This is a genomic window from Microbacterium sp. NPDC064978, assembly GCF_044543605.1.
Classification (GTDB): Bacteria; Actinomycetota; Actinomycetes; order Actinomycetales; family Microbacteriaceae; genus Microbacterium; species Microbacterium meiriae.
This window is the reverse complement of the sequence record NZ_JBITWF010000004.1, coordinates 55,978-166,480: the sequence shown is the minus strand read 5'-3', so window position 1 is coordinate 166,480 and position 110,503 is coordinate 55,978. Positions and strand designations below refer to the sequence as shown.

Annotated in this window: 106 protein-coding genes (2 of these 106 running past the window's edge); 55 read left to right on the top strand and 51 right to left on the bottom strand. The window is 70.7% G+C overall.

The features are described 5' to 3' along the window. Both ACIGJI_RS13760 and ACIGJI_RS13755 read left to right on the top strand, forming a co-directional pair. Window positions 1–1,364, top strand: the 3' portion of a protein-coding gene (locus ACIGJI_RS13760; RefSeq protein ID WP_363446361.1) for a glutamate decarboxylase. The gene continues 7 nt to the left of window position 1, outside the view; the window shows 1,364 of its 1,371 coding nt (coding positions 8–1,371); its start codon lies beyond the left edge, outside the window; the stop codon is at window positions 1,362–1,364. A gap of 9 nt (window positions 1,365–1,373) precedes the next feature. Beyond that, window positions 1,374–2,846, top strand: coding sequence for an amino acid permease (locus tag ACIGJI_RS13755; protein WP_366244376.1), 1,473 nt, complete (start codon window positions 1,374–1,376; stop codon window positions 2,844–2,846). Window positions 2,847–2,853: 7 nt separating this feature from the next. Here ACIGJI_RS13755 and ACIGJI_RS13750 read toward each other — a convergent pair whose 3' ends face one another. Beyond that, the gene (locus tag ACIGJI_RS13750) at window positions 2,854–3,579 is read right to left on the bottom strand and encodes an aminoglycoside 3'-phosphotransferase (RefSeq protein ID WP_363446363.1); all 726 of its coding nucleotides are present in this window, start codon (window positions 3,577–3,579) and stop codon (window positions 2,854–2,856) included. A gap of 133 nt (window positions 3,580–3,712) precedes the next feature. Between ACIGJI_RS13750 and ACIGJI_RS13745 the strand changes: the two genes are divergently transcribed. Beyond that, window positions 3,713–4,471: an SDR family NAD(P)-dependent oxidoreductase gene (locus tag ACIGJI_RS13745; protein WP_187662547.1), complete on the top strand. Its 759-nt coding sequence runs from the start codon at window positions 3,713–3,715 to the stop codon at window positions 4,469–4,471. An 80-nt stretch (window positions 4,472–4,551) separates the two neighbouring features. After that, window positions 4,552–5,385: an NAD(P)-dependent oxidoreductase gene (locus tag ACIGJI_RS13740; RefSeq protein WP_259954372.1), complete on the top strand. Its 834-nt coding sequence runs from the start codon at window positions 4,552–4,554 to the stop codon at window positions 5,383–5,385. 98 nt (window positions 5,386–5,483) lie between these two features. Here ACIGJI_RS13740 and ACIGJI_RS13735 read toward each other — a convergent pair whose 3' ends face one another. The 3 genes from ACIGJI_RS13735 to ACIGJI_RS13725 are packed head-to-tail and all read right to left on the bottom strand — an operon-like array spanning window position 5,484 to window position 7,604. Continuing rightward, window positions 5,484–6,233 (bottom strand): sulfite exporter TauE/SafE family protein, encoded by a 750-nt coding sequence (locus ACIGJI_RS13735; RefSeq protein WP_268777022.1) that lies wholly within the window; start codon window positions 6,231–6,233, stop codon window positions 5,484–5,486. Next, a complete protein-coding gene (locus ACIGJI_RS13730; RefSeq protein WP_363446365.1) occupies window positions 6,230–6,928 on the bottom strand; it encodes an ankyrin repeat domain-containing protein in 699 nt (232 codons plus the stop codon). The genes ACIGJI_RS13735 and ACIGJI_RS13730 overlap by 4 nt, the downstream gene beginning before the upstream one ends. 37 nt (window positions 6,929–6,965) lie before the next feature. Further along, window positions 6,966–7,604 carry a bifunctional 4-hydroxy-2-oxoglutarate aldolase/2-dehydro-3-deoxy-phosphogluconate aldolase gene (locus ACIGJI_RS13725; protein WP_363446367.1) on the bottom strand — a complete coding sequence of 213 codons (639 nt, stop codon included), beginning with the start codon at window positions 7,602–7,604 and terminating at the stop codon, window positions 6,966–6,968. 131 nt (window positions 7,605–7,735) lie between these two features. Between ACIGJI_RS13725 and rlmN the strand changes: the two genes are divergently transcribed. Continuing rightward, window positions 7,736–9,025, top strand: coding sequence for a 23S rRNA (adenine(2503)-C(2))-methyltransferase RlmN (rlmN, locus tag ACIGJI_RS13720; RefSeq protein ID WP_232089110.1), 1,290 nt, complete (start codon window positions 7,736–7,738; stop codon window positions 9,023–9,025). On the opposite strand, the gene ACIGJI_RS13715 is transcribed toward rlmN, so the two are convergent. Beyond that, complete coding sequence (locus tag ACIGJI_RS13715) at window positions 8,974–9,597, bottom strand: NAD(P)H-dependent oxidoreductase (RefSeq protein ID WP_187662543.1); 624 nt, start codon at window positions 9,595–9,597, stop codon at window positions 8,974–8,976. The genes rlmN and ACIGJI_RS13715 overlap by 52 nt on opposite strands. Before the next feature lie 64 nt (window positions 9,598–9,661). Between ACIGJI_RS13715 and ACIGJI_RS13710 the strand changes: the two genes are divergently transcribed. Continuing rightward, window positions 9,662–10,219 (top strand): TetR/AcrR family transcriptional regulator, encoded by a 558-nt coding sequence (locus ACIGJI_RS13710; RefSeq protein ID WP_363446369.1) that lies wholly within the window; start codon window positions 9,662–9,664, stop codon window positions 10,217–10,219. Window positions 10,220–10,339: 120 nt separating this feature from the next. Next, a complete protein-coding gene (locus tag ACIGJI_RS13705) occupies window positions 10,340–11,818 on the top strand; it encodes a DUF4407 domain-containing protein (RefSeq protein WP_268777025.1) in 1,479 nt (492 codons plus the stop codon). On the opposite strand, the gene ACIGJI_RS13700 is transcribed toward ACIGJI_RS13705, so the two are convergent. Then, complete coding sequence (locus ACIGJI_RS13700; RefSeq protein WP_363446371.1) at window positions 11,806–12,120, bottom strand: hypothetical protein; 315 nt, start codon at window positions 12,118–12,120, stop codon at window positions 11,806–11,808. The two genes, ACIGJI_RS13705 and ACIGJI_RS13700, sit on opposite strands and share 13 nt — an antisense overlap. 19 nt (window positions 12,121–12,139) lie before the next feature. Here ACIGJI_RS13700 and ACIGJI_RS13695 point away from each other — a divergent pair, with 19 nt between their 5' ends. The 3 genes from ACIGJI_RS13695 to ACIGJI_RS13685 are packed head-to-tail and all read left to right on the top strand — an operon-like array spanning window position 12,140 to window position 15,207. Next, window positions 12,140–13,633 (top strand): PLP-dependent aminotransferase family protein, encoded by a 1,494-nt coding sequence (locus ACIGJI_RS13695; RefSeq protein WP_363446373.1) that lies wholly within the window; start codon window positions 12,140–12,142, stop codon window positions 13,631–13,633. 9 nt (window positions 13,634–13,642) lie between these two features. Then, the gene (locus ACIGJI_RS13690; RefSeq protein ID WP_259954366.1) at window positions 13,643–14,140 is read left to right on the top strand and encodes a hypothetical protein; all 498 of its coding nucleotides are present in this window, start codon (window positions 13,643–13,645) and stop codon (window positions 14,138–14,140) included. A 53-nt stretch (window positions 14,141–14,193) separates the two neighbouring features. Next, entirely contained in the window at window positions 14,194–15,207 is a 1,014-nt protein-coding gene (locus ACIGJI_RS13685) for an aldo/keto reductase family protein (RefSeq protein WP_187662537.1), read from the top strand. A 66-nt stretch (window positions 15,208–15,273) separates the two neighbouring features. On the opposite strand, the gene ACIGJI_RS13680 is transcribed toward ACIGJI_RS13685, so the two are convergent. The 4 genes from ACIGJI_RS13680 to ACIGJI_RS13665 form a co-directional block, all read right to left on the bottom strand. Further along, window positions 15,274–16,194 carry a carbohydrate ABC transporter permease gene (locus ACIGJI_RS13680; RefSeq protein WP_205807907.1) on the bottom strand — a complete coding sequence of 307 codons (921 nt, stop codon included), beginning with the start codon at window positions 16,192–16,194 and terminating at the stop codon, window positions 15,274–15,276. Beyond that, the gene (locus ACIGJI_RS13675) at window positions 16,191–17,138 is read right to left on the bottom strand and encodes a carbohydrate ABC transporter permease (protein ID WP_187662536.1); all 948 of its coding nucleotides are present in this window, start codon (window positions 17,136–17,138) and stop codon (window positions 16,191–16,193) included. Before ACIGJI_RS13675 ends, ACIGJI_RS13680 begins: the two co-directional genes overlap by 4 nt. Window positions 17,139–17,141: 3 nt before the next feature. Beyond that, the gene (locus ACIGJI_RS13670) at window positions 17,142–18,455 is read right to left on the bottom strand and encodes a sugar ABC transporter substrate-binding protein (protein WP_259954363.1); all 1,314 of its coding nucleotides are present in this window, start codon (window positions 18,453–18,455) and stop codon (window positions 17,142–17,144) included. Between the two features lie 61 nt (window positions 18,456–18,516). Next, complete coding sequence (locus ACIGJI_RS13665; protein ID WP_363446378.1) at window positions 18,517–19,752, bottom strand: aminotransferase class V-fold PLP-dependent enzyme; 1,236 nt, start codon at window positions 19,750–19,752, stop codon at window positions 18,517–18,519. A 166-nt stretch (window positions 19,753–19,918) separates the two neighbouring features. Between ACIGJI_RS13665 and ACIGJI_RS13660 the strand changes: the two genes are divergently transcribed. Then, entirely contained in the window at window positions 19,919–20,596 is a 678-nt protein-coding gene (locus ACIGJI_RS13660; RefSeq protein WP_085605550.1) for a FadR/GntR family transcriptional regulator, read from the top strand. Between the two features lie 69 nt (window positions 20,597–20,665). Here ACIGJI_RS13660 and ACIGJI_RS13655 read toward each other — a convergent pair whose 3' ends face one another. The 5 genes from ACIGJI_RS13655 to ACIGJI_RS13635 are packed head-to-tail and all read right to left on the bottom strand — an operon-like array spanning window position 20,666 to window position 24,479. Next, complete coding sequence (locus tag ACIGJI_RS13655) at window positions 20,666–21,181, bottom strand: ACT domain-containing protein (protein WP_363446380.1); 516 nt, start codon at window positions 21,179–21,181, stop codon at window positions 20,666–20,668. A gap of 21 nt (window positions 21,182–21,202) precedes the next feature. Continuing rightward, window positions 21,203–22,261 (bottom strand): PLP-dependent cysteine synthase family protein, encoded by a 1,059-nt coding sequence (locus ACIGJI_RS13650; RefSeq protein WP_363446382.1) that lies wholly within the window; start codon window positions 22,259–22,261, stop codon window positions 21,203–21,205. Between the two features lie 24 nt (window positions 22,262–22,285). Continuing rightward, on the bottom strand, window positions 22,286–23,098 hold the full coding sequence (locus ACIGJI_RS13645) for a GntR family transcriptional regulator (RefSeq protein ID WP_363446384.1): 813 nt from the start codon (window positions 23,096–23,098) through the stop codon (window positions 22,286–22,288). Further along, window positions 23,098–23,502: a D-ribose pyranase gene (rbsD, locus tag ACIGJI_RS13640; RefSeq protein WP_187662530.1), complete on the bottom strand. Its 405-nt coding sequence runs from the start codon at window positions 23,500–23,502 to the stop codon at window positions 23,098–23,100. The genes ACIGJI_RS13645 and rbsD overlap by 1 nt, the downstream gene beginning before the upstream one ends. 14 nt (window positions 23,503–23,516) lie before the next feature. Further along, the gene (locus tag ACIGJI_RS13635; RefSeq protein ID WP_363446386.1) at window positions 23,517–24,479 is read right to left on the bottom strand and encodes a ribokinase; all 963 of its coding nucleotides are present in this window, start codon (window positions 24,477–24,479) and stop codon (window positions 23,517–23,519) included. 118 nt (window positions 24,480–24,597) lie between these two features. On the opposite strand from ACIGJI_RS13635, the gene ACIGJI_RS13630 reads away from it, so the two are divergent. After that, window positions 24,598–25,260 (top strand): transaldolase family protein, encoded by a 663-nt coding sequence (locus ACIGJI_RS13630; protein WP_268777033.1) that lies wholly within the window; start codon window positions 24,598–24,600, stop codon window positions 25,258–25,260. 4 nt (window positions 25,261–25,264) lie between these two features. Here the strand turns inward: ACIGJI_RS13630 and ACIGJI_RS13625 are convergent, their stop codons facing one another. After that, complete coding sequence (locus ACIGJI_RS13625) at window positions 25,265–25,942, bottom strand: FadR/GntR family transcriptional regulator (protein ID WP_187662527.1); 678 nt, start codon at window positions 25,940–25,942, stop codon at window positions 25,265–25,267. A gap of 47 nt (window positions 25,943–25,989) precedes the next feature. Here ACIGJI_RS13625 and ACIGJI_RS13620 point away from each other — a divergent pair, with 47 nt between their 5' ends. Continuing rightward, the gene (locus tag ACIGJI_RS13620; RefSeq protein WP_363446389.1) at window positions 25,990–26,889 is read left to right on the top strand and encodes an amidohydrolase family protein; all 900 of its coding nucleotides are present in this window, start codon (window positions 25,990–25,992) and stop codon (window positions 26,887–26,889) included. A 325-nt stretch (window positions 26,890–27,214) separates the two neighbouring features. Here the strand turns inward: ACIGJI_RS13620 and ACIGJI_RS13615 are convergent, their stop codons facing one another. Together ACIGJI_RS13615 and ACIGJI_RS13610 are read right to left on the bottom strand one after the other, a co-directional pair. Continuing rightward, window positions 27,215–27,997, bottom strand: coding sequence for an SDR family oxidoreductase (locus tag ACIGJI_RS13615; protein WP_363446391.1), 783 nt, complete (start codon window positions 27,995–27,997; stop codon window positions 27,215–27,217). After that, complete coding sequence (locus ACIGJI_RS13610; RefSeq protein WP_363446393.1) at window positions 27,979–28,839, bottom strand: fumarylacetoacetate hydrolase family protein; 861 nt, start codon at window positions 28,837–28,839, stop codon at window positions 27,979–27,981. The genes ACIGJI_RS13615 and ACIGJI_RS13610 overlap by 19 nt, the downstream gene beginning before the upstream one ends. A gap of 123 nt (window positions 28,840–28,962) precedes the next feature. Here ACIGJI_RS13610 and ACIGJI_RS13605 point away from each other — a divergent pair, with 123 nt between their 5' ends. From ACIGJI_RS13605 to ACIGJI_RS13595, 3 genes are read left to right on the top strand one after another with little or no spacing between them, the layout of a single operon-like run. Further along, complete coding sequence (locus tag ACIGJI_RS13605) at window positions 28,963–30,258, top strand: L-fuconate dehydratase (protein ID WP_363446395.1); 1,296 nt, start codon at window positions 28,963–28,965, stop codon at window positions 30,256–30,258. Next, window positions 30,245–31,213, top strand: a complete 969-nt coding sequence (locus ACIGJI_RS13600) for an aldo/keto reductase (protein ID WP_363446397.1) — start codon at window positions 30,245–30,247, stop codon at window positions 31,211–31,213. Before ACIGJI_RS13605 ends, ACIGJI_RS13600 begins: the two co-directional genes overlap by 14 nt. A 23-nt stretch (window positions 31,214–31,236) precedes the next feature. Beyond that, the gene (locus ACIGJI_RS13595; RefSeq protein ID WP_363446399.1) at window positions 31,237–31,656 is read left to right on the top strand and encodes an RbsD/FucU domain-containing protein; all 420 of its coding nucleotides are present in this window, start codon (window positions 31,237–31,239) and stop codon (window positions 31,654–31,656) included. A gap of 96 nt (window positions 31,657–31,752) precedes the next feature. On the opposite strand, the gene ACIGJI_RS13590 is transcribed toward ACIGJI_RS13595, so the two are convergent. Then, window positions 31,753–32,754, bottom strand: coding sequence for a LacI family DNA-binding transcriptional regulator (locus ACIGJI_RS13590; protein WP_187662520.1), 1,002 nt, complete (start codon window positions 32,752–32,754; stop codon window positions 31,753–31,755). Between the two features lie 188 nt (window positions 32,755–32,942). Here ACIGJI_RS13590 and ACIGJI_RS13585 point away from each other — a divergent pair, with 188 nt between their 5' ends. The 4 genes from ACIGJI_RS13585 (at window position 32,943) to ACIGJI_RS13570 (ending at window position 37,663) form a co-directional block, all read left to right on the top strand. Then, window positions 32,943–33,812, top strand: a complete 870-nt coding sequence (locus ACIGJI_RS13585) for a sugar phosphate isomerase/epimerase (protein WP_268777039.1) — start codon at window positions 32,943–32,945, stop codon at window positions 33,810–33,812. Window positions 33,813–33,990: 178 nt separating this feature from the next. Then, the gene (locus tag ACIGJI_RS13580; protein ID WP_025105377.1) at window positions 33,991–35,493 is read left to right on the top strand and encodes a sugar ABC transporter ATP-binding protein; all 1,503 of its coding nucleotides are present in this window, start codon (window positions 33,991–33,993) and stop codon (window positions 35,491–35,493) included. Continuing rightward, entirely contained in the window at window positions 35,493–36,527 is a 1,035-nt protein-coding gene (locus ACIGJI_RS13575; RefSeq protein ID WP_025105378.1) for an ABC transporter permease, read from the top strand. Before ACIGJI_RS13580 ends, ACIGJI_RS13575 begins: the two co-directional genes overlap by 1 nt. 134 nt (window positions 36,528–36,661) lie before the next feature. Next, entirely contained in the window at window positions 36,662–37,663 is a 1,002-nt protein-coding gene (locus ACIGJI_RS13570; protein ID WP_363446401.1) for an ABC transporter substrate-binding protein, read from the top strand. A gap of 755 nt (window positions 37,664–38,418) precedes the next feature. On the opposite strand, the gene ACIGJI_RS13565 is transcribed toward ACIGJI_RS13570, so the two are convergent. The 7 genes from ACIGJI_RS13565 to ACIGJI_RS13535 form a co-directional block, all read right to left on the bottom strand. After that, window positions 38,419–38,715 (bottom strand): putative quinol monooxygenase, encoded by a 297-nt coding sequence (locus ACIGJI_RS13565; protein ID WP_268777040.1) that lies wholly within the window; start codon window positions 38,713–38,715, stop codon window positions 38,419–38,421. Between the two features lie 23 nt (window positions 38,716–38,738). Continuing rightward, complete coding sequence (locus tag ACIGJI_RS13560; protein ID WP_363446403.1) at window positions 38,739–39,707, bottom strand: aryldialkylphosphatase; 969 nt, start codon at window positions 39,705–39,707, stop codon at window positions 38,739–38,741. Beyond that, complete coding sequence (locus ACIGJI_RS13555; protein ID WP_363446405.1) at window positions 39,707–40,657, bottom strand: shikimate dehydrogenase; 951 nt, start codon at window positions 40,655–40,657, stop codon at window positions 39,707–39,709. Before ACIGJI_RS13555 ends, ACIGJI_RS13560 begins: the two co-directional genes overlap by 1 nt. Further along, a complete protein-coding gene (locus ACIGJI_RS13550; RefSeq protein WP_363446407.1) occupies window positions 40,654–41,631 on the bottom strand; it encodes a phosphoglycerate dehydrogenase in 978 nt (325 codons plus the stop codon). Before ACIGJI_RS13550 ends, ACIGJI_RS13555 begins: the two co-directional genes overlap by 4 nt. Further along, window positions 41,631–43,121 carry a xylulokinase gene (gene xylB, locus ACIGJI_RS13545; protein ID WP_363446409.1) on the bottom strand — a complete coding sequence of 497 codons (1,491 nt, stop codon included), beginning with the start codon at window positions 43,119–43,121 and terminating at the stop codon, window positions 41,631–41,633. Before xylB ends, ACIGJI_RS13550 begins: the two co-directional genes overlap by 1 nt. Window positions 43,122–43,130: 9 nt before the next feature. Then, the gene (locus ACIGJI_RS13540) at window positions 43,131–43,706 is read right to left on the bottom strand and encodes a glucose-6-phosphate isomerase family protein (protein WP_025105385.1); all 576 of its coding nucleotides are present in this window, start codon (window positions 43,704–43,706) and stop codon (window positions 43,131–43,133) included. Between the two features lie 122 nt (window positions 43,707–43,828). Next, a complete protein-coding gene (locus tag ACIGJI_RS13535; protein WP_363446411.1) occupies window positions 43,829–44,803 on the bottom strand; it encodes an acetylxylan esterase in 975 nt (324 codons plus the stop codon). Window positions 44,804–44,883: 80 nt separating this feature from the next. On the opposite strand from ACIGJI_RS13535, the gene ACIGJI_RS13530 reads away from it, so the two are divergent. Next, window positions 44,884–45,693, top strand: coding sequence for a DeoR/GlpR family DNA-binding transcription regulator (locus tag ACIGJI_RS13530; protein WP_363446413.1), 810 nt, complete (start codon window positions 44,884–44,886; stop codon window positions 45,691–45,693). A gap of 11 nt (window positions 45,694–45,704) precedes the next feature. Here the strand turns inward: ACIGJI_RS13530 and ACIGJI_RS13525 are convergent, their stop codons facing one another. The 6 genes from ACIGJI_RS13525 to ACIGJI_RS13500 all read right to left on the bottom strand — a co-directional run bounded on the left by ACIGJI_RS13525 (window position 45,705) and on the right by ACIGJI_RS13500 (window position 53,909). Then, window positions 45,705–46,592 carry a substrate-binding domain-containing protein gene (locus ACIGJI_RS13525; RefSeq protein WP_363446415.1) on the bottom strand — a complete coding sequence of 296 codons (888 nt, stop codon included), beginning with the start codon at window positions 46,590–46,592 and terminating at the stop codon, window positions 45,705–45,707. Window positions 46,593–46,660: 68 nt separating this feature from the next. After that, window positions 46,661–48,922, bottom strand: coding sequence for an FAD-dependent oxidoreductase (locus ACIGJI_RS13520; RefSeq protein ID WP_363446417.1), 2,262 nt, complete (start codon window positions 48,920–48,922; stop codon window positions 46,661–46,663). Between the two features lie 37 nt (window positions 48,923–48,959). After that, window positions 48,960–50,765: a BNR-4 repeat-containing protein gene (locus ACIGJI_RS13515; RefSeq protein WP_363446419.1), complete on the bottom strand. Its 1,806-nt coding sequence runs from the start codon at window positions 50,763–50,765 to the stop codon at window positions 48,960–48,962. A gap of 11 nt (window positions 50,766–50,776) precedes the next feature. After that, window positions 50,777–52,102, bottom strand: coding sequence for an extracellular solute-binding protein (locus ACIGJI_RS13510; protein WP_363446421.1), 1,326 nt, complete (start codon window positions 52,100–52,102; stop codon window positions 50,777–50,779). Window positions 52,103–52,152: 50 nt separating this feature from the next. Continuing rightward, window positions 52,153–53,058 (bottom strand): carbohydrate ABC transporter permease, encoded by a 906-nt coding sequence (locus ACIGJI_RS13505; RefSeq protein ID WP_363446423.1) that lies wholly within the window; start codon window positions 53,056–53,058, stop codon window positions 52,153–52,155. Further along, on the bottom strand, window positions 53,055–53,909 hold the full coding sequence (locus ACIGJI_RS13500; RefSeq protein WP_187662508.1) for a carbohydrate ABC transporter permease: 855 nt from the start codon (window positions 53,907–53,909) through the stop codon (window positions 53,055–53,057). Before ACIGJI_RS13500 ends, ACIGJI_RS13505 begins: the two co-directional genes overlap by 4 nt. A 246-nt stretch (window positions 53,910–54,155) precedes the next feature. Here ACIGJI_RS13500 and ACIGJI_RS13495 point away from each other — a divergent pair, with 246 nt between their 5' ends. The 6 genes from ACIGJI_RS13495 (at window position 54,156) to ACIGJI_RS13470 (ending at window position 61,534) form a co-directional block, all read left to right on the top strand. Continuing rightward, window positions 54,156–54,599, top strand: a complete 444-nt coding sequence (locus tag ACIGJI_RS13495; RefSeq protein WP_363446425.1) for a hypothetical protein — start codon at window positions 54,156–54,158, stop codon at window positions 54,597–54,599. 218 nt (window positions 54,600–54,817) lie between these two features. Further along, window positions 54,818–55,375, top strand: coding sequence for a hypothetical protein (locus tag ACIGJI_RS13490; protein WP_363446427.1), 558 nt, complete (start codon window positions 54,818–54,820; stop codon window positions 55,373–55,375). Beyond that, window positions 55,372–56,055 (top strand): hypothetical protein, encoded by a 684-nt coding sequence (locus ACIGJI_RS13485; RefSeq protein WP_062637042.1) that lies wholly within the window; start codon window positions 55,372–55,374, stop codon window positions 56,053–56,055. Before ACIGJI_RS13490 ends, ACIGJI_RS13485 begins: the two co-directional genes overlap by 4 nt. Window positions 56,056–56,194: 139 nt before the next feature. Beyond that, window positions 56,195–60,268, top strand: coding sequence for an Ig-like domain-containing protein (locus ACIGJI_RS13480; protein WP_363446429.1), 4,074 nt, complete (start codon window positions 56,195–56,197; stop codon window positions 60,266–60,268). After that, window positions 60,259–60,864: an SGNH/GDSL hydrolase family protein gene (locus tag ACIGJI_RS13475; protein WP_363446431.1), complete on the top strand. Its 606-nt coding sequence runs from the start codon at window positions 60,259–60,261 to the stop codon at window positions 60,862–60,864. Before ACIGJI_RS13480 ends, ACIGJI_RS13475 begins: the two co-directional genes overlap by 10 nt. 19 nt (window positions 60,865–60,883) lie before the next feature. Then, on the top strand, window positions 60,884–61,534 hold the full coding sequence (locus tag ACIGJI_RS13470) for a GntR family transcriptional regulator (RefSeq protein WP_363446433.1): 651 nt from the start codon (window positions 60,884–60,886) through the stop codon (window positions 61,532–61,534). A gap of 195 nt (window positions 61,535–61,729) precedes the next feature. Here ACIGJI_RS13470 and ACIGJI_RS13465 read toward each other — a convergent pair whose 3' ends face one another. The 8 genes from ACIGJI_RS13465 to ACIGJI_RS13430 form a co-directional block, all read right to left on the bottom strand. Continuing rightward, on the bottom strand, window positions 61,730–62,539 hold the full coding sequence (locus tag ACIGJI_RS13465) for an amidohydrolase family protein (RefSeq protein WP_363446435.1): 810 nt from the start codon (window positions 62,537–62,539) through the stop codon (window positions 61,730–61,732). Window positions 62,540–62,560: 21 nt separating this feature from the next. Continuing rightward, on the bottom strand, window positions 62,561–63,505 hold the full coding sequence (locus tag ACIGJI_RS13460; protein ID WP_363446437.1) for an aldo/keto reductase: 945 nt from the start codon (window positions 63,503–63,505) through the stop codon (window positions 62,561–62,563). Next, window positions 63,475–64,257, bottom strand: coding sequence for a ribonuclease activity regulator RraA (locus ACIGJI_RS13455; RefSeq protein WP_259953317.1), 783 nt, complete (start codon window positions 64,255–64,257; stop codon window positions 63,475–63,477). The genes ACIGJI_RS13460 and ACIGJI_RS13455 overlap by 31 nt, the downstream gene beginning before the upstream one ends. Further along, on the bottom strand, window positions 64,254–66,170 hold the full coding sequence (locus tag ACIGJI_RS13450) for a hypothetical protein (protein WP_363446439.1): 1,917 nt from the start codon (window positions 66,168–66,170) through the stop codon (window positions 64,254–64,256). Before ACIGJI_RS13450 ends, ACIGJI_RS13455 begins: the two co-directional genes overlap by 4 nt. After that, the gene (locus ACIGJI_RS13445) at window positions 66,167–67,021 is read right to left on the bottom strand and encodes a carbohydrate ABC transporter permease (protein ID WP_101848193.1); all 855 of its coding nucleotides are present in this window, start codon (window positions 67,019–67,021) and stop codon (window positions 66,167–66,169) included. Before ACIGJI_RS13445 ends, ACIGJI_RS13450 begins: the two co-directional genes overlap by 4 nt. Further along, complete coding sequence (locus ACIGJI_RS13440; protein ID WP_363446441.1) at window positions 67,021–68,004, bottom strand: sugar ABC transporter permease; 984 nt, start codon at window positions 68,002–68,004, stop codon at window positions 67,021–67,023. Before ACIGJI_RS13440 ends, ACIGJI_RS13445 begins: the two co-directional genes overlap by 1 nt. A gap of 96 nt (window positions 68,005–68,100) precedes the next feature. Then, window positions 68,101–69,369 carry an ABC transporter substrate-binding protein gene (locus ACIGJI_RS13435; protein WP_187662499.1) on the bottom strand — a complete coding sequence of 423 codons (1,269 nt, stop codon included), beginning with the start codon at window positions 69,367–69,369 and terminating at the stop codon, window positions 68,101–68,103. 131 nt (window positions 69,370–69,500) lie between these two features. Beyond that, on the bottom strand, window positions 69,501–70,037 hold the full coding sequence (locus tag ACIGJI_RS13430; protein WP_210675806.1) for a CGNR zinc finger domain-containing protein: 537 nt from the start codon (window positions 70,035–70,037) through the stop codon (window positions 69,501–69,503). A 38-nt stretch (window positions 70,038–70,075) separates the two neighbouring features. Between ACIGJI_RS13430 and ACIGJI_RS13425 the strand changes: the two genes are divergently transcribed. The 6 genes from ACIGJI_RS13425 (at window position 70,076) to ACIGJI_RS13400 (ending at window position 77,219) form a co-directional block, all read left to right on the top strand. Continuing rightward, window positions 70,076–71,020, top strand: a complete 945-nt coding sequence (locus ACIGJI_RS13425; protein ID WP_259953329.1) for a DMT family transporter — start codon at window positions 70,076–70,078, stop codon at window positions 71,018–71,020. Window positions 71,021–71,215: 195 nt separating this feature from the next. Beyond that, entirely contained in the window at window positions 71,216–71,881 is a 666-nt protein-coding gene (locus ACIGJI_RS13420; protein ID WP_187662496.1) for a GntR family transcriptional regulator, read from the top strand. Next, a complete protein-coding gene (locus ACIGJI_RS13415) occupies window positions 71,878–73,404 on the top strand; it encodes an MmgE/PrpD family protein (RefSeq protein WP_363446444.1) in 1,527 nt (508 codons plus the stop codon). The genes ACIGJI_RS13420 and ACIGJI_RS13415 overlap by 4 nt, the downstream gene beginning before the upstream one ends. 118 nt (window positions 73,405–73,522) lie before the next feature. Next, window positions 73,523–74,425: a methylisocitrate lyase gene (gene prpB, locus ACIGJI_RS13410; protein ID WP_259953332.1), complete on the top strand. Its 903-nt coding sequence runs from the start codon at window positions 73,523–73,525 to the stop codon at window positions 74,423–74,425. A 2-nt stretch (window positions 74,426–74,427) separates the two neighbouring features. Beyond that, complete coding sequence (locus tag ACIGJI_RS13405; RefSeq protein ID WP_187662493.1) at window positions 74,428–75,561, top strand: bifunctional 2-methylcitrate synthase/citrate synthase; 1,134 nt, start codon at window positions 74,428–74,430, stop codon at window positions 75,559–75,561. A gap of 170 nt (window positions 75,562–75,731) precedes the next feature. Then, window positions 75,732–77,219: an MFS transporter gene (locus ACIGJI_RS13400; protein WP_187662492.1), complete on the top strand. Its 1,488-nt coding sequence runs from the start codon at window positions 75,732–75,734 to the stop codon at window positions 77,217–77,219. Window positions 77,220–77,232: 13 nt separating this feature from the next. Here the strand turns inward: ACIGJI_RS13400 and ACIGJI_RS13395 are convergent, their stop codons facing one another. Further along, entirely contained in the window at window positions 77,233–77,817 is a 585-nt protein-coding gene (locus ACIGJI_RS13395; RefSeq protein ID WP_187664235.1) for an antibiotic biosynthesis monooxygenase, read from the bottom strand. Between the two features lie 1,017 nt (window positions 77,818–78,834). Between ACIGJI_RS13395 and ACIGJI_RS13390 the strand changes: the two genes are divergently transcribed. The 4 genes from ACIGJI_RS13390 to ACIGJI_RS13375 all read left to right on the top strand — a co-directional run bounded on the left by ACIGJI_RS13390 (window position 78,835) and on the right by ACIGJI_RS13375 (window position 83,282). Continuing rightward, window positions 78,835–80,334 (top strand): CoA-acylating methylmalonate-semialdehyde dehydrogenase, encoded by a 1,500-nt coding sequence (locus ACIGJI_RS13390; protein WP_363446446.1) that lies wholly within the window; start codon window positions 78,835–78,837, stop codon window positions 80,332–80,334. 9 nt (window positions 80,335–80,343) lie between these two features. Beyond that, window positions 80,344–81,525 (top strand): acyl-CoA dehydrogenase family protein, encoded by a 1,182-nt coding sequence (locus ACIGJI_RS13385; protein ID WP_268777066.1) that lies wholly within the window; start codon window positions 80,344–80,346, stop codon window positions 81,523–81,525. Further along, a complete protein-coding gene (gene mmsB / locus ACIGJI_RS13380; RefSeq protein ID WP_363446448.1) occupies window positions 81,522–82,400 on the top strand; it encodes a 3-hydroxyisobutyrate dehydrogenase in 879 nt (292 codons plus the stop codon). Before ACIGJI_RS13385 ends, mmsB begins: the two co-directional genes overlap by 4 nt. A gap of 105 nt (window positions 82,401–82,505) precedes the next feature. Then, on the top strand, window positions 82,506–83,282 hold the full coding sequence (locus ACIGJI_RS13375; RefSeq protein ID WP_363446450.1) for an enoyl-CoA hydratase-related protein: 777 nt from the start codon (window positions 82,506–82,508) through the stop codon (window positions 83,280–83,282). 93 nt (window positions 83,283–83,375) lie between these two features. Here the strand turns inward: ACIGJI_RS13375 and ACIGJI_RS13370 are convergent, their stop codons facing one another. Genes ACIGJI_RS13370 through ACIGJI_RS13360 form a run of 3 tightly spaced genes read right to left on the bottom strand, consistent with a single transcriptional unit; the run spans window position 83,376 to window position 84,822 of the window. Further along, the gene (locus ACIGJI_RS13370) at window positions 83,376–83,819 is read right to left on the bottom strand and encodes a YdeI/OmpD-associated family protein (RefSeq protein ID WP_292795083.1); all 444 of its coding nucleotides are present in this window, start codon (window positions 83,817–83,819) and stop codon (window positions 83,376–83,378) included. Beyond that, window positions 83,816–84,286: an SRPBCC family protein gene (locus ACIGJI_RS13365; RefSeq protein WP_187662486.1), complete on the bottom strand. Its 471-nt coding sequence runs from the start codon at window positions 84,284–84,286 to the stop codon at window positions 83,816–83,818. The genes ACIGJI_RS13370 and ACIGJI_RS13365 overlap by 4 nt, the downstream gene beginning before the upstream one ends. After that, window positions 84,286–84,822: a MarR family winged helix-turn-helix transcriptional regulator gene (locus tag ACIGJI_RS13360; protein WP_259953343.1), complete on the bottom strand. Its 537-nt coding sequence runs from the start codon at window positions 84,820–84,822 to the stop codon at window positions 84,286–84,288. Before ACIGJI_RS13360 ends, ACIGJI_RS13365 begins: the two co-directional genes overlap by 1 nt. 175 nt (window positions 84,823–84,997) lie before the next feature. Between ACIGJI_RS13360 and ACIGJI_RS13355 the strand changes: the two genes are divergently transcribed. Genes ACIGJI_RS13355 through ACIGJI_RS13335 form a run of 5 tightly spaced genes read left to right on the top strand, consistent with a single transcriptional unit; the run spans window position 84,998 to window position 90,038 of the window. Next, window positions 84,998–85,774, top strand: a complete 777-nt coding sequence (locus ACIGJI_RS13355) for an electron transfer flavoprotein subunit beta/FixA family protein (protein WP_363446452.1) — start codon at window positions 84,998–85,000, stop codon at window positions 85,772–85,774. A gap of 1 nt (window position 85,775) precedes the next feature. Continuing rightward, complete coding sequence (locus ACIGJI_RS13350; RefSeq protein WP_363446454.1) at window positions 85,776–86,747, top strand: electron transfer flavoprotein subunit alpha/FixB family protein; 972 nt, start codon at window positions 85,776–85,778, stop codon at window positions 86,745–86,747. 2 nt (window positions 86,748–86,749) lie between these two features. Beyond that, window positions 86,750–88,396 (top strand): cytochrome b/b6 domain-containing protein, encoded by a 1,647-nt coding sequence (locus ACIGJI_RS13345; protein ID WP_363446456.1) that lies wholly within the window; start codon window positions 86,750–86,752, stop codon window positions 88,394–88,396. A gap of 3 nt (window positions 88,397–88,399) precedes the next feature. Next, window positions 88,400–88,873 (top strand): ASCH domain-containing protein, encoded by a 474-nt coding sequence (locus ACIGJI_RS13340; protein ID WP_268777072.1) that lies wholly within the window; start codon window positions 88,400–88,402, stop codon window positions 88,871–88,873. A gap of 13 nt (window positions 88,874–88,886) precedes the next feature. After that, entirely contained in the window at window positions 88,887–90,038 is a 1,152-nt protein-coding gene (locus ACIGJI_RS13335) for an acetyl-CoA C-acetyltransferase (protein ID WP_363446458.1), read from the top strand. 52 nt (window positions 90,039–90,090) lie between these two features. Here the strand turns inward: ACIGJI_RS13335 and ACIGJI_RS13330 are convergent, their stop codons facing one another. Further along, window positions 90,091–90,600, bottom strand: a complete 510-nt coding sequence (locus ACIGJI_RS13330; RefSeq protein WP_060922628.1) for a GNAT family N-acetyltransferase — start codon at window positions 90,598–90,600, stop codon at window positions 90,091–90,093. Between the two features lie 130 nt (window positions 90,601–90,730). On the opposite strand from ACIGJI_RS13330, the gene ACIGJI_RS13325 reads away from it, so the two are divergent. From ACIGJI_RS13325 to rocD, 7 genes are all read left to right on the top strand, one after another. Beyond that, the gene (locus ACIGJI_RS13325; protein ID WP_187662479.1) at window positions 90,731–91,291 is read left to right on the top strand and encodes an acyl-CoA thioesterase; all 561 of its coding nucleotides are present in this window, start codon (window positions 90,731–90,733) and stop codon (window positions 91,289–91,291) included. Window positions 91,292–91,355: 64 nt separating this feature from the next. Beyond that, a complete protein-coding gene (locus ACIGJI_RS13320; protein WP_363446460.1) occupies window positions 91,356–95,030 on the top strand; it encodes a bifunctional proline dehydrogenase/L-glutamate gamma-semialdehyde dehydrogenase in 3,675 nt (1,224 codons plus the stop codon). Window positions 95,031–95,315: 285 nt separating this feature from the next. Beyond that, window positions 95,316–95,750, top strand: coding sequence for a hypothetical protein (locus tag ACIGJI_RS13315; protein ID WP_363446462.1), 435 nt, complete (start codon window positions 95,316–95,318; stop codon window positions 95,748–95,750). After that, window positions 95,750–95,980, top strand: a complete 231-nt coding sequence (locus ACIGJI_RS13310) for a helix-turn-helix transcriptional regulator (protein WP_259953354.1) — start codon at window positions 95,750–95,752, stop codon at window positions 95,978–95,980. The genes ACIGJI_RS13315 and ACIGJI_RS13310 overlap by 1 nt, the downstream gene beginning before the upstream one ends. Next, complete coding sequence (locus tag ACIGJI_RS13305) at window positions 95,977–96,975, top strand: NAD(P)-dependent alcohol dehydrogenase (RefSeq protein WP_363446464.1); 999 nt, start codon at window positions 95,977–95,979, stop codon at window positions 96,973–96,975. Before ACIGJI_RS13310 ends, ACIGJI_RS13305 begins: the two co-directional genes overlap by 4 nt. A 163-nt stretch (window positions 96,976–97,138) precedes the next feature. Beyond that, window positions 97,139–98,017 carry a dimethylargininase gene (gene ddaH / locus ACIGJI_RS13300; protein ID WP_187662474.1) on the top strand — a complete coding sequence of 293 codons (879 nt, stop codon included), beginning with the start codon at window positions 97,139–97,141 and terminating at the stop codon, window positions 98,015–98,017. 65 nt (window positions 98,018–98,082) lie between these two features. After that, window positions 98,083–99,288 (top strand): ornithine--oxo-acid transaminase, encoded by a 1,206-nt coding sequence (rocD, locus tag ACIGJI_RS13295; RefSeq protein WP_363446538.1) that lies wholly within the window; start codon window positions 98,083–98,085, stop codon window positions 99,286–99,288. Window positions 99,289–99,378: 90 nt separating this feature from the next. Here rocD and ACIGJI_RS13290 read toward each other — a convergent pair whose 3' ends face one another. From ACIGJI_RS13290 to ACIGJI_RS13280, 3 genes are read right to left on the bottom strand one after another with little or no spacing between them, the layout of a single operon-like run. Continuing rightward, window positions 99,379–99,663 carry a hypothetical protein gene (locus ACIGJI_RS13290; RefSeq protein ID WP_025105431.1) on the bottom strand — a complete coding sequence of 95 codons (285 nt, stop codon included), beginning with the start codon at window positions 99,661–99,663 and terminating at the stop codon, window positions 99,379–99,381. A gap of 60 nt (window positions 99,664–99,723) precedes the next feature. Beyond that, complete coding sequence (locus ACIGJI_RS13285) at window positions 99,724–101,055, bottom strand: MFS transporter (protein WP_280567314.1); 1,332 nt, start codon at window positions 101,053–101,055, stop codon at window positions 99,724–99,726. 5 nt (window positions 101,056–101,060) lie between these two features. Further along, window positions 101,061–101,501 carry a MarR family transcriptional regulator gene (locus ACIGJI_RS13280; protein WP_363446466.1) on the bottom strand — a complete coding sequence of 147 codons (441 nt, stop codon included), beginning with the start codon at window positions 101,499–101,501 and terminating at the stop codon, window positions 101,061–101,063. 70 nt (window positions 101,502–101,571) lie between these two features. On the opposite strand from ACIGJI_RS13280, the gene ACIGJI_RS13275 reads away from it, so the two are divergent. The 5 genes from ACIGJI_RS13275 (at window position 101,572) to ACIGJI_RS13255 (ending at window position 106,881) form a co-directional block, all read left to right on the top strand. Then, on the top strand, window positions 101,572–102,318 hold the full coding sequence (locus tag ACIGJI_RS13275; protein ID WP_363446468.1) for a copper homeostasis protein CutC: 747 nt from the start codon (window positions 101,572–101,574) through the stop codon (window positions 102,316–102,318). A 9-nt stretch (window positions 102,319–102,327) separates the two neighbouring features. Then, complete coding sequence (locus tag ACIGJI_RS13270) at window positions 102,328–103,182, top strand: alpha/beta fold hydrolase (protein WP_187662471.1); 855 nt, start codon at window positions 102,328–102,330, stop codon at window positions 103,180–103,182. An 847-nt stretch (window positions 103,183–104,029) separates the two neighbouring features. After that, the gene (locus ACIGJI_RS13265) at window positions 104,030–104,767 is read left to right on the top strand and encodes a DUF1684 domain-containing protein (protein WP_259953359.1); all 738 of its coding nucleotides are present in this window, start codon (window positions 104,030–104,032) and stop codon (window positions 104,765–104,767) included. Window positions 104,768–104,800: 33 nt separating this feature from the next. After that, entirely contained in the window at window positions 104,801–105,850 is a 1,050-nt protein-coding gene (locus tag ACIGJI_RS13260) for a biotin/lipoate A/B protein ligase family protein (protein WP_259953360.1), read from the top strand. 113 nt (window positions 105,851–105,963) lie between these two features. Next, a complete protein-coding gene (locus tag ACIGJI_RS13255) occupies window positions 105,964–106,881 on the top strand; it encodes a site-specific DNA-methyltransferase (RefSeq protein WP_363446540.1) in 918 nt (305 codons plus the stop codon). 24 nt (window positions 106,882–106,905) lie between these two features. Here ACIGJI_RS13255 and ACIGJI_RS13250 read toward each other — a convergent pair whose 3' ends face one another. From ACIGJI_RS13250 to ACIGJI_RS13240, 3 genes are read right to left on the bottom strand one after another with little or no spacing between them, the layout of a single operon-like run. Next, a complete protein-coding gene (locus tag ACIGJI_RS13250) occupies window positions 106,906–107,256 on the bottom strand; it encodes a cupin domain-containing protein (protein WP_363446471.1) in 351 nt (116 codons plus the stop codon). Then, window positions 107,253–108,656 carry an FAD-dependent oxidoreductase gene (locus ACIGJI_RS13245; protein WP_363446473.1) on the bottom strand — a complete coding sequence of 468 codons (1,404 nt, stop codon included), beginning with the start codon at window positions 108,654–108,656 and terminating at the stop codon, window positions 107,253–107,255. The genes ACIGJI_RS13250 and ACIGJI_RS13245 overlap by 4 nt, the downstream gene beginning before the upstream one ends. Before the next feature lie 26 nt (window positions 108,657–108,682). After that, the gene (locus tag ACIGJI_RS13240; RefSeq protein ID WP_025105441.1) at window positions 108,683–109,150 is read right to left on the bottom strand and encodes an Lrp/AsnC family transcriptional regulator; all 468 of its coding nucleotides are present in this window, start codon (window positions 109,148–109,150) and stop codon (window positions 108,683–108,685) included. 99 nt (window positions 109,151–109,249) lie between these two features. Here ACIGJI_RS13240 and ACIGJI_RS13235 point away from each other — a divergent pair, with 99 nt between their 5' ends. Further along, window positions 109,250–110,503: the 5' portion of a gamma-aminobutyraldehyde dehydrogenase gene (locus tag ACIGJI_RS13235; RefSeq protein ID WP_363446475.1), read on the top strand. It continues 195 nt past the right edge of the window; only the first 1,254 of its 1,449 coding nucleotides appear in the window; it begins with the start codon at window positions 109,250–109,252; the stop codon falls past the right edge of the window.

The window sequence follows — 110,503 nt, the reverse complement described above, 5'->3', positions numbered from 1 at the left end:
TCTCCTCCGCCGACGACCAGCCGCTCTTCACGCGGCCGGGCGAGGCCACCGTCGCACCACGACACGTCATCCCCGACACCGAGTCGCTCCCCGCGACGGCGAAGCAGATCGTCGAAGACGAGACGATCCTCGACGGCAACGCACGCCTCAACCTCGCGACCTTCGTCAGCACCTGGATGGACGACGAGGCGAAGCAGGTCTACATGGCCTCCTTCGACAAGAACATGATCGACAAGGACGAGTATCCGCAGACCGCCGCCATCGAGGACAACTGCTGGCACATGCTCGCGAACCTGTGGAAGGCCCCGGATGCGGCGCGCAGCATCGGCACGTCGACGATCGGCTCCTCCGAGGCGTGCATGCTCGGCGGTCTCGCGTTCAAGCGTCGCTGGCAGCAGGCCCGCCGTGCCGCCGGCAAGGACGCCTCCACGCCGAACCTCGTGATGTCGAGCGCGGTGCAGGTGTGCTGGGAGAAGTTCTGCAACTACTTCGACGTCGAGCCGCGCTACGTGCCCATCAGCGAGGAGCACAAGACGCTCGACGGCCACGATCTCGAGAAGTACGTGGACGAGAACACCATCGGGGTCGTCGCCATCATGGGCGTCACCTACACCGGCATGTACGAGCCGGTGGCGGAGATCGCCGCGGCGCTCGACGCGATCCAGGAGAAGACCGGCCTCGACATCCCGATCCACGTGGACGGCGCCTCCGGTGCCATGATCGCTCCGTTCCTCCAGCCGGACCTCGTGTGGGACTTCCGGCTGGAGCGTGTGCACTCGATCAGCACCTCGGGGCACAAGTACGGTCTCGTCTACCCCGGCCTCGGCTGGGTGGTCTGGCGCGACGCACGGTGGCTGCCGGAGGACCTCGTCTTCCAGGTGAGCTACCTCGGCGGCGAGATGCCGACCTTCGCCCTGAACTTCTCCCGCCCCGGTGCTCAGGTGCTGCTGCAGTACTACCTGTTCCTCCGCCTCGGGTTCGAGGGCTACCGCGCGGTGCAGCAGGCCTCGCAGGACGTGGCGAAGTTCCTCTCCGCGGGCATCGCGAAGCTCGACGCGTTCGAGCTGTGGAACGACGGCAGCGACATCCCGGTGTTCGCCTGGCGCCTGAAGGACGGGCACACCGACAAGTGGACGCTCTACCACCTGCAGGATCGGCTCCGGATGCGCGGCTGGCTCGTCCCCGCGTACCCGATGCCCGCCGATCTGGAGGACCTCACAGTGCAGCGCATCGTCGTGCGCAACGGGCTCAGCATGGACCTGGCCGCCGAACTGCTCGACGCCATCACCGCCGAGGTGGCCCACCTCGACGCGCTCACGGCCCCCATGCCGTCCGACCACCCCGACTCGGCGTTCCACCACTAGGGGGCCGAGATGTCCGCTCCGCAGTCCGGTCCGACCGGCGCGGCGCCCGCGCCGCGCGTCTCCCGTCCCGCCGTCGCCGTCCTCGGCATCGGCCAGCTCGCCCTGCTCACCCTGGTCGTGGTCGCGAGCCTGCGGTCGCTGCCCGCGATGGCGATCTACGGCCTCGGCAGCATCACGCTGTACCTCATCCCCGCGGTGCTGTTCCTCGTCCCCACCGCCCTCGTCGCCGCGGAGCTGGCGACGGGGTGGAAGGGCGGGGTGTACGTCTGGGTGCGGGAGGCCCTCGGCAACCGCTGGGGGTTCACCGCAGTGTGGCTGCAGTGGATCCAGAACGTCGTCTGGTTCCCCACGCAGCTCGCGTTCGTGGCCGGCGCCCTCGCCTTCGTCTTCCTCGACCCCTCGCTGTCCAGCTCCGGCTTCTTCACGGCCGTCATCATCATCGTCTGCTACTGGGGCGCCACGCTCATCACGCTCCGCGGCGGCGACCTCTTCGCCAAGCTGGGCTCGTGGGGTGGCATCATCGGCACGCTGTTCCCGGCGGTGCTGCTCATCGTGTTCGGGGCGGTGTGGGTCTTCAGCGGGGAGAAGAGCCAGGTGCCGCTCGAGGCCTCGGCGGTGATCCCGCCGTTCACGGGTCTCGCGTCCATCGTGCTGATCGTCTCGAACGTGCTGGCCTACGCCGGCATGGAGGTGAACGCGGTCCACGTGAATCAGATGAAGGATCCCGGCAAGGGCTACCCGCGCTCGGTGTTCCTCGCCGCCGGCCTCATCCTGCTCGTCTTCATCCTGCCCACCATCGCGATCGCGGTCGCGGTGCCGAAGAAGGAGCTCGGGCTGACGAACGGCATCATGCTCGCGTTCGGGGAGTACTTCGACCACTGGGACATGGGATGGGCGACGGCCGTCGTGTCCGCGCTCATCGCCGCCGGTGCTCTCGCCTCGGTCGTGACCTGGGTCGCCGGTCCCTCCAAGGGCGTGCTGGCGGCCGCGGAGACGGGACTGCTCCCGCCGCTGCTGCAGAAGCGGAACAAGGCCGGTGTGCAGTCCGGCATCCTGATGCTCCAGGGAACCATCGTCACGATCCTCGCGGCGATCTTCATCATCGTGCCCAACGTCAGCGCCGCCTTCGTGGCGCTCATCGACATGGCCGCCGCGCTGTACCTCATCATGTACATGCTCATGTTCGCCTCGGCGATGGTGCTGCGGCGGAAGGCGCCGGACGTCCCCCGTGCCTACCGGGTGAAGGCTCTCCCGTTCGTCGCCGGCGTCGGGTTCTTCGCCTGCCTCGCGGCGTTCCTGCTCGCCTTCATCCCGCCCGACGGCTTCACCGCGTTCCCGGCCGCCGCGTACCCGTGGATCGTCGGTGTCGTGATCGTCGTGCTCGGCGCTCCGCCGTTGCTGTTCTACGCGCTGCGGAAACCGTCGTGGGACCGGCGCCCGGCCGACGGGAGCCTCCTCAGCGACGCCCACCCGGAGGCGTGAGCCCGGCTCAGGACTCGTTCCAGAGCCGTCGGTAGTACTCCAGCCTCAGGCGGTCGGGGTCGACGCCGTAGGCCGCGATGAGCGTGTCCTCCCACCCGGGACCGAAGTTCCACAGCGTGCTCATGGCGGCCACGGCGATGTCGGCCCACCGGTCGGCGACCCCGAGCGCGGCGAGGTCGACGTGGGCGACCGGACGGCCGTCGTCGTCGAGCAGGGTGTTGGGGAGGCACGCGTCGCCGTGGCAGACCACGAGCCGATCGACAGGCGGGGGCTCGTGCAGGTCCGTCGGCACCGTCGTGCCGCGGGCGGCGGCGTTCGCGATGCGCTCCGCCGGGCTCCACGTCCACGGGCACTCCGCGACGGGGAGGGCGTCGTGCAGGAGGCGCAGACCGACCCCGACCGCGCGCACGGCGGTCTCCGGAGACGACGCCCAGCGCGGATCCACCGCACTGCTGCCGGGGAGGGCTGTCGTCACGAGCCACTCGTACGCCTCGTCCTGGCCCTGGGAGATCACCTCGGGCACGGTGGTCCAGGTGCGGGCCCAGCGCATCCGCTCGGCCTCGTCACGCATGTTCGCCTCGGGATCGAGGGGACCCCATTTGATGTAGCGGCCGTCATCGGTGCGGAAGGTCAGGCCGCCGAGCGCGTTGCGCCACGCGGGGGTCAGTGCCGCCCCGGCGGCGAGTTCGCGCACCCGGGCGGGGACCTCGACGGACGCTGCGGGGATGCTCACCCGTCCATCCTGCCGGAACGCCGGTGTCGTAGGCTCGGGGCAACGCGGCAGGCCTGCGGTGACACCAAGAACCGCATAGGCTGGGACTGCGTTCCATGCATGTCGCACGACGACGTTCGAAGGAGAGCATCAGATGCAGATCAGCGGACAGGGGGCCCTCGTCACCGGGGGCGCCTCCGGACTCGGACTCGCGACCGCCCGTCGGCTCACGGCCGCGGGCGCGCACGTCACCATCATCGACCTCGCCTCGTCTAAGGGGGAGGAGGTCGCGGCGGAGCTCGGCGGTCTCTTCGTCCCCGCCGACGTGACGAGCGTCGACGAGGTCAAGGCCGCCGTCGCCGCCGCACAGGCCGCCGCACCGCTACGGGTCGTCGTGAACTGCGCCGGCATCGCCCCGCCCGCCAAGGTGCTCGACCGGGACGGCACCCCCGCCGTCCTCGCCGACTTCGAGCGGATCGTCCGGATCAATCTCGTCGGCACGTTCAACGTGATCTCCCAGGCCGCCGCCGTCATCGCCGCGAACGAGCTGCACGACGAGGAGCGGGGCGTGGTCGTGAACACGGCGAGCGTCGCCGCGTTCGACGGGCAGATCGGGCAGCCGGCGTACTCGGCCTCCAAGGGCGGGGTGCACGCGATGACCCTGCCGATCGCCCGCGAGCTCGCCCGCCACGCCATCCGGGTGTGCACGATCGCCCCCGGGATCATGGAGACGCCGATGCTCATGGGGCTGCCGCAGGAGGCGCAGGACTCGCTCGGTCAGCAGGTGCCGTTCCCCGCTCGCCTCGGACGCCCCGACGAGTACGCCGCCCTCGTGCAGCAGATCGTCGAGAACGGCTACCTCAACGGCGAGACCATCCGCCTCGACGGCGCCATCCGCATGGCCCCGCGGTGACCCCTCCCGGCGTTCGAATCGCCTGAATGACCCGATTCGAGCCGGAAATCCAGCCAATCACGCGATTCGAAACGAGAACCATGAGCACACTCGCCGGAAAGACCATCCTCATGTCGGGCGGCAGCCGCGGGATCGGCCTCGCGATCGCCCTGCGCGCGGCCGCGGACGGCGCGAACATCGCGATGCTCGCCAAGACCGACTCCCCGCACCCGAAGCTCGAGGGCACCGTGCACAGCGCTGCCGAGCAGATCCGCGCCGCCGGCGGCCAGGCGCTGCCGATCGTGGGCGACGTGCGGGACGACGACCACATCACCGAGGCCGTCATGAAGACGCAGGGCGAGTTCGGCGGGATCGACATCGTCCTCAACAACGCCAGCGTCATCGACCTCTCCCGGTCGCTCGACCTCTCCGCGAAGAAGTACGACCTGATGCAGGACGTGAACGTCCGCGGCACCTTCATGCTCTCCCGGGCCGCAGTGCCCATCCTCAGGGACGCCGAGAACCCGCACATCCTCTCGCTCTCGCCGCCGCTGAACCCCACCCCGAAGTGGCTCGGCGCCCACACCGGGTACACGCTGGCGAAGTACGGCATGACGATGGTCACGCTCGGACTCGCGGCGGAGTTCGCGGCCGACGGCATCGCCGCCAACACACTGTGGCCGCGCACGACGATCGCGACGGCCGCGGTGCAGAACCTCCTCGGCGGGGACAAGGTGATGGCCGCGAGCCGGACGGCGGACATCTACGCCGACGCCGCCTATGCCGTGCTCACCCAGCCGGCGCGCACGTACACGGGGCAGTCGCTGATCGTGGAGGATGTGCTCGAGGCGAACGGCGTCACCGACTTCTCGGGCTACGCCGCCGTCCCCGGCACTCCGGACAGCGCGCTGTTCCCCGACATCTTCCTCGACTGACGCGCTTCGACAGGCTCGGCGACCCATCGCTGGGTCCCCGAGCCTGTCGAAGGGGTGGGTCCCTGAGCCCGTCGAAGGTCGCTGAGCCGGTCGAAGGGCTAGAGCAGCAGGTACACGGCACCGAGGACCGTCAGCACGATCACGATGCGGTCGAAGAGCCGCTGGTCCAGGCGCCGCGCCACCCGCAGGCCGAGCAGCGCGCCGAGCACCACGAGCGGCGCGAGGATCGCATCGGTGAGCAGCACGGGGCCGGTGAACAGCCCGATCCCGGCGAGGAACGGCACTTTGATCACGTTGATGATCGCGAAGAACCAGGCGGAGGTGCCGAGGAAAACCTGGACGGGCGTGCGGGTGGCGAGGAAGTACATCGACATCACCGGCCCGCCCGCGTTGGCCACCATGGTCGTGAAGCCGCCCAGCGTCCCGTAGACCCCGGCCAGCACCGCACCGCCCCTGGCCGCCGCCTCCTCCTCCGCCCTGGCCTTCCGCCACCGGCGCCACAGGGTCACGGCGATCATGAGCAGCAGGATCACGCCGATGGCGCGGCGAACGACCCCGTCTCCGGTCAGTGCGAGGAACGCGAAGCCGAAGAGGAGTCCTGCCACGACCGCCGGTGCGAGCCGCAGCAGCGTGGGCCAGTGCGCATGCCGTCGATAGGCGAGCAGCGCGAACACGTCACCCACCATGAGCAGCAGGAGTGTCGCCGCCGTGGAGGTCCGCGCCGGGAGCACGGCGGCGAACAGGGCGATCGCGAGGATGCTGCCGCCCGGAAGAGCGGTCTTCGAGATCCCGATGACGACCGCGGCCACGCCGAGAGCGGCCCAGGCCCAGGGATCGAGCGCTGTCACCGCCGGAGCTCGGCGACGATGGCGTCGTACCCGCGGGCGGCCGCGAGGTGGACCGGCAGCACGCCGTCGCCGTCGCGGATGGTCGCGTCGGCGCCGCCGTCGAGGAGAGTGCGCACCACCTCGACGTACCGGGCGGAGCCGTCGCCGAGCACGATCGCCTCGTGCAGGGCGGTCCAGCCGAGGTTGTTGATGTGGTCCGGATCGACGCCCGCCTCCAGGAGGATCTCGACCGTCGGCAGCAGGCCGCGCTCGGACGCGGGGATCAGCGCCGTGCCGCCGAAGCGGTTCGTGCTGCGGAGGTCGGCCCCGTGCGCCAGGGTCATCCGCAGGATCTCGTCATGCCCGCGGGCGCCGGCGTAGAGATAGGCGGAGTCCTGGATGTCGTCCTTTGCGTTCACGTCGGCGCCAGCCTCGATCAGGAGCCGTGCCGCGTCGACGCGGTTCGCCTTGGTGGCCGCGACCAGGGGAGTCATGCCGCCGTCGCCGCGGGCCTCGATGTCGGCGCCCGCGTCGAGCGCGCGGCGGACCGCGTCAGCGTCGCCCGCGGCGGCCGCAGCGAGCAGGTCGGATGTGGCGTCGGTCATGGGAGCCTCCGGGGTCGGTGGTGCGGGATGCGACGGCGCGGCCGTGCAGGCCGAGGCGAGCAGCAGCGCGCCCGCGAGCGCGACAGCCGCCGCCACCCGTCGCATCCGCATGCATCCGGTATACCAAATGATTCCGGAGGTGGGCGGTTCAGCCTCGCGTGGCAGCGAGGGCGGCCGCGAACCGCGAGGCCCGCTGCTCGATGTCCGCCCAGTCCGCGTTCGCGATGGCGGTGCCGTTCGCGAGGTCTCCACCGGCTCCCACGGCGACAGCGCCCGCCGCGAACCAGTCGGCGAGGTTGTCGGGCTTCACGCCGCCCGTGGGCATCAGCGGGGCGTCGGGGAACGGTCCGCGCAGCGCCCCGAGGTAGGCGGGGCCGCCGAGCGAGGCGGGGAAGATCTTCACGACGTCGACGCCGAGCTCGAGTGCGCCCATGACCTCGGTCGGCGTCATCGCGCCGGTCATCACGACGCGGTCGGTGTCGAGCATGGCGCGCGTGAGATCGGGAAGGGTTCCCGGGCTGACGAGGAACGCGGCACCCGCGTCGGCGGCCCGGGTCGCCTGCTCCGACGTCGTGACGGTGCCGGCGCCGATGTACGCGGCGTCTCCGTGACGGGCGATGAGTTCGCGGATCACGGCCGGGGCGTCCGGAGTCGAGAAGGTCACCTCGATGCCGGAGACGCCGCCGCGGATGATCGCCTCCGAGGCCTCCAGGGCCAGTTCCGGCGACGGGGCGCGGAGGACGGCGAGGATGCCGGTGGTGCGGGCGCGGGCGAGACGGTCGGACATGCTGCTCCTTGATCGAGGGGACGGGCCCATTCTTCCGCACCGCAACTTGTCATTACAAGTAGCCGGGGAGCGGCGTGGGAAGAGGGGTCGTGCCCAGGCGCCTCCCACCCGCATCCCGGTACCCTGGAGGGATGGCCGAGAACCCCCGCACACCCGAGACGCGCTCCGCGACAGCGCCCGCGTCGTCCCGTTCGGGGGCGATCCGCGAGACCCGTACCCCGCAGGTGCGCCCCGCGACCGAGGGCTGGACCCAGAAGAAGGACGCGGAAGGGCGCCCCCTGCTGCAGTTCGCGAGCCCGAAGCGCGGCAAGCCGCCGGTCCACCTCGCCGACCTCACCCCGGCCGAGCGCATCGAGAAGGTGAAGGAACTCGGGCTCCCCGGCTTCCGTGCCAAGCAGCTCGCCACCCACTACTTCCGGCACTACACGTCCGACCCCGCGGAGATGACCGACCTCCCCGCCGGTATCCGCGACGAGCTGGTCGCCGGCATGCTTCCGCCCCTCATGACCGAGGTGCGACGACTGGAGACCGACCGCGGCGACACCATCAAGTTCCTGTGGCGTCTGCATGACGGTGCTCTCGTCGAGTCCGTCCTCATGCGCTATCCCGGCCGCATCACGCTCTGCGTGTCGAGCCAGGCCGGCTGTGGCATGAACTGCCCGTTCTGCGCCACCGGGCAGGCGGGACTGACCCGCAACATGTCCACCGCGGAGATCATCGAGCAGATCGTCCGGGCGAACCGGGCCATCGCCAACGGTGAGCTGGGCGGCAAGAAGCGCGACGACCACAGCATGGAGCGCGTCTCCAACATCGTCTTCATGGGGATGGGAGAGCCGCTCGCCAACTACAAGCGCGTCATGGACGCGGTGCGCACCATGGTCGCCCCGCAGCCCGATGGTCTCGGCATGAGCGCGCGTGGCATCACGGTGTCCACCGTGGGTCTCGTGCCCGCGATCCGGAAGCTCGCCGACGAGAACATCCCCGTCACGTTCGCCTTGTCGCTGCACGCCCCTGACGACCACCTTCGCGACGAGCTCATCCCCGTGAATTCGCGGTGGAAGGTCGACGAGGCGCTCGATGCGGCCTACGACTACTACGCCAAGACCGGTCGTCGGGTGTCCATCGAGTACGCACTCATCAAGGACATGAACGACCATGCGTGGCGGGCCGACCTGCTGGCTGAGAAGCTCAACCAGCGCGGTCGCGGGTGGGTGCACGTGAACCCGATCCCGCTGAACCCGACGCCGGGTTCGATCTGGACGTCGTCGGAGAAGGACGTCACGGACGAGTTCGTGCGGCGGCTGAACGACGCCGGCATCCCGACGACGCTCCGCGACACCCGTGGCAAGGAGATCGACGGCGCCTGCGGTCAGCTCGTGGCGACGACCGAGGACGAGGCTGCTGCCGCTGCCCTGGCCTGACGCGCGCGGTCGCGAGCCGCATCCGCGGCGCCGAGTCGCTCGGCCCGGTCGAGCCATCCGGTGATGGTCGCAGGGCGGGCGTGCTTCACGCCCAGCATCCGCGTTGTGCGGACGGCGCGGATGCCGCAGAAGCGCAGAGTGTTGCGGGCGACCTGGGTGTGCGCGGGCATTCCGGTGAACGGCACGGCGTACCAGGGCGTGTCCGCGAGCAGGAGCAGCCGGCCGTGCCGCGCCGGGAGGAGCCCCTGGGGGAGTCCGCGCTTCGTGTAGCGGTACTCCTGCTGGGGGAGGAGGGTGCGGTCGAAGAACCCTTTGAGCAGTGCGGGCACCGAGCCCCACCACAGCGGGGTGGTGACCACGAGCGCATCGGCTTCGTGGAGCGCGCGCCGCGCGTCGACGAGGTCGGGCTCGAGCGTCATGCGCTCCCGGTAGCCGAATCGCAGGTTCGGGTCGAAGTCGAGGTCGCGCAGCGCGAGCAGGCGCGCATCGCCGTGGCCGTCCGCGTAACGACGGGCGAGGGCGGCGGTGAGCGAGCGGGCGTCGGGGTGGCCGTCGATGACGAGTGCGGACATGCGGTTCCTATCTGGACAGTGTCAACCTGGTTGGACAGTGTCAACATAGGAAACAATGTTGCTTATGTCAAGTTCGAAGGACGGCTACCACCACGGCGATCTGGCGCGTGCGCTCGAGGACGCCGCGATGCGGCTGCTCGAGACGAGACCGGCCGCCGAGATCAGCCTCCGCGAAGTGGCGCGCGCGGCGAACGTCAGCCACAACGCCCCCTATCACCACTTCTCCGATCGCCTCGGGCTGCTCAAGGCCCTGGCCGAGCGGAGCATGGCCGACCTCCTCCGGCAGGTGCGTGTGGCGGCCCAGGGTGCCGCGACGCCGCACGACGCCCTCGTCGCCGGAGGATCGGCCTACATCCGCTTCGCCGTCGAGCATCCCCACGCGTTCGATGCCGTCTACGACCCCACCGTGTGCGTACCGGGGTCTCCTACCGAGACCATGGCCCCGCTGATCGAGGCGCTCGAGGGCGTGCTCGCGGAGGCGGCCGCCGCGGCGGGGCTCGACCGCCCGGCGGACGTCGTGTCGCTGTGGGGGCTGATGCACGGCCTGGGCACCCTCGCCGCGGCCGGCCACTTCACGCTCGGCGACGCCCTGTCCGCCTACGCGGCCTCTCTCACCCGCTGACTCTTTCGAGTCGCGCACCTTGCTCCATTCCCGGCCGAGATGGAGCGATCTGCGCGATTCGAAGGGTTCTCGCCCCGGTCTTCCACGCTACGCACAGGCGGAGTTTCGTAGATTGTCGGGATGCCCTATTCCGCCCACCGCCCGGGTCGCTTCGACTCGCAGGGTCGGATCATCCTCGACGGCGACCCGAACGCCGACACGGATGACCTCGACTTCCTGCGCGAGTACGAGCCGACCGGCGACACACCCGCGCAGCCCGACGTCGCGTCCGACGACCCGACGTCCGAGCCGGTGACGGCGCCCGACGCCCCGGTCGACGCGGAGCCCGCCCCCGACCGTCCGGCGCGCCCGCAGCGCGTCCGGAAGTCGCGTCGCCGGCGCACCGCCGCCGAACGCCTCCGTGCTCTCGCGATCCTCGGCGGGGCCGAAGGGGAGATCCTCGACCGCGTCCCGGGTGAGACCCCGCGCTTCGTGCAGATGTTCTTCGTGCTCGCCGGGACCGCCTTGGTCAGCGCGATCTCCATGCTCTTCGCCCTGACGACGGGGGTGCGCGCGGCGGTCTGGCTGGCCATCCCGCTCGCGATCGTGTGGGCACTGATCATCTTCAACCTCGACCGCTTCCTCACCTCGACCATGACGTCGACCCGCAACGTCTGGAAGCTCATCGGCCTCGCGATCCCCCGCGTCATCATGGCGGCGATCATCGGGTTCGTCGTCGCGGAGCCGCTCGTGCTGCAGATCTTCCACAACGACATCTCCCGGGAGGTCGCCGCGACCAACATCGTGCAGGCGCAGTCCGACCAGGAGGCGCTCGAGACCGGTCCGGAGAAGAAGGCGCTGGACGCGGCGTCCGAGCGCGTCGCGGCGCTTGAGAACCAGGCGGCGACGGGCATCGTCGCCGGGACCGAGTCGTCATCGGCCACGGAGTCCGCCGCCCAGTCCACGGTCGACGATCTGACGGCCAAGCTCACGGAGCAGCAGGCCGTGATCGACCAGGCGCGGACGCTGTATCAGTGCGAGCTCACCGGCGAGGGCGCCGGCACCGTTCCCGGCTGCACCGGTGTGAACGGCGAGGGGGCGAGCTCGCAGGCCGCGCAGGCCCAGCTCGCCGAGGCCCAGCAGACCTACGATGCACTGGCCGCCCAGCTCCGCACGGCCAACGAGGAGCTCGCCGCTGCCGGAAGCGCCGCCAAGGAGAACACCACGGCGTCGGAGTCGCAGAACCGTCAGCAGGCGCAGGACGAGCTCCCCGCCGCGCGCGACACGTATGAGCAAGCGCTCGCGGCTTACAACGCCCGGGCGGACTCCGTGGCGCAGGGCAACGCCGGGGCGGTGGGACTGCTGAGCCAGATCAGCGGCCTCAACCGTCTGAGCGAGAAGGAGCCCACGATCCTGTGGGCGCACATCCTCATCGCGGCGCTGTTCTTCATGATCGAGCTGCTGCCGGTGCTGGTGAAGGTGCTCACGAGCTACGGCGACCCGAGCCTCTACGAGAAGGCGCTGGCCATCCGCAAGCAGGTCGCCCTGGACAGGGTGACGGCGGAGGGCTTCCGCGACCGCGCCGACATCGTCACCACCCCCGGGGCTCAGGCCACCTGACTCCTTTCGAATCGCTCACTGTGCTCCATCCCGGCCGGGCTTGGGACAAAGTGGGCGATTCGAACGCGGGAGAGGTCCCCGGACCGGGACGCCAGCGCGAGAGAACGGGTCAGGGCGACCGTGGATGGGGTGGTCTGCCACGGGGTGCCGGTCACGACGGCCTCGATGAGCGCCAGCGGCTGGCGGAGGGTGGGGTCGTGGGTGCGGGCGTCGTCGCCGAGCCAGTCGAGGAGTTCGCCCATGGTCCAATCCCGGTCGATTGGACCGAGATCGAGCCCGAAGCTGGTCGTGGGAACTGTCATTGGTCCAGAATCGGGTCTCATGGACACCCTCGACAGGGCCAATGCGACGCCGGTGGCCCACGGATCGGCCCCCGGCCCTCTCGTCCAGGGCGGGGAGGTCTCCGCGGCCGCGCTCGCCGCACGCCTCGGCCGCTGGGCCCATGGCGACGGCACCCTCTCCACCCGACTCGCTGCAGGGATCGCCGCCCTGATCGGCAGTGGTGAGCTGCGCCCCGCCGACCGCCTGCCTGCCGAACGCGCCCTCGCCGCGGTGGTCGCGGTCTCGCGGGGCACGGTCGTGTCCGCCTATGCGTCCCTCGCGGAGCAGGGTCTCGTGGAGCGCCGACAGGGCAGCGGGACGAGGGTGTCGGGGGCGAGGACGGCGCCCGCGGCCGACCGCCGTCCGGGACGTGGCGAGGCGCTGTTCTCGGCACTCCCCAACGCGATCGACCTGCTCCGCACGGTCCCGCAGATCCCGGATCTGGGTGTGCAGCTCATCCGCGACCACCAGCCGCGGCTCGACCTCGCCCTGCTCCCGGAGACCGACCCCGCGGGTCTCCCGGCCCTCCGCGAACTCATCGCCGACATGTACCGCGCCGAGGGGACGCCGACCACGCCCGAGCAGATCCTCGTGACCCACGGCGCGCAGCAGGCCATCAGCCTCGTCGTCAACGCGCTCGTGGAGCCGGGGGACGTCGTCCTCGCGGAGGAGATCACATGGCCGGGCGTGACCGACTCCGTGGGGTTGCGCGGCGGGACGGTCCACGGCGTGCCGATGGGGGCGGACGGCCTCGACGTCGATGCGCTGGAGCAGGCGATGGCCCGACTGCGTCCCGTGCTCGTCGCGCTCAACCCGCACCACCAGAACCCGACGGGGACGCGTCTGCCCGGGGCGGCGCGGCATCGCGTGGCCGAACTCGCCGCGCAGTACGGGGTGCCCGTGATCGAGGACCGCGTCGTCGCCGGCATCTCGTTCGACGGGATCGTGCCGCCCACGCTCGCCTCGGAACGGCCGGACGCCCCGGTGCTCGTCGTCGAGTCCGTGTCGAAGTGGGCCTGGGCCGGGCTGCGGATCGGGTGGCTGCGCGCCGACCCCGTCCTGGTCCGACGGCTGCGCGGTGCGCGCCAGCTCGCCGACCAGTCCACGAGCGTGCCCGGCCAGCTCCTCGCCCTCGACCTCATCGCCCATGCGACGGAGCTCCGCCGCGCCAACAGTCGCGTGCACCGGGAACGCCTCCTCCTGCTGCAGGACCTGATGGCCGCGCACGTACCGGACTGGACCTACGACGCTCCGCGGGGCGGACTCTCGCTGTGGGCGGCGCTGCCGCGGGGCTCCGCGTCCGCACTCGCGCGAATCGCTGCGGCGCACGGGGTCTCCATCGCGGGCACCGGGGCCTTCGCGGTCTCGGCCGCCGCCCCGGACGACCACGTGCGTCTGCCGTTCACCGCGCCGGACGACGTGCTCACCGAGGGGGTGCGCCGCTTGGGCGACGCCTGGCGCGAGTACCGGGAGACTCTCAGCAGCCCTGCCTAGGGTGACCGCATGACACCGGTGCCGCGCCCCACCCTCTGGATCTGCGTGGCGGGCGTGCTCGCCGTCACCGCGTACGCCGCGCTCGCCGCCGTGCAGATCCTCGTGCTGAACCCGCTCGCCGCGGCGCCGGGCGGCCTCTCCCTCGACGAGGTCAGGGCCGCGATGTCGAACGCCGGAGAGAGCCTCATGCCGCAGACCGTCCTCGGCATCCTCGGCGCGGGTGTGTGCCTGGGAGTCGGGACGGCGGTCGTCTGCCTCCTCACGCGGGCTCCGGCGGTGGTGGCCGGCATGACCTTCCTCGCGCTGCTCATGGGCGGGGCGCCGGCCTACTTCGTCGCGTCGTTCGGCCCCGGCATGGGGCTCGCCGACACCTTCGGCATCAGCGGCGCCGATGCCTCCCCGTGGGCGCTGCCCCTGTACGCGGTCAGCGCGCTCTCCGCGGTCGGGGTGCTGGTCGGGGCCGCGGTCACGTCCCGCCGCCGCGAACCTTCGCCCGCCACCGCTTGATGATCGCGGCCGATCCGGCCCGCCGGTCCCCCTGGCGGGACTAGCGTTGGTCCATGGTCAACTATCGCTATCTCGGCAACAGCGGTCTCAAGGTCTCGGAGATCACCTACGGCAACTGGGTCACGCACGCCTCGCAGGTCGAGGACGACGCGGCGGTCAAGACCGTGCACGCCGCCCTGGATGCCGGCATCACCACGTTCGACACCGCGGACACGTACGCCAACACGGCCGCCGAGGTCGTGCTCGGCAAGGCCTTGGAGGGTCAGCGTCGCGAGAGCCTCGAGATCTTCACGAAGGTCTACTTCCCGACCGGTCCCAAGGGTCCGAACGACACCGGCCTGAGCCGCAAGCACATCATGGAGTCGATCAACGGCTCGCTGCAGCGTCTCGGCACCGACTACGTCGACCTGTACCAGGCGCACCGCTTCGACCACGAGACCCCGCTGGAGGAGACGTTCCAGGCCTTCGCCGACATCGTGCGGCAGGGCAAGGCGCTCTACATCGGCGTCTCGGAGTGGACCGCGGAGCAGCTCCGCGACGGGCACGCGCTGGCGAAGCAGCTCGGCATCCAGCTCATCTCGAACCAGCCGCAGTACTCGATGCTGTGGCGGGTCATCGAGGGCAAGGTCGTCCCCGCGTCGGAGGAGCTCGGCATCTCGCAGATCGTCTGGTCGCCGATGGCGCAGGGCGTGCTCAGCGGCAAGTACCTGCCGGGGCAGCCGGTGCCGGAGGGCTCGCGGGCGACCGACCAGAACTCGGGCGCGGGCTTCATCAAGAGCTTCCTGCAGGACGACATCCTCACCGCGGTGCAGCGCCTCAAGCCGATCGCGGAGCAGGCGGGGCTGTCGATGCCGCAGCTCGCGATCGCGTGGGTGCTGCAGAACCCGAACGTCGCAGCGGCCCTCGTCGGCGCCTCCCGTCCGGAGCAGCTCGCCGACACGGTCAAGGCCTCCGGCGTGAAGCTCGACGCCGACACGATGACCGCGATCGACGAGGCTCTCGGCGACACGGTCAACCGCGACGCCGAGCACACGTACTCGGTGTCGCCGAAGTCCCGGCTCGTCTAAGCCTTCGAAGAGCGCAAATGGTCCCATTCCGCGACGGAATGGGACCATTTGCGCTCTTCGGGCGGGTTACTCCTTGACGGCCCCGGCCGTGAGGCCCTGGACGATCCAGCGGCTGGCGAGGGCGAACATCACCATCGTCGGGAGGATCGTCAGCACGGCCGCGGCGCTCATGGAGCCCCAGTCGATGTTGAACGTGGAGATGAAGCCGTTCAGCGCCGATGGGACGGTGCGGTTCGCGTCGGTGTTCATCAGCACGACCGACAGGAACAGCTCGTTCCAGCAGTTCACGAAGTTGAAGATGAACGCCGCGATGATGCCAGGCGTCATCACCGGCACGAGCACCCGGAACAGGGCACCCAGGCGCGAGCAGCCGTCGATCATCGCCGCCTCCTCCAGCGCGTCGGGGACGTTCTCGAAGAAGCCCCGCAGCATGACCGTGGAGAACGGGATGCAGATCGCGATGTAGACGAGGATGAGCCCCGGCTTGGTGTCGACGAGTCCCAGGTCGGTCATCATCGAGTACAGCGGTCCCAGGGCGATGAACGCCGGGATCATCTGCGTCAGCAGGAACGCGATGAGCACCGCCCCCTTGCCGCGGAACTCGAACCGCGCCAGCACGTACGCACTGAGCAGGGCGATGAGCGTCGCCACCGCGCCGGCCGACACCGCCACGATGGCCGAGTTCGCCAGGAACGTCCCGAACGAGCTCTTCTCGAACAGGCTCGTGAAGTTGTCGAGCGAGGGCTCGCTCGGCCAGTACTCGATCGGGAAGCGGTTGATCGTGCCCGGCGACTTGAACGCGGTGAGCGTGATCCAGTACAGCGGGAACAGCGTGATGAGCAGCCACAGCCCCAGGCCGACGATGCGCACCACGCCGCCCACCGTGACGCGGGGCTTCGGGCGCGGGGCGGCCTTCGGGTCGGGCACCGTGATGCGACGGGTCTCCGTGACCGAGGAGCCGGTCCGGACGGATGAGGTGATGGTCATCGCTGCACTCTCCGCATCGCCATCAGGTAGAACGCGCAGAACACCATGAGGAAGGCCACGACGATGAGCCCGATGGCGCTCGCGATGCCGTAGTTGCCCTGCTGCGTGTAGTTGATCATCCACGTCGTGATGATGTGGGTCTGGTTGGCCGGGCCGCCGTTCGTCATCGCGTAGATGATGTCGGGGAAGTTGAAGATCCAGATCACGCGCAGCAGGATCGTCAGCAGCAACGTCATCGAGATGTACGGGATGATGATCGAGAACAGCTGCCGCACCTTGCCGGCGCCGTCGAGGCTCGCCGCCTCCAGCATCTCGTCCGGCACCGACTGCAGGGCCGCGAGGATCATGATCGCGAAGAAGGTCACGCCGTACCAGATGTTCGCGACGATCACGGCGAACATCGCGAGCTTCGGATCGGCCAGCCACGGCAGCGGCGCGTCGATCAGCCCCGCCTTCATGAGCAGGTCGTTGACGACGCCGAACTCGGCGTTGAACATCCAGCGGAACAGCATGCCGATCAGGAAGCCGGACACCGCCCACGGGAAGAACACCAGCGCCTGGTAGAGCCCGCGGAAGCGGAATCGCTTGCGCAGGGCGAGAGCGATGAGGAAGCCGATCACGAGCTGCGGCACGAGCGAGCCGACCACCCAGAGCACGGAGTTCCACGCCACGGTCGGGAACGCCGGGTCCCGGAAGACGGCGAGGAAGTTGTCGATGCCGACGAACGGGGTCGACGTGAGGTCCCACAGGTTCCAGTCGTGGAACGCCATGCGGGCGCCCTGCAGCATCGGCCAGTACGTGAACCAGCAGACGAAGACGATCGCCGGCGCGAGGAACGCCAGCAGGGTGAGCGCAGTGCGACCCCGGAACGGCCGACGACGCGATGCCGGGGAGGCCCCGCCGGCGGTGCCGACGGAGCCCCCTTCACGGATGGTGCGGGCCACGGATCAACCCTTCTCCGCGGCGTACTTCTCGGTCCAGAACGCGTCCCACGAGGCGAGGAGGTCCTTCGTGGACATGTTGCCGAGCAGCACGCTCTGCACGTCCTGGTCGGACTTCTGGATCCACTCGGTCCACCAGCTCACCCCGCGCGGCTGACGCACGTTGACGTAGGTCTCCGGGTCCTCGGTCATGGTGACGTAGCTCGTCCAGGGGCCGGTCGAGTAGAACTCGTCGTCCGCGGCGGCCGCGATGATCGGGACGAGGCTGTTCGCCTGCGCGAACTCGGTGGCGGGCTCGGCCGACGACAGGAACTCGACGAGCTTGACCGCCGCCTCCTTGTGCTCGCTGTTCTCCGCGACACCCCAGCCGGCGACGGCGAGGGGCTGTGCGGCCTTGCCGGACGGGCCGACGAGCAGCGGGGCGGTGTCCCACTGGTCTTCGGTCAGCGAGGAGTCCTGCACCGTCGCGATGACCTCCGGGTCCTGCAGCAGGAACGCGGTGGTGCCGTTGGTGAACCCGGCGACCATCTCGGGGTAGCCCCACGAGACGGCGGACGGCGGCGAGGCCTCCTTGAAGAGGTCGAAGTAGTCGTCGACCGCCTCCTGGGCCTCGGGCGCGGCGAAGATCGTCGAGCCGTCCTCCATGAGGAACGCGTCCTCCGTGTCGAGGCCGTCGATCGTGTAGGCCTCGATCGCCGCGACGACGTTGCTGTTGGCGTTCTGGCCGCCGCGGAAGGCGTAGCCGTAGATGTTGTTCGACGGGTCCTGGATGGCGGACGCCTGCTCCAGCAGGTCCTTCCAGCTGTGCGGCGGGCCGTCGAAGCCGGCCTGCTCGACGAGGTCCGTGCGGTAGAAGAGCGACAGGCCGTAGAAGCCGTAGGGGACGAAGTAGCTCTTGCCGTCCTCCGCGACCGATGCCGACTGCGCGTTCTCGGTCAGGGCGTCCCAGCCGTCCCACTCCTTCAGATCGTCGCCCAGGTCGTACAGCCAGCCGTTGTTCGCGAACGGCCCGACGGTGATGTCGCGCACCTCGAGCACGTCGACGCCCTTGCCGGACTGCAGCATCTGCTGGATCTTCTGGTCGGCCTGCTCGGTGGGCGGGGAGACCAGGGTGACGGTGATGTCGGGGTTGTCCTTCTCGAACTCGTCGAGCAGTCCGCGGAGGAGTTCGGTGCGTGCCGGGTTCGTCAGGCTCTCGACCATCTGGAGCGTGACGCTGCCGTCGCCGCCGGACGAGCCGGAGCCTCCGGAGCAGCCGGTGAGTGCGAGGACGGCGACGGTGCCGACTCCGGCTGCGGTCGTCAAGATCTTGTTCTTCACGATGTGCCTCTCGGTGGGGGTGGGTGGGTGTTCGGGTGGGTCGTGCGGGAGGTGATGCGGGTCAGGGGAGGATGAGGGCGTCCGCGGGGCGGATGCCGGCGCGGCGCAGGATCGCCGGGACGCAGCGCTCGACGAACGCCTCGACGTCGGCGGCCTCGGTGTACAGGTGCGCGGAGAGGCGGAAGTAGCCGACGCCGCGGAAGCTCGTGAACGCGGTCTCCACGCCGACCTCGTCGAGGAGGTCCATGCGCAGCGCGTCGGCCTCCTCGCGGGTGGCGCCGAGACCGAGCGGCAGCCGGATGAGGCGCATGGACGGCACCGGTGAGGGGAGGCGGGTCAGCGGGTCCTCGTCGCCGAACGGGCGCAGGGCCTCGGCGATGAGCTCGGCCCCCGCGTCGGCGCGCGCGGCCATGGCTTCGCGGGCGGCCGCCCATCCGAACTCGGCCTCGATGAACTCGATCGCGGTGGGGGTGGCGAGGTACGTCGTGGCGTCGATCGTGCCTTGCGTGTCGAAGCGCTCAGGGTACGGCTCCCGCGCGGCCCAGGAGTCGATCAGCGGCCAGAGCTCGTCGCGGTCGGGGGCGGTGGTGACCAGGAGGGCGGAGCCGCGCGGGGCGCAGGGCCACTTGTGCAGGTTGCCGAACCACCAGTCGCCGCCGGCGACGGCCGCCGCGTCCGGGATGAGGCCGGGGGCGTGGGCGCCGTCGACCAGGGTGCGCACGCCGCGCTCGGCCGCGAGGTCGGCGATGCGGCGGGTCGGCAGCAGGCGAGCCGTGGGCGAGGTGATCTGGTCGACGACGAGCAGCCGCGTGCGCGGGGTGAGGGCGTCGGCGAACAGCTCCACGATCTCGTCGTCATCGGCGAGCAGGGGCAGGGCGACCGTGCGGACGGCGGCGCCGAACCGGCGGGCGAGGCGCTCGGCTCCCATGGTGATGGCCCCGTAGCCCTGGTCGGTGACGAGGATCTCGTCGCCGCTCTCGAGCTGGAGGGCGTTGTAGACGACGGTGGCCGCGGCGGAGGCGTTGGGCACGAACACGCTGTCCTCCGCGCGGGCGCCGACGAACGGAGCCGTCCGCTGCCTCGCCTCCTGCACGCGCTCCGCGATGCGCGGGAACCACTCGACGGGGCTCAGGTCGGCGCGGCGGCGCAGGGCGTCCTGGTGGGCGACGACCACCGACGGCACCGCCCCGAAGGACCCGTGGTTGAGGTGGATCACGGTCGGGTCGAGAGGCCAGGCGTCGCGCGCCCGCAGGCCGGAGTTCAGCGTGAGCGGAGCGGGGAACTGCGGAGCGGGCATCGGACCTCATCGGTGAGTGGGGGCGAGTTGTTGCACAACTTTGCCACACGCCTTCGATTTTGGCTACGAAAGCGCGAAGATGAAACATAGTTGTCATACGAGTTTGCGGCCGCCGGTGTGTCCGACAGACTTCACGAGGGGTGGGGGAGTGGCGGAGAGGATGACGATGAGCGCACTCGACACGGCGCTGCACGGGCTGCGGGCCCTCATCGCCGACGGCGCTCTGCGCCCCGGCGACCGGCTGCCGAGCGAGGGAGAGCTGTGCGAACGGCTCGGCGTCTCGCGGGGGTCGCTGCGTGAGGCCATCCGGACTCTCGCCGCGCTCGGCGTGCTGGAGACGCGGCACGGCTCCGGGAGCTACGTCAGCGAGCTCCGCGCGGCCGACCTCATCGGCAGTCTCTCGCTCACGGTCGGGCTGCTGCCGATGGCGGGGGTGCTGGAGCTGACCGAGCTCCGACGGGTGCTCGAGCCGCATGCGGCGGCGCTCGCCGCGGCCCGCATCGACGAGGACACGGTGGCCGCACTCGACGAGGTGCTCACGGAGATCGAGTCGACGACGGACTTCGAGGCGCAGTCCCGCCTCGACCACGAGTTCCACATGGCCATCTCCTCGGTCGCGGGCAACGAGGCCCTGACCAGCCTGATCGACGTGCTGCGCTCCCGTTCCCGGGCCTACCGGATCTCCGACCCCGAGGACGCCGCGGAGCTCAAGATCCACTCCGATGCCGGTCACCGCGCGATCCTGCGCGGCCTCGCCGCCGCGGATCCGGTGGCAGCCTCCGCCGCCGCGTCCGCCCACGTCGCCTACACCGAGTATTGGGTGCGGCGGTACTCCGGCCTCTGACCGCGTTCGAATCGCGCGATCGGTCCCATCCGGCGGCGGGATAGAGCCATTCAGGCGATTCGAACGGGGTCAGCCGAGCGTGATGTCGACCTGGATCTCCGACGCGAGGCGCTCGAGGTCGCCGCGCAGGGCGTCGAGGTCGACCGTCGGCGGGACCTTCGCGATCACCGAGGCCTCGAACAGTCGCCCGCCGGCCATCGCGGCCTCCCGGGTCTCGGTCGTGAGCTCCTCGATGCTCAGGGCGTGCGCGTTCAGGACCGCCGACACCTCCCGCACGATGCCGGGGCGGTCGTTGCCGAGCACCTGCATCACGATCAGCTGCTCCTCGTCCTCCGACGGCCCCGGCGTGCCGGTGAGCACCGACAGCGTGAGCAGCCCCTGGCCCTGGATCGCCCGGAGCGCGGTCTCGAGCTCCCCGGTGCGCTCCGTCGGCACGGACACCTCGATGACACCCGCGAACGTGCCGGCGAGCTCGGCGAGGGAGCTGTTCTCCCAGTTGCCGCCGTGGGCATCGACGACATCGGCGACGGCGGCCACGAGGCCAGGACGATCGGCACCCGCGACGGTGAGGATGAGTGTGGTCATGGGGTCAGCGTAACCCGGGGATCACTCCGCCCAGACCCCGGTCTCCAGGAACCGCTCCAACCGCGCACGGTGCGGGGCGAGGTCCCACCCCTGCTGCGCCACCCAGTCGTCGGAGTAGTACGTGCCGGCGTAGCGCACACCGCTGTCGCAGATGAGGGTCACGACGCTTCCGGTCTCGCCCGCGGCACGCATCCGGGCGATGAGCTGGAACGCGCCGTAGAGGTTCGTGCCGGTGGACCCGCCTGCCCAGTGCAGGGTGCGCTCGCGGAGAAGGCGGATCGCGGCGATGGAGCCCGCGTCCGGCACCTGGATCATCTCGTCGATCACGGACGGCACGAACGAGGCCTCCACCCGCGGCCGCCCGATGCCCTCGATGCGGCTCGGGCGTCCCGCCGGCGGGTCGACCGTGCCCGCCCAGCCGTCGTAGAAGGCCGAGCCCTCGGGGTCGACGACCGCGATCCGGGTGTCATGGCGGCGGTACTTCACATAGCGGCCGAACGTGGCGCTGGTGCCGCCGGTGCCGGCGCCCGTGACGATCCAGCGGGGGATCGGATGCCGCTCCTGGGCGAGCTGGCTGAACACGCTCTCGGCGATGTTGTTGTTGCCGCGCCAGTCGGTGGCGCGCTCCGCGAAGGTGAACTGGTCGAGGTAGTGCCCGGTGCAGTCCGCCGCCAGGCGCTGGGCCTCCGACGACATGTCCTCCGGGCGGTCGACGAAGTGGCAGGTTCCGCCGTAGAACTCGATGAGGTCGATCTTCTCCTGCACCGTCGACCGGGGCACGACGGTGATGAACTTCAGCCCCAGCATGCGGGCGAAGTAGGCCTCCGACACCGCGGTCGATCCGCTCGAGGACTCCACGAGGGTCGTGTCCTCACGGATGCGCCCGTTGACGAGCCCGTAGAGGAGGAGGGAGCGCGCGAGGCGGTGCTTGAGCGAGCCGGTCGGGTGCACCGACTCGTCCTTGAGGTAGAGGTCGATGCCCCACTCCGGCGGCAGCGGGAACAGGTGCAGGTGTGTGTCGGCGCTGCGGTTGGCATCGGCTTCCAGCAGGGCGATCGCGGTGCTGGTCCAGTCGCTCATGCCTCGAGCGTACCGGGGCCGCTGTCAGCCCACCGTGCCCGCGGGGGAGGCGCCGCCCGATCCGTCCACGTGCATCAACGACGCCTGGGACTGCTCCTGCTGGAGCTGGAACTCGAAGCGCGAGCGGTCGCCGCGGTGGTACGCGATGAAGTACTCGATCGGCACGCCGTCCTCACTGCGGCTGATGCTGCGCAGGCGGAGGAGGGCGGAGCCGGCGCTCACACCGAGGTGCTGAGCCTGCTCGTGCGTGGCGACCGTCGCCTCGGCCGAGCGGACGCCGTGCGTGGCGATGATGCCGTGGTCGGCGAGCAGCCGGTACAGCGACGCCTCGGTGAGATCCGCGCCGAGCGTCACCGCCCCCACCGCCTCGGGCATCCACGTGGTCGAGAGCGACCAGGGCTCGCCGTCCACGTGTCGCAGCCGCTCCAGCACGATCACCGGCGATCCGACCGGCACCTCCAGGGCCAGGGCGACCTCCTCGTCCGCGACGGTCTGCTCGCGGCGGAGGACGTCGCTGTGCACATGGCCGCCGCGCCGCTCGACGTCGTCGTACAGCCCGACGAGTGTGTGCACGAGACTCTCGCTCGTGCGCGGGCGGGAGACGAACGTGCCCTTGCCCTTCACGCGCTCGACGAGTCCCTCGTGCTCGAGCTGCGCCAACGCCTGCCGAACGACCGTGCGGGAGATGCCGTAGCGCTCGCACAGCCGGTGCTCGCCGGGAAGAGGATCGCCCGGCTGCAGACCGTCGCGGGCGATGCCGTCGATGATGAGCTGCCGGAGCTGGTCGTACATGGGCGCCGCGCTGTGGCGGTCGATGGCGTCCTCGATGAGGGACATCAGTACGCCACCCCCGCGTGCAGGATCACGTTCGCGTACGGGGTGAACTCCCCGGAGCGCACGAAGGCGCGGGCGGCGTGCGTGCGCCGCTTGAACTCGACGTGCGGGACCAGCTCGATCTCGAACCCCGCATCGGCGAAGCGCTCGCGCAGGGCGTCGAGCACCTCCGGGCTCTTCTCGGCGACCTCGGCCGACACCGTCGCGCCCTCGACGACGAGCTCCGCGAGCACCGTGTCGAGCACGTCGAGGAAGGCGGGGGCGCCGGGGCGGTAGGCGAGGTCGATGCGCTCGGCGCCCGGCGGGATCGGCAGCCCGGCATCGGTCACGACGATCAGATCGGTGTGCCCGGTCTCGCTGATGACGCGGGAGAGCGCGGGGTTGATCGTGGTCGAGGTCTTGCGCATCGTGTGCTCCTGGTTCAGTTCGCGACGGGGGCCGCGGTGCGCGCGGCGAGGAAGGCCTCGACGTCGGCGCGGTGGGGGAGGCTGGGCGAGGCCCCCTGCTTCGTGACGGTGAGGGCGCCCGCGGCGGTCGCCAGCCGCACCGCATCGGTGAGGGCCGCTCCGCTCGCGAGCGCGGCGCCGAGGTAGCCGGCATAGGCGTCGCCCGCGGCGGTGGTGTCGACGGCCTCCACGGGGAACGGCGGGACGACGGTGGCGCCCTCGGCGGTGACGACGCACGACCCCTGTCCGGCCAGCGTGATGACCGCGGCGCCCACACCCTGCTCCAGGAACCAGTGTCCGGCGCGTTCGGCGGAGGCGGCGTCGGTCACCGGGATGCCGCTGATGAGCGATGCCTCGGTCTCGTTCGGGGTGACGATGTCGATGCTCCGCCAGATCTCCGCTGCCAGCTCCGCCGCCGGTGCCGGATCGAGGATCACGGTCATGCCGTGCTCGCGTCCCCGGGCGGTGATGTGGGCGGTCAGGGCGGACGGGGTCTCGAGCTGGGTGAGCAGCACCGAGGTCGTGGGGGCGAGCGCTGCGAGGGCCTCGTCGATCTGCTCGGTGCTCAGGGCGGCGTTCGCGAGCGGCACCATGACGATGTCGTTCTGCGCGGAGGCGTCGACGCGGATGTGCGCGATGCCGGTGGGGCCCTGGACGGTGCGCAGGTGCGCGAGGTCGACGCCGGCGGCGGTGAGACCGTCCACCACGAGGTCGTGGAACAGGTCGTCGCCGACGCAGCCGACGAAGCTCGTGCGGGCGCCGGAGCGTCCCGCCGCGACGGCCTGGTTCGCGCCCTTGCCGCCGAGCATCAGCGTGAACTCGTCGCCGAGGATGGTCTCGCCGCGGGCCGGGAGCCGCTGGGAGAAGGTCGTGACGTCGGCCGTCACGCTGCCGACGATGACGACGCCGGAGCGGTCGCCGGGGTGTGCGGGTGTCATCTCGCTCCTGATCCTCCTCGACAGCGCGGGACTCCCGGTCTTTGACAAGGTTCGGGAGCTGTCATTACATTAGCCGAAGCCCCACCTGTAACGACAGGTTGCCCGCGAGGAGACCCCGATGACCGCGATCGCGCCCCGCCTGTACGTCGACAGCGCCGACACCGACCGCGTCGCGCGGCTGCTCTCCGCGGGGGTCGTGCACGGTGTCACGACGAACCCCACGATCCTCGAGCGTGGCGGGCGGACGGCTGGGGAGATCCCCGACCTCTACGCCCGCTGGGTCGAGGAGGGCGCCCGGGAGGTGTTCTTCCAGACGTGGGGTGGTGACACCGCCTCCTTCCTCCGGAACGCGGAGGGCATCCGCGCGCTCGGCGACCGCGTCGCGGTGAAGGTGCCCGCGACCGCAGCCGGGTTCGCTGCCGCTTCCGCCCTCGTCCGTGACGGGGCCACGGTCCTCGTCACGGCGGTCTACTCCGTCGCGCAGGCGCTCGCGTGCGCTTCGATCGGTGCCCAGTACATCGCGCCCTACCTCGGGCGCATGCGCGACGCGGGCATGGACGGCGACGCCCTCATCGCCCGGATGCAGGAGATGTGCGCGGGCAGCGCCTCCAACGTCCTCGCCGCGTCGCTGCGGACGGCCGATGACATCACCGGGCTGCGCGCTGCCGGCGTCCCCTACTTCACCGCCGCGCCCGACGTGCTCGACCAGGTGCTGTTCCACGAGGTCAGCGACAGCTCGGCGGCCGAGTTCGACGCCGCGATGGAGCGACTCGGCGCCTGACGGGTCAGGCCGAGGCGGCCTGCCGCAACCACCGCTCGACACCCGCGATGTGGGCCGTGGCGAGGGAGGTGGCCAGTGCCGAGTCGCGCTGGGCGATGGCGTCGGCGATGGCGCGGTGCTCCGACAGGGTGCGCTCCACGGCGCCGCCCTCCGTGAGCCCCCGCCATACCCGGGCCCGGACCGTCTGGCTGCTCAGGTGCTCGATGAGGCTCGCGAGGTAGGCGTTGCCCGCCATGCCCACGATCTCGCGGTGGAAGCGGATGTCGTGGTCGACGAGCTCCTCGATGCCGACGGAGGCGTCGACGGCCTCCACCTCGTCCTGCAGGGCCGCGATCGCCTCGTCCGTGCCCAGGGTCGCCGCGAGCCCGGTGGCCTGCGATTCGAGCATCCGGCGGACGGCGAACATCTCCAGCATCGAGTCGTCGTCGTGCATGTCCACGACGAACGCGATCGCCTCCAGCAGCAGGTGCGGCTCCAGGCTCGTGACATAGGTGCCGTCACCACGACGGACGTCGAGCACGCGGATGACCTCCAGTGCCTTGACCGCTTCGCGCATCGAGTTGCGGGAGAGGCCGAGGCGCTCGGAGAGCTCCTTCTCCGGGGGCAGGCGATCGCCGGGGGCCAGTTCGCCCGACACGATCATCGCCTTGATCTTCTCGATCGCCTCGTCCGTCACTGCCATGGCGCTCATCCTCGCACAACATCCGATGTCTGCGGCAGGATGGGGGCATGCGCATCCTCGACTCGCACCTGCACCTGTGGGACCCGGAGGCCCTCGGGTACACGTGGCTCGAGGGGCCGCTCGCGCGGCGCTTCGGTGCCGTCGAGTTCGAGCATGCGCGGGTGGAGCGGGCCACGGACGAGCGGGCCGTGTTCGTGCAGGCCGAGACCGCCGAGGACGACTTCCTCGCGGAGGTGCGGTGGGTGGCAGGGCAGGCGGAACGCCTCGGGGTGGTCGGCATCGTCGCCGGCGCTCGGCTCGATCGCGGCACCGACACCACGGTGCACCTGGAGAGCCTCACCGCGGAGCCCCTCGTGGTCGGCGTGCGTCATCTGCTGCAGGGGGAGCCGGACGGCATGATGCTCTCGTCGGCCTTCATCTCCGGAGCCCGCGAGGTCGCGGCGCACGGGTGGACCTTCGACGCGTGCGTACGTGCCGCGCAGCTCCCCGACGTCGCACGACTGTCCGGCGCGATCCCCGAGCTGCGGATCGTGCTCGATCACCTCGGCAAGCCGGAGGTCGGGACGGCTTCTGCTCCGCGCACGCCCTCTGTGGAGTGGGAGCGCGACCTCGCCGAGCTCGCGCGACACCCCGGGGTGTTCTGCAAGGTGTCCGGACTGCCCGCGGAGGCCGGAGGGGACTGGAGCCTCGCGCAGCTCGAGCCCTTCCTCGACACCGCGGCCGACGTCTTCGGTCCCGAGCGCCTGATGTGGGGGAGCGACTGGCCCGTGTCGGCGGTCGGCCCCGCGGTGCCGGACGATCCCCGCGCTTCCGCCGACGGCTCTCCGGTGTATCAGCCGTCCGCACGCAGCCGCTGGGCCGACGCCGTGGCGGCCTGGGCCACGTCCCGCGGCATCGATCACGACGCCCTCTTCCACGCCACCGCCACCTCCGTCTACTCCCTCTAGCCCCCCTCCCCCCTTACGCGGGGCGAGTGCAATATGCCACCTCCGGAGCCCCGTCCAGGCCCGCTCTTGATCCCGGCCGGATGGGCGTTGTACCGCTCACGGTCGTCCCTCCTGGGCGCCTCGTGGCGTGCGGGATGGGAAACGGTCCGCGGCCGCGGCGTCGGGGAGCGATTCTGATCCCGCCCGCGCGGCGAGGCGGCGTGCAGGATGAGAAAGGGGCGTGCGGGGCGGGAGGAGGGAGCGGAATTGATCCCGGCTGGGGCGGGACGGGACGAGAACGGCCCGGGGTCTCGCGGGGAGACACCGGGCCGTCGGGAGGATCGAGTCACTCGGGGCGGAGGCGGAGCTGCGCCATCCCCCCGTCGACCTCGATGAAGGTGCCCGTGGTGGAGCCCGCGCCGGGACTCACGAGGTAGGCCACCGCGGCGGCGACCTCGTCGGGGCTCACGAGTCGTCCGTGGGGCTGCCGTGCCTCCAACGCGGCCCGCTCGGCGGCGGGGTCGGCCGCGGAGTCGAGCAGTCGTCCGACCCAGGGGGTGTCCGCCGTGCCGGGGTTGACCGCATTGACGCGGATGCCCTCGCGCAGATGATCGGCGGCCATCGCGCGAGTCAGCGCCGACACGGCCCCCTTCGACGCGGAGTACAGCGCCCGCTGCGGGAGCCCGGTGGTCGAGGCGATCGAGGCCGTGTTGCACACCGCGGCGGCGGGGGACTTCCGCAGCCAGGGCAATGCCGCCGAGGTCACCCGAGCGATGCCCGTGACGTTGATGGAGAGGACGCGGGCCCACTCGTCGTCGTCGTTCGCGGCGATGTCGCCCTGCGCACCGATGCCGGCGTTGTTGACGACGATGTCGATGCGGCCGAAGCGCTCGGCGACGGCGGCGACGGCGGCGTCCACGCTCGCGCGGTCGGAGACGTCGGCGGTGAACGCGGCGAACCGCTCGTCGGCGTGGGTGGTGTCGCGGTCGAGGACCGCGACGGTGACGCCGTCCGCGTGCAGACGGTCGGCGATCGCCGCGCCGATGCCGGAGGCGCCACCGGTGACGATGGCCACGAGGCCTTCCGCGTCGGTTCCCTGAGTTCGAAGGGTCACTTCTCTGCCTCCCATGCGATGAAGTCCTGGCGCTGGCGGCCGAGGCCGTCGATCTCGATCTCCACCACGTCGCCCGCGGCCAGGTAGGGGTACGTGCCGGACAGGGCCACGCCCTGCGGGGTGCCGGTGAGGATCAGGTCACCGGGCTCGAGCGTCACGTACTGCGACAGGTGGTGCACGATCTGCTCGACCGTGAAGATCATGTCGCTCGTGTTCGAGTCCTGCCGCGGCTCGCCGTTCACGAAGCTGCGGAGGCCGAGCGCCTGATGGTCCACCTCGTCCGGGGTGACCAGCCAGGGACCCGTGGGATTGAAGCCGAAGGCGATCTTGCCCTTCGACCACTGCCCGCCGGACACCGCCATCTGGAAGTCGCGCTCCGACACGTCGTTCGCGGCGACGAAGCCGGCCACGTGCGCCATCGACTCCTCCGGGGAGTCGAGGTAGGCGGTGCGGGCGCCGATGACGATGCCGAGCTCGACCTCCCAGTCGGTCTTCTCGCTCCCGCGCGGGATCGTCACGGCGTCGTTGGGGCCGACGACCGTGTTGGGCGTCTTGAGGAAGATGATGGGGATGGTCGGCGGCTCCGACCCCGACTCCGCGGCGTGCGCGGCGTAGTTCATCCCGATACAGATCACCGCGCTCGGGCGGGCGATCGGGGCGCCGATGCGCATCGTCGCGGCGTCCGGCAGCTCGGGGAGCTCCCCGGCGTCGCGGGCGGCGGCGACGCGGGCGACGAAGTCTCCCGCAAGGAAGTCGCCGTTGACATCGGATGTCACCGGGCGGAGGTCGAGGTAGCGGTCACCCTCCAGGAGGACGGGGATCTCCGCTCCTGGGGTGCCGAGCCGCGCGAACTTCATGATTCTCCTGATCGTTCGGGAGGCCGCTGCTCAGCGGCCGGTCTCGTTGACAGTATAGACATCGGATGTTTACACTCCAAGAGATCCGCGCGGAAGAACGACCCGCGCGTGGAGAGGAACCCCGTGAGCCGTATCGTCGCCCTCGACACCACCGACATCCGCTTCCCCACGTCGCTGAGCCTCGACGGCTCCGACGCGATGAACCCGGACCCCGACTACTCCGCCGCGTACGTCATCGTCCGCACGGACGCCGGCGACGGCATCGAGGGGCACGCCTTCGTCTTCACGATCGGCCGCGGCAACGACGTGCAGGTCGCGGCCATCGACGCGCTCGCCGGACACCTCGTCGGGCGGGAGATCGAACCGCTGCTCGATGACATGGGCGGCACGTTCCGCGAGATCATCGGCGACTCGCAGCTCCGCTGGCTGGGGCCGGAGAAGGGCGTCATGCACATGGCCATCGGCGCCGTCATCAACGCGCTGTGGGACATCAAGGCCAAGCGCGCGGGCCTGCCGCTCTGGCAGCTCCTCGCCCGGATGACCCCGGAGGAGCTCGTCGACCTCGTCGACTTCCGGTACCTCACCAACGCCCTCACCCGCGAGGAGGCGCTGGAGATCCTGCGCGCGGCGGAGCCCGGGCGGGCCGAGCGCGAGCAGCAGCTCCTCGCCACCGGCTACCCCGGCTACACGACCAGCCCCGGCTGGCTCGGCTACTCCGACGAGAAGCTCGAGCGCCTCGCCCGCGAGGCCATGGCCGACGGATTCACGCAGATCAAGCTCAAGGTCGGCGCCGACCTCGACGACGACATCCGCCGCTTCCGGAAGGCTCGGGAAGTGTGCGGCCCGGACTTCCCCATCGCGATCGACGCGAACCAGCGCTGGGAGGTCTCCGAGGCGATCGAGTGGGTGAACGCGCTCGCCGAGTTCCACCCCGCATGGATCGAGGAGCCCACCAGCCCCGACGACATCCTCGGGCACGCGGAGATCGCCCGCGGCGTCGCGCCCATCCGTGTCGCCACCGGTGAGCACGCGCAGAACCGGATGATCTTCAAGCAGCTCCTGCAGGCCGACGCGATCTCGGTCATGCAGATCGACGCCGTCCGCGTCGCGGGAGTGAACGAGAACATCGCCAACCTGCTGCTCGCGGCGAAGTTCGACGTGCCGGTGTGTCCGCATGCCGGCGGCGTGGGGCTGTGCGAGGCCGTGCAGCACCTGTCGATGTTCGACTTCGTCGCCGTCTCAGGCACTCGCGAAGGCCGCCTGATCGAGTTCGTCGACCACCTGCACGAGCACTTCGTCGTGCCGACCGACATCCAGGGCGGCTCCTACATGGCTCCGACCGCGCCGGGTACGGGCATGGAGATGAAGGCCGACAGCATCGCGGAGTACACCTGGACGGGTGCGCATGTCCACGCCTGAGCGCCTGACCGTCCCGACCCTCGGCTACGGTGCCGCGAACGTCGGCAACCTCTTCCGTGAGCTGTCCGACGACGACGCGTGGGCGGTGCTGGACGCGGCGTGGGAGAGCGGCATCCGCTTCTACGACACCGCTCCGCACTACGGCCTCGGGCTGTCCGAGCGCCGACTCGGAGCCTTCCTGCAGACCAAGCCGCGCGACGAGTACGTGCTCTCGACCAAGGTCGGCCGTCTGCTGCGCCCGAACCCCGACCACGCCGGCGGCCTCGACACCGCGAACGACTTCCACGTGCCGGACGACCTCCAGCGCGTGTGGGACTTCTCGGCGGACGGCATCCGGACGAGCCTGGAGGAGTCGCGCGAGCGCCTGGGCATCGAGCGCATCGACCTCCTCTACCTGCACGACCCGGAGCGGCACGACCTCGACCTCGCGCTCGCCGAGGCCCTTCCCGCCCTGGAGCAGTTGCGCGCCGACGGTGAGGTAACCGCGATCGGCATCGGCTCGATGGTGTCGGACGCCCTCGCGGCATCGGTGCGTTCGGCCGACCTCGACCTCGTGATGGTGGCCGGTCGGTACACGCTGCTGGAGCAGCCCGCCGCGGTCGACGTGCTGCCCGCGTGCCGCGAGACCGGGACCGGGATCGTCGCGGCGTCGGTGTTCAACTCCGGCCTGCTCGCCTCGAACGAGCCGCGACGCGATGGCCGCTACGAGTACGGGCAGCTCCCCGACGAGCTGTGGGACCGCCTCGTGCGCATCGCCGCGGTGTGCGCCGATCACGATGTGCCCCTGCCGGCCGCGGCGATCCAGTTCCCGCTGCAGTCTGACGTGGTGCGCTCGGTGGTCGTCGGGGGCAGCCGTCCGGCGCAGCTCCGGCAGAACGCCGAGTACGCTTCGCTGCAGATCCCCTCCGCGCTGTGGGAGAACCTCGCCGCCGAGGGCCTGATCCCCGCGTCCTGACCCCCCGATCGAGAGGAGCCGCCGTGCTCGAAGGAATCCACCCGCTGCTGACCGGGGAGCTGCTGCTGCATCTCGACCAGATGGGGCACTCCGACGCGGTGGTCGTCGCCGACGCGCACTTCCCGGCGTGGGGACTGGGCGCACGGGTGGTCGACCTTCCCGGGACCACGACGCCGGAGGTCGTGGCCGCGATCCGCAGCGTGCTGCCACTCGACGACGCGCCCGGCATCGACCTGATGACCTCGGCCGACGGCGAGGTGCTGGATGTGCAACGCGAGCTCATGGCCGCGGCGGGTACGGAGCTCGACACCACGCGCTTCGTCGAGCGCTTCGCGTACTACGAGGTCGCGAAGGAGGCGTACCTCATGGTGCGCACGGGGGAGACGCGCAAGTACGGCAACGCACTGCTCCGGAAGGGCGTGGTCGGCCACCCCTCGGCCTGACTCCGTTCACAGCTCAGGAGCTGCGTCGGCGAAAGCGGCTGGACGGGCCGTTTCGACGCGGAGCCGCGCTCTTCTCCTGAGTTGTGAACGCCGGGTTCACCGCCCGACGGTGGACTCCCGCACGATGAGCTCGGCCGGGAACGGCGTCGGCGCCGGCGGGGGAGCGGTCGGATCGGCGAGGAGTTGCAGCAGCGCGGCCCCGGCGGCGCGGCCGATCTCGTAGCCGGGCTGCCGCACGCTCGTCAGCGGCACCACGCCCTGGTGTGCGGCGGCCACGTCGTCGAAGCCGACGAGGGCGATCTCCTCCGGCACCCGGATGCCGTGGCGGAGCAGCTGCGTCAGCACACCGAGGGCCACCCCGTCGTTCGCGGCGAAGACCGCGTCCGGGCGCTCTTCCGCCGGGAGCTCGACGAGGCCTGCCCCGGCGCGGAGGCCGTCCTCGGTCGCCAGATGCTCGACGTCGAGGACGGAGACGCGGACGTCCGTGCCCGCCACCGCATCGCGCAGGCCGGCGAGGCGGTCGTTCGATTGGCTGACCGTCGGGGCTCCGAGGAAGAGGATGCGGCGTCGGCCGAGGGACAGCAGGTGCTCGCCGGCCAGCCGTCCTCCGCCGCGGTCGTCGAAGGTGACCGCGGCCACGGAGGGCGAATCCCGGATGGGGCCGACGACCACCGAGCGGATCCCGCGGGTCGCGAGTTGCTCCAGCCGCGGCACGACATCGCCGCGCGGATAGATGATGATGCCCTGCACCCGGTGGGCCTCGAACATGTCGATGTTCTGCTCCTCGCGGGCGACGTCGCGGGCGCTGTCGCTGAAGAAGAGCGACCAGCCGCCCTCCCGCGCCACGTCGTCGACGCCGCGGGAGAGGTCGTTGAAGTACGGCAGCCAGGCGTCGAGGAGGATGAGGGCGAGGGCCTTGCTCGATCCCGCGCGGAGCTGGCGAGCCGACTCGTTCGGCACGAAGCCGAGCTCGGCGATCGCGGCGCGCACCCGCTCGCGGCTGGCGGCGCCGAGGACGTGCGGGTGATTGAGGTAGTTCGACACGGTCGATGCCGAGACCCCCGCGAGAGCCGCGACGTCCTTCACGCTCGCGGACATGGGTCTCCTTCGGCGGTGGGGCCGTCGGTGTGCGGCCGGATGAGGCCCAGGCTAGCGGAGGACTTGTAACGTGCCAAGAAAGTTCTTGACACCCCGCTCGACGGAGACGTAGCGTGACTCGCACACCGGACTTGTAACGTGCCAAGTCCGCGCGGCGACGGTGCCGGACACCCGCCGGAGGAGAGCTCATGAACATCGGCTGCCACGGACTCGTCTGGACGGGGACCTTCGACGCGGACGGCATCCGGCTCGCGGTCGAGAAGACGAAGCAGGCGGGCTTCGACCTCATCGAGTTCCCGCTGATGGATCCGTTCTCGTTCGACGTCGCCGCCGCGAAGGCCGCCCTCGCGAAGCACGGACTCGCGGTCAGCGCCTCGCTCGGGCTCTCCGACGAGACCGACATCACCAGCGGTGACCCCGCCGTGGTGGCCGCGGGCGAGGCGCTCCTGCTCCGCGCGGTCGACGTGCTCGCCGAGCTCGGCGGTACGCACTTCTGCGGGGTGATCTACAGCGCGATGAAGAAGTACATGGATCCGGTCACGCCCGAGGGTCTCGCCTCGAGCCGTCGGACCATCGCCCGAGTGGCCGACCACGCCGCCGAGCGGGGAGTCTCCGTCTCGCTCGAGGTCGTCAACCGCTACGAGACCAACGTGCTGAACACCGCGCGGCAGGCGCTGGCGTACCTCGCTGAGGTCGACCGTCCGAACCTCGGCATCCACCTGGACACGTACCACATGAACATCGAGGAGTCGGATATGTTCGCGCCGGTGCTCGATGCGGCCCCGGCCCTGCGGTACGTGCACATCGGCGAGAGCCACCGCGGCTATCTCGGCACCGGGACGGTCGACTTCGACACGTTCTTCAAGGCGCTCGGACGCATCGGCTACGACGGCCCCATCGTGTTCGAGTCGTTCTCCTCGGCCGTGGTCGCGCCTGACCTCAGCCGCATGCTCGGCATCTGGCGCAACCTCTGGACGGACAACGACGAACTCGGGGCGCACGCGAACGCCTACATCCGCGACAAGCTCGTGGCGGTCGACTCCATCCGCCTCCACTGAGACCCGCGGGCGCTTCGAGATCAAGATGTTATTACAGGTCTTCCCCCGCCGCCGATCGTTAGATACATTTAGATACAACTTGCACTGACCCGGGTGCAGGACGCAGAATTGATCCGATGTTTACGGCGGAACGGTCCGCCGAAATCGCGACAGAACCTTCAAGGAAGCAGGTGAGCGCATGAGTGGACCCATCCTGAGGGTCGAGGGGATCAGCAAGGGATTCCCCGGTGTCCAGGCGCTGAAGGACGTGCATCTCGAGGTGCGCGCCGGCGAGGTGCTCGTCCTCGTGGGTGAGAACGGTGCCGGCAAGTCCACCCTGATGAAGATCCTCTCCGGGATCTACACCAAGGACGAGGGCACGATCACGTTCGAGGGGCAGGAGGTCGAGCTCACCAGCCCGCTGCAGGCGCAGGAGCTGGGGATCACGATCATCCACCAGGAGCTCAACCTGATGCCCGACCTCACGGTCGCGCAGAACATCTACGTCGGCCGCGAGCCCACGACGGGCCCGTTCCTGTCGGAGCGGAAGCTCAACCGGCAGACGGCCGAGCTGCTGCAGCGTTTGGACATCCACCTCGACCCCCGCCAGCGCGTGGGAGAGCTGACGGTGGCCGAGCAGCAGATGGTCGAGATCGCCAAGGCGCTGTCCTTCAACGCCAAGGTCCTCATCATGGACGAGCCGACGTCGGCCCTCACCGACAGCGAGGTCGAGACCCTCTTCGTCCTCATCGAGCAGCTCAAGGCGCGGGGCACCGGCATCGTCTACATCTCGCACCGCATGGACGAGTTGCGCCGCCTCGCCGACCGCGTGACCGTGCTCCGCGACGGCACATACATCGGATCACTCGACAAGTCCGAGATCACGATTCCGACGATCATCGAGATGATGGTCGGCCGCGTGATCGACGAGGGCACGCGTCCGCAGGCGCGGGAGCATCTCAACGACCCCATCGTGCTCGACGTGCAGGGGCTCTCCACGCGGAAGCTTCTCAAGGACGTGTCGTTCCAGCTGCACAAGGGCGAGATCCTCGGATTCGCCGGCCTCATGGGCGCCGGCCGCACCGAGACCGCCCGTGCCGTCATCGGCGCCGACCACCGCGACGGCGGCACGATCACGATCGGCGGGCGCACCGTCCGCATCGCGCAGCCCGCGGACGCGGTCAAGCACGGCGTCGGCTACCTCTCCGAGGATCGCAAGCTGCTCGGCCTCATGCTCGAGCAGGACGTCACCTTCAACACCGTGCTCGCGTCCCTCGGCTCCTACGCCAACGGCATCGGCTGGATGGGTGACAGCAAGGCGAAGAACCGCACCAAGGAATACGTCCAGCAGCTGCGGGTGAAGACCCCCTCGGTCAACCAGGTCGTCAAGCTCCTCTCCGGAGGGAACCAGCAGAAGGTCGTCATCGCCCGGTGGCTGATGCGCGACTGCGACATCCTCATCTTCGACGAGCCGACGCGAGGCATCGACGTCGGTGCGAAGGAGGAGATCTACCGCCTCATGCAGCAGCTCGCCGACGCGGGCAAGTCCATCATCGTCATCTCGTCGGAGCTCCCCGAGATCCTCCGGGTCGCGAACCGCATCGCCGTGTTCGCGAACGGCCGCATCACCGGGACGCTCCGCAACGAGGAAGCCAGCCAGGAGAAGATCATGCAACTCGCAGCCCACGGGGAGGAAGACTGATGAGCACCCCACAGCAGTCCGGATCGTCGACGACGACGATCATCCAGACGGCCGTCAACGAGGACACCGACAAGCGCGACGTCGCCGGGTTCCTCAAGCGGCAGTTCCAGCAGTCGCTCGCGTTCGGCACCCTGATCGTCCTGGTCATCTTCTTCTCGATCGCCAGCCCGAACTTCTTCACCTTCAGCAACATCGCCACGGTGCTGCTGTCCACCGCGGTCATCGGCATCCTCGCCCTCGGCACGACGTTCGTCATCATCACCGGCGGCATCGATCTGTCGATCGGCACCGGCATGGCGCTCTGCGCCGTGATGACGGGTGTGCTCATCACCAACCTGGGCCTGCCCGTGTGGGTGGGCGTGCTCGGCGGCATCGCGACCGGTGTGCTCATGGGTCTGGTGAACGGCGTCAACATCACCTTCCTGCGGCTGCCGCCGTTCATCGCGACGCTGGCCATGATGATGATCGCCGGCGGCCTCGCCCTCGTCATCTCGAACGTCGCGCCGATCTACTTCTCGACCTCGGCTCCCGACTTCAAGAAGATCGCGCTCGGCGTGCTCATCCCCGGCATCCCGAACGCGGTGCTCATCACCGCGGCCCTCGCGATCGTCGCCTGGCTCGTGCTGTCGAAGACGCTCCTCGGGCGGTACACGTTCGCGATCGGATCGAACGAGGAGGCCACGCGCCTCTCCGGCGTCAACACGCGCCGCTGGACGATCCTCATCTACATGTTCGCCGGCGCCTTCACCGGCATCGCCGGCATCGTTATCGCCGCCCGCCTCGACTCGGCCCAGCCGCAGATCGGCACGGGCTACGAGCTGCAGGCCATCGCGGCCGTGATCATCGGCGGCACCTCGCTGCTCGGCGGCCGCGGCTCGATCCTCGGCACCGTGATCGGTGCGCTCATCATGAGCGTCCTGGTCAACGGCCTCCGGATCATGTCGATCCAGCCGGAGTGGCAGAACATCGTCGTCGGCGTCGTCGTCCTGCTGGCCGTCTTCCTCGACTCGCTGCGCAACCGCCAGCGGACCTGAGACACGGCGGCGGCGAAACCCGTGCCCGCCGCCGTCCCCGGCTCCGGCCGGACCCCGCGGAACCCTCCGCACAGGCACCACGAATGTCCACCCGCCGGTCCTGGCCGGCACCCACACAGAACAACGGAGTTTCCATGAAATTCGGCAAGAAGACCGCATTCGCGGCACTCGTGGCCGCATCCGCGCTCGTGTTCGCCGGCTGTGCCGGCGGCGGCGACGTGATCGAAGAGGGCTCGGGCGGCGACACCGGCAGCAGCGACGGCGAGATGTACATCGCCATGGTCTCGAAGGGCTTCCAGCACCAGTTCTGGCAGGCCGTCAAGAAGGGTGCGGAGGAGAAGGCCCAGGAGCTGGGCGTCAAGATCACCTTCGAGGGCCCGGCCGCCGAGACCGAGATCGCGCAGCAGCTCGAGATGCTGACCGCCGCGATCGACAAGAGCCCGGACGCCATCGCCTACGCCGCCCTCGACCCCGAGGCGTGCGTCGCCCCGCTCGAGCAGGCGAAGTCGAAGGACATCCCCGTCGTCTACTTCGACGCCCCGTGCAACGGCGACGTCGGACTCAGCCTCTCCGCGACGGACAGCAAGGTCGCCGGCGCGCTGGCGGCCGAGCACATGGCCGAGCTGATCGGTGGCGAGGGCGAGGTCGCCATCGTCGGTCATTCGCAGATCAACTCGACGGGTGTCGAGCGTCGCGACGGCTTCGTCGAGAAGATCGAGGCGGACTACCCCGACATCGAGATCGTCGACATCCAGTACGGTGACGGCGACCACCTGAAGTCGGCCGACATCGCCAAGACTCTCATCGCGGCGCACCCCGACCTCAAGGGCATCTACGGCACCAACGAGGGCTCGGCCATCGGCGTCGTGAACGCCGTGAACGAGCTCGGCCTGGAGAAGGGCAAGATCACCATCGTCGGCTTCGACTCCGGTGCAGCCCAGATCAACGCCATCAAGGACGGCACGATGGCCGGCGCCATCACGCAGGACCCGATCGGCATCGGCGCCCAGGTCGTGCAGGCGGCCTACGACGCGGCCAACGGCGACGACGTCGAGGAGTTCTACGACACCGGTTCCTACTGGTACGACAAGAACAACATCGACGACGACAAGATCGCCGCGGTCCTCTACGAGTGACCCGCACGACGGAGCCCCTCGCCTTCGGGCGGGGGGCTTCGTCGTGTTCAGTGGTGTTCCGGGTCCGTGGTCCGTGGTCCGTGATCCGTGGGTCCGTGATCCGTGATCCGTGGTCGATCGTCGGTCCGATTGCACGACCCCGGGGCGGATGCACGATCGGAACCCCGGTTTCCTCGTGCGCCCGTGTCGGGGTCGTGCAGATGAACAGGGTCCGGGGGCGGGTCGGGTCGGCCTGGGGTCTGGGGTCTGGGTCTGGGATGGGTCTGGGGTCTGGATCTGGGTCGGGCCTGGGATGGGACCGAGGGTGGGACGGATGCACGACGTGGGGACCGATGTGTGACCGGGTGGGCGGTTCGGTCGTGCCGTCGTGGCAGGGGTGTGCAGGTGAAACCGGATGGCCGAGTGGAGTCGTTCGGCCGGGGACGGTGAGCCCAAGGTGCGGATGCACGACGCGGGGACCGATGTGTGACCGGGTGAGCGGTTCGGTCGTGCCGTCGTGACAGGGGTGTGCAGGCGAAACCGGAGGGCCGAGCGGAGCCGTGTGGCACGGGGGACGGTCAGCCAGAAGGACGGACGTGGGCACGACGAGGGGCGGATGCACGACGGGAGGACGGGGGTACGACGGGGAGGCCGGAATGGGCGTGCGGGCGTGGCGAGGTCGTGCAGGTGAAACAGGGAGACGGAGAGGGGAGACGGAGAGGGGAGACGGAGAGGGGAGACGGAGAGGGGAGACGGAGGGGGGGGTCAGAGGGGGGTCAGAGGGGGCGGAGGAACGTGAGGATCGAGGTGGGCTCGACGATGAGTTCCTGGAGCGCGGCGTTGAAGGGGATGCCGGCGGGCGCGTGCAGATGGGCCTGGAAGGCGTCCTCGTCGCGGTAGACCTCGTAGACGAAGAAGCGGTCAGGGTCGTCGACGAGGCGGTGGGCCTCGAAGACGATGTTGCCCTCCTCGGCGCGGACGACCTCGGCGAAGTCCCGCAGCAGCGCGGCGACCCGGTCGGCGGCTCCGGGCTGCGCGGTGAAGACGGCGTGGAGGACGGTGGGTTCGGGCATGACGACTCCTCGGGTTCGGGTGGTCAGGAGTGGAGGGTCAGGAGACGCGCGGGGGTCGTCACGAGCATCCGGTGCACGGCGTCGTCACCCACGGCCTCGCGGAGCCGGGGAAGGTAGCGGTCGCCGAGGTAGGCGAGACCGGGCATGCCGCCGTACGCGATGTATCGGGTGCGCCGGGCGACGTCGCCCCCGAGCAGGATCCGGTCACCGGCACCCCGCTCCACCACGGCGACCGTGAGGGCCAGCAGCTCGGCGTCGGAGCGGGTGCGCGGGCGGGCGAAGCCGTCGTAGCCGAGGTGGGCACCGCGCTCGGCGAGCGAGACGTGCAGACCGGGGTCGGGGTCACGGTCGGCGTGGGCCAGGACGACGCGATCCGCTGCCACCCCCTCGGCCTCCAGGAGATCGAGGACCTCGTGGGCCGCGGTGCCGAACTCCAGATGCACCATGACGGGCGCTCCCGTCTCCCGGTGCGCCCGGGCGACGGCGACCAGGGTCGTCCGCTCGAACGGGCTGATGCGCCAGTAGTCGGCGCCGCCCTTCAGCATCCCGGCGCGCACGGGCTCCCCTCCAGGGCCCGCGGCGAGGGGCACGTCTGGCGTCTCGAACACCGCGGCGTCATCCGCCGGCATCCCGCGCGTGAGGTCGGACACGAACAGGGCGGCCAGGCGGTCGGCGCCCCACACCTGCATCGGGTGGTCGGGGCCGTAGTGGGCCTCACGGTGTCGACCGGTCGTCGCGACGACATGCAGCCCGGTCGCGGCGCTGATGCGGGCGACGGCGGCGGGGTCGCGGCCCAGGCCGAACGGCGTGGCGTCGACCATGGCCTCGAAGCCGCTCGCCCGCAGCAGACCGGCCTCCTCGCCGGACGCGTCCTCGTCGTCGAGCTCGTCCCCGACCAGCAGCGGCGACACCTGGAACAGGTGCTCGTGGTAGTCCACGCGCCCGAGTTGCGACGGGTCGATGTCGCCGAGGACGGTCCGCACGGCGGGCATCAGCGCACCGACTCCGCAGCCTCCGCGAGGCGCTCGACGGTCTCGGGCGTGAGGTCGAGGTCGAACACGTCCGCCACGACCTGCGACCAGCCGTGGATGAAGTACCGCCACCCGTCGACCACGTGCAGCGCGCGATCGTCCTCCTGCGCCTCGGCCTGGTGCAGGAACTCCAGCGATCCGCGGTAGTTGAACTCCCACACGTACGCGCCCTGGGGGAAGACGACCGCGTCGGTCAGGGGCGACCCGGGGCGGTCCTTGCCGAGCCCGGTGGCGTTCGCGATGACCGATCCCGCGGGGGCGGCCGTGACCAGAGCGTCGGCCTCCTCCGGCGTCTCGGTGACGACGTAGCGGAGCAGCCCCTCGGGAGTGCCGTGCTGGCGGTGCACCTCGCGGAGGTGGTCGAGCTTGTCCCGGGTGCGCGCGGTGACGGTGATGCGCCCGGGCGCGTCGTCCCGCTCGGCGAGGGCCCAGCTCAGGGCGGTGCCGGAACCACCGGCCCCGAGGATGACAACCTCGGCACTGGTGCGCGCGAAGTGATCGGCGGGCAGGAAGTCGCGCAGCGCCAGGTCGACCGTGATCGGGTCCTTCGCGCGGCCGGACAGCGTGGAGCCGCGCTTGGCGATGCTCGAGATCTCGGCGCAGGACACCGCGAACGGATCGAGCTCGTCGAACAGGTCGGACGCCGCCGCGTACACGTTCATCTTGTGCGTGGTGACGAGCGCGCCGCGGTGGTGCGGGTCGTCGCGGATCTGTTCGACCATGGCGCGGTACTGCGCGGGGTCGGCATCCATCGGCAGGTCGTGGCCGACGAGGGTCCGGGTGGGGAGGCCGAGGATGTCGGCCCACAGCGGGAACACCTTCATGATCGACGACGAGGCGGTGGTGACGCCCACGAAGCCCATGTAGTCGGCGGTGGCGGGCGGTGCGGAGGGCGTCGCGGCGGTGGTCATCGGTTCTCCTCGGGGGCGGACGCGGGGACGGGGACGGGGTGGGCGGGGTCGGCGCCACGGAGGACCGCGATCACGTCGTCGAGGGACAGCGCCCCCATGTTGTCGACCGCCTGGGTGGTCTGGGCACCGAGGTGCGGGGTGACGATGACGCGGTCGGCGAGCGCCGGGTCGAGCAGGGGGCTGTCGTGCGCGGCCGTGTCGCCGTCGAGGGTGTCCGCCGCGTACCCGGCGAGGATGCCGTCGCGGAGCGCGTCGGCCACGGCCTGCTCGTCCACGAGGTCGCCGCGGGCGGTGTTGACGAGCACGGTGCCCGGTCGCATCCCGGCGAGGCGGTCGGCGTCGACGAGCTGTTGCCCGCCGGGGGCGTGCAGGGTGATCACATCGGCGGTGCGGAACAGGTCGTCGAGGTCGACGGGTTCGGCGCCGCAGTCCCGCACGAGGTCGGGGGGCAGGAACGGATCGGATGCGAGCAGCCGCGGACCGAACCCGCCCAGTCGCCGCGCGACCCCCTGGCCGATCCGCCCGAAGCCGACGATGCCGACGGTCGCCGCGCCGAGTTCCCGTCCGCGGCGCACGGTCCAGTCGCCGTGCCGCACCCGGCGGTCGCCGTCCGGGATGGTGCGCAGGGCGGCGAGCATGAGGCCGACCGCGTGGTCGGCCACCGCGTCGGCGTTCGCGCCGGGGGTGTTCGTGACCGGGATGCCGCGCTCGCGTGCCGCCGCGAGGTCCACCGCCTCGGTGCCGACCCCGTAGCGCGCCACGACCTTGAGCTTCGGGCCGGCGGCGAGGTGCGCGTCGGTGACCGGTCCGGTGCCGGCGATCCAGGCGTCGGCGCCATGAAGCAGCACCCGCAGCTCGTCGAGGTCGTGATGCGCGGGTCCACGGAGGATACGGTGTCCGGCCTGCGCGGCGCGCCCGACGAGGTCGAGGTCGCCGTCCGAGAAGGAGCGGCTCGTGACGAGGATGACGCCCATCAGTGCGGCCTTCCGGCGAACCACGGTGCGAGGGCCGTGTACGCGTCCGTGAAGCGGGCGTGGCGCTCGGCGTAGACCGCATGCCGGGAGGGGTCGGGCGTGAACTCGGCGGTGACCTCGCTGAGCGCTCGGGCGGCGGAGAAGTCGGTGAGGCCGAGACCGACGGCTCCCGTGACCGCGGCACCGAGGCTGTTCGCCTCCTCCACGATGGTGCGGCGACGAACCGGCACTCCCCAGACGTCGGCGAGGACGGCGAGGTAGACGTCGCTCTGCGCCCCGCCGCCGACCGCGTCGATGCGGTCGATCGTCGCCCCGGCCTCGCGGAACGCCTGGATGCAGGTGAGGAGGTTGAACGCCGTCCCCTCCAGCACGGCGCGCACGAGGTGGGCGCGCCCGTGGTGGCGGGCGAGGCCGACGAACGCGCCGCGCGCGTCGGGATCCCACAGCGGGGAGCGCTCGCCGAGCAGGTAGGGAAGGAAGTAGAGGTCGTCGGTGTCGACGTCGCTCGCGGCCTCGGCGACGAGGCGCCCCGTCTCCGGGTGCGCGGGGTCGACGGAGAGGGCTTCGGCGATCCACTGCACGGAGGCGCCGCCGGCCTGCATGGTCGCGGTCGGCACGAATGAGCCGGGGACGACGTTGTCGAAGGTGAAGGTCCGCATCGCGGGGTCGTGCAGCGGGGCGTCCGCCGCGAAGGAGATCCACGACGAGGTGCCGAGGCAGACATAGGCGCCGTCCTCGGGTGCCACGATTCCGGAGCCGACCGCGGCGAGCGGTCCGTCGCCGCCGCCCATGACGACCCGGACGCCGGTGTGCAGCCCGAGCGCTTCGGCCGCGGCGGCCGTGAGCGGGCCCGCGATCTGCGTCGACTCCAGGATCTCGGGAAACAGGGCGGGATCGAGCCGCGCGGCGGTGAGGATCTCGGGGGACCACGTGCCGGCGACCTGGTCGTACGCGTTCGTGCCGGAGGCGTCCGAACGGTCGGTGGCCAACCGCCCGGTCAGCCGCAGCACGATGAAGTCCTTGGCCACGCACACCCGGCGCACGCGCTCCCACACCTCGGGTTCGTTGTCCCGGACCCACATGACCTTCTCGATCGAATAGGTGGGGTTGAGGCGATGACCGAGGATGCCGTACGCGCGCTCGGCGCCGACCGCCGCCTCGAGCTCGCGCTGCTGGGCGCCGGCGCGGGTGTCGGCCCAGATGATCGCCGGCCGCGCGGGCTCTCCGTCGGCATCGAGGAGCACGGCGCCCATCATCTGCCCGCTGACCACGAGCCCGGCGACGTCGGCGGCGGCGGTACCGGTGCGCGCGAGCAGATCGCGGGTCGCCGTGACGACCGCGTGCCACCAGTCGGCCGGGTTCTGCTCGGCGACGCCGCCGGCCGCGAAATGCGCCGGATACGGCACCGTGACCGCGGCGATCAGGCGGCCGTCGTCGTGGTGCAGGGACGCCTTGTTCCCGGTCGTGCCGAGGTCGTGGGCGATGATCATGGCCGGAGCCTATTCCGCGTAGGGACGCAGGTCGACGCCGGACTCCGCGCGGAACGCCCGCGAGCCCATGCCGTGCTCCAGCACCCAGCCGTAGTCGTGGCCGGCACCACCCGGGTACACGGCGAGGAAGGAGTAGGGCTCGTCCCCGGTGTTCACGGAGCGGTGCGCCCAGCCCGGCGGGATGTAGCCGATGGTGCCCGGGAGCATGTCGAGCCATTCAGTGCGCTCGCCGTCGAACATGAGCAGTCCGCCGCGGCCGTGCAGCGCGAGGTAGATCTCGCCCTGGTGGTCGGGGTGCTGGTGGCCCTTGGTCATCCAGAGCTCGCCGCCGGTGTCGCCGGGCATGATCGTCGTGATCGACTGTGGCAGCTCGCGCTCGATCTCGGGCACAGGGGAGCTGACGACGGTGTAGACGATCGGGTCCTCGCCCGCGGCGGCGGCCGCCCAGGCGTCGTGGTCGCGGAACAGGCCCTCGAGGTCGGACATCCGCCGGGTCAGCGTGGGGCCTTCGGGGGAGAGGGTGAGCTTCTCGGCGTCGAAGGCGATCGCCATCGGGGAGATCGGCGGGGTCTGGTACTCGGGCATCCATGCTCCTCGAAACGGGTGCTGCGTCGTCGCGCAACCTGTAATGACAAGCTCACTGTACCTGTTATGACAGGTTGCGTCCAGTGCTCTCCCGCGCGCGAGGAGCCGCGCATGCGGCGGTCTCAGCGGGCAAGCGCGCGCTCGAGATGTGCGCGCCCGTCGCGGATCGCGGCCGCCGTCACGTCGTCCCACCCGGGATACTCCGCATGGCCGGCCGGAAGCACCGCCAGCTCGAGATCATGGGCCCCCGCGGCGACCGCGAACTGCCCCTGCGGCGGCACGTACTGGTCCCAGAGAGCCGCCTCCACCCGGACCGGTACCTCCGCGAAGCCGATGCTCGTGGAGGAATCGAACCAGCGCAGCACCTCGCGTGCCTCGGGGTGGCGCTGCACGTGCTGACGCACGGTCTCGCCGCTCCCCAGGCATGGCACCGCCAGCCGTTCGTCGTACTGGCCGAAGCTCGGCACGATCAGGGTGGCCCCCACGAACCGGTTGTCCCACGGCAGCGCGAGGGCGCCGATGCCGCCGCCGAAGCTCTCCCCGACGTAATAGAGAGGAAGCGCGCCGACGACCGAGACGAGGACGTCGGCCGCCAGCCACAGGTCGCGCGCGCAGAGGCCGAGCACGTAGCGCTCCGGATCGTCGATGCCCGCGAGCACGTGCTCCGGGGTCGGCTCGGGTGCACCCACACCCGCGTTCAGCACGCCGAGCCCGCGGGCCACGGGATAGATCGCCGCGACGTCGTCCGGCACCCGCGCGAGGTCGACCGCCTCCCGACCCCCGTAGCCGTGCCCGTGCACGACACCCGCGCGGGGCATGCCGTGGAGGGGCTCGACGACCCAGGCGCGCAGTCGCACGCCGTCGACGCCGGCATGCTCGACGACGGAGACCCGACGGCCCTGCTCCTCGGAGGTGGAGAGGACGACGGGGGCCGCGTCCACCGTGGCGGCCTCCCGCCGCCAGCGTCGCCAGCGGTCGACGAACCCGGGCGGCGCGGGCACCGGGAGCACGGCACGGAGGTCGGCTTCGGTCCGGCCGTAGCTGCCGTCGAATGCGGCATCGGGGAACCAGGTGGCGTAGGGCTCGGGGAAGGTCATGCGGGCTGAGGGATCCTGTTCCGGGAGTGGGGCGGGCGGGGGTGCGTGGCAGACTGGAGGCTCCATCGGAAGGAGACCGCGTGCTGGTCACGGAACGCCGCGAGCGCATCCTCGCCCTGACCCGCGATCGCGGTACCGCCTCCATCGTCGAGCTCGCGGCGACGCTGCAGGTGAGCGAGATGACGGTGCGGCGCGACATCGATCAGCTGGCCGAGGAGGGTGCGGTCGAGCGCATCCGCGGCGGCGTGCGGGCGCGAGGTCATCAGCGCCTGGCTCCGGCTCCCGCGGCCTCGGCCGAACGACGGGCGATCGTCACGGCGGCTGCGGACCTCGTCGAGCCGGGCATGGCCGTCGGCATCTCCGGCGGACCCACGGCGCTGGCGCTCGCGCGGGAGCTCGTGCGCGTCCCCGAGCTCACGGTCGTCACGAACGCTCTGCCGGTCTCCGACCTGTTCTCGCCGCCGGATCGCGCGGACGCTCCGTACACGCAGACGGTCGTGCTCACCGGGGGCGTGCGAACGCCCTCGCAGGCGCTCGTCGGGCCGGTCGCCGTTCGCGCCCTCGAGCACCTGCACTGCGACCTCGTGTTCCTCGACGCCCACGGCCTCGACGAGCAGGCCGGGATCACGACCATGAACCTGCTGGAGGCCGAGACCAACCGGGCGCTCATGGCTGCGGGGCGGGAGGTCGTCGTCCTCGCGGAGCACAGCCGCTGGGGCGTGGTCGGACTCACGACCGTCGCCGACCTCAGCGACATCGACCGCCTCATCACCGACGACGGCCTCGACGACTCCGCGCGGGAGCTGCTCGCCGCCCACGTCGGTACCCTGCACGTCGCGCCGCGCGACGGCGGCGACGAACGTGCGCTCGCGACGGCCCTCGCGGACTGAGTCCGCCGCCGTCATCGGGCCGTGCTCGCCCGCGGGATCAGCCGGGCGCCGACCGTCACGTGCCGCACCGGGAGATCGGCTCCCGGGGGCGCGGCGATCTGCCGTTCCAGCTCCGTGAACGCGGCGTCCACGAGGCGGGCGTGGTCGGGGGCGATGGTGCTGAGGGCGGGGACGGCGAAGCGTGCGGCGCGGATGTCGTCGATGCCGACGACGGCGACGTCTCCCGGCACGTTCCGTCCCTGGGCCTGAAGGGCGGCCAGGGCGCCGAGGGCAACGGAGTCGTTCGAGCAGACGATGCCGTCGAGGTCGGGGACCGCGGCGGCCATGGCGCCCGCCACACGTTCGCCCTCCTCGGCCGTGAAGGCGTCGACCTGCGCGGTGAGTGCGGGATCGGCGGGGATTCCGGCGGCGGCCAGCGCCTCCAGGTATCCGGCATGCCGACGGTCGGCGGCGTCCGACGGGCGGGCATCGCGGCGACCGACGAAACCGATGCGGCGGCAGCCGACCGCGAGCAGGTGCTCGGTGGCCGTGTAGGCGGCGGCCCGGTTGTCGATCGTCACGTGCGTGAACGGGCTCACCTGGATGTGCTCGCCCAGCAGCACCAGCGGCCCGGGGGAGGTGCGGCGCGTGAGGTCGGCGACCGTGAGCGAGCGGGGGATGTGGATGAGCCCGTCGATGGGCGGCAGGCCGACGCCGTTGGCGACGTCGATCTCGCGGCCGTGGTCGCCCTCGGTCTGCACGATGAGCACAGCCAGGCCCCGGTCATCGGCGCCGCGGACGATGCGCGAGCCGAGCTCCGCGAAGTACGGCTCCTCCAGATGCGGCACAGCGAGCGCGATGAGTCCCGTGCGGGTGGCCCGCGCGACGGGGAGCACGCGGCCGCCGGGCGAGGTGGTCACCTGCGGCCTCCTGGAGGGACGACGGTCTCCGCCGGGACGACGGATGCCCTTCACGTTAGCGCCCTCCGTCACGATTGCACTCGGAACGCGATCACGCGTGCCTCCGCGACGCCGTTCGTCCGCTCCACCACGAGGCGGGCGGCCGTGAAGGCGCCGAGGTCCGCCGGCAGCGGATGCACCCGCAGGCGATGGCGGTTATCGCGCTCCTCGGCCACGGTGCGCCACTCGTCCGAGCCCTCCGGCTGCACCTCGACGCGATAGTCGCGCACGAGCTGGGGCAGCACCTCGTCGGGGCTGCGGTGGTGATGCAGGGTGTTGAGCTCCAGGTCCACGTCGTCGTCGAACACGAGACGGATCTCGGATGCCGTGATCGGCTGCTCCCAGTCCAGGCGCAGCCACTGCGGGCCCTCCGCCTCCGGAGCGGACGCCCACAGGTGCGGTCCGCCGAACGGACGGTTGTAGCCGGAGACGGCGCGCTCCGGCGCGACGGCCTCGGAGTCCGGGGTCGTGCGGAACGCGGGCACCCGGCCGCGCAGCGGCTTGGTCGGCCACTGCACGAGGAGGCCGTCGCGGTCGACCTGCACGTTGCGGTCGTCGTTGTCGACGCGGTGCACGAGCGTGAGCACCCCTGGCGGCAGCTCGGAGGCGAGCTGCACGTGCACCTGCGGGTTCGCGCGGAGCACGACGATCGCGTTCTGCGGGTCCTCCGGCGCGAAAGGCGTCTTCGCCCGCACCCAGGACGGACCACCGGCGGGGACGTCGATCACCGTGCGGTGCTCGAGCATCGCGGGCACGATGTTCTGCGGCCGGCCCGTGGACCAGACCTCCACCGTGACCTGCGTGTCGGCCTCGGCGCTGAGCAGGAGCTCGGTGGTGTCGAGGCGCGGGTGCACGGGGACGACGACGCCGAGGTCGTCCGTCAGGGCGTGCGGGGTCGCCGCGGCCACGGTGCTCTCCGGGGTGCCGATCGTGCGCAGCGCACTGGAGGCGGTGACCGTGGCGGTGCGGGCGAGGTCGGAGGGATCCTCGTTCGCCACGCCGATGAGGGAGGCGTCGGCGCGCAGCAGCGTCTGCCGGAGCTCCGCACGGTGGTTCTCGTACAGCTCCCGGGGCGTGGCGTCGTGGGCGTAGCAGAGGGCGGCGGCGGTGCCCGCGGCCTCGCCCATCGCGGCGCATGTCGCCATCACCCTGGCAGCGCCGAACGCGATGTGCGTGGCCGAGATGTCGCGGCCCGCCATCAGCAGGTTGTCGACGTTGACGGAGTAGAGCGAGCGGAACGGGATCTCGAAGACGCCGTCCGAGAAACGCTGCACCGCGCCCGCCCCCGTCGCGTACATGCCCTCGGCGGGATGCAGGTCGATGGACCAGCCGCCGAACGCGATGCCGTCGTCGAACGACGTCTGCTCCAGGATGTCCTGCTGGCGCAGCGTGTAGTCGCCGATGAAGCGCCGATACTCGCGCTTGCCGGGGATGTTGCCGATCCATTCCAGTGTCAGGTTGTCGGCGTCGAACTCGCCGGAGTTCTTGATGTGGTCCCAGATGCCGAGGATCACCGCCCGCAGCTCATCACGGATCGCCTCGTTGTCGTCGACGATGTCGAGCGTGCCGCCCCACTCGATCCACCAGTAGTGCGCGCCGCTGTCGCCGCTGCGGATGATGCGCGACGAGGGGATCGGGGTGGTCGAGATGTCCTTCGCGCTCTCCGGCGCGACGTACTTCACCGGGTGCCCGAGATCCTTCGTGTAGAAGAGGAGCGTCGAGCCGAGGAACTCGCGCACGGGCTGCTCGGGCGCCCAGTCCTCACCGAACTCGCTGCGGCTCTCCTTGCCCAGCCGGTGCCGGGCGCCGACGAGACGGCCGACCAGCCCGTCGCCCGTGCAGTCCAGGAACAGGGGCCCGCGGAAGACCGTGCGGATCTCGGAGCCCATCGTCCAGCCGGTGACCGACCGGACCCGACGGGCGTCGTCGGGTCCAGTGGCCTCGGCCTCGAGCACCTCCGTGTTCAGGAACAGCGTGAGGTTGGGCTCGCGGCGCACGATGTCGAGCACCACGTCGTCCCAGTACACGGGGTTGCCCTCGGGGTTGCGGAACTGGTTCTCCCGGTACATCTCGCCGATGATCCCGGTCTCCCGCGCCCACCGCTGGTTGCCGTGGGCGGTCGCTCCGCACACCCAGACCCTCACCTCCGACGAGGAGTTGCCGCCGAGTACCGGCCGGTTGTTGATCAGCACGGTACGTCGGCCGAGGCGGGCGGCCGCGACGGCGGCGCTCACTCCGGCGAGGCCGCCGCCGACGACGATGATGTCGGCTTCGACGGTCTGGGTGCGCATGGGGATGGGTTCCTTTCGGGAGGGGTGGTGGTGCCGCTCAGCGCGCGGCGATCGCTTCGATCTCGTAGACGCGGGCGACGTCGGTGGCGGAGTCGGACGGGTCGGTGATGAGGAGTCGCACGGCGTCGGCGGTCCGTCCCTGGGCGTCGACGACGACCGTCGTCTTCGTGTTGCCGGTGATGGTGCCGACAGTGACCCAGCCGCCGGCGGTCCGGAGCTGCACGGTGAAGTCGCGCAGCACCGACGTCTGCGGCGGCCCGACGGTGTAGCCGCTGCGCACCCGGACGACGTCGAGCGGCGCGGCCTCGTCCCACGCGACCGTGATGGTCGGCTGGGTGTCGGAGGCCGCCGAGATCCACCGGCTCGCATCCGTGCACCCGCCGTCGATGGCCTTCTCCGGGCCGGTGTCGGCGCGGAGCTGGGACGAGGCGGTCGCGGTGCCGCCGAGCGCCAGGTTCTCGCCGCCGGCGTCGCCACGGAGGGAGGCGACGATGGCGGAGAGGCTGGTGGTGCCGGCCTGGCCGTCGCGCGGGATCTCGGCGTGCCGCAGCGTCCCGCCGCCGGGAACAGCGGGGGCGCTGAGGTAGACCACGTCGGTGCCGGCGGCGCGGGTCGCCGCGCGGAGCCGCTGCTGGCCCACGACGGGGTCGCCCACGGTGTCGGCGGTCCATCCGGAGGCTCCGGCGGTCAGCAGCACCGTCTGACTGCGGGTGATGCCGCAGTCCTGCACCGACACCACGGCGTAGACGCGGGTCTCACCGCCCGCGGTCGTCGTGTCGAGGGCGGCGATGGTCTGCACGCCGCCACCCAGGGCGTCCGTGTCCACGAGGGTCTCACTCGTCCAGGCCGAGCCGGTCCAGGTCGCCCATCGCACGTCGAAGGCGTTCTCCGTCTCATCCGCGTACCGGTAGGTCACGCCCACGAGCTCGCCGTCGGCGAGGGCCATCCTCGCGGTCTGCACTGCCGGCACGGCGTCGCCGATGGTCTCGCCGGGCTCGTAGCCGCGCCACACGACGGCGCCGGGGGTGTCCGGGCGGATCGGTGTCGGCAGCGCCTGCCCGGCGACGTCGCGGAAGCCGCCCGTGGCCGGGTCGTACACCGCGTACGAACCGAGGTGACGGTAGGGATCGGCGGGCCACGGACCCCACTCCCACAGCACGTGCACCTTGCCGTCCGCGTCGACCTCGAGGTCGTCCGGGTAGAAGGAGTGGTTCACGGCCGCGGCGATCGTGGTCTCCCGGCTCCACGTCCCGGCGGCGGGGTCGTAGTGGTACAGCACCCCGTCGCGGCGGGCCTGCGGGTCGGCGCCCACCCGCACCATGAGCCAGATGTCGCCGTCGGCGCCCTGCGCGGTGACCGGGTAGGAGATCGCGGCGCCGGCGTCGGGCATCTCGGCGCTCACGTCGACGAGCGAGGTCGCGTCGTAGGGCACGGTGGAGCGGAAGTACTTCCACGGCTCGTGGTGCATGGAGACGAACGCGTGGATGTACCCGTCGCCGTCGATCGCGATGGACGGCTGGTTGTGGCCGTTGTCGTCCGCATACTCCGCGCAGGCCCCGGTCGCCAGGCGCAGGCAGCCCGATGTCCACGTGCCGTCGGCGGCGCGGACGGCCAGGTTCACCTGGTGCTTCGCCGCCACCGAACCGGGCACGTTGTAGGCGAAGTACGTCTCGTCGCCCTCGACGACGAGCGGGTTCCACCAGCCGGACTGGTTGGAGCTGTCGACCGTGACGGGCACGGTCTCGACGTCCGGAGTCGCGGCGGCGGCCGGAGCCGGCGCGGCGAGGACGAGTGCGGTGAGGGCGGCGGCAGCGGTGGCGCCGGCCTTCCAGCGGAGGGTCATGGCGATGCTCCTCAGCCCAGCAGCTTCTGCGCCTGGTCGCCGGCCTGCGCCATCGCGTCCTTCGCGCTCTGCTGTCCCACGAGGACGGCCTGCACGCGGTCCGCGATCACGGTCTCGATCTGGGCGTACTGCGGGTACTGCCAGAACGGGTTGGTGGTCGCGGTCGCCGTGATCTTCTCGGCGAAGCGCGAGCCGAACGCGTCGGACGCCACTTCCTTCGAGGCCTGCGCCTCCTCGGTCACGGGAGGCAGTCCGCGCAGCTCGTAGTCGCCGAGCACCGCCTTCAGGTCGCTCGTGGCCCACTGGCCGAAGTCCGCGGCCGTGCGCGTGCTGTCGCCGGCTCCGCCGCCGACGATGGCGATCGCGCCGCCCCAGACGAGGGCGCGCGGGGTGTCGCCCTTCTTCAGCACGGGGCGGGACTCGGGCACGAGCTTGGAGGCGAGGTCCGGATCCGGCGAGTCCTTCGTGACGGACGCGCGGCCCACGGGGGCGTCGTCGTAGATGGCGGCGCGGCCCTGGGAGAACAGCGAGCGGGCGTCGAAGCGGTCGACGTCGGCGGCGATGAGCCCCTGGTCGTACAGCGACTTGTACCAGGTGACCGCTTCGATGCTCGCGTCGTCGCCGATCGTGACCTTGCCGTCCTTGACGAGGTCGCTGCCGAACGTCTGCATCCAGATGAGAACGTCCTTGAGCTGGGCGGCCTTGGTCGAGGCGGCGTAGGGGATGAGGCCGCCGCCGAGGGCCTTGAGCTTCTTCAGCGCCGCCTCAAAGTCGTCGACGGTGGTCGGGAACGTGGAGATCCCCGCCTTCTTCAGGAGCTCGGAGTTGGTGATGAGCCCGATCGCGCCGATGGTCCACGGGAACGCGTACTGCTTCCCGTCGAGCTGCGTGGCCTCCAGGCTCGACGCGGTGTAGCCGCGGCCCTTCGTGAGTGCCGAGACGTCCTCCAGCTTGCCGAGCGCGGCCAGCGAGGCGAGCCAGGCGACGTCGACGTGCGCGGCGCCGGTGAACTGCCCGCCGCGCACCTGCAGCATGAGCTGCTTGAAGTACTCGTTGTAGGGGAAGGAGACCTCGGTGATGCCGACGTCGTTGGTCTTCTTGTAGCCGTCGAGCAGCGCGCGGGTCGCCGGGGCGGCGGCCTCCTCGGTCAGCGACCAGCTGGAGAAGGAGAAGTCGGTGGCGGTGAAGTCGCCGGTGCCGAGCCCGGCGCCGGGGAAGGAGGACGGACTGCCGTTGCCGCCGCCGCTCGGCATGCAACCGGCGAGGAGGAGGCCGGCGGCGCCGAGCCCGGCGAACTGCAGGAGCTGGCGACGGGAGACGGTGGTGTTCTCGGACATGGGGGGTGCTCTCTCTTCTTCGAGGGACTGCGGATGAGGGGTGGTGCGGGTCAGCCCTTGACCGCGCCGGCGGTGAGCCCGCCGACGAGGAAGCGCTGCAGGGCGATGAACGCGATGGCCACGGGGAGCGAGACCACCAGCGAAGCCGCCATGAGTTCCGGCCAGGCGGTGGACGCCTCGCCGATGAACGTGTTGACGAGTCCCGGCGGCAGGGTCTGCTTGTCGGGGCCGGCGAGCGTGAGGGCGAAGATGAAGTCGTTCCAGCCGCGGACGAACGCGAACAACCCCGCGGCGATGAGGCCGGGCGCGGCCAGCGGCAGCACGATGGAGTGGATGATGCGCATGCGGGAGGCCCCGTCGACGCGGGCGGCCTCGATGAGCTCGTCCGGAATCGTGTCGAAGAAGCCCTTCAACATCCACACGCACAGCGGCAGCGTGAACGTCGTGAACGACAGCACGAGCGCCGTGTAGGTGTTGAGCAGGCCGTATGCCGAGAACACCGCATAGAGGGTGATGAGCAGTAGCGCCTGCGGGAACATCTGCGACGCCAGCACGAAGTACATGAGGCTGCGGCGGCCGCGGTAGCGGAACTTCGAGAACGCGTAGCCCATGTACGCCGACACCAGGACCGAGAGGATCGCGGTGATGACGGAGACGACGATGCTGTTGCGGAGGTAGCCGAACAGGGCCGGGTTGTTCGCGAGGGCGGCGTAGGCCTCGAAGGTGATCTCGGTGGGGACCAGCTTCGGCGGGTAGCTGAACACCTCCGTGCGCGGGGTCAGCGAGGTCGCGAGCAGCCAGTACACCGGCAGCAGCGCGAACCCGCCGAACACGACGACGGCGATCCAGGCGCTCACGGTGGAGGCGCGGCGGTCGGCGCGGTGGCGCCGACGACGGGGTGCGGCGGGCGGGGCGGAGACGGCGGCCACCGTCTCCTCGGTCAGCACGGCGGTCATCGCTTCTCTCCCTTCTCGGACAGGCGGACGTAGACGACGACGAGCGCCATCAGCAGGATCATCCAGAGCAGGCCGATCGCCCCGGCGTGGCCGAGGTCGAAGCCGTCGAACGCGGTCTCGTACACGGCGGTCGCGAACGTCTGGGTGGAGCCGGCGGGACCGCCGCCGGTGAGGACGTAGATGATGTCGAAGTGCTGGAAGTTCCAGATGAACTCCAGCAGGATCACGAGGCCGATGATGCCGCTCATCTGCGGGACCGTGATGGAGAAGAAGCGGCGGACGGTGCCGGCGCCGTCGATCTCGGCGGCCTCGTGCAGCTCGATCGGCACGGTCTGCAGGCCGGCGAGGAGCATGACCATCATCCAGGGGAACGACTGCCAGGTCTTCGCGACGATCACGGCGATCATGGCGGTGGTGGGGTTCGCGAGCCACGCCTGCGGGGAGTCGATGAGGCCCACGGTCTCCAGGGCCGCGTTGAGCACGCCGTAGTTGGCGTTGAAGATCCACATCCAGAGGAACGACACGACCACGCCGGGGATCAGCCACGGGATGAGCATGAGGCCGCGGAGCACCTTGGCGCCGCGGATGCGCGTGTTCAGGGCGAGGGCGAGGCCGAAGCCGATCACGAACGGCGCGATGGTCGTGCCGAGGGTGAAGACGAGCGTCTGGGTGAGGAGCGGGAAGAACTCACCGGTGAGCACGTCGACGATGTTCTGGAAGCCGACGAACTCGCGGCCGGGCTCGACGAGGCTCTGCTTGTAGAACGCGGTGATGAGGGCCGTGATCAGCGGGTACACGACGACGGCGGCGAGGAGCGCGAGGCCGGGTGCCGTGAGGAGGAGCGCGAACATCCCGTCCGAGAGGCGACGGGGCCAGCGACCTGTTCCTATCTGTGAGGAAATGGTCTGTTCTGTCATCTAGGTCATCCTTGGCCTGGGGTGATGTGTCCGCACTCTCGCAGTGCGGTCTCGGGCTTCCTCAGTATTTCCGGCAGATTACAGCGACGTCAACTGGAGAGCGCAATAGTCAGAAAGTGGTAGAAAGTGTTTGCTTTGTGAACTGATTCACCGGGACGGCGCCCTCGGTACGATCGCGACATGGGGTTCTCACTGCTCGGCCTGGCGGTGAGTCTCGCGATCTTCCTGCTGAACCTGCTGCTGATCCCCTTCCCGCCGAGGCCGAAGCTCGAGAGCCCGGCGGTGCCCCGTGTGCTCCTCGTGTTCGAGAGGGCAGGGCAGGCGCTCTGCATGACGGTCCCTGCGATCACGGCGGCCGGCCCGATCGCGTGGGCCTGGGCGGTGCCGGTGGGTGTGAGCGTCCTCGCCTACTGGATCCTCTGGATCCGCTACCTCCGTCGCGGCCGGCCCGCGTCGGCGCTGTTCGACACCGTCTTCGGCATCCCGGTGCCGATGGCTCTCGCGCCGGTGGCCGCCTTCCTCGGGGCAGCGGCCTGGCTGCAGAACCCGTGGATCGCGCTGGCCGCGGTCGTCCTCGAGGTCGGGCACATCCCGACCTCCCTCCTCGCGGGCCGGGAGGACTAGCGCTGGCTGCTCCGAGAGTCGCCGATTCCTCCTGGGAGTGGGCGATCACGACATCCTGAATCGGTGAGGCCTGGAGCGGAGCCCCTTGGTCAAGGGCTTGCTCAAGGGGAGCATTTTTCGCGGTGAACTGGATTTTTTCACAGTTGATCCTCGTGGCGATCGCGCGTCATAGTCGGAGGGTTGCGAGGCGAGCCGCGCCTCGTAAGGGAAGGGCGCGCATGTCGAAGAGAAGATTCACGCAGAGCCGGAATGCCGTCGCGATCTTGGCGTCCGCCGGGCTGCTGTTCAGTGGTGTGACATCGGCATCGGCCGACGAGTCCCCCTCGAATCCGGTGGATGCCGTCGCAGACGTCTCGCCAGTAGTAGGGGAAGTCGCGCTCGCGGACGATCAGGCGAGGGCGCTTGAGGGAAATGTGCTCATCGTCGATAGTGCTACCGGCGCGGTTTCCGTGACGTTACCGGTCTCGTCGAATGCGGACTCCGCTCTCATCGAGGGGGTGCCGGTCCTGTCGGACGGCGAATCGAGCGACATCGTTCCTGTGACTCTGGAGGATGGCTCAGTCGCGATCCACTCGGTAATGAATGATGCGAGCGCTCCCACCTCCTACCGGTATACGTTCAACATGGATGCCGGAACGATCGTGGATGGGCGCGTCCGTCGCTATTACTCGATCACGTCCGCAGGATCGACAGAACTCAAGACCCAGGCGCGTCTGATGGCCGTGAGGTCCGAGGCGGCTCTTCGTGCGCTGAGCGGTCGAAAGTCCCTCGCATGAGCACCGGTGGCGACGGCGCGAACATCGGCACTGAGCGGGTGCTGCGCGACATGCTCACGGAGGCGCATCTCGATCACCCCGAGCGTCGGTGGAAGGAGGAGGTCATCGCGTCGATGTTCCGGGGGCGGTGGTCGATGGCGATCGGGGTTGCGCTTCTCTGCGTCGGTGTCGCGGTTGCGAGCGCATCCTTTCTGCTGAGCGCTGCATTCACCGAGACAGGCGCCGCGTGGGGGCGGATCGGCCTCACGGGGGTCGTTCCCGCCCTCGCCATCGTTTCGCTGGGCCTCGCAGCCCAGGCGTCATCGCGCGTCTTGAAGGCCCCGTGGTTGGCGGTCGTTCTCGGGGTGGCCGGATCGGTTGCGACGAGCATTGTGTGCGAGTTCTGGTACGTCGGCGTCGCCGCGGGACAGCTTCTCATGGCCCCACTCCTCGCCGTGGCCTGTGCCGCGGTGGCGCTCAATGGGATGGCAGTGGCTGTGCTTATCCGTCCCCTTCTCCGACAGCTTTCTCTGGTGAGCGCAGTCGCCGTCGGCGTCATTGTCGTCGTGTTCGGCGGTGCCGCGTTCCTGCTGTTCGTCCTCCCGATCCTGACCACGGTGTTCATCGCGCTGGGGGCCCTGACGGCGGTCATCCTCCTCCATCGCGCCGAACGTCATGTTGCCGCCGCCGCGATGCACTGAGGTCGCCCACTGAGTCCGCCGATCCGAAACGATCAGTATCGATCCTTGCTAGTCGATTATCGATTGACTACGGTCGGAGCAGCCGCTCCCGCGGCGCCGCGCGCATCGGCCGTGCGGGAAGCGACAGTTCGGAGACGCGATGAAGCGTGTACTGGCAAGCCTGACCCTGGCGGCGGTGTTCGGATCCGCCCTCGGCGCGGCGATCCCGTCGGCGGCTGCGGCCGCGGACGATGACGCCCTCTACCTCGCGCCGGGAGGTGACGACGCGGCCTCCGGCACGATCGACGACCCCCTCGCGACGCTGGAAGGCGCCCGCGACCGGATCCGCGCGCTGAAGGCGGATTCCGCGCTCCCGAACGACGGCCTCACGGTGTACCTCCGGGAGGGCACGTACCCCCGCTCGGCGTCGTTCGAGATCGGCGCGCAGGACTCGGGCACTGCCGACGCCCCCATCACCTACCGCTCGTACCCGGGGGAGACTGCCACCCTCACCGGCGGTCGCGAGCTGCCGCGCGACCAGTTCGCCGCGGTCGACGACGCGGCGGTGACCGACCGCATCATCGACCCGGCTGCCCGCGACCGTGTCGTCGGGATCGACCTCGCCGACCTCGGCATCACCGACTACGGCCAGCTCAGCCGCCACGGCTACTGGAAGGCCAACGACGTCAGCACCACCCCGCCCATGGAGCTGTTCATCGACGGCCAGGGCATGACCCTCGCGCGCTGGCCCAACGCCGACGCGGCCACCCCGACCGTGCAGATGGGCGACATCATCGACGCCGGCCCCGACCGCAACGACGCCGACCTGCAGGAGCGCGGCGGCACGTTCAGCTACGGCTACGACCGCCCGAAGCACTGGACCCAGGCCGAGGACGTGTGGCTGGACGGCATCTTCGGCTACAGCTGGGAGTGGTCGTACAACAAGATCGAGAGCATCGACACCGAGGCGAAGACCATCACCCTCCGCTACGGCGAGATGTCCGGGATCATGAAGAGCTGGTTCCCGGACTTCCACTTCGCGCAGAACCTGCTGGAGGAGCTCGACGCCCCCGGCGAGTACTACATCGACCGCGACGCCGGGAAGCTGTACCTCATCCCGAACGCGGCCTTCACGTCCGGCCGCGGCGCCGTGACGGTGACGACCCTCGACGAGCCGATGCTGCGCGCCGACGGCGCCTCATATGTGAACTTCGACGACCTCGTGATGGAGTACGGACGCGCGACGGCCGCCGTGATCCTCGGCGGCTCGCACGTGACGATCTCGCACAGCGACATCCGCAACTTCACCGACGGCGGCGTGCTCATCAACTCGCCTGGTCGCTACACCTACGACGGCATCCCGGTGAACCGCGGCGGCCGCGACCACGCGGTCACCGACAGCCGGCTCACGCACGTGGGCGGCGTCGGCGTGGTGCTCCAGGGCGGCGACAAGACGACGCTCGAACCCGGCCGCAACCGGGTCGAGAATTCCGAGATCGCCGACTTCGCCTACTACCACAAGGCCTACAACCCCGGTGTGATGTTCGACGGCGTCGGCAACATCGCCAGGGACAACGAGATCCACGACGCTCCCCACCCCGGGATCATCGTGCACGGCAACGACCACCTGTTCGAGCGCAACGAGGTGTACGACGTCTGCAAGCAGTTCCACGACCTCGGTGCGATCTACATGAACTCCGGCAAGACCCCGCAGCAGCGCGGCCACGTGTTCCGGGAGAACTACTTCCACGACATCGGCGTCGGCATGGCGGGCGTCGAGGGCATCTACGCCGACAACTTCACGTGGGACCTCACGATCGAGAAGAACGTGTTCGTGAACATGGGCAACGGCGCGATCAAGAGCGGCTCGGCCGACTACATCGAGGCGCGCAACAACGTCTTCGTCGACGCGTACGCCCCGTACGACAACTACGAGCAGTGGATGGGCGACCAGGAGGGCAACGTCGTCGACCGCGACTACATGCCGGCCTGGGAGAAGGTGTTCGCCGACAACAACGACTTCGTGGGCACGCCGTACCTGACCAAGTATCCCGAGCTCGCGCACTTCTTCGAGGACGACCACCACTTCCCGAACCACAGCACCTTCGCCGAGAACGTCGTGTGGAACCCGAACCGGGCCCGGATGGCCGGCGTCAACGAACACGGCGCGAAGGACGGGAAGAACCTCCTGAACTACGAGGACAACTGGGTGGCCGACGCCGACCCCGGCTTCGTGGACGCCGCGAACGGCGACTACACGCTGAAGGCCGATGCCGCCGTGTTCGACCAGATCCCGGGCTTCGAGTCCATCGCCTTCGGCGAGATCGGGGTCGACGGCACGATCGGGCAGACGCAGCAGCCGCAGACCGTCCCGCTCGAGGGCATCGCGTTCGACAGCGACACGCTCACGATCGACGCGGGCGACGAGGTGCGCGTGCGCGCCGTGCCGCTGCCCTGGAACGCCGACGACGCCGCGGTGACCTACGCCTCGGCCGATGCCGCCGTCGCCACCGTGAACGACAAGGGCGTGGTGCTCGGCATGGGCCCCGGCACGACCACGGTCACGGCGACGGCGAAGGCCGATGCCACCAAGACCGCGACCATCGAGGTGATCGTCGAGGAGGGTGACGGCGTGCTGCACTTCACCGACTTCGAGTCGGGGGCGAACGGCTGGCCGACCGACCCGAACCGCTCCATCCAGGTGGATGCATCGGGCGACAAGGTGTACCGCATCCTCAAGGGCGCCAACAGCATCCTGCCGCGGGACTTCACGGAGTTCGTGCTCGACTTCGACGTCACGGCGCCGGCGACGACCCCCGCCAACGCGGGACTGATCGTCTACGACCGCAACGGCAAGGGCGGCGGCTACATCCGCTTCCGTCAGGCCGCGGCCGGTCCGACCTGGACGATCTTCGACGACGCCTGGAAGGTCGTCGCCGAGAAAGTCGTGCCGGCGGCGCAGGGCCTGACCCCCGGGGAGACGTCGCACGTCCGCATCGCGGTGCAGGACGGGCAGATCCGGATCTCCGTGAACGGGGCGATCGCGCTGGAAGGCGCCGACCCCGGCCCCGGCAAGGCCGGTCGGGTCGGGTTCTACGTGGAGAACTACGCCTCGCTCGACTTCGACGACATCGGGTTCTCGCTCTCCGGTGTTCCGGTCACGGGCGTGAGCCTGGATGCCGACGCCGTGGGACTGACCGTGGGGGAGCGGCGGTCCGTCGCGGCCACGGTCGCCCCGGAGGACGCCAGCGACGCCCGGGTCACCTGGACGACCGATGCCCCGGAGGTCGCCGCGGTCTCCGGCGGCCGGATCGCGGGAGTCGCGGCCGGCACGGCGACGATCACCGCGACCTCGGTCGCCGACCCGAGCCTCAGCGACACGGTCACCGTGACCGTGGACGACGCCGAGTACCCGACCACCCGCCTCGACGGCCAGCTGAAGGACGGGGCGAACTGGAGTCAGTCCGACCACATCGCCGTGGACGACACCGGCGTCGTGATCAGCGGCCAGGGCGTGCACGGCTACGAGGCCGAGCGCTTCGGCGACACGCTGCTGCAGTTCGAGGCGGAGTTCGGCGCCTTCGACGGCGGCTGGTACGGCTTCCAGGCGCGCTCCGATCAGACCGGGCTCCCCGCCTGGCAGAACTCCAACACCGGCTACCTCGCGGTGATCAAGGAGGACGTGATCGAGTTCCAGAGCTGGACCCCGGGCCAGACCATGCTCGACAGCATCCCCAACACGGTCATCGAGCCGGGCTCCACGCACCGCATCGAGTTCGGGGCCGTCGCCGAGGACGGTGGCACCCGCATCGTGCTCCGGGTGGACGACGTGACCGTGTGGAACATGGTCGACGCCAGGGAGAACCTCCGCATCGGTGCCGACGGCTTCTTCAACGTCTACCACTACGGCAAGACGAACACCCTGGCCGTGCGGCCGACGCCGCCGCCCGCGACGGTGACCGGCATCTGCTGGGCCCCCGAGGCCGACCCGAAGACCCGCTACGTGCGCGGCGAGGAGCTCGACGTGACCGGCATGCTGCTGGGGGTGGACTGGAGCGACGGCTCCCGCACCACGCAGCAGGTGACGGCGGACATGGTCAGCGGCTTCGACAGCAGCAAGGTGCGCCCGCACCACACGCTCACCGTGACGTACGCTGGCGCGAGCGTCGAGCTCCCGATCTCGGTGCGACCCAAGCTCAAGAACGACGAACAGGACGTGCCACGATGCGGGTGACCTTCATCGGAGACTCGATCACCGACGCGGGGCGCGATCGCTCCGACCCCGGGTCCTTCGGCGACGGCTACGTGTCGCTCCTCGCGCCCGAGCTGCAGGCGGCGGGAGCCACGGTCCGCAACCTCGGGATCGCCGGGGACCGCGCCCGCGACCTCGCCGCCCGGTGGGACGCGGAGCTGCTGCCGACGGCGCCGGAGCTGCTGACCGTGTACGTCGGCGTGAACGACATGTGGCGACGCTTCGACAGCGACGACCCGACCCCGGCCGAGGACTTCGAAGCGACGCTCGGCGACCTCCTCGCCCGAGCGGTGGCGACGCACGCCCCGCGGCTGATCCTCATGGAGCCGTACTTCCTCCCGGTGACGGAGGAACAGCGCGGGTGGCTCGACGACCTCGACGGGAAACGGGCGGCGGTGCGGGCTCTCGCCGCGGAACACGGGGCGGCGTTCGTGCCGCTGCACGATGTCTTCACGGCGGCCGCGGAGGAGCATCCGGTCGTCGAGCTCGCGCCGGACGGGGTGCACCCGACGCCCCGCGGATCCGCCCTCATCGCGGATGCCTGGCGCACGGCCGCGTCCATTAGCGATAGTCGATAATGGACGTAGACTGATGGTCATGACGGATGCTCTCGGCACGGCCGGACTGCAGCGCGGACTGCTGTCTGATCAGATCTACGCGCTCATCAAGGCGATGATCAAGGACTCCACGCTGGCTCCCGGCGAGCAGCTCGTGGAGTCGCAGCTCGCCCGGCAGATGCAGGTGAGCCAGGCGCCCGTGCGCGACGCCCTCAAGCGGCTCGCCCACGAGGGTCTCGTGTCGCACGTGCGGCATCAGGGCAACTTCGTCGCGAGCTACTCCGCGGAGGAGGCGGCGCAGGCCAAGGTCGCCCGCGTCGAGCTGGAGGGGCTGGCCGGACGGCTGGCCTGCGGAGCGCTCGACCCGGCTCGCCGGGCCGAGCTCGTCGGCCTCATCGCACAGATGCACGAGGCGGCCGAGGCGGAGGACCTCGCCCGGTTCCGCGAGCTCGACTTCACCTTCCATCGTGCGGTGATCGAGGCCAGCGGCAACGTGTACCTCCCCCGCATGTGGGACCTCCTGGAGCCGAGCCTGCGCGTCATGCACGTGCTCGGTGACCCCACCTTCACGGGGGACTGGCACGAGGTCGCGGACTGGCACAGGGGCCTGCTCGACACGCTGGACGACGGTGATGAAGAGGCCGCGTCCTCCCTGTTCCGCGCCCACGCCGCCGGCACCCTCCTCGACTGACCCCCGCGCGAGCTCGCAGTTTCGCACCGGGGTCGCACGGCTGGCCGGAGCCCCTGCGACACGGGGCGGATCCGCGACGGGGGTGTGGAAGGGTCCCGGGGTGGGGAGTCCCTGCGCGGGGTCGCAGTTTCGCACCGGGGTCGCACGGGTGACCAGAGTCCCTGCGACGCGGTGAGGATCTGCGACGGGGGAGGGCTATGCCGTGAAGGGGGAGAGGCGGTCGGCGGTGCCGGACCAGAACGCTCGAGCCTCGGAAGGGGACAGGGGAGGAAGAGCCCGCCGGGTCGCGGCGAGCACCTCCGCGTAGGTCGTGGTCCGCGTGGACATCGGCCAGTCGCTGCCGAACATCAGCCGGTCCGCGCCGAAGAGAGTGAATGCGGAGCGCAGCAGTTCCCGCGACTCGTCCGCCCCGCGTGCCCCAAGGTCGAGTCCGGACACCTTCGCCGACACCCCGGGAGCCGACGCGGCCTCGGCGAGGGCGGAGAGCCATGCGGCATCGGCCGTCCGGGCGCCGAGGCCGAGGTGGCAGAGGACGATCGCGGTGCCGGGGTGCCGTCGGGAGAGGGTGGCCGCGGCGGGAAGCTGGTCCGGACGGATGAGGAGTTCGAGGGTGCGGGCGGTCGCGCCCAGGTGGTCGGCGAGGGCGTCGAGGCCGTCCACATCGGACAGGTCAGCGGCGTACTGCGGCACCGCGGCGCGCACGCCGACCACGGCGGGAGAGAACGCGACTGCGGTGGCGCCGGCGGCCCGTCCCGGCGCGGGGGTGTACTGCAGCACCACGCGCCGCAGGTACGGGTCCCGGGCGGCCGTCGCCGTCAGCCATTCCGCCTCGGCCACCGAGTCCGCTGCTTGCACGGCGATGGCGGAGGAGACGCCGGCGTCCGTCAGCTCCCGCCCGAGGTCTGTGGCCGCGGCGTGGCGGGGAAGGCCGAGATCGTCGCGGAACCACGGGATCGGCACGGCATCCGCGTCCCAGACGTGCACGTGGGTGTCGACGATCCGCACGTCAGACCCTGCGCCGCGCGATCACGCGGCCTCCGCGTCGAGGGCGTCCCACAGCGCGGCGGGCAGCTCGGCGTCGAGGCCGTCCACGAACGCGTCCACCTCCGCGGGCGTCCGCGCCCCGACGACTACGGCGTCCGCACCGTGCCGCAGCGGGAACTGCACCGCGGCATCCGCGAGCCGCACGTCGTACGTCGCGCACACGGCCTGCAACCGCAGCGCCCGCTCCCGGAGCTCCGGTGGTGCGGGCTTGTACTCGAAGAACGGCGAGCCGACCGGGTCGACGAGGATGCCGGAGTTGAACACGGCGGCCGCGAGCACCCCGATGCCGCGCGCCGCCGCGGTCGGCAGCAGCCGGTCCAGGGCGGAGCGGTCGAGCAGAGTGAGTCGTCCGGCCTCCATCACCACGTCGAGCGGCGCCTCGGCGACGTAGCGCTCCAGGGGGTCGAGCCGCCCGAGGCCCACACTGATCGCGCGCACCACCCCTTCGTCGCGCAGCTCGACGAGCGCCGGGAGTGCTGTCGCGAACGCCGCCTCCACGTCCAGGGGGTCGTGCAGGTGCAGCACGTCCACGCGATCGACGCCCAGCCGGGCGAGGCTGCCGTCGAGGCTCCTCCGCACGCCGTCCCTGCTGAGATCGACGACCGAGTCGTGCCCGCTCGCGGCTCCCGAGACCGGCCGGCCGTCCGCATCGACGAGCACCCGGCCGACCTTCGTCGCGATCACGTAGTCGTCGCGCGGGACGTCGCGGAGGGCGAGGCCGAGCTTCCGCTCGCTCTCACCCGACCCGTACAGGGGCGCGGTGTCGAAGAACCGCACGTCCCGGGCGAGCGCCGCATGCACGGTGGCCACCGCGTCGGCGTCCGCCACGGGGGCGAAGAGGTTGCCGATCGGCGCGCAACCGAGTCCGACGTCGTCGCGCGCGGCGGCGGCGGGGTTCAGCGGACGGAGCTCTGGACGGAACGCCATGCCTCGTACTCCTCGCGGCTGTCGGGGGTCAGCGGGTAGTAGTCGCTCAGGCGCGCGCCCTCGTCGAGGCGGCGGCGGCTGAACACCTCCCACTCCTCATGATCGCGCGCGTCGTCCACGACCTGCGGCGCCATCGCCTGCGGCACCACGACGGGGCCGTCGTCGTCGGCGACCACGAGGTCGCCCGGCATGCACAGCGCACCGCCCACCGCGACCGGCACGTCGTACGCCCACGGCACGAGCTCCGACTGCGAGGCGTAGTGCGGGGTCGTGCCCGTCGACCACACCGGGATGCCGAGCTCGCGGATGCGGCCGGCGTCGCGGATGCGGCCGTCCACGACGATCCCCGCCCCGCCCTTGCGTGCGAAGTAACGCGCCAGGATGTCGCCGATGCACCCGGAGAAGCGGCTGCCGTAGGCCTGGATCACCAGCACGTCGCCGGGCTGCACGGCCTCGAGCACGTGCCACAGGGCGGTGTGCCGCTCGGCGTACTCCTGACCGTCGCCGGAGGCCATGTCCTCGCGCTGCGGCATGAACTGCAGCGTCAGCGCCGAGCCGACCACGCGCTGACCGAGGCTCAGCGGCTCCGGCCCGTCGATGTAGCTGCGGCGGATCCCGAGCCCGTGCAGCTTGGCGCACGCGGTGGCGGAGGAGATCGCGTCGAAGGAGTCGACCACCTCGCGCGAGGGCCGCTCGTAGGCCCCACCCCGCACGGGCAGGGCGAAGTCGGGTCGGATCAGATCGGCGCTCATGCGTCTCCTTCAGGGAACAGGTGGCGCGGCGAGCCGGTCGCACGCGCGATGGTCAGGTCGAGGTCGGCGGTGTGCGCCGGGGGCAGGGTCACCACGAGGTCGTCGTCGACATCGAGGGTCGTCGTGACGAGCGGGGCGTCCGCGGCCGTGTAGGTGCCCGAGGCGCCGGGCCAGAAGCCGGGCTCCTCCCCGGTGGCGGTCACCTGGACGATCCGGTCGAGCCCGAAGCGCCCGCCGCGCAGCCGCACGGTGCGCGTGTGCACGGCGGAGGTGTTCACGAGCTGCACGCCGATGCCGTGGTCGTCGAGGCGGTGCACGAGCGCGGCGACGTCCTCCGGGAGCCCGGGTCGCGCGCGGTCCACATCCTCGTAGCGCAGAGCCGTGAAACCGAGTCCGCCGTTGTAGAGCACCTGTGGAGCCCCGCCGACGAGCTGGGTCAGCACCTCGGTCACGACGGGGTTCACGCGCTGCCAGAAGTGCAGGTGCGCGGCGTCGGGGTCGCGGTCGTCGGCGAGCATCATCGCGGCACGGCGCGCCACCTGGCCGAGCGCCATCTCCAGCGCCCGCACCGGGTACTCCGGGAGGTCGCCGGAGAGATACGCGAACCAGCCGGCCTCGTGGCCCGCCTCCTCCTTGTCGCGGAACGGCGCGACGAGGTCGGTGGAGTCGGGGAGACCGGCGATCGCCGTCTCCAGCCGCTCCCGGTCAGACGCCCGTCGCGACCACCACCAGAGCCACAGGGGGAGGTCGAGTTGCAGCGGACCGTAGTCGAACCAGCCGTCCGCGCCGTGACGGTAGGGGACGAGCAGTCCCGGCTCGGTGGCGGCGGCACCGAGCCGGGCCATCCATCCGCCGCGCAGGCTGTAGGTGGACTCGGCGACGCTGCCCGTGCGCGCCTCGGCGAGCACGGTGTCGAGCATCGTGCGCACGAGGTCGAGGGCGGCGTCGTCGCCTGTGACGAGCGCGTGGTTGAGGGCACCGATCAGGGCGCTCATGCCGACCGAGTGCAGCCCGTGCGGCCAGGCCCAGCCGTAGTGCCCGCCCCACCAGCGGCCGTCGTGGAGGGAGCCGACGGTGCCGTCCGGGCCGACGTTGTCGGGGAGCAGCCCGCCGTCCGCCCGCGCGCGCCAGCCGTCGACGTACCGGCGGATCCACGCGGCCGCCTCCTCGTCACCGTCGTAGAGCCAGCGGTTCGCGGCGAGGGAGGTCGCGGCGAGGTTCACGGCGATGTCACCGGCCGCGCGGCGCTGCATCTCCTCCGCCATGCGCTGGGCGTGCGCGGGGTCGGCGAGGTCTTCCCACGAGGCGATCCCGTCCACACCGTGCAGCGGCAGGCCGTAGGGGCGCATCTCGTCCCGGTCGGCCGTGTACGGCACGATCTTCTCGTCGAGTCCCTCGCGGGCGCCCAGCGCGCCGTTGTGCGGCGAGCGGATCATGTTGCGCTCGGCGTCGTAGTTGCCCTTCGCGGGGTCGGTGAAGAGGGCCGCGAACCGGGCCGCCCGCGCGGCGAACGCGGTGTCGGCCGGGTCGGCGGCGCAGATGCCGGCGAGGAAGAGCAGCGACTCGCCCTGATGGAACCAGTCGTAGCCGTTGTCGTACTCCTCGGCGAGCATGCCCGCCTCGGCGAGCTGCACGGTCACGCCCTCCCAGTGCCGCTTGGCGTCGGCGAGAACCTCGTCGGGGCCGCCGAGCAGGTAGAACGCGGGCCAGTTGAAGAACGGCTCGTACAGGTCGTCCACGCCGTCGCGGTCGATGAACTCGGCGACGCCGCGGAGGCGGCCGTCCGGCAGCGTGTAGCGGTCGCGAAAGAGGCGGCGGGCCTCCTCGACCTCGGCGAAGAGCCGGCGCTGCAGCACGGCCCATGCCGGGATCGTGCGCAGCGGACGGGTGAGCGGGGTCTCCGGCACGGTCATCCCTTCGTCGCTCCGGCGACCAGGCCGCCGATGATGTGGCGCTGCATCACGATGAAGAACACCATCGCGGGCAGCACGGCCAGCAGGAGGGTCGGGAACACCTGCGTGTAGTCGGTGGAGAACTGTCCGACCGCCGCATACACCCCGGTGGTCACCGTGTAGATCCCGGAGCTCGGCCCGAGGATGATCTGCGGACTCACGAAGTCGTTCCACACCCCGATCGAGTTGAGCACCACGACCGTCGCGACCACGGGCTTCATGATCGGGAAGATGCACGCCCAGAATGCGCGGATGGGACCGGCGCCGTCCAGCGACGCCGCCTCGTCGATGTCGCGGGGCACGCTACGGAGGTAGGCGGTGAACAGGAAGATCGTCACCGGCAGGGTCGCCGCGGTCTCGAAGAGGATGAACCCGGGGATCGTGTTGATGAGCCCGAGCACCCGCAGCACGAAGACCACAGGGATCAGCGTCACCTGGCCCGGGATGAAGAGCCCGGAGACGAAGAGCAGCAGGAGTCCCAGGTGCCACTTCGACCGTCCGCGCGCGATCACGTAGGCGACGGGCGCGGCGAGGGCGATGCAGCACAGATTCACCAGCACGACGAACAGCAGCGTGATGCCGTACGCGGCGATCACGTTGAACTTGCTGCTCGTGATCGCGGCCCACAGGTAGTCGAACGTGAACATCTGCGGAGTGATCAGCAGGGGGTTCTCGATGATGTCGGCCTGCGGTTTGAAGGCGTTGATCAGCATCGTGTACATCGGGATCAGCATCGTGATCGCGACGACGCCGAGGACGATCCACCGGATCGCGCTGACGGCGAGGGCTGGGCGGTTGCGGGTCTGCTTCATCAGTCGGTCGCCTTCTGCTCGGCGCGGCGTCGCACCAGGGTGACGGCGAGGCCGACGACCGCGGTGACGATGAGGAGGATCATGGACTGCGCGGCGCCGAAGCCGAGGGCCGAGTTCGCGAAGGAGTCCTTGAGGATCTGGTAGACGATGGTCTGCGTCGAGCCGGCAGGCCCGCCGTCGGTGAGCGACAGCACCACGTCATACGCCTTGAGGAGCCCGACGAGCGTGAGCACGAGGTTCACGGTGAAGACGGGGGCGATGAGCGGCAGCGTGATGGAGCGGAACTGCTGCCACCGCGTGGCGCCGTCCACCGTCGCCGCCTCGTAGTACTCCGCCGGGACCGACTTGATGCCGGCGAGGAACAGGATCATGTTGAAGCCGAAGTGCGACCACACGATCGTGAAGATCACGCTCGCCTTGGCGAAGGTCGGGTCCGTGAGGAACGGCATCGCCGGGAGGCCGAGCGTGCTGAGCAGACCGTTGACGGCGCCGGTGGGGGAGAGCATCGCCGACCACAGGAAGCCGATGATGAGGGCGCTGATCACGTACGGGTAGAAGAAGACCGTCCGCAGGATCGTGTTCGAGCGGCCGGGCCCGGAGATGAGGGCGGCGATCGCGAGGCCGATGGCGTTGCAGAGGATCGTGCCGACCACGGCGATGATGCCCGTGAAGATCGCGGCCTGTATCGAGCGCGGGCTGCGGAACGCCTTGATGTAGTTGTCCCAGCCGACGAAGGTGAAGTTGAGGCTGTACCCGTTCCAGTCGGTGAAGCTGAGCACCGCCGCGAGGATCATCGGGATGACGAACATCGCCAGGAACACGGCGACGGCCGGGCCTCCCATGAGGATGCCGGGGATCCGGTTCCGCCACTGCTGCAGCGCGGTGCGGCGGCGCGGGGCGGGGGTCGAGCTCATCGGCGTGGATGGTCCTGTCGGGGCGGTGGCCGCGGCCGGGGGTGGCGCGGTCGTGGTGGGCGGGGTCATGGCGGCACTCTCGTTCTCGGTGGCGCGTAAGCGGGGAGGGCGCTGGAGCAGCGCCGGGGAGGAGCCGGGGACGGTGCGTCCCCGGCTCCTCGAGGGTCAGCCGGCGTTCGCGGCGAACCAGTCGTCCATGGCCTGCAGCACCTGGTCGGCGGGCGCGCCGCCGAGGAGGGCCTGGGTCTGGGTGTTGATCTCGCCCGCGTAGCCGTCGGGGAGGGTGCGCTCGCCGTAGCCACCGCCGGTGGGCGTGTAGGCCTCGGCGGGGGTGTCGGCGACGATCTGCAGCAGCTCCTCGCCGAGCGGCGTCATGTCGTACTCGTAGCCGTCGCGGAAGTTGCCGTCGACAGCGAGCTGGTCGCTCACGGCGGTCTGGTCGGTGGTGAGGAACTCGATGAGCTTCGCCGCGGCATCCTGGTTCTTGCTCGCCTTGAGGATCGAGTAGGGACTGGCGATGTTGGCGCCCATCGCGGGCTGCTCGTCGGCGCTCATCGCGGGGGCGCGGAAGACGCCGATGTCGGCCGAGTCCGTCGCCTTCGCCTGGGTGCCGGCGAACCAGCTGCCCATCGAGTACACCGCGGTCTTGCCGGAGAGGAAGGCCTGCTCGGCATCCGGGTACTTGATGCCCAGGGCGTCGCCGGGGATGTACCCCTCGGACACCCAGTCCGCGTAAGTCTCGACCGCGTCGCCGTAGGTCTCGCTGAACGTGACGTCGCCCGCCGAGATGTCCTGGAACCACTCCGGGTCGTCGGCGATGATGGTCGGCAGTCCGAGCGCCTGCAGCGTGTGGCTGGTCATCCAGTCACCGCCGGTCTGGACGGGGGTCCACCCTGCGTCCTTGAGCTTCCCGAGGGCGTCCGTGAGCTCGTCGACGGTCGTCGGCAGCTCCGTGATCCCGGCCTCCTCGAAGGCGGTCTTGTTGTAGAAGAAGAGGCTCTGCAGCTGCACGCCGATGCCGGCCATGTAGTTCTTGCCGTCGATCGAGTACTGGTCGGCGAGCGGACCGGACGACGCCCATTCGTACTGCGAGAGGTCGACGAGCTCGGGAGCGAGCTTGGTCGTCGGGGCGATGGACTGCACGACGTCGGGAGCGTCACCGGCGGCCAGCAGACGCGGCACGGCGGCTTCGACCCCCTCGGCACCCGGGTTCTGGATGACGACGTCGATGTTCGGGTTGGCGTCCTCGAACGGGGCGACGAGGTCGTTCCAGAACTCCTCGGTCAGGTTCGGGGTGACGTTCACGAGCATGCGGACGGTGACGTCGCCGCCGGCATCGCCGCCGTCGTCACCGGCGGTGGTCGAGCAGCCGGCGATGGCGAGGGCGGATACCGCCGCGATGCCGGCGAGGGGGAGGACTCGGGCCTTGATCATCGTTGATCCTTTCCTGATGCATGAGGGAGGGCCGCTCGCGACATTACACTAATCGATAATCGTTTGTGAAGAGCGGGCAGCATCAGATCTCGCTCGGAGAGGGCGGCCTCCGAGCGTGGCGGGCGACGGGGTCAGCCGGCGGCGCGCCGGGCGCGATAGGCCGCCACGGCGTTGCGGTTGGCGCAGCTCGTGGAGCAGTACCGTTTGGAGCGGTTGCGGGAGAGGTCGAGCGCGATCGCCTGGCAGGTCTCGTCCGCGCAGACGGTGAGGCGAGAGCCTTCGTCCGTGCGGATGACGTCGATCAGAGCCATCGCCGTCTCCACGAGCACGCGTTCGGCCAGCGGGCGCTCATCGGCGAGGCCGTGCAGGTGCCAGTCCAGCTCGTCGTGACGGACGAGCCGCGGGGTCAGACGCACCTCCGCGAGAGCGGCGTTCACGTGCGCGGCCATCTCGTCGCGCGGAGCCAGCAGCATGGCACGGAGCCGCGGGCGCAGAGCGCGGAGGTCGTCGAGCTCCACCGCGTCCCTGTCGACCCGTCCCGTGTACGGGAACACCTGGAGGAAGGTCTTCTCGTCGTCGATATCCACGAGGGTGTCCGGCTCTTCCGCCGAGTTCGCGAGCCAGACCGCCGCTCGGAGTGCGTCCTCGGTGTCATCGGTGAAGACCATGTTGACAGCTTACTCCCGTCGGCGTACCGTCATCTCCCATGAGCACCGTGGCTGATGACACGATAAGCACACGGGCGAGTGTGCGTCTCGGCCTCCCGCTCGCGATCGCCGCCGCTTTCGCGTTCGGGTCCTCCGGGGCCTGGGCGCGCGGGCTTATCGATGCGGGGTGGACGCCGGGTGCCGCCGTCACCGTGCGGGTGTGGGTCGCGGCGCTCGTGCTGCTCGTCCCCACTCTTCTCGCGCTGCGGGGACGGTGGCGTGCGCTCCGGCAGAACGCGGGGATGGTCGCCGCCTATGGCCTGCTCGCCGTCGCAGCCACCCAGCTCTGCTACTTCCAGGCTGTCGCGGTGATGGACGTCGGGATCGCTCTGCTCATCGAGTACACCGCCCCGGTCGCGGTGCTCGTCTGGCTCTGGCTGCGTCGGGGAGAGCGTCCCACGCGGCGCAGCGTCCTCGGTGCCGGCATCGCCTTCGTCGGACTCGTCCTCATGCTCGACATCGTCACCGGTGCGCAGGTGAACGTGCCCGGGGTGCTCTGGGCGCTCGGTGCGATGGTGGGGGCCGCGAGCTACTTCGTGCTGTCCGCCCGGGCCGACACCGGCATCCCGCCGATCGCGCTCGCGGGGAGCGGGTTGCTGCTCGGCGCCGTCGGCCTGAGTCTCGCCGCGCTCGTCGGGGTGCTGCCCTTCGCGTGGACGACCGCCGACGTCGACTACCGCTTCGGCGCGGTGCCCTGGTTCGTGCCGGTGCTCGCGATCGGCGTGATCGCGACGGCCCTCGCGTATGTGCTCGGCATCGTCTCGACACGGATGCTCGGCTCGCGCCTGGCCTCGTTCGTCGCCCTCGCCGAGGTCGTGGCCGCCCTCCTCTTCGGCTGGCTTCTGCTCGGCCAGCTCCCCGGTCCGCTGCAGGCCGTCGGTGGCGTGCTCGTGCTCGCCGGTGTGGTCGTGGTGAAGCTCGGCGAGCCCCGCCCCGCCGCCTGAGCGGCGTCCCGCGGGCACGACTTCGGACTCCAGGGCCGACACGCCGCCCCCCGGCCCCGCCGTGCGGCGTGTCCGCGGCGATCTCCGAAGCTGTGCCCGGATGGGGGAACGGCTGGGCGGAGACTATGTATACGAATGGAACGCCTGTACCAGAGAAAAGGACCAAGGAGGGCCAGTTATGTATACACTGGCGATATGGTCCTCCCGGTCGAGCGCACGTCCATGGGTGATCGCGCCTATGCGGCGCTCCTGGACGGCATCCAGTCCGGGGAGCTGCCGGCCGGTTTCGTGCTCGGCGAGGTGGAGCAGGCCGAGCGCCTCGGCGTGAGCCGGACGCCGCTGCGGGAGGCGCTGCGTCGTCTGGCAGCCGACGGTCTGGTCGTGCAGCAGTCGCCCCGCGTCACCGTGGTCGCCGACCTCGACGCCGACGACATCCGGTCCCTGTTCGAGATCCGCCGCGCGCTGGAGGAGACCTCCGCCCGCCTCGCGGCCGTCCGGGGCGACGCCGACCGGTTCGCCGCGCTCGCCGCGGAGTTCGCGCACGTGGACCTCACCAGGGCGGAGGGCCGCGACGCCTACTACGCGCTGATCGCGCGGTTCGATGCGGCCCTCGACGACGCCGTCGCCAACGACTACATCGCCGCGGCGCTGCGCACGGTCCGCACCCACCTCGTCCGCGTGCGGCGCATGGCGCGGGACAAGCCCGCGCGGCTCGCAGCCTCCGCGGCCGAGCACCGCACGATCGCCGAGGCGCTCGCCGCCCGCGACGGCGACCTCGCCGCCCATGCCACGCATGTGCACCTGCACAACGCGCTCACAGGCATCCTCGACTCCCTCCCCGACAGCGAAGGACACTCATGACCGTCACCCACCACGTCCGCGTGCACGCCAGCTCCGAGAACCTCGTCCGCGAGGACCAGCTCGCCTGGAAGATCGCCGAGGTCGCGGTCGACCAGATCGAGGTCGAGCAGCCCGTCGTCGACATGATCATCAACCGCATCATCGACAACGCGTCCGTCGCCGCGGCCTCCCTCACCCGTGCGCCGATCGTCGCAGCCCGCGCGCAGGCGTTCAGCCACCCCGTGTCCACCGGTGGTGCCGGCGCCAACCTCTTCGGAACACCGCTCGACCGCCGCACCAGCCCGGAGTGGGCGGCCTGGGCGAACGGCGTGGCCGTGCGCGAGCTCGACTACCACGACACGTTCCTCGCCGCCGAGTACTCGCACCCGGGCGACAACATCCCGCCGATCCTCGCGGTCGCGCAGCACACCGGCAAGGACGGCAGCGCGCTCATGCGCGGCATCGCCACCGGCTACGAGATCCAGATGGACCTGGTGCGCGCGATCTGCCTGCACAAGCACAAGATCGACCACGTCGCGCACCTCGGCCCGTCCGCCGCCGCCGGCATCGGCACCCTCCTCGGCCTCGACGTCGAGACGATCTACCAGGCGGTCGGCCAGGCGCTGCACACCACGACTGCCACCCGGCAGAGCCGCAAGGGCGAGATCTCCACGTGGAAGGCGCACGCCCCGGCCTTCGCCGGCAAGATGGCCGTGGAAGCGGTCGACCGGGCGATGCGCGGCCAGACCAGCCCCGCGCCGATCTACGAAGGCGAGGACGGCGTGATCGCCTGGATGCTCGACGGCAAGGACGCCGCCTACGAGGTGCCGCTGCCCGCTGCGGGCGAGCCCAAGCGCGCGATCCTCGACTCCTACACGAAGGAGCACTCCGCGGAGTACCAGGCGCAGGCGTGGATCGACCTCGCCCGCAAGCTCGGCACGGCGAACCCGGCGCTCCGCGACCCCGCGAACATCGCCTCGATCGTGCTGCACACCAGCCACCACACGCACTACGTGATCGGCTCGGGTGCGAACGACCCGCAGAAGTACGACCCGACGGCGTCCCGCGAGACGCTCGACCACTCGATCCCGTACATCTTCGCGGTGGCGCTGCAGGACGGCGGCTGGCACCACGTCGACTCCTACACGCCGGAGCGCGCCGGCCGGGCCGACACCGTCGCCCTGTGGCACAAGATCACCACGGCCGAGGACGCGGAGTGGACGCGCCGCTACCACTCGGAGGACCCGGACGAGAAGGCCTTCGGCGGCCGCGTCGAGATCCTCCTCACCGACGGCTCGACCGTGGTGGACGAGATCGCCGTCGCCGACGCCCACCCGCTCGGTGCGCGCCCGTTCGCACGGGAGAACTACATCGCCAAGTTCCGCCTGCTCGCGGAGCCCGTACTCGAGGCCGCTGAGATCGAGCGGTTCCTGGAGCTCGTGCAGCGCCTGCCCGAGCTCACGGCCGCCGAGGTCGCCGAGCTCTCGATCGTCGCGAAGCCGGGTCTGCTCGACGACGCCGCGGCGCCCGCCGGTCTGTTCTGATGCCCACGCCGTTCATAACTCAGGAGAATCGGCGCGGAATGCGTCGGCTGACCGCCTACACGGCACTTTCCCCCGCCGGTCTCCTGAGCTGTGAACACCGATCGAAGGGGAGCAACTGATGCTGTACTCCACCACGACGCCGGCCGAGAAGCGGCGCCTGTTCCGGGAACGGCTCGCCTCCGGGGAGCTGCTGCGCTTCCCCGGCGCGTTCAACCCCCTGAGCGCCCGACTGATCGAGCAGAAGGGGTTCGAGGGTGTCTACATCTCGGGCGCCGTGCTCTCCGCCGACCTCGGCCTGCCCGACATCGGCCTCACCACGCTCACCGAGGTCGCCGGGCGGGCGAAGCAGATCGCTCGGATGACCGACCTCCCCGCGATCGTCGACGCCGACACCGGCTTCGGCGAGCCGATGAACGTCGCCCGCACGATCCAGGAGCTCGAGGACGCCGGCCTCGCGGGAACGCACATCGAGGACCAGATCAACCCGAAACGCTGCGGCCACCTCGACGGCAAGGCCGTGGTCGACGAGGACACCGCGATCAAGCGCATCCGCGCAGCCGCCGACGCCCGCCGTGACGAGAACTTCCTGATCATGGCGCGCACCGACATCCGGGCGATCGAGGGGCTGGACGCGGCGATCGACCGGGCCCAGGCGCTCGTCGACGCGGGAGCCGATGCGATCTTCCCCGAGGCCATGCGCACGATCGGCGAGTTCGAGGCCATGGCCGCGGCGCTGGACGTGCCGATCCTGGCGAACATGACCGAGTTCGGCAAGAGCGAGCTGTTCTCCGTCGACAGTCTCCGCGACGCCGGGGTGCGGATGGTGATCTGGCCGGTGTCGCTGCTGCGCATCTCGATGGGGGCCGCGGGCCGCGCACTGGATACGCTGAACGACGAGGGGCACCTGACCTCGAAGCTCGGCGAGATGCAGCACCGCGCCGACCTCTACGAGCTGATCGACTACGAGTCGTACAACCGTTTCGACTCCGGCGTCTTCAACTTCACCGTTACGAAGGAGTGACCATGACCGAGCCGGACATCAAGAAGGGCCTCGCGGGCGTCGTCGTCGACACGACGGCGATCTCGAAGGTCAACCCCGAGACGAACAGCCTGCTCTACCGCGGCTATCCCGTGCAGGAGCTCGCCGACACGCAGTCCTTCGAGGCGGTGGCGTACCTGCTGTGGAACGGCGAGCTGCCGACGGGCGACGAGCTGGCCGCGTTCCGGCTGGAGGAGCGCAAGCACCGCGCCCTGGCCGACAACGTCAAGGCCGCCATCGATCTCGTGCCGCTCGAGGCGCATCCGATGGACGAGGTGCGCACCGCGGTCAGCCTGATCGGCGCATCGGACCCCGAGGCCGGCGGCTCGGTGCTCGATGCCGGTGGCAGCCCGGAGCAGAACCTGGCGCGCAGCATCCGCCTGTTCGCGGCGCTGCCGGCCATCGTCGCCTACGGTCAGCGTCGCCGTCGTGGCCAGGAGCTCATCCCTCCGCGCGACGACCTCGACTACTCGGCGAACTTCCTCTGGATGACGTTCGGGGAAGAGGCCGACGACGTCGTGGTCGACGCCTTCAACCGGTCGATGATCCTCTACGCCGAGCACTCCTTCAACGCCTCGACCTTCACCGCCCGGGTCATCACCTCGACCCTCAGCGACATCTACTCGGCTGTGGTCGGGGCCATCGGTGCGCTCAAGGGCCCGCTGCACGGCGGGGCGAACGAGGCCGTGCTGCACATCTTCAAGGAGATCGGATCGGCGGACGCCGTCGAGACCTGGCTCGACAAGGCTCTCGCGGAGAAGCGCAAGATCATGGGCTTCGGACACCGCGTCTACAAGAACGGCGACTCACGGGTGCCGACCATGAAGGCCGCGCTCGACACCCTCGTCGCGCACTACGGCCGGGAGGACGTCGCCGAGCTGTACGACGCGCTGGAGTCGCAGTTCGTCGAGCGCAAGGGCATCCACCCGAACCTCGACTACCCGTCCGGTCCCGCGTACAGCCTCATCGGCTTCGACACGCTCACCTTCACGCCGCTGTTCGTCGCGGCGCGGGTGACGGGATGGACGGCCCACGTCATCGAGCAGGCCGGCGCGAACGCCCTGATCCGTCCGCTGTCCCACTACGACGGCCCCGACGAGCGGCACGTGGCCGGCTGACCTCTCCGTTCGAATCGCCGGAATGGCTCCATCTCACCGCGGGATGGAGCCATTCGCGCGATTCGGAGCAGTAGCGTGCCGACGGCCCCCGGGTCAAGCGGATGCGGCGGATTTCCGGGAGGAGTAAACCGGATCCGGGACGAAAGCATGTCCCACGAGAAGGAGGCCCCATGTCCGCGTCCGACGTCACCGTCAAGGAGGTCCGGTCGCTCGTCCCCGCGCGCATGGACCGGCTCCCCTGGTCGCGCTTCCACTGGATGATCGTCGTCGGACTCGGGTTCTCCTGGATCCTCGACGGCCTCGAGGTGCAGATCGTCGCGGCCAACGGCTACGCGCAGACGCTGGGGATGGGTCCCGCCGAGGTCGGCCTCGCCGGCACCTGCTACCTGCTCGGCCAGGTGTTCGGCGCCCTCGTGTTCGGCCGCCTCGCCGACCGCCTCGGCCGCAAGAACCTCTTCCTGCTCTCGCTCGGGGTGTACCTCGTCGGGTCGGCCGTCGCCGGTCTCGCGTTCGCCCCCTGGTTCTTCTACATCTGGCGCTTCGTCGCCGGCGCGGGAATCGGCGGTGAGTACGCGGCGATCAACTCGGCCATCGACGAGATCATCCCCGCGAAGTACCGCGGCCGCGTCGACATCGCCATCAACGGCACCTACTGGGGTGGCGCGGCGCTCGGTGCCGTGGCCAACATGTTCTTCCTCAACACCGACCTCCTCCCCGCCGACATCGGCTGGCGGCTGAGCTTCTTCGTCGGTCCGATCCTCGGCATCCTCATCATCTGGCTGCGGCGGCACATCCCGGAGAGCCCCCGCTGGCAGATGACGCACGGCCGCGAGGAGGAGGCGGAGCGCAACGTCGACGAGATCGAGGAGCGCATCCGCAAGGAGGGCAAGTCGATCGAGCCCGTGGACGAGAGCAAAGCCATCACGGTCAAGGAGTACGGCAGCGTCCCGCTCCTCGTGATCGCGAAGGTGCTGTTCAAGAAGTACCCGCGGCGCACGCTCGTCGGCATCACCATGATGGTGACGCAGTCCTTCCTCTACAACGCGATCTTCTTCACGTACGCGCTCGTGCTGGAGAACTTCTACGACACCCCGCCGGCGTCCGCATCGCAGTACTTCATCGTCTTCGCGGTCGGCAACCTCGCGGGCGCCCTCATCCTCGGCCACTTCTTCGACACGTGGGGTCGTCGGCGGATGCTGTTCGGCACCTATGTGCTCGCGGGTCTGATCCTGCTCGTCAGCGCCTTCCTCTTCAACGCGGGTGTGCTGAACGCGGGCACGCACACGGCGTTCTGGTGCGCGTCGTTCTTCTTCGCCTCGGCCGGTGCGTCCGCCGCGTACCTGACCGTGAGCGAGATCTTCCCACTCGAGCTGCGCAGCCAGGTGATCTCCTACGTGTTCTCCATCGGGCAGCTCGTCGGCGCGGTCGCCCCGGTTCTCTACGGCGCGCTGATCGGCGCGAGCGCGGAGTCGGGCGACCGCGGTCCGCTGTTCTGGGGGTACGTGCTCGGCGCGGCGATCATGATGTTCGGCGGTGTCGTGTGCGGTGTCTTCGGCGTCAGTGCGGCCGGGAAGTCGCTGGAGGACATCGCCGATCCGCTGTCGCTCGTGGAACCGGCGAAGAAGGGCGTCACCCCGGGGTCGGAGTCCGGCTCCTGAGAAGGCGGTTCCGCTAGCGGGCGAGCCAGTTCCGCAGGGAGCGCGTGACGAACGGCAGCACCCAGTACGTCATGATCGGCGTGAGCACGAGGGTGGTGATGAGCACGCGGAGCCACAGCGGAACGACGTCCCATCCCGGCACCGGGCTCATGGCGTAGGTGAACGCGAGGTTCACGGGGAAGAAGCCGAGCCAGATCGAGACGGCCTGCTTCCACCGCGGCGGCGCCGGGGCGACGGTCACGGTGCTCGTCGTGCCGTCCGGGTCGACGACGGGGATGGAGCCGGTGGACGGCTCGTCGAACCAGCCCTCGATGCCCGAGCGGCGCTTGGACCTCTCGCTGCGGACGAAGCCCTGGCCCATCGACAGCCACCAGGCGCGTTCCCCGGACTGCTCCCACGCGGTGAGCGCGTCCTCGCTCGCGAAGCGGTAGAGCATGTGCCAGACCTGCGAGTCCTCGCCCGCGCGGACCCAGCCGGAGCCGAGGAAGCCCGGGTACTTCGTCGCGAGGTTCACCCCGGTCTGCACCCACGCGGTCGCCTCGGCGATGCGCTCCGGGTCGACCTCGCGGCGGATGGAGACGGTGACGGGTTCGGACACAGGGGCGGATGCGGACATGGTGCGGTCCTCGAGGTGAGCGGCGTCGGGGTGCGGACGCGGGGCGACGGCGCCAGGGTCGCGGCGCCTGGTCGATTCTAGTTCTCCTTCGAGTCGCGCGATTGGCTCCAGATCCGGGCCGGATGCCGCCAGCATCTCCCGCAGCTCATCGATCGTCGCCCAGGGCTGCCACGCGACATCCGGCCGCCCGACCCCCGGCCTCCAGCGTCGGCAGAAGTAGTCGCCGAGCGCCACCAGGTCCGCGAGCGGCAGCGTGCCGAGGGGGACCCAGGTCGCGGCGGGGGAGGTCACCCGGAGGCCGTCCCGATAACGGATCGAGGTGAGGCTGGACAGCGTGCGGTGTCCGGTCACGCCGCGGGCGCGAGGGATCGGGATCCCGCCGGACGCGCTGACGTGGAGGGCGAGGTCGTCCGCCGTCGCGACGCTCCCGCGGTCGTCGAAGGCGAGCGGTAGCGGGCCTCCCCAGATCGAGGCCGCGGTCTCGTGGCTGAAGAAGTGTCCGGTCGGATCCGCGCAATCGACCGCGGCTCACGCCGTGCAGCCGCGCCGTCCGTACCGCGAAGTCCACCCCGAAGCGGGCCGGAAGCTCGTGTCGTCGTCCCATGCCCCCACGCTCCCACCGCTGCTGTCGGGCTGGGTCCGGTCTCCACAGCCCCGGTTCGAATCGCGCGCTGTGCTCCATCCCCGGGCGAAATGGAGCAAGGCAAGCGATTCGAAGGGAAGAAGAAGACCCCCGCCGACCCGATTCGGCGGGGGTCTCGGGAGCGAGAGTGCTCACCGTGTGCACGGGAGACGCGACTACCCGATCCGGTCTGAGTCTGTGCCGTGCATCTGCAGTTGTAATCGGCCCAGGTGGCCAGCGGGTGAACGAGGGGCGAACGGCGCCGTGCGGCCACTCGTCTGCCCGACGACAAGAGATACAAGGACGTCCTCGTATTTTCACGGTCGTCGGAGTAAACTCGCCGATGTGCCAAAGAGGGCACGGAGGGATGTCGCACAATGACCCGTACTATCTCGCACTTCGTGGGCGGAACGCATGTCACCCCGGAAGACGGCCGCTTCGCCGACGTCTTCGACCCGAGCACCGGCGCCGTGCAGGCCCGGGTGCCGCTCGCATCCGCGGATGAGGTGCGCCGCGTCATCGCGAACGCCGAGCAGGCCCAGGCCGCGTGGGCGGCGACCAACCCGCAGAAGCGCGCCCGCGTCCTCCTGCGGTTCCTCGACCTCGTGCAGCAGGAGATGACCTCGCTCGCCGAACTCCTCGCGAGCGAGCACGGCAAGACCGTCGACGACGCCAAGGGTGACATCCAGCGGGGTCTCGAGGTCATCGAGTTCTCCGCCGGGGCCCCGCACCTGCTCAAGGGCGAGTACTCCACCGGTGCCGGGGCCGGCATCGACGTGTACTCGATGCGGCAGCCGCTCGGGGTCGTCGCGGCGATCACGCCCTTCAACTTCCCCGCCATGATCCCGCTGTGGAAGGCCGGCCCCGCCCTCGCCGCCGGCAACGCCGTGGTGCTCAAGCCGAGCGAGCGCGACCCCTCGGTGCCCGTGCGTCTCGCCGAGCTGTTCCTCGAGGCGGGCCTGCCCGCCGGTGTCCTCAACGTCGTGCACGGAGACAAGGAGGCGGTGGACACGCTGCTCACCGACAACCGGATCCGCGCGGTCGGCTTCGTGGGCTCCACGCCCATCGCCGAGTACATCTACGCCACCGCGGCCGCTCACGGCAAGCGGGCGCAGTGCTTCGGCGGCGCGAAGAACCACATGATCGTGATGCCCGACGCCGACCTCGACCAGGCCGTCGACGCCCTCATCGGCGCCGGCTACGGCTCCGCGGGGGAGCGGTGCATGGCCATCTCCGTCGCGGTCCCGGTCGGCGAGGAGACCGCGGACGCCCTCGCCGCCAAGCTCACCGAACGCGTCGCCCAGCTGCGCGTCGGGCCGTCCCTGGCGAAGGATGTCGACTACGGCCCCCTCGTCACGAGCGCCGCGGTCGAGCGGGTTGAGGGCTACATCCAGCAGGGGATCGATGAGGGGGCGACACTGCTCGCCGACGGCCGCGGCTTCACGGTCCCCGGGCACGAGGAGGGCTTCTACCTCGGACCGACGCTCTTCGACCACGTGACCACCGACATGGCGATCTACCGCGAGGAGATCTTCGGCCCGGTGCTCGTGATCGCCCGCGCCGCCGACTACGAGGAGGCGCTGCGCATGGCCTCCGAGCACGAATACGGCAACGGCGTCGCCATCTTCACGCGCGACGGCGATGCCGCCCGCGACTTCGCCGCCCGGGTGGAGGTCGGGATGGTGGGCGTGAACGTGCCCATCCCGGTGCCGATCGCCTACTACACATTCGGCGGCTGGAAGCGCAGCGGCTTCGGCGACCTCAACCAGCACGGCGCCGACGCCTTCCGCTTCTACACGAAGACCAAGACCGTGACGAGCCGCTGGCCGTCGGGGATCCGCGAGGGCGCGAGCTTCGTGATCCCCACCATGCACTAAGGACACGCGATGACCATGACCACTGTCACCACCACTGACGAGGAGCGCGAGGCGATCCTCGACGCCGTGCGGGAGTTCGCCGATGCGGAGCTCGCTCCGTTCGCCGCCGAACGCGACGAGAAGCACCTGTTCCCGCGGGAGTCGCTCCAGCGCGGTGGCGAACTCGGCCTCGGCGGGATCTACGTGAGCGAGGAGTTCGGCGGCACGGGGCTCACCCGCGTCGACACCGTCGCCATCTTCGAGGAGCTCGCCAAGGCCGACCCCGCCGTGGCCGCCTACATCTCCATCCACAACATGGTGGTGTGGATGATCGACACCTACGGCGACGACGAGCAGCGGTCGCGCTGGCTGCCGTCGCTGACCGCCATGCAGGAGTTCGGCGGCTACTGCCTCACGGAGCCGGGAGCCGGATCCGACGCGGCGAACATCGCGACCAGTGCCGTCCGCGAGGGCGACGAGTACGTGCTGACCGGGGTGAAGCAGTTCATCTCCGGAGCCGGTGAGGCCGCGGTGTACGTCGTCATGGCGCGGACCGGCGAGCCGGGAGCCCGGGGCATCAGCGCCTTCCTCGTCCCCGGCGACGCGGAGAACCTGAGCTTCGGCGCCCCGGAGAAGAAGATGGGGTGGCACGCGCAGCCCACCCGTCCCGTGATCATGGACGGCGTGCGGGTGCCGGCGTCCGCGATGCTCGGCGACGAGGGCCGCGGCTTCGCGATCGCGATGTCGGCGCTCAACGGCGGACGCCTCAACATCGCGGCGTGCTCGATCGGCGGTGCGCAGGCAGCGCTCGACAAGGCCGTGCAGTACGTGCACGAGCGCGTCGCGTTCGGGGAGCCGCTGGCGGAGAAGCAGTCGATCCTCTTCGCGATCGCCGACATGCGCACCGACCTGCAGGCGGCGAGGCTGATGATGCGCGACGGCGCGCAGGCAGTGGACGAGAAGGCGCCGGACGCGACGATGCGGTGCGCGATGGCCAAGCGCTTCGCGACCGACGCCGGCTTCGAGGTGGCCAACCGCGCCCTCCAGCTGCACGGCGGCTACGGCTACCTGCAGGACTACGGCATCGAGAAGATCGTCCGCGACCTCCGCGTGCATCAGATCCTCGAGGGGACGAACGAGATCATGCGCCTCATCGTGGGGCGGGAGATGCTGCGACCCGCGGGGTCGACGTCGATGCGGAGCGCCTCATGACCCGCGTGGCCTTCCTCGGCCTCGGCCACATGGGCCTGCCGATGGCGAAGAACCTCGTCGCCGCCGGACACGAGGTGCACGGCTTCGACCTCGTGCCCGCGGCGCTCGAGGCGGCCGGGACGGCCGGGATCCCCGTGGCGGCGAGCGGCGCGGAGGCGGTGACGGACGCGGAGGTCGTGGTGACGATGTTCCCGGCGGGGAAGCACGTCATCGAGGCCTACCGCACGGAGCTGCTGGCAGCCGCGCGCCCCGGAACGCTGTTCATCGAGTCGTCGACCATCGCGGTGGACGAGGCGCGGGCCGCTCATGCGCTCGCGCTCGCCGCGGGCCATCGGCACATCGACGCCCCGGTCTCCGGAGGTGTGGTCGGGGCGGAGGCCGGGACCCTGGCGTTCATGGTCGGGGGCTCCGACGACGACTTCTCGGCGGCGCTTCCGCTGCTGGAGATCATGGGGAAGCGCATCGTGCACTGCGGCGGACCGGGACTCGGACAGGCGGCGAAGGTCTGCAACAACATGGTGCTCGCGGTGTCGCAGATCGCCGTGGCCGAGGCGTTCGTGCTGGGCGAGCGGCTCGGACTCGAGCATCAGGCCCTGTTCGATGTGGTGTCCCAGGCGTCGGGGCAGTGCTGGGCACTCACCACGAACTGTCCCGTCCCCGGCCCGGTGCCCACGAGCCCCGCGAACCGGGACTACCAGCCGGGATTCGCCGGAGCCCTCATGGCGAAGGACCTCGGTCTCGCGCTGCAGGCCATCGAGCAGACCTCGACGGATGCCCGGATGGGTCGTCTGGCGCAGGAGCTGTACGCCGCCTACGCCGCCGGCGACGGCGCCGCCCGCGACTTCTCCGGCATCATCACCGACATCCGCGGCTGACCCCGGCTTTCGAATCGCCTGAATGGTCGCGAATCCGGCCGAAATGCAGCACATCGGGCGATTCGAAGGGGAGGGTGGATGACAAACGACAGGAAGGCGGCAGCGATGACCGAGTACGAGACGATCCTGGTGGAGCAGCGCGGACGCGTGGGGTGGATCACCCTCCACCGTCCGGAGGCGCTCAACGCGCTGAACAGCCGGCTCGCCGAGGAGGTCACCGCGGCCGCGCAGGCCTTCGATCTGGATGACGGGATCGGGGCGATCGTCCTGACCGGCTCCGAGAAGGCCTTCGCGGCCGGTGCCGACATCAAGGAGATGGAGGGCATGTCCGCGGCGGAGATGCTCGAGACCGACCACTTCGGCGTCTGGCACGACTTCGCTGCCGTGCGCACCCCGGTCATCGCGGCCGTCTCCGGATTCGCGCTCGGCGGCGGCTGCGAGCTGGCGATGATGTGCGACATCATCCTCGCCGCGGACACTGCGAAGTTCGGACAGCCGGAGATCAACCTCGGGGTGATCCCCGGAATGGGCGGCACGCAGCGGCTCATCCGCGCGGTCGGGTACTACAAGGCCGCGGAGCTCGTGCTGTCCGGCCGCTTCATGGGGGCCGAGGAAGCGGAGCGTTCCGGACTCGTGTCCCGCGTCGTCCCGGCGACGGACCTCCTGGCCGAGGCGACGACGCTGGCGGAGACGATCGCGTCGAAGTCGCTGCCGTCGGTCTACGCCGCCAAGGCCGCGCTCGATGCGGCGATGGAGACGACGCTGTCCGCCGGCCTCGCCCACGAGAAGCAGGCGTTCGCGGCGCTGTTCGACACGCACGACCAGAAGGAGGGGATGGCGGCCTTCCGCGAGAAGCGCACGCCGGACTTCCAGAACCGCTGATCGCGGTTCACAACTCAGGAGGTCGAGTCGCGGAGCCGGCGTTCTGCGGTTGCGCGTGGTTGTGGGCCGCAATTCTCCTGAGTTGTGGACGGGTCAGCCGCGCAGGGACTCCACGATCTTCGCGATCCGGCGCTCGCGCGTTGCGTCCTGCTTGGCGTCGGCGACCGCCCTGGCGTGCTCCTTCCGCGCTGAGGGGGAGAGGGCGTCGAAGGCCGCGCGCACCGCGGGGTCGACGTCGAGGGCGGCGGCCAGGGCGGCCGGCACCTCGACCGTCCGCTCTGCGGTGTCGAGCCGGATCACGGCGTCCACCTCCTGGTCGATCTCCACCGCGAGGTCTGCGCGGGCGGCCTTGCTGAGACCGATCATGTTCTCGCCGCCCATCCGGGCCAGGCGCAGGCGGGCGGTGCGGCCGCCGATCGTGACCGCGACCGGGAAGGTCTTGCCCGCGCCGAAGGAGGCCACCTGTTCGTCGGTGAGGAGGATCGCCGCGGCGGGACCGCGACCGGTGAGGACGGTGTGCACGCGCAGTTCGCTCATGCAGGAAGAGTACGCCCGCCGTCCTCGATCGCGGCGACGAGGGCGGTGTTGCGCTCCGCGATCAGCCGCTCCATGTACCGCCCCAGGACCAGGGCGTCGACGAGGCGGCCGAGGGGCCCGAAAGGCGACCGGAACACGACGGTGTCCCGCATGAGGGTGCCACGCGGGTGCTCCTCGAACACATGCTCGTGCCGGAGCTCGCGGAACGGTCCGGCGATCTGACGGTCCGTGAACCGATGCGGCGCGTCGATGTCGAACACCACGGAGCGCAGGCGGAACGGGATGCCGAAGTGCCGCGCGCGCCAGGTCACCGTGGACCCCTCGGTGAACGCGCCGCCCGCAGGCTCCTCGATCATGGTCTCGCTGTAGCGCGCCATGGACTGCAGATGCAGTTCGGGGTCCAGTGCCGCGGCGAAGACGACCGGGCGGGGCGCCGCGATCACGGTGTCGAGCACGAACCGGGGCATCAGAGCGGTTCGGGGAGGGGGCGCGGATCGATGAAGTCGCCGGCGTCACGGCGCAGGCGGGCGACGATGGCGACGAGCTCCGCGGCGTCGGCCTCGCTCATGCCGGGGTCGGCGAAGACGTCGGCGTTCAGGGCGGTCGTGGCGCGCTCGACGAGGTCGCGCCCGGCGTCGGTCAGGGCGAGCATCGCGGCGCGTCCGTCGTGGGGGTGCGGTTCGCGGATCACGAGGCCGTCGCGCACGAGCCGCTCGGCGGTGCTGGTGATGGTGGTGGCGTGGACCTGCAGGCGCGCGACGACGCTCGACAGCGGCAGTCGTCCGGCCCGGCTGAAGGCGAGCAGCCGGAGCACCTCGTACCGCGCGAAGCTCAGCGCGAATGGTTTGAGGGCCGCGTCGACGCGGGCGAGGAGGAGCTGCTGTGCCCGCATCACCGACGTGACGACCGTCATGCCGTCTGCGGCCTCGGTCCAGCCGTGCGCGATCCACTGCCGCTTCGCCTCGGCGAGCGGGTCGACGGGAAGCGGGCGGGGTCGGACCACGTCTCTACGGTACCGGCGTGGGGCGCCCCCGGTCGCCAGCGGCGAGCCGAGGACGGCAGCTGTCGACTATGTATACATTCGTGACCGAAATGTCGGGTGCAGCCTGCGGATCCCTCTGCCTTTGGCTACATAGAAGAGCGGGCGGATAGACTCAGCGTGTCGTGAGGAGCATTCGATGAAGATCTTCGTCCTGGTCAAAGAGGTGCCGGACACCTATGGTGATCGCACGTTGAATCTGGAGACCGGCCTCGCCGATCGCGGCGCCGGGGATGTGGTCCTCGACGAGATCACGGAACGGGCCCTCGAGGTCGCTCTCTCCTACGCCGACAAGAACGAGGGCACCGAGGTCGTGGCCCTCACGATGGCGCCGGAGAGCGCGACCGCGTCGGTGCGACGCGCCCTCGCGATCGGCGCCGCCTCCGCGATCCACATCGTCGACGAGCAGCTCGTCGGTGCTGACCTGGGACGCACCGCCGAGGTCCTCGCCGCCGCGATCCGCCGTGGCGCCCCCGACCTCGTCATCACCGGCAACCTGTCCACCGACGGCGCCGGTGGCGTCCTGCCCGCGATGCTCGCCGAGCACCTCGGCTGGGCGCAGGCCACCGCCCTCTCCGCGGTCGAGATCACGGCCGACGGCATCTCCGGCACCCGGGGCGCGGACGCGGGGAACCAGCAGGTGACCGCGCCGCTGCCCGCCGTGATCTCCATCACCGAGGCGCTCCCTGACGCCCGGTTCCCGAACTTCAAGGGGATCATGGCGGCGAAGAAGAAGCCGCTGGAGGTGCTGTCCCTCGCCGACCTCGACGTGTCGGCCGACCCCGCGGCGGCTCCGCGCACCATCATGACCGCCGTCTCCGAGAAGCCTCCGCGGGCGGCCGGTGTCAAGATCACCGACGAGGGCGATGCCGCCGAGAAGCTCGTCGAGTTCCTCGTGCAGAACAGGCTGGTGTGACATGGCGTACCCCGAGAACCCGATCCTCGTGCTCCTCGACGTCGACCCGTCCGGCGAGCTCGCCAGCAGCACCGCCGGACTCCTCGGCGCGGCGGCGGGCATCGGCACCCCGGTGGCGTTGATCGTCGGCGGTTCCGAGTCCGCGGTCGCCACGGCCGCGGCGGCCGGAGCCGCGGTCGTGCTCACGGCCGAGGGCGACCCGTCGGCGCTCACGGTCCCGATCGTCGACGCGCTGCAGGCCGCCGCCGCGCAGGTGCAGCCCGAAGCCGTCCTCATCTCGAACTCGATCTCCGGGCGCGATGTCGCCGGCCGGTTCGCGGTGCGATCGAAGAGCGCTCTCGCCGTGGATGCCGTCGGGGTCTCCCGCGACGACGAGGGCATCGTCGCCCACCACTCGGTCTACGGTGGGGCGTACCTCGTCGATGCGGCCGCGACGTACGGCACGCTCGTCGTCACGGTGCGGCAGGGCGCGGTGGAGGCCAGGGCCGAGGCGGTCGCCTCCCCGCAGATCGAGAAGCTCGCGGTCACCCCGTCCGGAGCGGTCGCCGCGACGGCGGGCCCCGTCGAGACCGTCGAGGCCACCTCGTCCCGTCCCGAGCTGCGCGGAGCGACCCGCGTCGTCTCCGGTGGCCGCGGCCTCGCGTCGAAGGAGAAGTTCGTGCTCGTCGAGGAGCTCGCCGACGCTCTCGGCGCGGCCGTGGGTGCCTCGCGCGCCGCGGTCGACGCGGGCTACATCCCGCAGTCCCACCAGGTCGGGCAGACCGGGGTCTCGGTGTCGCCGCAGCTCTATGTCGCGCTCGGGATCTCCGGCGCGATCCAGCACCGCGCCGGCATGCAGACGTCGAAGAACATCGTGGCGATCAACAAGGACCCGGAGGCGCCGATCTTCGACGTCGCCGACTTCGGCATCGTCGGCGACGTGTTCGCGATCGTCCCGCAGGTGATCGCCGCGCTCGAGGCGCGGAAGAAGTAGTCATGGCGACGCGGGTGCTGCGCCGCGGGCTTCCGCGGGTGCCGGGGGGCGAGCCGTGGCCGCCCGCCGATGCGACGGTCGAGACCGTCGATGCTGCCGTCGCCGTCGAGGCGCCGGTGGCGACGCCGGTCTCTGCGACGACGGAGGGCGGGGAGGACGGCCCCGCTGCGGTCACGCCGGACGCCACCGGCGTCCAGGCTGCGCAGCCGGACGCCGCGCCGCGTCGGGCGCTCCGCCGGGGTCTCCCGCGCGTTCCCGGCGGTGAGCCCTGGCCGCCGTCTACGGCCGCGCCCGCGGCGTCGTCCGCACCCGCCGTGGTGCCGGGCGAGACCGCACCTTCCACCGCGGCGTCCGCCGCGCCCGTTGCGCCTCCTGCCGCGCCCGCTGCCGCCGCGTCGTCCGCCGCGCCGGCTCGGACTCCTGCTGCGGCGCCCGCTCCCGAGACGCCCGCCGCAGGCGAGAGCGTCCGCCGCGGACTGCCCCGAGTCCCGGGTGGCGAGCCCTGGCCCCCCGCGGGGACGGTGCCCGCCCGTCCGACCTCCGCTCCGTCCCCGGCCGTGGCGGCGGATGTCTCCGCGATCCCGGAGACGGCGGCGCCGTCCGCGACCCTCGTCTCCGAGCCCGCCGCTGTCCCGGGGACCGCGCTCGCCACCGGCGCCGACATCAGCGCGCCGCTGCCCTGGACCCGTACGGTCTGGAACGGTCGAGCACCGCGGCATCTCCCGGCCGCCGCCTCGGCGGCCGCGACCGCTCGCCGGCGCCCGACCTGGACCCAGGCGATCGCGACGCTGTTCGGCGCCGCCGCCCTCGGCGTGCTCGCGGCCGCGGCCGTGGCCCTCGTCCGCACGCTGCTGAGCCTCCCGTTCATGCAGGACTTCCTGGCGGCCTTCCCTGGCGAGTACGGGCCACCGATCCCGGTCGAGCCCGGCTTCGCGCCGTGGGTCAACTGGGCGCACTTCTTCAACATGTTCCTGATCGTGCTGATCATCCGCTCGGGGCTGCAGGTGCGCACCGAGAAGCGGCCGAGCGTGTTCTGGTCCCCGCGGAACAACCCGAAGGGCAAGATCAGCCTGAACCTCTGGTTCCACCAGGCGCTCGACATCCTGTGGCTGGTCAACGGCGTGATCTTCGTCGTCCTGCTGTTCGTCACCGGGCACTGGGTGCGGATCGTGCCGACGAGCTGGGAGGTGTTCCCGAACGCGCTGTCGGCGGCCCTCCAGTACATCTCGTTCGACTGGCCGCACGAGAACGGCTGGAACAACTACAACAGCCTGCAGCAGCTCGCCTACTTCGTCACCGTCTTCCTCGCGGCGCCGCTCGCCGCGGTCACCGGGTTCCGCATGTCGGGGCTCTGGCCCAAGAGGGCGGAGCGCCTGTCGAAGGCGTACCCGGTGGAGTGGGCGCGTGCCCTGCACTTCCCGGTGATGCTCTACTTCGTGGCGTTCATCATCGCGCACGTCGCCCTCGTGATGCTGACCGGCTTCCTGCGGAACCTCAACCACATGTTCGCCGCGCAGGATGCCGCGACGTGGACGGGGTTCTGGGTGTTCATCGCCTCGCTCGTCGTGATCGCGGTCGCCTGGGTCGCTGCGCGTCCGCTCGTGCTCGCCCCGATCGCGAAGGCGTTCGGCAAGGTCTCGGGGCGCTGATCCATGACCGATCGCACCGCCATCGAGGACTACTGGCGCGAGGCCCGCATCGCGCTGCCCCACCTGCCGGAGCCTCTTCCCGAGGCGTGGGGTTTCGGCGCGACGCCGGAGCACGCCGACGAGCTCCTGGAGCTCGTGCTCGCGGGTATCAAGGTGGGCACGGCGTCCTCTCTCTGGGACTACGAGGAGTCGGGGGATCCGCTGCCGACCGTCGGCGAGCTCAGCATCATCCTCGATGGGACCGGCGCTCCGCGCGCCGTGATCGAGACCACGGCGATCGACATCGTTCCGTTCGACGAGGTCGACGAGGCGCACGCCTTCGCCGAGGGGGAGGGGGATCGCACCCTGGCGCACTGGCGCGAGGTGCACGAGCGCTACTGGCGCACCCACTCCGAGAACCCGCGCGGCTACGAACCCGATATGCCGGTGCTGTGCGAGCGCTTCCGGCTGCTCCTGCCGGCCGGCACGGAGGACTGAGAAGAGGGAGATCATGGCAGAGGCCTACATCGTCGACGCGGTCCGTTCGCCGGTCGGACGCCGTGGCGGCGCTCTCGCGGAGATCCACCCCGCCGACCTCGGCGCGCACAGTCTGCGGGCCCTCGTCGATCGGATCGGCATCGACCCCGGCGCCGTGGACGACGTGATCCTCGGAGCCATCGATGCGATCGGCGGGCAGGCCGGGAACGTCGCGCGCACCGCGTCGCTCGTCGCCGGCTTCCCGGAACACGTGCCGGGCGTCACGATCGATCGGCAATGCGGATCGAGTCAGCAGGCCGTGCACTTCGCCGCGCAGGCGGTGCTCAGTGGCACCAGCGACCTCGTGATCGCCGGCGGGCTGCAGAACATGTCGCGGATCCCGCTCACCGCGGCCGCGACCGTCGGCCGGGAGTACGGCTTCACGACGCCGTACGCCGAGTCCCCCGGGTGGCGGGAGCGCTACGGCGACCAGGAGATCTCGCAGTTCCGCGGAGCGGAGCTCATCGCCGAGCGGTGGGACATCTCACGGGAGGAGATGGAGAGGTACGCGCTGGAGAGCCACCGCCGGGCGGCCCGGGCCCAGGACGAGGGGCGGTTCGCGGCGGAGATCGCGCCGCTCGCCGGGCTCGACCACGACGAGGGCGTGCGCCGGGACACCACCCTCGAACGCATGGCGGGATTGCAGCCGCTCGCGCCCGGTGGACGGATCACCGCCGCCGTCGCGTCGCAGATCAGCGATGCGTCGAGTGCCGTGCTCATCGCCAGTGCGCGGGCGGTGCAGGAGCACGGCCTCACGCCGCGGGCCCGCATCCACCACGTCTCCGTCCGCGGCGACGACCCCGTGCTCATGCTCACGGCACCGATCCCGGCGACCCGGCACGCGCTGGAGCGCACGGGGCTCCGGATCGATGACATCGACCTGTTCGAGGTCAACGAGGCGTTCGCCTCCGTCGTGCTCGCCTGGATGCGCGAGACCGGTGCGCCGCACGAGAAGGTCAACGTCAACGGCGGCGGCATCGCACTGGGGCATCCGATCGGCGCGACGGGCACCCGCATCCTCGCGACCCTGCTGAACGAGCTCGAGCGCACCGGCGGACGGTACGGCCTGCAGACGATGTGCGAGGGCGGCGGCGTCGCGAACGTCACGATCATCGAACGCCTCTGAGCGCAGACGAAAGGGCCGCCCCGCGGGGCGGCCCTTTCGGTGAGGACGAGGGTCAGGGGCGCACGAAGCGGACCTCGGTGAGCGTCTCGCCCAGGAACGGCTCGGTGTGCGCCGCGCCGTCGAGGTGGAACCCGTTGCGCGTGTAGAAACGGTGCGCGCGAGGGTTGTCCTCGGCGACCCAGAGGTAGAGCGGCTCGTCCTTCTCGACGGCCGCGTCGAAGAGCTTCTGTCCGATGCCCGTCGAGTGGTAGGCGTCGAGCAGGTAGATGAAGTACAGCTCGCGGAACGCCGGGGCGTCCTTGTCGCGGGCCGGACCCGAGCCGACGAAGCCGACGATCTCGCCGTCGACGAGCGCCGCGTTCATCTTGAAGTCGGGGCCCTGCGAGGCCCAGTGCGTCCACAGCTCGGCCATGCGGCGGGGCGAGACCTTCTCCAGCGCCGCCTTGCTGATGAGGTGATCGTAGGTCTCGTGCCAGCACTGCGCATGCACGCGACCGAGGGCTTCCGCATCCACATCACGGACCGGACGGACGATGACTTCGGGCTGGGCTTCGGCGCTCATGCGGTGACTCTACGGCGGGTCCGTGGAAATCGGAAATCGGGATGACGGCCCGTGGGAGGCCCTTCGACGGCATGGAGGAATCGGACAACGAAGTTCGACCGTCGTGCGCGGATGGCTACGATCAGTCCTCGTGAATGTGATCTGGCGGACCCTCCTCGTGATCCTCGGTGCACGTCGTCGCGTACGGCAGGGGAAGACCCTCGACCCCACCGCCGTCGGCACCGTCACCGTGACCACCCTGCCCACGGACCTCGACATCCTCCGCCACATGAACAACGGCCGGTACCTGTCGCTGTTCGACCTGGGCCGCTGGGACCACCTCATCCGCACGGGGCTGTTCGACGTGATGAAGGAGCAGGGCTGGTACGCGGTGGTCTCCAGCGAGACCATCACCTTCCGCAAGTCGCTCCAGCTCTGGCAGCGGTTCGAGGTGCAGTCGCGCTTCATCGGGCACGACGAGAAGGCGCTGTTCCTGGAGCACCGGGCCGTGGTCGCCGGCGAGGTCTACGCCAGGGCCATCGTGCGGGCCCGCGTGCTGCGCCGGTCCGGCGGCACGGTCAGCAACGAGGAGCTGTTCGCCGCGGTGGGCAAGCCCGACGGGGTGCCCGAGATCGACGCGTGGGTGCACGACTGGGCCGCCGCGTCCGCTCTGCCTCCCGTGCGCACGCCCGCCCCCAGCATCTGGAACTGACCCGACTGCGGCCCGCCCGGTCGGGCACCCCGGGATTCCGCGACCGGAGACCTAGGGTGGTCACATGGCAGAGTCGTCGTCATCCTCCGCGGAGGCGGGGGCATCCGCATCCCTCGCCGATCAGGCCGTCGAACTCGCGCGCCGTTGGGTGATCGAGGCGGCTGCGGCCGACGTCGACCCCGCCGCCGAGCGTCTCGCCGGCGTCCTCCGCGACGCCAACGGCCTGCCGTTCACCCTCGGTTTCGTCGACGGCGTGATGCGGCCGGAGAGCCTGACCGCTGCGGCCGCCCAGCTGCGCCGGATCGCGCCCATCGTGCCGGAGTTCCTGCCGTGGTACCTGCGCTCCGCCGTGCGGCTCGGCGGCGGGGTCGCCCCGGTGCTGCCGACGCCGGTCGTGCCGATCGCGCGGCGGGCGCTGCGCGAGATGGTGGGACATCTCGTGGTGGACGCCCGGCCGGCGAAGCTCGGACCCGCCATCGAGAAGCTGCGGGAGTCGGGGTCGCGACTGAACCTCAACCTCCTCGGGGAGGCGGTGCTCGGGGAGGCGGAGGCGCAGCGGCGGCTCGACGGCATCCACGAGCTCATCCGGCGTCCGGATGTCGACTACGTGTCGGTCAAGGTCTCCGCCATCGTCAGCCGCATCTCGATGTGGGGCTTCGACGAGGTCGTCGAGCGGGTCATCGACCGGCTGCTCCCTCTCTACGTGACGGCTGCGGAAGACGGCACCTTCATCAACCTCGACATGGAGGAGTACCGCGACCTCGACCTCACGATCGCCGTCTTCACGCGGATCCTGGAGGACCCTCGGCTCACCGGACTCGAGGCCGGGATCGTGCTGCAGGCCTACCTGCCCGACGCGCTGCCGGCGTTGCAGGAGCTCACCGCCTGGGCACAGGATCGCGTGATCCACGGCGGGGCCCGCATCAAGGTGCGCCTCGTGAAGGGCGCGAACCTCGCGATGGAGCACGTCGAGGCGACCCTGCACGGATGGACGCCCGCGCCCTACGACACGAAGCTCGACACCGACGCCAACTACCTGCGCTGCCTGGACTGGGCGCTGCAGCCCGAGCACACGACCGCCGTGCGGATCGGGGTGGCCGGCCACAACCTCTTCGGCATCGCCCATGCGTGGCTGCTCGCCGGGGAGCGCGGGGTCCGCGACGCGGTCGAGTTCGAGATGCTGCTCGGCATGGCTCAGGGGCAGGTGCAGGCGGTGTCCCGCGAAGTGGGTCCGGTGCTGCTGTACGTGCCGGTCGTCGCGCCCGCCGAGTTCGATGTGGCCATCAGCTACCTCGTGCGGCGGCTGGAGGAGAACGCGTCGTCCGAGAACTTCCTCTCCGCGGCGTTCCACCTGCACGACGACGAGTCCCTCTTCGCGCGGGAGGCCGAGCGCTTCCTCGACGCCCTGGACCGGGCGGGGGACCCGGCCCTCGGCCTCGGCCCGCGGCGCACCCAGGACCGCCTCGCGCCCGTGCACGAGTCCGTGCGCCCCGCCCCGGTCGGTCCGGCGGCGGAGGCCGACCTCACGAAGGCGGTGCTCGGCATCGTGCGCGGCTCCGACGACACCGACACCGGCGCCTACCTCGAGACCGCCGTGTACGCCGCGCGCGAGCGCGGGGAGGACACCGGGGGCGCCCCGGGCTTCGTGAACACGGCCGATACCGACCTCGCCCTCCCCGCCAATCGTGAGTGGGCGGCGGGGATCCGTGCGAGGCTCGCGGACTCGACGGTCGGGAGGGATGTCCTGGACGCGGCCCGCGTCGATGACGCCGATGACCTCGGCCGCATCGTGCGCGGCGTGCAGGGCGCGGCGGCAGCGTGGGGATCACGTCCCGCGGCCGAGCGGGCGGAGGTGCTGCTGCGCGCGGCGGCCGCTCTCGAGTCCCGCCGCGGGGAGCTGATCGAGGTCGCGGCCGCGGAGACCGGCAAGGTCTCCGCCGAGGCCGACGTCGAGGTGAGCGAGGCCGTCGACTTCGCTCGGTACTACGCCGCGACGTGCCGCGAGCTCGATGCGATCTCCGGCGCCGTGTTCGTCCCCGCCCGGGTGACCGTCGTCGCTCCGCCGTGGAACTTCCCCCTCGCGATCCCTGCCGGTGGCGTTCTGGCGGCGCTCGCCGCGGGGTCCGGCGTCGTCCTCAAGCCCGCCCCGCAGGCACGCAGGTGCGCGGCGGTGCTCGTGGCGGCGCTGTGGGAGGGCGGCGTGCCCCGCGAAGCCCTCGCTCTCGTCGACATCGAGGAAGGCGACCTCGGCCGTGCCCTCATCACGGACGAGGCCGTGGACCGGGTGATCCTCACCGGCTCGTGGGAGACCGCGGCGCTGTTCCGCTCCTGGCGCCCCGACCTGCCTCTGCTCGCGGAGACCAGCGGCAAGAACGCGATGATCATCACGCCCTCGGCCGACCTCGACCTCGCCGTGGCCGACCTCGTGAAGAGCGCGTTCGGGCACGCGGGGCAGAAATGCTCCGCGGCGTCGCTCGCGATCCTCGTCGGGCCGGTGGGGCGCTCGCAGCGCTTCGCGCGTCAGCTCGCCGACGCGGTCCGCTCGCTGCGGGTCGGGTGGCCCTCGGATCCGCTCGCCGAGGTGGGCCCCGTCATCGAGAAGCCCGAGGGCAAGCTCGCCTGGGCCCTCTCCGAGCTGGAGGGCGACGAGCGGTGGCTCATCGAACCCGCCCTGGACCCCGCCGACGACGGCAGTGGACGGCTCTGGCGCCCCGGCGTGCGGGTCGGCGTGCAGTCCGGCTCCCGCTTCCACACCGAGGAGTTCTTCGGACCTGTCCTCGGGATCATGCATGCCCCGACCCTCGCGAAGGCCGTCGACCTGCAGAACGCGGTCGCCTACGGTCTCACGGCGGGGCTCCACACCCAGGATCCCGACGACCTGGCCTTCTGGCTCGACCGCGTGCAGGCCGGGAACCTCTACGTCAATCGCGGCACGACGGGAGCGATCGTACAGCGGCAGCCGTTCGGCGGGTGGAAGCGCTCCTCCGTCGGCGCCGGCGCCAAGCCCGGCGGGCCGAACCACCTCATCGGGCTCGGAACGTGGCGCGCGCAGCACGGGTCCCCGGCGTCGAGCACCCTCCACCTCCGCGGGCTCGACTCCCGGATCACCGGGCTCATCGAGGCCGCGCAGCCCTCCCTCCCGTTCGAGTCGTTCGAGTGGCTTCGACGGTCCGCCCTGTCGGACGCGCTGGCCTGGGACCGGGAGTTCGGCCGGGTGCGGGATGTCTCGCGGCTGGAGATCGAGCGCAACCTCTTCCGGTATCGGCCCGTGCCGGTGGAGATCCGCGCCACCGAGGACGCCGCCCTGCACGATCTGCTGCGGGTCGTGATCGCGGGGGTGCGCGCGGGGGCGGGCTTCGTCGTGTCCACTCCGGTCGGGCTTCCGGCGGGCGTGCGGCATGCTCTGGGCGACCTCGACGCCGTGGTGTTCCTGGAGACCGAGGCCGAGTGGCTCCAGCGGATGCAGGCGACCGCGGGTGAGGGGTCCTCGGGTGATGCCGAGGGTCCGGTGCTTCCGCGGCATGAGCGTGTGCGGCTCGTGGGCGGACGGGAGTCGGTGGCGGCGCTGCACGCGGCGCTGGCGGTCGCGACGGGCGGTGATCCGGACCTCGCGGTGTACGACGCGGAGGTGACGGCGGCCGCCCGCATCGAGCTCCTTCCCTTCGTGCACGAGCAGTCCGTCTCGATCACCGCCCACCGCTACGGAAACCCCGACCCCTGGAGCGCCTCCGTCATCTGACCCCCGCCCGTCTCCGGTGCGGGTGCCGGTGCCGGTGCGGTGCGGTGCGGTGCCGTGCGGGCTCGAAAAGGTGCCTTGCGAGCCTCCGGCAGGTGCGTTTTCGATCCCGCTTCGGGATGCGCGGGACATGCGGGATCGGAAACGGGCGGGAGCGGCGGCTCGGGGGTGCGATTGTGATCCCGGAAGAGACTGCGCGGGGACGGAATGCGGGTGTAAAAGATTCTTGACACGGGTGCGATGCGGACGTACTCTCGTGTCAAGAATCTTTGACACGAGGAGAAGCGCATGGTCTACGAGGAGCGCAACGTCTGGGCCGGGCTCATCGTCAGTCCGATCGTCGCGATCGTCTACGTGGTGCTGCTGCTGCAGCAGGCCGGTGGAGGTCCGTTCACCGCGACGGACTGGTTCCCGCTGATGCTGTGGACGATCGGCGGGGGCATCGTCGGGACGATCGTGCTCAGCATCCTCTGGGGCATCATCGCCGGGATGTCCGATCCGGACGGCGTCGGCCGCTCCGACATCCGAGACCGGGACATCGGCCGGATGGGGGCGCGTGTGGAGCAGGCCTTCGTCGCCATCGCCGGCCTCGGGGTCATCGTCCTGTGCGGTCTCGGTGCCGACGTGTTCTGGATCGCGAACACCATGTTCGCCGGGTTCCTCGTGGCCGCCGTCGTCGGTGGCGTCGCTCGGGCGATCGCGTACCGTCGGGGGCTGCTCTGATGGTCAAACCGACCCTCGTCTCCAACAGCATCCGCGCCCACCGCGAGCGTGCCGGACTCACGCAGGCCGAGCTCGCTCGCACGATCGGGGTCACGAGGCAGACGCTCATCGCGATCGAACAGCAGAAGTACTCGCCGACGCTCGAGCTCGCGTTCCAGATCGCCCGGGCCTTCGGCGTCGGGATCGACGACCTGTTCGCGTATCCCACCGACCCCGGAGGTCTCGCATGACCGAGACGATGCCCGCCTGGACCCGGGAGACGTACGGCCCGGCCGCCGGGACGACGCTGACCCGCCTGCCCGTGCCGCAGCCCCACCGGGGAGAGGTCGTGCTGCGCGTGCAGGCCACCGCCCTCAACGCCGGCGACGTGCGGCTGCTCCTCGGCGATCCGCTGCTGGTCCGGCCTTTCTTCGGCCTCACGCGCCCGAAGCACCCGGTGCGGGGGCTCGACGTCGCGGGCACCGTCGTGGCGGTCGGCGCCGACGTCGTGAACGCCGAACTCGGCGAACTCGTGGTGGGAGAGCTGCAGGGTGGAGGCGGCCTCGCCTCCCACGCCCGCATCGCGGCCGACCGCGTCGTGCCCGTGCCCCCGGATGTGACGCCCGAGGCGGCGGCCTGCCTGCCGATCGCCGGAGGCACCGCGTGGCAGGCGCTCGATGCCGCCGGGGTGGGGCTGCGCCACCGTGCGCAGCGGGTCCTCGTGATCGGGGCGTCCGGCGGCGTGGGGACCTTCGCCGTGCAGCTCGCGGCGCTCCGTGGGGCCGAGGTCTGGGCGACGTGCCGTCCACGGAACGCCCTGCTGCTGGAGCGTCTCGGAGCCGTGCGCACGCTCGACCACCGCACGTCTCCGCTCACGCACCTGCCCTCCGCCCGGTTCGACGCCGTCATGGACCTCGCGGGAGGTGTGCCAATCCGCGAGCTGCAGCGTCTCGTCCGCACGGGTGGTCGCGTGGTGCTGGTGACGGGCGACGGCGGACGCGTACTCGGTCCGGTGCCGCGGATGATCCGCGCCGCCGTGCTCTCGGTCCGCGGACCCCGGGTGGTGTCCCTCGCGGCGACCTCGCACCCGGAGATCCTCGCGAAGCTGCTCGAGCTCGTGGAGGAAGGGCACCTGGTCCCCGTGATCGAGCGCACCTACCCGTTCGCCGAGGCCGTGTCGGCGCTCGCGCACGTCGAGGCCGGGCACACGGTCGGCAAGGTCGTGGTGACGCAGCGCGAGGGCTGATGACGACACGGGACGGATGCTGGTGGCGCCCAGGGTCCGGTGGCACAATGGTCACCGGCGTGCCCGAGTCGCATCTTCCCCTCCGCCTCTTCCGAGCAGGGGGTCGAAGGACCGCCGGGCCCCTGGACAGCGTCCGCCGCGCCCGTTCACACGAGGAGCATCCATGTCGACGCCGGAGACCGCCGTCACCACCGCCCCCACGCGCACCGCGCACCGCCGCCACTACCTGATGTGCCGTCCCGAGCACTTCACGGTGAACTACTCCATCAATCCGTGGATGGAGCCGTCGCGGCCGACCGACACCGCCAACGCCGTCGCCCAGTGGCAGAAGCTCTACGACCTGTATGTCGAGCTCGGCCACGAGGTCGAGCTCATCGATCCGCTCCCCGGATACCCGGACATGGTCTACACGGCCAACGGCGGCTTCCTCATCGACGGGCGCGCCTACGTGCCGGAGTTCCGGTTCGTGGAGCGGCAGGGGGAGGCTCCGGCCTTCGCCGACTGGTTCCGCGCCGCCGGCTACGACACCGTCATGCCGGAGGAGGTCAACGAGGGCGAGGGCGACTTCCTGCTCGTCGGCGACGTGATCCTCGCCGGCACGGGCTTCCGCTCCACCGGCGACAGCCACCGCGAGGTCGGCGAGGTCTTCGGCCGCGAGGTCGTGTCGCTCAACCTCACCGACCCCCGCTTCTACCACCTGGACACCGCGATCGCGGTGCTCGACCCCGTGCAGGGCGTGGAGAACGGCGGTCCGGAGCGGGCGAACATCGCCTACCTCCCCGGGGCCTTCGACGACGCCAGCCGTGCCGAGCTGGAGAAGCGCTTCCCCGACGCGATCCTCGTGTCGGACGAGGACGGCGCGGTGTTCGGCCTGAACTCCTCGAGCGACGGCTACAACGTCATCATCTCGCCGCGGGCGAAGGGCTTCGAGCAGCAGCTCCGGGAGCGCGGCTACAACCCGATCACCGTCGACCTGTCCGAGCTCCTCCTCGGTGGCGGCGGGATCAAGTGCTGCACGCTCGAGCTGCGGGGTGCGAAGTGACGATCGAGCAGACGGCGGGCGCTTCGACCCTTCGACAGGCTCAGGGCGCTTCGACGAGCTCAGCGATTCTTCGACAGGCTCAGGGACCCACCGCGGTCGCGGAGCCGCACGTCGCGCACAACTACCACCCGCTGCCGGTGATGATCGCGCGCGGCGAGGGAGCGTGGGTGACCGATGTCGAGGGCAAGCGCTACCTCGACCTGCTCGCGGCCTATTCCGCGGTCAACTTCGGGCACCGTCACCCCGCGCTCGTCGCGGCCCTGACCGAGCAGCTCGGTCGGGTCACGCTCGTCAGCCGGGCGTTCCAGAGCGACATGCTGGAGCCCTTCGCGGCCGCGCTCGCCGAGCTCTGCGGCAAGGAGCTCGTCCTGCCGATGAACACGGGCGCCGAGGCGGTGGAGACCGGCATCAAGGTCGCCAGGGCGTGGGGCTACCGCGTGAAGGGCATCCCCGAGGGGAAGGCGCGGATCGTCGTGGCGAAGGGCAACTTCCACGGCCGTACGACGACGATCGTGAGCTTCAGCGACGACGAGACCGCGCACGACGACTTCGGTCCCTACACGCCCGGCTTCGACCGCGTGCCGTTCGGCGACGCGGAGGCGATCGCCGCGGCGATCACCGAGGACACGGCGGGCGTGCTCGTGGAGCCGATCCAGGGCGAGGCCGGTGTGGTGATCCCGCCGGAGGGGTACCTCCGCCGCATCCGTGAGATCTGCGACGAGAAGAACGTGCTGTTCATCGCCGACGAGATCCAGGCCGGGCTCGGACGTGTCGGCGAGACGTTCGCGTGCGACCGCGAGGGTGTCGTGCCGGACCTGTACCTGCTGGGCAAGGCGCTCGGCGGTGGCATCCTCCCGGTCTCGGCCGTGGTGGGGAACACCGATGTGCTGGGCGTGATCCGTCCCGGTGAGCACGGCTCCACGTTCGGCGGCAACCCGCTCGCGGCGGCCGTCGGCCTGCGCGTGGTGGAGATGCTGCAGACGGGCGAGTTCCAGGAGCGTGCGCGGGCACTCGGCGCACACCTGGAGCAGGCGCTGCAGCCGCTGATCGGCCACGGTGTCACGGGCGTGCGCATCGCCGGGCTGTGGGCGGGCGTCGACATCGACCCCGCGATCGGTTCGGGCCGAGAGATCGCGGAGAAGCTGCTCGACCGGGGTGTGCTCGTGAAGGACACGCACGGGCAGACCATCCGCATCGCGCCGCCGCTCGTCATCCGGGCGACCGAGCTCGACTGGGCCGTCGAGCAGCTCAAGGTGGTGCTCGACGCCTGACCGCGGCCGACCCACCCCCTTCTGCACGACCCACCCCCTTGCGAACGTTCGCAAGGGGGTGGCTCGTCTCGAAAGGGGTGGGTCGACGGCTCAGGCCGGCGGGGAGTCGGGGTCGAGCGTGCGGAGGGTGTCCTCCTCGGCGGCGTTGTCGGCCGCGAGCTCGTCCTCGGTGTTCTCGTCGCCGCCCAGCGGCGCGTCGTGGCCGGGGCCGGAACTGCCCTGGATGGCGCCACCGGTCGACTCGCCGCGGGAGCTGTCGCCCTGGATTGCGCCGCCGGTGCCGTCGCCCTGGCCGGAGTTCTCGTCAGGGACGTCGACGCCGGGAGCGCCTTCGGCCGGATCCTGCGGGTGCGGGGTGCTCATGTTCTCGTCCATGACACGACGCTACGACCGCCGGGCCGTGATGAGGAAGGCGTTGACAAACGCGCCCGCAGCTCACTCGTCGTCGCGTCGAGGAAGCCGGATGGGCGTCGTCGCCGCGGCCTTCTCCGTGTAGTCCACCGGCTCGACCGGCTGCACGACGCGCAGCGGGCGCGTCTCGTCGAGGGTCAGGCGGAAGCGGCTGCTCTCCTCGCGGCGCAGCCTCCCCGACGTCAGCACCCACGTCACCCCGATCGCGCACGCGATGAAGCCGGCCGTCCCGCCGAGCATGATGGCGGCGCGGGGGCCGAACGTGTCCGCCACCCAGCCCGCGATCGGTGCGCCGACCGGGGTCGACCCCATGATCACGGCCATGTAGAGGGCGAGAACGCGGCCGCGGAGCGCCGGATCCGTCGTGATCTGCACGTAGCCGTTGGCCGTGGTCAGCAGCGTCACGATCATGAAGCCGGTGAACGTGAGCGTGACCGCGTAGGAGAGGTAGGTGGGCATCGCGGCCGAGACGAAGGCCGCGATCCCGAAGCCGCCCGCCGCGAGGATCACCACGCGCACCCTCGCACGGTCCCGCCGTGCGGCGAGGAGGGCGCCGATCAGGGAGCCGATAGCGAGCACCGAGCTCAGCACCCCGTACCCGTCGGCGCCGGCTCCGAACTCCAGCGCCATGGTCGAGGCGAAGATCGGGAAGTTCATGCCGAACGCGCCGATGAGGAACACCGTCACGAACACGACCTTGAGGTCGCTGCGTGCCCAGACGTACCGGAAGCCCTCCGCGAGGCCGCCGCGGCTGCGGTTCTTCGGCCGTGGTGCCAGCAGGTGCGTGCGCATGAGCATCAGCGCGACGATCATGGCGAGGAAGGTCGCGGCGTTGACGATGAACACCCAACCGGAGCCGATCGCGACGATGAGCAGACCGCCGACCGCGGGGCCGATCATACGGGCGAGGTTGAAGGAGGCGGAGTTGAGCGCCACGGCGTTGGAGGTCTCCGTGGCGGACACCATGTCCGACACGAAGGCCTGCCGGGCGGGTGCGTCGAACGCGTTGACGATGCCGAACCCGAGGGCGAACGCGAGCATCATCGGCAGGGTCATCACGCCGGCCAGCAGCAGGGATCCGACCGCGATCGCGAGGCCGAGCAGCGCGGTCTGCGTGGTCAGCAGGATCTTCCGCCGATCGAAGCGATCAGCGACCCAGCCGGTCAGGCTCACCAGCACCAGCGGTGGGCCGAACTGCAGTGCCATGGTGACGCCCATCGCGGTCGCGTCGTTGTCGGTGAGCTCGGTCAGCACGACCCAGTCCTGGGCTGTGGCCTGCATCCATCCGCCGACGTTCGACACGAGGGCGCCGGCGAACCAGATCCGGTAGTTGATGTTCGCGAAGGAACGGAACATGGCGCTCATCGCTCCACCACCCTCCGCATCAGGGCGCTCGCTTCTCGCAGCGTCGTCAGTTCCTCCTCGGTGTAGTCGACCTCGCGGAGCATGTCGGCCAGCAGCACGTCGCGGCGGCGGACGGTCTCGACGACGACCTCGACGCCGGCGGCGGTGATGTCCACCTGCACGCGGCGGCGGTCGTCCTCGTCCGGGGTGCGGGCGACGAAGCCCTGCTCCTCCAGGCCGTTCACGATGCTCGTCATCGAGGGGGCGGTCACGCGCTCGCGCTCGGCGAGGGTGGAGATCGTGCGCCGGCCGTTCATGCGCAGCTCGGCGAGAACGGCGAGCTGCGTGTCGCTCATCATGTCGGCGGCGCGGGCGCAGCGGAGCCGGCGGGCGAGCCGGAACGTGGCCATGCGCAGGTCTGTGGCGGTGAGGTGCAGGGAATCATCGGACGCAGACATACTTAGTTAGTCTATCTAATGTTTCTGACGCGGGGGCAGGAGGAGCCGGGGCAGCGGGCACAATGGAGGGGTGACCCGAACGATCGCTCTCGAAATCGCCGTCCAGGATCCCGCCGGAGTGCGCATCGCCGCCGAGGTCGGTGCCGCCCGCGTCGAGCTCGCCACGGCCCTCGCGCTGGGTGGGCTCACCCCGTCGCCGGCCACCCTGGAGCTCGCGCTCGAAGCCGCAGGGGCGAGCGGCCCCGAGGTGCACGTCCTCATCCGTCCGCGCGCCGGCGGCTTCCACTACAGCGCCGATGAGCTGGCCGTCGCCGAACGCGACGTGCGGCACGCGGTCGACGCAGGCGCGTCGGGCGTGGTGATCGGCGCGCTGGACGCCGAGGGGCGGCTCGACCTCGATGCCATGGCGCGGCTGCGGGATGCGGCCGGGGGAGCTCCGGCGACGCTGCACCGCGCGATCGATGTGACCGCCGACCCGGTGGCGACCCTGCGGGCCGCGAGGGAGCTCGGGCTCCGGCGCGTGCTCACGTCCGGAGGGGCATCGGCCGCGATCGACGGCATCGACACCCTGCGCGCGCTCGTCGCCGCGGCCGAGGGGCAGATCGAGGTCATGGCCGGCAGCGGCGTCGACGTCGCGAGCGCTCCGGTGCTCGCCGCGGCCGGCGTCGACGCCCTCCACTTCTCCGCGAAGCGGGCGGTGACCGAGGACGGCGGCGTGCGCATGGGCTCCGCCTCCGACGGGGTCGGCGGCTACGAGGTGACGGACCGCGACATCGCCTTCGCGATCCGGGACGCTCTCGCGGGAACCGACCGGTAGGGCCGACCCATGACCGAGACCCGCGAGTACACCGACAGCCACGGCATCGCCATCGTCTACGACGTCCACCCCGCGGAGGGCACGCCCCGCGGTGTCGTCCAGCTCCTGCACGGGGTGGGCGAGCACGCAGGACGGTATCCGGCGCTGATCGCCGCGCTCACCGGAGCCGGGTTCACCGTCTACGCGGACGACCACCGTGGGCACGGGCGCACCGGCATGCGCCAGCACGGCGATCCGGCCCGGCTCGGACGGCTCGGCCCCGGGGGTCTCCGGGCGGCCAAGGATGCGATCTGGCAGCTGACCGGCATCATCCGCGACGAGAACCCGGACCTTCCGCTCGTGCTCCTCGGGCACTCGTGGGGGTCGTTCCTCGCGCAGATGCTGGTGAACGAGCACGCCGAGGCCTTCGATGCGGTGATCTTGTCGGGTTCGGCGCTGCGCACGCCCCGCTCCCTGAACCCGGCGCCGCTGAACGCCGCGTGGGCCGCGGACGACGCGACCGGGTACGAGTGGCTGAGCCGCGACCCCGCGGTGTGGAAGGCCTTCGAGGAGGACCCGCTCACGACGGGGGTGCCTCTGCTCAAGCTCTTCGGTCTGCTCGACGCGGCGCGACTGTACGGGCGTCCGGCGACGCACCTCGCGCGCGACCTCCCGATGCTCCTCCTCGTCGGCCGTGACGATCCGGTCGGCGGCCCCCGCAGCGTCCACAAGCTCGCCGACCAGTACCGGCGCCGCTCCGGACTCACCGACGTCACGACCCTCGTCTACCCCGACGCCCGGCACGAGATCTTCCAGGAGCTGCAGCAGGACGAGGTGCGCGCCGACGTCCTCGCCTGGCTCGACGCCCACATCCCCGCCCGCTGACCCCCCCCGTCCCGGGTTCGGGTCCGATCCCGGTCCGGCCCTTCCCCGGCCTGTTCAGTCCCGTTCCGTCCCGGTCCGTCCCGGTCCCTTTACGGTCCGGGATCACTTTCGCCCCTTCCCCCGGCCCCGCGGGATCATTTTCGCGCGTGGCACAGGCCCCAGCGGAACGTTTTCGAACACGCACTGTGCGTGGGTGCGCCGGTGAGTCCGCGTCCACGATGACCTGTCGGGTCAAGGCCCCGCCTCCCGTCACCGCCCGCGAGATCACCTTCGTGCCTCCGGACATCCCGCGGGATCAATGTTGTGCCTCCCGCCACTGCCGCGGGATCACTTTCGTGCCCGGGACGGACCTCGGGGGAGCCTTTTCGAACACGCACGGTGATTCGCGCGCCGGTGGCAGTGGGGAATCACCCGCGCCCCCGCGAATAGGGGGCGCGGAGGCGCGGCGCATCTTCGGCTTCCGTCGCGCCGCGGACGACCCCGGGTGGCGGGATCAGTAACGGGCGGGGGAGGGCGCGCTGGGGGACGGTTTTGATCCCGCGGGATGTGCGCGGGGGCTGCGCCCGGGTGGCGGGATCAATAAGGGGCGGGGGAGGGCGCGATGGGGGACGGTTTTGATCCCGCGGGAGGTGCGCGGCGGCTGCGCACGGGTGGCGGGATCAGGAACGGGCGGGGAAAGGTGCGGCGAGGGACGGGTTTGATCCCGCGGGAGGTGCGCGGGGACCGCGGGGGAGTGTGACGCGGGATGACGCGCGGTGAAGGCGTGTGACGGAGGGAGGCCACGGGAGGTGGGGGCAGTCCTAGATTCGGGGCACATCCGCACGAGCGAGGGGGAGGGCCCGCGGCGATGAGCTTCCTGACGGACTGGCATGAGTGGCATGCGGCGCGTGAACGCTATGCGGGGTCGGAGTACGGGCCGTCCGCGCTGGAGTCGACGAACTGGCTCATCACCGAACCCGCAGCGGTCGACGGCGTCCCCGGACTCTGGGCCCTCACCGGCGACGGCGGCATCCGCGGCAGCGAACTCGGACCGTCGGGGTCGGTCGTCACCCTCCGCGGCGCCCAGACCCTGCGCCTCGGGCGGCGGGAGTTGCGGGTATTCGATCGCAACGGGCTGCTGGCCCTCCGCGTCTGGAATCCGGCCCGTCCGCAGCGGGAGTGGTTCACGGCGATCGACGCCTACGCCCCGGACGAGCGCTGGCGGCTCCCCGCGACGTTCGAACCCGCGCCAGACGAGCGGATCGTCGTCACCTCGGTCGACGGTGAGGAGCGCGAGACCGCGATCGCCGGACGCCTGCGGTTCGAACTCGCCGGTGCCCCGCACGAGCTCACCGTCACCCGCAGTGGGAGCGGAGCGCTGAGCGCGGTCTTCGCGGACGGGACGAACGGGCTGGAGACGTATCGGTTCCGGTTCCTCCCCGTCGACGAACCCGCCGCCGACGGCTCCGCCGTGATCGACTTCAACCGCGCCTACCTGCCGCCGTGCGCCTTCTCCGACCAGTTCGTCTGCCCCCTGCCGACGCCCGGCAACCGCTACTCCACGCCGATCAGGGCAGGGGAGCGCGTGGTCGTGCTCGGCGGCTGACCACGGGGGCAGTGCGCGCCTTAAGCTGGATCCGTGCACGGTGAATACAAGGTTCCTGGGGGCAAGCTCGTCGTCGTCGACCTCGAGGTCGAGAACGACCGGATCGCGCGGTTCCGGCTCGCCGGGGACTTCTTCCTCGAACCGGACTCCGCGCTCGACGACATCAACGCCGCTGTCGAGGGTCTCCCCGTCGAGTCCGACGCCACGGCCATCGCCGCGGCCGTCCGCGGCGCCCTCCCCGAGGGGGCCCAGCTGCTCGGCTTCACCCCCGAGGCGGTCGGCACCGCCGTCCGCCGCGCGCTCGTCACGGCGCCCGGCTGGGGCGACTTCGACTGGGAGATCGTCCACGAGAAGGCGGTCTCGCCGCGCATGAACCTCGCCCTGGACGAGGTGCTCACCTCCCGCGTCGGCGAGGGGCGTCGGCGTCCGACGCTGCGCATCTGGGAGTGGGACGAGTCGGCCGTCGTCATCGGGTCGTTCCAGTCGTATCGCAATGAGGTCGATCCCGAGGGCGCTGCGAAGCACGGCTTCGACGTCGTCCGCCGGATCTCCGGAGGCGGAGCGATGCTCATGGCCGCGGGGCAGATCATCACCTACTCGCTGTACGTCCCCGCGTCACTCGTCGCCGGAATGACCTTCGCCGACTCCTACGCGTTCCTCGACGATTGGGTGCTGCAGGCGCTCCGTTCGCTCGGCATCGACGCCGTCTACCAGCCGCTCAACGACATCGCGAGCCCGACCGGCAAGATCGGCGGCGCCGCGCAGAAGCGCCTCGCGAACGGAGGTGTGCTGCACCACGCCACCCTCTCCTACGACATCGACGGCCAGATGATGACCGAGGTGCTGCGGATCGGCCGCGAGAAGCTCAGCGACAAGGGCACGACCTCGGCCGCCAAGCGCGTCGACCCGCTGCGGAGCCAGACCGGACTGGAACGTGCCGAGATCATCGAGCGCTTCAAGGACACGTTCCGCTCGCTCACCTCCGCCGAGGACGGCGGCATCACGCCGGACGAGTACGCCGATGCCGAGGCTCTGGTGGAGTCGAAGTTCTCGACCGACGCGTGGCTGCATCGGGTTCCGTGAGCCCTTCGACAGGCTCAAGCCCTTCGACAGGCTCACGCCCTTCGACAGGCTCAGTCCCTTCGACAGGCTCAGGGACCCAGGAGGACGGCTCAGGGGTCCAGGTCCCGGGGCGGGTGTCGGTGATCGAGGGGGACAACCTCGCCGTCGCGGCGACCCTGCCGTCCCGGTCCTTCACGCTCGTCTACCTCGACCCGCCGTTCAACACCGGAAGAGTGCGGGAGCGGCAGGTGGTCACCGCCCGCCGCACGTTCACAACTCCGGAAGAATCGGCGGATCCCGACGGGGGCAGCCCCCAACCGGCCGAAACCGCGTCGGATCTCCTGAGTTCTGAACACGCGGTCGGCGGGCCGGAGGTGCGGCACGGCTTCCACGGACATCGGTACGAGCGGGTGCGCGGCATGCTGCGCGCGTACGACGACAGCTTCGACGACTACGGCGCCTTCCTCATGCCGCGGCTGGAGGAGGCCTGGCGCCTGCTCGCCGACGACGGCACCCTGTACCTGCACCTCGACTACCGCGAGGCGCACTACGCGAAGGTCATGCTCGACGCGGTGTTCGGCCGGGACTGCTTCCTCAACGAGCTCATCTGGGCGTACGACTACGGCGCGAAATCCCGGCGGCGGTGGCCCACCAAGCACGACACGATCCTGGTGTACGTGAAGAACCCGCGGACGTACGTGTTCAACTCCGACGACGTCGACCGGGAGCCGTACATGGCTCCGGGGCTGGTGACCGCGGAGAAGGCGGCGCGAGGCAAGCTCCCGACCGACGTCTGGTGGCACACGATCGTCCCGACGACCGGACGGGAGAAGACGGGGTATCCGACGCAGAAGCCCGAGGGCATCCTCCGGCGCATCGTGACCGCGTCCAGCCGACCGGGCGATCGGGTGCTCGACCTCTTCGCCGGAAGCGGCACGACCGGAGCGGTGGCCTCCGCACTCGGTCGGGAGGCGGTGCTCGTGGACGACAACCCGGAAGCGGTGCGGGTCATGGCCGCACGCATCCCGCACGCGGAGGTCCGCCGGGGCTGAGTGGGACGCGCTCGGCACGAGCCGTCAGATCCCGATCGAGACCTTCCGCAGGGTCGCGTTCACGGTCCAGACCGTCCGCATGCCGGCCGTGAGCCGCATCACGGACCCTGGGCCGAGTCCCACGGGCGGGAGCGCGGGTGCGGTGAACTCCACGGTCGCGCGACCGGAGAGCACGACGAACACCTCGTCCTCCTCGACGTCCACCGCGGTGCCCGGCGTCATCTCCCAGACGCCGATCTCGATGCCGCGTGCGTCGTCGAGCACCGTGTACGCCGTGGTCGGCGCGCCGTCGCGGACGTCCTCGTCGGGCAGCGGGGCGTGCGTCAGCGCGAGGTTCCCCGCGTCGACGACGGCCCCCGGGGTGAGCGCGGTCACGAGTCGAAGCCCATGCCGAGGGCGTCCAGCGTCTTCAGGAACAGGTTGCGGCGCCCCTCGTTGTGGTCGGCCCTGTCCATCGCGGCGCGGACGAGGTTGATGCCGACGGACGCGGCGGGCTCCGGTGGGAACGGGATCGGCTTCTCGCGCACCATCCGCAGCTGCGTGCGTTCGGTCTCCTCGCCGTCGAGCTTGTCGAGCATGACATCGGCCGCGAACCGGGCGGCCCCGACCCCGAGTCCGGTGAACCCCGTGGCGTAGGCGACCCGACCGCCGCGGGCGGTGCCGAAGAATGCGCAGAATCGGCTGGAGGAGTCGATGGCTCCGGCCCAGCGGTGCGTGAAGCGGAGGCCGGCGAGCTGCGGGAAGGTGGTGAAGAAGTGCGAGGCCAGGCGCCGGTGGCTCTCCATCCGGTCCTCGTACGCGGGGCGCACCTTGCCGCCGAAGTGGTACACCGCGTCGTAGCCGCCGAACAGGATCCGGTCGTCCGCGGTGAGCCGGTAGTAGTGGAACTGGTTGGCGCTGTCGGCGAGCCCCTGACGGTTCCGCCAGCCGATGGACGCGAGCTGCTCCGCCGACAGCGGCTCCGTCATCAGCACGTAGTCGTACACCGGGACCGTCATGAGGCGGTTGCGCTTCAGGAGGGAGGGGAACACGTTCGTCGCGAGCGCCACCGCGTCGGCGGTCACCTGGCCGTGCTCCGTGACGAGGGTCACGGGACCGGAGTCCGCGCCCTCGATCCGCCGGACGAGGCTGTGCTCGTGGATCTCCACGCCGAGCTCGACGGCCACCCGCGCGAGCTCCAGGCCCAATTTCGCGGGGTGTACGAGAGCGCTGCCCTCCCGGTCCCACGCGCCGGCGAGGAACGTGGGGGAATGCACTTCCGCCTGCACCGCCTCGCGGTCGAGGAAGCCCTCCTCCTCGCGCAGCCACTCGACCTGATGCGGCTCCACGGCGACCGCGAGCTGCCCCGTCCGCTCGAACTCGGCATCCATGTCGTACCGCCGCACGGTCTCGGCGATGCCGTCGAGGTTCTCGTGGCCCAGCACCTCGAGGCGGTCGATCTCCTCGGACCAGCGGTTCACGCCGTTCTCGTGGCCGTGCGTGAGGCTGGACTCGCAGAAGCCGCCGTTGCGCCCGGATGCCGCCCAGGCCACGCGGGATGCCTCCAGGAGGACCACCTTCCGCTCCGGATCCCGCTCCTTCGCGCGCACGGCCGTCCAGAGCCCGGTGTAGCCGCCGCCGACGACCACGAGGTCCGTGTGCACGGTGCCGCGCAGCGGCGGATGCGCGGGCCGCTCGACGTCGTCGAGCCAGAAGACCGACAGGGCCGTGTCGCGCAGGGCGTCGTCGATGACGGACTGCGGAGGACGCCGGCGTTCGAAGACCGTGGTGCCCATGTTCACTCCGATGCGAGGGGAGCGCGTCAGCGCGTTCCCCAGTTGTAGAGGTCTTTGTAGAGGCCGGCGTAGAGCAGGCTCTCCGTCTGGATGATGCCGGGGATGGTGCGGATGCGGGTGGCGATGAGGTCGAGCAGATGGTCGTCGTCCTCGCACACCGCCTCGACGAGGATGTCGAACGTCCCGAGGGTGACGACGACGTACGCCAGCTCGGGGATCGCCGTGAGCTCCTCCGCGATCGCGCGGGGGTCGCCGGACACCCGGATCCCGATCATCGACATGCGGTGGAAGCCGAGCTGCAGCGGGTCGGTCACGGCGACGATCTGGATCAGGCCCGATTCGGTCAGGCGCTGCACGCGCTGGCGGGCCGCGGCCTCGCTGAGCCCGACTTCGCGGGCGATCTCCGCATAGGGACGCCGCCCGTCCTCCTGCAGCAGCTCGACGATGCGCTTCGAGATGTCGTCGAGGGCGGGGGGAGGCGTCTTCGGACTCATGTACCGATCGTGACATTCTGACCCGCCCTGCGCAACTGATTCCGTCGATCTGTGGACGAAAAGCTACAGATTCCGCGCTCGGATGGCTACCATGGCGCTATGCCCTCACCGTCGACGATGACCGTGCCCCTGCAGAACTTCATCGGCGGTCGCGCCGTCACCGCATCGGGGAGCGGGCGCCTGCCGCTCATCGATCCGGTGACGGAGGAAGCCTACGGCGAGATCCCGATCTCCGACCGCACCGACGTGGATGCCGCGTATGCCGCGGCCGCGGCGGCGTTCCCGACCTGGCGGGACACCCCGCCGTCTGCGCGCCAACTCGCCCTGTTCCGCATCGCCGAGGACATGGCCGCGCGGGCCGAGGAGTTCGCCGACCTCGAGTCGAAGGACACCGGCAAGCCGCGGGCGACGCTCGTCGCCGACGAGATCCTGCAGTCGGTGGACCAGCTGCGGTTCTTCGCCGGGGCCGCGCGGAGCCTCGAGGGTCGAGCCGCCGCGGAGTACCTCCCCGGGCACACCTCCTTCGTGCGCCGGGAGCCGATCGGCGTGATCGGGCAGGTGACGCCGTGGAACTACCCCCTGAACATGGCGGTGTGGAAGATCGCTCCCGCGCTCGCCGCCGGCAACACCGTCGTGCTGAAGCCGGCCGAGTCCACGCCGCTCACCACGCTGCTGCTCGCGGAGATCGTCGCCGCGCACACCCCCGCGGGCACCCTCAACGTCGTGCTCGGCGACCGCGAGACCGGAGCGGCCCTCGTCGAGCATCCGACACCGCAGATGGTGGCGATCACCGGCTCGGTGCGCGCGGGGATGGCCGTGGCCCGCTCCGCGGCCGACGACGTCAAGCGCGTGCACCTGGAGCTCGGCGGCAAGGCGCCCGCGATCGTCTTCCCGGACGCGTCGATCGAGAAGGCGGTCGAGGGCATCGTCACCGGGGCCTTCTTCAACGCGGGTCAGGACTGCACCGCGGCGACCCGGGTGCTCGTGCACGCGTCGATGCACGACGAGCTCGTCGCCGCACTGGTAGAGCGGACCCGCACGCACGCGCGGACCGGGGTGCCGGACGAAGAGGGCGTGCTGTACGGACCGCTGAGCAGCGCGGCCCAACTCGCTCAGGTGCAGGGCTTCATCGACCGGCTTGCGGCGCACGCGACCATCGCCACTGGTGGGAGGCGGCAGGGCGACCGCGGTTACTTCTGGGAGGCGACCATCGTGACCGGCGTGCAGCAGGACGACGAGGTCGTGCAGGGCGAGATCTTCGGACCCGTGCTCACCGTGCAGCCCTTCGATACCGAGGAGGAGGCGCTCACGATGGCGAACGACGTGCCGTACGCGCTCGCCGCCTCGGTGTGG

Excerpts from the sequence above, each read along its gene's own strand:
- ACIGJI_RS13495 (WP_363446425.1), top strand. The coding sequence starts at position 54,156 with ATGGGGTTCTCACTGCTCGGCCTGGCGGTGAGTCTCGCGATCTTCCTG.
- ACIGJI_RS13745 (WP_187662547.1), top strand. The coding sequence starts at position 3,713 with ATGCAGATCAGCGGACAGGGGGCCCTCGTCACCGGGGGCGCCTCCGGA.
- ACIGJI_RS13695 (WP_363446373.1), top strand. The coding sequence starts at position 12,140 with ATGGACACCCTCGACAGGGCCAATGCGACGCCGGTGGCCCACGGATCG.
- rbsD (WP_187662530.1), bottom strand. The coding sequence starts at position 23,502 with ATGCGCAAGACCTCGACCACGATCAACCCCGCGCTCTCCCGCGTCATC.
- ACIGJI_RS13385 (WP_268777066.1), top strand. The coding sequence starts at position 80,344 with ATGACCATGACCACTGTCACCACCACTGACGAGGAGCGCGAGGCGATC.
- ACIGJI_RS13485 (WP_062637042.1), top strand. The coding sequence starts at position 55,372 with ATGAGCACCGGTGGCGACGGCGCGAACATCGGCACTGAGCGGGTGCTG.
- ACIGJI_RS13455 (WP_259953317.1), bottom strand. The coding sequence starts at position 64,257 with ATGAGCGCCGATCTGATCCGACCCGACTTCGCCCTGCCCGTGCGGGGT.
- mmsB (WP_363446448.1), top strand. The coding sequence starts at position 81,522 with ATGACCCGCGTGGCCTTCCTCGGCCTCGGCCACATGGGCCTGCCGATG.
- ACIGJI_RS13600 (WP_363446397.1), top strand. The coding sequence starts at position 30,245 with ATGTCCACGCCTGAGCGCCTGACCGTCCCGACCCTCGGCTACGGTGCC.
- ACIGJI_RS13270 (WP_187662471.1), top strand. The coding sequence starts at position 102,328 with ATGACCGAGACCCGCGAGTACACCGACAGCCACGGCATCGCCATCGTC.
- ACIGJI_RS13340 (WP_268777072.1), top strand. The coding sequence starts at position 88,400 with ATGACCGATCGCACCGCCATCGAGGACTACTGGCGCGAGGCCCGCATC.
- ACIGJI_RS13450 (WP_363446439.1), bottom strand. The coding sequence starts at position 66,170 with ATGACCGTGCCGGAGACCCCGCTCACCCGTCCGCTGCGCACGATCCCG.
- ACIGJI_RS13520 (WP_363446417.1), bottom strand. The coding sequence starts at position 48,922 with ATGCGCACCCAGACCGTCGAAGCCGACATCATCGTCGTCGGCGGCGGC.
- ACIGJI_RS13630 (WP_268777033.1), top strand. The coding sequence starts at position 24,598 with ATGACCGCGATCGCGCCCCGCCTGTACGTCGACAGCGCCGACACCGAC.
- ACIGJI_RS13245 (WP_363446473.1), bottom strand. The coding sequence starts at position 108,656 with ATGGGCACCACGGTCTTCGAACGCCGGCGTCCTCCGCAGTCCGTCATC.
- ACIGJI_RS13580 (WP_025105377.1), top strand. The coding sequence starts at position 33,991 with ATGAGTGGACCCATCCTGAGGGTCGAGGGGATCAGCAAGGGATTCCCC.
- ACIGJI_RS13615 (WP_363446391.1), bottom strand. The coding sequence starts at position 27,997 with ATGGGAGGCAGAGAAGTGACCCTTCGAACTCAGGGAACCGACGCGGAA.
- ACIGJI_RS13610 (WP_363446393.1), bottom strand. The coding sequence starts at position 28,839 with ATGAAGTTCGCGCGGCTCGGCACCCCAGGAGCGGAGATCCCCGTCCTC.
- ACIGJI_RS13655 (WP_363446380.1), bottom strand. The coding sequence starts at position 21,181 with ATGACCACACTCATCCTCACCGTCGCGGGTGCCGATCGTCCTGGCCTC.
- ACIGJI_RS13305 (WP_363446464.1), top strand. The coding sequence starts at position 95,977 with ATGACCGAGACGATGCCCGCCTGGACCCGGGAGACGTACGGCCCGGCC.
- ACIGJI_RS13585 (WP_268777039.1), top strand. The coding sequence starts at position 32,943 with ATGAACATCGGCTGCCACGGACTCGTCTGGACGGGGACCTTCGACGCG.
- ACIGJI_RS13550 (WP_363446407.1), bottom strand. The coding sequence starts at position 41,631 with ATGGGCGTCATCCTCGTCACGAGCCGCTCCTTCTCGGACGGCGACCTC.
- ACIGJI_RS13420 (WP_187662496.1), top strand. The coding sequence starts at position 71,216 with ATGGTCCTCCCGGTCGAGCGCACGTCCATGGGTGATCGCGCCTATGCG.
- ACIGJI_RS13480 (WP_363446429.1), top strand. The coding sequence starts at position 56,195 with ATGAAGCGTGTACTGGCAAGCCTGACCCTGGCGGCGGTGTTCGGATCC.
- ACIGJI_RS13315 (WP_363446462.1), top strand. The coding sequence starts at position 95,316 with ATGGTCTACGAGGAGCGCAACGTCTGGGCCGGGCTCATCGTCAGTCCG.
- ACIGJI_RS13535 (WP_363446411.1), bottom strand. The coding sequence starts at position 44,803 with ATGACCTTCCCCGAGCCCTACGCCACCTGGTTCCCCGATGCCGCATTC.
- ACIGJI_RS13710 (WP_363446369.1), top strand. The coding sequence starts at position 9,662 with ATGTCAAGTTCGAAGGACGGCTACCACCACGGCGATCTGGCGCGTGCG.
- rlmN (WP_232089110.1), top strand. The coding sequence starts at position 7,736 with ATGGCCGAGAACCCCCGCACACCCGAGACGCGCTCCGCGACAGCGCCC.
- ACIGJI_RS13400 (WP_187662492.1), top strand. The coding sequence starts at position 75,732 with ATGTCCGCGTCCGACGTCACCGTCAAGGAGGTCCGGTCGCTCGTCCCC.
- ACIGJI_RS13320 (WP_363446460.1), top strand. The coding sequence starts at position 91,356 with ATGGCAGAGTCGTCGTCATCCTCCGCGGAGGCGGGGGCATCCGCATCC.
- ACIGJI_RS13590 (WP_187662520.1), bottom strand. The coding sequence starts at position 32,754 with ATGTCCGCGAGCGTGAAGGACGTCGCGGCTCTCGCGGGGGTCTCGGCA.
- ACIGJI_RS13365 (WP_187662486.1), bottom strand. The coding sequence starts at position 84,286 with ATGCCCCGGTTCGTGCTCGACACCGTGATCGCGGCGCCCCGCCCGGTC.
- ACIGJI_RS13310 (WP_259953354.1), top strand. The coding sequence starts at position 95,750 with ATGGTCAAACCGACCCTCGTCTCCAACAGCATCCGCGCCCACCGCGAG.
- ACIGJI_RS13690 (WP_259954366.1), top strand. The coding sequence starts at position 13,643 with ATGACACCGGTGCCGCGCCCCACCCTCTGGATCTGCGTGGCGGGCGTG.
- ACIGJI_RS13405 (WP_187662493.1), top strand. The coding sequence starts at position 74,428 with ATGACCGAGCCGGACATCAAGAAGGGCCTCGCGGGCGTCGTCGTCGAC.
- ACIGJI_RS13285 (WP_280567314.1), bottom strand. The coding sequence starts at position 101,055 with ATGTTCCGTTCCTTCGCGAACATCAACTACCGGATCTGGTTCGCCGGC.
- ACIGJI_RS13755 (WP_366244376.1), top strand. The coding sequence starts at position 1,374 with ATGTCCGCTCCGCAGTCCGGTCCGACCGGCGCGGCGCCCGCGCCGCGC.
- ACIGJI_RS13620 (WP_363446389.1), top strand. The coding sequence starts at position 25,990 with ATGCGCATCCTCGACTCGCACCTGCACCTGTGGGACCCGGAGGCCCTC.
- ACIGJI_RS13350 (WP_363446454.1), top strand. The coding sequence starts at position 85,776 with ATGGCGTACCCCGAGAACCCGATCCTCGTGCTCCTCGACGTCGACCCG.
- ACIGJI_RS13645 (WP_363446384.1), bottom strand. The coding sequence starts at position 23,098 with ATGTCCCTCATCGAGGACGCCATCGACCGCCACAGCGCGGCGCCCATG.
- ACIGJI_RS13635 (WP_363446386.1), bottom strand. The coding sequence starts at position 24,479 with ATGACACCCGCACACCCCGGCGACCGCTCCGGCGTCGTCATCGTCGGC.
- ACIGJI_RS13430 (WP_210675806.1), bottom strand. The coding sequence starts at position 70,037 with ATGGTCTTCACCGATGACACCGAGGACGCACTCCGAGCGGCGGTCTGG.
- ACIGJI_RS13335 (WP_363446458.1), top strand. The coding sequence starts at position 88,887 with ATGGCAGAGGCCTACATCGTCGACGCGGTCCGTTCGCCGGTCGGACGC.
- ACIGJI_RS13355 (WP_363446452.1), top strand. The coding sequence starts at position 84,998 with ATGAAGATCTTCGTCCTGGTCAAAGAGGTGCCGGACACCTATGGTGAT.
- ACIGJI_RS13460 (WP_363446437.1), bottom strand. The coding sequence starts at position 63,505 with ATGGCGTTCCGTCCAGAGCTCCGTCCGCTGAACCCCGCCGCCGCCGCG.
- ACIGJI_RS13290 (WP_025105431.1), bottom strand. The coding sequence starts at position 99,663 with ATGGACGAGAACATGAGCACCCCGCACCCGCAGGATCCGGCCGAAGGC.
- ACIGJI_RS13560 (WP_363446403.1), bottom strand. The coding sequence starts at position 39,707 with ATGCCCGCCGTGCGGACCGTCCTCGGCGACATCGACCCGTCGCAACTC.
- ACIGJI_RS13730 (WP_363446365.1), bottom strand. The coding sequence starts at position 6,928 with ATGCGGATGCGACGGGTGGCGGCGGCTGTCGCGCTCGCGGGCGCGCTG.
- ACIGJI_RS13345 (WP_363446456.1), top strand. The coding sequence starts at position 86,750 with ATGGCGACGCGGGTGCTGCGCCGCGGGCTTCCGCGGGTGCCGGGGGGC.
- ACIGJI_RS13575 (WP_025105378.1), top strand. The coding sequence starts at position 35,493 with ATGAGCACCCCACAGCAGTCCGGATCGTCGACGACGACGATCATCCAG.
- ACIGJI_RS13685 (WP_187662537.1), top strand. The coding sequence starts at position 14,194 with ATGGTCAACTATCGCTATCTCGGCAACAGCGGTCTCAAGGTCTCGGAG.
- ACIGJI_RS13390 (WP_363446446.1), top strand. The coding sequence starts at position 78,835 with ATGACCCGTACTATCTCGCACTTCGTGGGCGGAACGCATGTCACCCCG.
- ACIGJI_RS13555 (WP_363446405.1), bottom strand. The coding sequence starts at position 40,657 with ATGACCACCGCCGCGACGCCCTCCGCACCGCCCGCCACCGCCGACTAC.
- ACIGJI_RS13425 (WP_259953329.1), top strand. The coding sequence starts at position 70,076 with ATGAGCACCGTGGCTGATGACACGATAAGCACACGGGCGAGTGTGCGT.
- ACIGJI_RS13415 (WP_363446444.1), top strand. The coding sequence starts at position 71,878 with ATGACCGTCACCCACCACGTCCGCGTGCACGCCAGCTCCGAGAACCTC.
- ACIGJI_RS13565 (WP_268777040.1), bottom strand. The coding sequence starts at position 38,715 with ATGCCCGAACCCACCGTCCTCCACGCCGTCTTCACCGCGCAGCCCGGA.
- ACIGJI_RS13740 (WP_259954372.1), top strand. The coding sequence starts at position 4,552 with ATGAGCACACTCGCCGGAAAGACCATCCTCATGTCGGGCGGCAGCCGC.
- ACIGJI_RS13540 (WP_025105385.1), bottom strand. The coding sequence starts at position 43,706 with ATGCCCGAGTACCAGACCCCGCCGATCTCCCCGATGGCGATCGCCTTC.
- ACIGJI_RS13505 (WP_363446423.1), bottom strand. The coding sequence starts at position 53,058 with ATGACCGCCGTGCTGACCGAGGAGACGGTGGCCGCCGTCTCCGCCCCG.
- ACIGJI_RS13375 (WP_363446450.1), top strand. The coding sequence starts at position 82,506 with ATGACCGAGTACGAGACGATCCTGGTGGAGCAGCGCGGACGCGTGGGG.
- ACIGJI_RS13705 (WP_268777025.1), top strand. The coding sequence starts at position 10,340 with ATGCCCTATTCCGCCCACCGCCCGGGTCGCTTCGACTCGCAGGGTCGG.
- ACIGJI_RS13570 (WP_363446401.1), top strand. The coding sequence starts at position 36,662 with ATGAAATTCGGCAAGAAGACCGCATTCGCGGCACTCGTGGCCGCATCC.
- ACIGJI_RS13715 (WP_187662543.1), bottom strand. The coding sequence starts at position 9,597 with ATGTCCGCACTCGTCATCGACGGCCACCCCGACGCCCGCTCGCTCACC.
- ACIGJI_RS13700 (WP_363446371.1), bottom strand. The coding sequence starts at position 12,120 with ATGACAGTTCCCACGACCAGCTTCGGGCTCGATCTCGGTCCAATCGAC.
- ACIGJI_RS13370 (WP_292795083.1), bottom strand. The coding sequence starts at position 83,819 with ATGAGCGAACTGCGCGTGCACACCGTCCTCACCGGTCGCGGTCCCGCC.
- ACIGJI_RS13440 (WP_363446441.1), bottom strand. The coding sequence starts at position 68,004 with ATGACCCCGCCCACCACGACCGCGCCACCCCCGGCCGCGGCCACCGCC.
- ACIGJI_RS13665 (WP_363446378.1), bottom strand. The coding sequence starts at position 19,752 with ATGCCCGCTCCGCAGTTCCCCGCTCCGCTCACGCTGAACTCCGGCCTG.
- ACIGJI_RS13445 (WP_101848193.1), bottom strand. The coding sequence starts at position 67,021 with ATGAAGCAGACCCGCAACCGCCCAGCCCTCGCCGTCAGCGCGATCCGG.
- ACIGJI_RS13330 (WP_060922628.1), bottom strand. The coding sequence starts at position 90,600 with ATGAGCGCCGAAGCCCAGCCCGAAGTCATCGTCCGTCCGGTCCGTGAT.
- ACIGJI_RS13475 (WP_363446431.1), top strand. The coding sequence starts at position 60,259 with ATGCGGGTGACCTTCATCGGAGACTCGATCACCGACGCGGGGCGCGAT.
- ACIGJI_RS13500 (WP_187662508.1), bottom strand. The coding sequence starts at position 53,909 with ATGTTCGCGCTCCTCCTCACGGCACCCGGCCTCGCGCTCCTCGCCGCC.
- ACIGJI_RS13470 (WP_363446433.1), top strand. The coding sequence starts at position 60,884 with ATGACGGATGCTCTCGGCACGGCCGGACTGCAGCGCGGACTGCTGTCT.
- ACIGJI_RS13515 (WP_363446419.1), bottom strand. The coding sequence starts at position 50,765 with ATGACCCTCCGCTGGAAGGCCGGCGCCACCGCTGCCGCCGCCCTCACC.
- ACIGJI_RS13510 (WP_363446421.1), bottom strand. The coding sequence starts at position 52,102 with ATGTCCGAGAACACCACCGTCTCCCGTCGCCAGCTCCTGCAGTTCGCC.
- ACIGJI_RS13680 (WP_205807907.1), bottom strand. The coding sequence starts at position 16,194 with ATGACCATCACCTCATCCGTCCGGACCGGCTCCTCGGTCACGGAGACC.
- ACIGJI_RS13650 (WP_363446382.1), bottom strand. The coding sequence starts at position 22,261 with ATGAGCGACTGGACCAGCACCGCGATCGCCCTGCTGGAAGCCGATGCC.
- ACIGJI_RS13625 (WP_187662527.1), bottom strand. The coding sequence starts at position 25,942 with ATGGCAGTGACGGACGAGGCGATCGAGAAGATCAAGGCGATGATCGTG.
- ACIGJI_RS13240 (WP_025105441.1), bottom strand. The coding sequence starts at position 109,150 with ATGAGTCCGAAGACGCCTCCCCCCGCCCTCGACGACATCTCGAAGCGC.
- ddaH (WP_187662474.1), top strand. The coding sequence starts at position 97,139 with ATGTCGACGCCGGAGACCGCCGTCACCACCGCCCCCACGCGCACCGCG.
- ACIGJI_RS13435 (WP_187662499.1), bottom strand. The coding sequence starts at position 69,369 with ATGATCAAGGCCCGAGTCCTCCCCCTCGCCGGCATCGCGGCGGTATCC.
- ACIGJI_RS13265 (WP_259953359.1), top strand. The coding sequence starts at position 104,030 with ATGAGCTTCCTGACGGACTGGCATGAGTGGCATGCGGCGCGTGAACGC.
- prpB (WP_259953332.1), top strand. The coding sequence starts at position 73,523 with ATGCTGTACTCCACCACGACGCCGGCCGAGAAGCGGCGCCTGTTCCGG.
- ACIGJI_RS13490 (WP_363446427.1), top strand. The coding sequence starts at position 54,818 with ATGTCGAAGAGAAGATTCACGCAGAGCCGGAATGCCGTCGCGATCTTG.
- ACIGJI_RS13280 (WP_363446466.1), bottom strand. The coding sequence starts at position 101,501 with ATGTCTGCGTCCGATGATTCCCTGCACCTCACCGCCACAGACCTGCGC.
- ACIGJI_RS13660 (WP_085605550.1), top strand. The coding sequence starts at position 19,919 with ATGAGCGCACTCGACACGGCGCTGCACGGGCTGCGGGCCCTCATCGCC.
- xylB (WP_363446409.1), bottom strand. The coding sequence starts at position 43,121 with ATGATCATCGCCCACGACCTCGGCACGACCGGGAACAAGGCGTCCCTG.
- ACIGJI_RS13725 (WP_363446367.1), bottom strand. The coding sequence starts at position 7,604 with ATGTCCGACCGTCTCGCCCGCGCCCGCACCACCGGCATCCTCGCCGTC.